General features: G+C 73.2%; 106 protein-coding genes (1 of these 106 cut by a window edge). 66 read left to right on the forward strand and 40 right to left on the reverse strand.

The annotated features are described in order from the left end of the window. Both ABZ721_RS26255 and ABZ721_RS26260 read left to right on the forward strand, forming a co-directional pair. A partial coding sequence (locus ABZ721_RS26255) for a hypothetical protein (protein WP_358791159.1) occupies window positions 1-201 on the forward strand: 201 nt, incomplete at its 5' end. Between the two features lie 61 nt (window positions 202-262). Next, on the forward strand, window positions 263-640 hold the full coding sequence (locus tag ABZ721_RS26260; protein ID WP_358791160.1) for a hypothetical protein: 378 nt from the start codon (window positions 263-265) through the stop codon (window positions 638-640). On the opposite strand, the gene ABZ721_RS26265 is transcribed toward ABZ721_RS26260, so the two are convergent. Beyond that, window positions 631-930 (reverse strand): hypothetical protein, encoded by a 300-nt coding sequence (locus tag ABZ721_RS26265; RefSeq protein WP_358791161.1) that lies wholly within the window; start codon window positions 928-930, stop codon window positions 631-633. The two genes, ABZ721_RS26260 and ABZ721_RS26265, sit on opposite strands and share 10 nt — an antisense overlap. 118 nt (window positions 931-1,048) lie before the next feature. Here ABZ721_RS26265 and ABZ721_RS26270 point away from each other — a divergent pair, with 118 nt between their 5' ends. Both ABZ721_RS26270 and ABZ721_RS26275 read left to right on the forward strand, forming a co-directional pair. Beyond that, a complete protein-coding gene (locus ABZ721_RS26270) occupies window positions 1,049-1,339 on the forward strand; it encodes a hypothetical protein (RefSeq protein ID WP_358791162.1) in 291 nt (96 codons plus the stop codon). A 33-nt stretch (window positions 1,340-1,372) separates the two neighbouring features. Next, complete coding sequence (locus ABZ721_RS26275; RefSeq protein WP_358791163.1) at window positions 1,373-2,560, forward strand: glutathionylspermidine synthase family protein; 1,188 nt, start codon at window positions 1,373-1,375, stop codon at window positions 2,558-2,560. Here ABZ721_RS26275 and ABZ721_RS26280 read toward each other — a convergent pair. The 3 genes from ABZ721_RS26280 to rhaI all read right to left on the reverse strand — a co-directional run bounded on the left by ABZ721_RS26280 (window position 2,550) and on the right by rhaI (window position 7,360). Continuing rightward, a complete protein-coding gene (locus tag ABZ721_RS26280) occupies window positions 2,550-4,019 on the reverse strand; it encodes a rhamnulokinase family protein (RefSeq protein ID WP_358791164.1) in 1,470 nt (489 codons plus the stop codon). The two genes, ABZ721_RS26275 and ABZ721_RS26280, sit on opposite strands and share 11 nt — an antisense overlap. Window positions 4,020-4,065: 46 nt before the next feature. Beyond that, complete coding sequence (locus tag ABZ721_RS26285) at window positions 4,066-6,111, reverse strand: bifunctional aldolase/short-chain dehydrogenase (RefSeq protein WP_358791165.1); 2,046 nt, start codon at window positions 6,109-6,111, stop codon at window positions 4,066-4,068. An 82-nt stretch (window positions 6,112-6,193) separates the two neighbouring features. Next, window positions 6,194-7,360, reverse strand: coding sequence for an L-rhamnose isomerase (rhaI, locus tag ABZ721_RS26290; protein ID WP_358791265.1), 1,167 nt, complete (start codon window positions 7,358-7,360; stop codon window positions 6,194-6,196). A gap of 199 nt (window positions 7,361-7,559) precedes the next feature. On the opposite strand from rhaI, the gene ABZ721_RS26295 reads away from it, so the two are divergent. The 9 genes from ABZ721_RS26295 to ABZ721_RS26335 all read left to right on the forward strand — a co-directional run bounded on the left by ABZ721_RS26295 (window position 7,560) and on the right by ABZ721_RS26335 (window position 17,975). Next, a complete protein-coding gene (locus ABZ721_RS26295) occupies window positions 7,560-9,086 on the forward strand; it encodes a sugar ABC transporter ATP-binding protein (RefSeq protein ID WP_358791166.1) in 1,527 nt (508 codons plus the stop codon). Then, the gene (locus tag ABZ721_RS26300) at window positions 9,086-10,138 is read left to right on the forward strand and encodes an ABC transporter permease (protein ID WP_358791167.1); all 1,053 of its coding nucleotides are present in this window, start codon (window positions 9,086-9,088) and stop codon (window positions 10,136-10,138) included. Before ABZ721_RS26295 ends, ABZ721_RS26300 begins: the two co-directional genes overlap by 1 nt. After that, complete coding sequence (locus ABZ721_RS26305) at window positions 10,122-11,111, forward strand: ABC transporter permease (RefSeq protein WP_358791168.1); 990 nt, start codon at window positions 10,122-10,124, stop codon at window positions 11,109-11,111. The genes ABZ721_RS26300 and ABZ721_RS26305 overlap by 17 nt, the downstream gene beginning before the upstream one ends. 54 nt (window positions 11,112-11,165) lie before the next feature. Further along, window positions 11,166-12,251 (forward strand): rhamnose ABC transporter substrate-binding protein, encoded by a 1,086-nt coding sequence (gene rhaS, locus ABZ721_RS26310; protein ID WP_358791169.1) that lies wholly within the window; start codon window positions 11,166-11,168, stop codon window positions 12,249-12,251. 85 nt (window positions 12,252-12,336) lie between these two features. Next, on the forward strand, window positions 12,337-13,755 hold the full coding sequence (locus ABZ721_RS26315) for an L-fucose/L-arabinose isomerase family protein (RefSeq protein ID WP_358791170.1): 1,419 nt from the start codon (window positions 12,337-12,339) through the stop codon (window positions 13,753-13,755). 23 nt (window positions 13,756-13,778) lie between these two features. Further along, window positions 13,779-14,825 (forward strand): LacI family DNA-binding transcriptional regulator, encoded by a 1,047-nt coding sequence (locus tag ABZ721_RS26320; RefSeq protein WP_358791171.1) that lies wholly within the window; start codon window positions 13,779-13,781, stop codon window positions 14,823-14,825. 67 nt (window positions 14,826-14,892) lie between these two features. Beyond that, on the forward strand, window positions 14,893-15,936 hold the full coding sequence (locus tag ABZ721_RS26325) for a LacI family DNA-binding transcriptional regulator (RefSeq protein WP_358791266.1): 1,044 nt from the start codon (window positions 14,893-14,895) through the stop codon (window positions 15,934-15,936). A gap of 78 nt (window positions 15,937-16,014) precedes the next feature. Next, complete coding sequence (locus tag ABZ721_RS26330) at window positions 16,015-16,935, forward strand: helix-turn-helix transcriptional regulator (RefSeq protein WP_358791172.1); 921 nt, start codon at window positions 16,015-16,017, stop codon at window positions 16,933-16,935. Next, window positions 16,932-17,975 carry an NAD(P)-dependent alcohol dehydrogenase gene (locus ABZ721_RS26335; RefSeq protein WP_358791173.1) on the forward strand — a complete coding sequence of 348 codons (1,044 nt, stop codon included), beginning with the start codon at window positions 16,932-16,934 and terminating at the stop codon, window positions 17,973-17,975. Before ABZ721_RS26330 ends, ABZ721_RS26335 begins: the two co-directional genes overlap by 4 nt. Window positions 17,976-18,065: 90 nt before the next feature. Here ABZ721_RS26335 and ABZ721_RS26340 read toward each other — a convergent pair whose 3' ends face one another. Continuing rightward, window positions 18,066-19,415, reverse strand: coding sequence for an MFS transporter (locus tag ABZ721_RS26340; protein WP_358791174.1), 1,350 nt, complete (start codon window positions 19,413-19,415; stop codon window positions 18,066-18,068). Window positions 19,416-19,509: 94 nt separating this feature from the next. Here ABZ721_RS26340 and ABZ721_RS26345 point away from each other — a divergent pair, with 94 nt between their 5' ends. Beyond that, on the forward strand, window positions 19,510-20,124 hold the full coding sequence (locus tag ABZ721_RS26345; protein WP_358791175.1) for a TetR/AcrR family transcriptional regulator: 615 nt from the start codon (window positions 19,510-19,512) through the stop codon (window positions 20,122-20,124). A 62-nt stretch (window positions 20,125-20,186) separates the two neighbouring features. Here ABZ721_RS26345 and ABZ721_RS26350 read toward each other — a convergent pair whose 3' ends face one another. Beyond that, window positions 20,187-21,269, reverse strand: a complete 1,083-nt coding sequence (locus tag ABZ721_RS26350) for a S1 family peptidase (protein WP_358791176.1) — start codon at window positions 21,267-21,269, stop codon at window positions 20,187-20,189. A 627-nt stretch (window positions 21,270-21,896) separates the two neighbouring features. On the opposite strand from ABZ721_RS26350, the gene ABZ721_RS26355 reads away from it, so the two are divergent. Next, window positions 21,897-22,109 (forward strand): hypothetical protein, encoded by a 213-nt coding sequence (locus ABZ721_RS26355; protein WP_358791177.1) that lies wholly within the window; start codon window positions 21,897-21,899, stop codon window positions 22,107-22,109. A 92-nt stretch (window positions 22,110-22,201) separates the two neighbouring features. Here ABZ721_RS26355 and ABZ721_RS26360 read toward each other — a convergent pair whose 3' ends face one another. Next, window positions 22,202-25,399, reverse strand: coding sequence for a M28 family peptidase (locus tag ABZ721_RS26360; protein WP_358791178.1), 3,198 nt, complete (start codon window positions 25,397-25,399; stop codon window positions 22,202-22,204). A gap of 247 nt (window positions 25,400-25,646) precedes the next feature. Next, the gene (locus tag ABZ721_RS26365; RefSeq protein WP_358791179.1) at window positions 25,647-27,029 is read right to left on the reverse strand and encodes a helix-turn-helix transcriptional regulator; all 1,383 of its coding nucleotides are present in this window, start codon (window positions 27,027-27,029) and stop codon (window positions 25,647-25,649) included. Window positions 27,030-27,311: 282 nt separating this feature from the next. Between ABZ721_RS26365 and ABZ721_RS26370 the strand changes: the two genes are divergently transcribed. The 10 genes from ABZ721_RS26370 to ABZ721_RS26415 all read left to right on the forward strand — a co-directional run bounded on the left by ABZ721_RS26370 (window position 27,312) and on the right by ABZ721_RS26415 (window position 39,955). Then, window positions 27,312-27,872, forward strand: coding sequence for a DinB family protein (locus tag ABZ721_RS26370; RefSeq protein ID WP_358791180.1), 561 nt, complete (start codon window positions 27,312-27,314; stop codon window positions 27,870-27,872). A gap of 286 nt (window positions 27,873-28,158) precedes the next feature. Beyond that, window positions 28,159-30,120, forward strand: coding sequence for an ABC transporter ATP-binding protein (locus ABZ721_RS26375; protein WP_358791181.1), 1,962 nt, complete (start codon window positions 28,159-28,161; stop codon window positions 30,118-30,120). Window positions 30,121-30,192: 72 nt separating this feature from the next. Further along, a complete protein-coding gene (locus ABZ721_RS26380; RefSeq protein WP_358791182.1) occupies window positions 30,193-30,354 on the forward strand; it encodes a carbohydrate-binding protein in 162 nt (53 codons plus the stop codon). Window positions 30,355-30,486: 132 nt separating this feature from the next. Beyond that, window positions 30,487-30,741 carry a DUF6296 family protein gene (locus tag ABZ721_RS26385; protein WP_358791183.1) on the forward strand — a complete coding sequence of 85 codons (255 nt, stop codon included), beginning with the start codon at window positions 30,487-30,489 and terminating at the stop codon, window positions 30,739-30,741. 303 nt (window positions 30,742-31,044) lie between these two features. Further along, on the forward strand, window positions 31,045-32,979 hold the full coding sequence (locus ABZ721_RS26390; RefSeq protein ID WP_358791184.1) for a phosphocholine-specific phospholipase C: 1,935 nt from the start codon (window positions 31,045-31,047) through the stop codon (window positions 32,977-32,979). Between the two features lie 213 nt (window positions 32,980-33,192). Beyond that, entirely contained in the window at window positions 33,193-33,930 is a 738-nt protein-coding gene (locus ABZ721_RS26395; RefSeq protein ID WP_358791185.1) for a methyltransferase domain-containing protein, read from the forward strand. 10 nt (window positions 33,931-33,940) lie between these two features. Continuing rightward, window positions 33,941-34,399 carry an HIT family protein gene (locus ABZ721_RS26400; protein ID WP_358791186.1) on the forward strand — a complete coding sequence of 153 codons (459 nt, stop codon included), beginning with the start codon at window positions 33,941-33,943 and terminating at the stop codon, window positions 34,397-34,399. 133 nt (window positions 34,400-34,532) lie between these two features. Further along, entirely contained in the window at window positions 34,533-35,051 is a 519-nt protein-coding gene (locus tag ABZ721_RS26405) for a hypothetical protein (RefSeq protein WP_358791187.1), read from the forward strand. A gap of 197 nt (window positions 35,052-35,248) precedes the next feature. Further along, window positions 35,249-36,919 carry a cellulose synthase catalytic subunit gene (locus ABZ721_RS26410; protein WP_358791267.1) on the forward strand — a complete coding sequence of 557 codons (1,671 nt, stop codon included), beginning with the start codon at window positions 35,249-35,251 and terminating at the stop codon, window positions 36,917-36,919. 15 nt (window positions 36,920-36,934) lie between these two features. Then, entirely contained in the window at window positions 36,935-39,955 is a 3,021-nt protein-coding gene (locus tag ABZ721_RS26415) for an SGNH hydrolase domain-containing protein (protein ID WP_358791188.1), read from the forward strand. Window positions 39,956-40,051: 96 nt separating this feature from the next. Here ABZ721_RS26415 and ABZ721_RS26420 read toward each other — a convergent pair whose 3' ends face one another. Continuing rightward, window positions 40,052-40,822, reverse strand: a complete 771-nt coding sequence (locus ABZ721_RS26420; protein WP_358791189.1) for an SDR family oxidoreductase — start codon at window positions 40,820-40,822, stop codon at window positions 40,052-40,054. A gap of 90 nt (window positions 40,823-40,912) precedes the next feature. After that, the gene (locus tag ABZ721_RS26425; RefSeq protein ID WP_358791190.1) at window positions 40,913-42,274 is read right to left on the reverse strand and encodes an RNA polymerase subunit sigma-70; all 1,362 of its coding nucleotides are present in this window, start codon (window positions 42,272-42,274) and stop codon (window positions 40,913-40,915) included. A 124-nt stretch (window positions 42,275-42,398) separates the two neighbouring features. Here ABZ721_RS26425 and ABZ721_RS26430 point away from each other — a divergent pair, with 124 nt between their 5' ends. Beyond that, window positions 42,399-43,178 (forward strand): SDR family oxidoreductase, encoded by a 780-nt coding sequence (locus tag ABZ721_RS26430; RefSeq protein WP_358791191.1) that lies wholly within the window; start codon window positions 42,399-42,401, stop codon window positions 43,176-43,178. A 72-nt stretch (window positions 43,179-43,250) separates the two neighbouring features. Here the strand turns inward: ABZ721_RS26430 and ABZ721_RS26435 are convergent, their stop codons facing one another. Further along, complete coding sequence (locus tag ABZ721_RS26435) at window positions 43,251-43,946, reverse strand: alpha/beta hydrolase (RefSeq protein ID WP_358791192.1); 696 nt, start codon at window positions 43,944-43,946, stop codon at window positions 43,251-43,253. Between the two features lie 195 nt (window positions 43,947-44,141). Between ABZ721_RS26435 and ABZ721_RS26440 the strand changes: the two genes are divergently transcribed. From ABZ721_RS26440 to ABZ721_RS26450, 3 genes are read left to right on the forward strand one after another with little or no spacing between them, the layout of a single operon-like run. Then, window positions 44,142-44,546, forward strand: a complete 405-nt coding sequence (locus tag ABZ721_RS26440; protein WP_358791193.1) for a GntR family transcriptional regulator — start codon at window positions 44,142-44,144, stop codon at window positions 44,544-44,546. A 17-nt stretch (window positions 44,547-44,563) separates the two neighbouring features. After that, window positions 44,564-45,457, forward strand: a complete 894-nt coding sequence (locus ABZ721_RS26445) for an ABC transporter ATP-binding protein (RefSeq protein ID WP_358791194.1) — start codon at window positions 44,564-44,566, stop codon at window positions 45,455-45,457. Beyond that, window positions 45,454-46,449 (forward strand): ABC transporter permease subunit, encoded by a 996-nt coding sequence (locus tag ABZ721_RS26450; RefSeq protein ID WP_358791195.1) that lies wholly within the window; start codon window positions 45,454-45,456, stop codon window positions 46,447-46,449. The genes ABZ721_RS26445 and ABZ721_RS26450 overlap by 4 nt, the downstream gene beginning before the upstream one ends. Before the next feature lie 54 nt (window positions 46,450-46,503). Here ABZ721_RS26450 and ABZ721_RS26455 read toward each other — a convergent pair whose 3' ends face one another. Continuing rightward, window positions 46,504-47,499, reverse strand: coding sequence for a WYL domain-containing protein (locus ABZ721_RS26455; protein ID WP_358791196.1), 996 nt, complete (start codon window positions 47,497-47,499; stop codon window positions 46,504-46,506). Window positions 47,500-47,606: 107 nt separating this feature from the next. Here ABZ721_RS26455 and ABZ721_RS26460 point away from each other — a divergent pair, with 107 nt between their 5' ends. Continuing rightward, window positions 47,607-48,008 (forward strand): RidA family protein, encoded by a 402-nt coding sequence (locus ABZ721_RS26460; RefSeq protein WP_358791197.1) that lies wholly within the window; start codon window positions 47,607-47,609, stop codon window positions 48,006-48,008. Window positions 48,009-48,074: 66 nt separating this feature from the next. Here ABZ721_RS26460 and ABZ721_RS26465 read toward each other — a convergent pair whose 3' ends face one another. Then, window positions 48,075-48,635: a dihydrofolate reductase family protein gene (locus ABZ721_RS26465; RefSeq protein ID WP_358791198.1), complete on the reverse strand. Its 561-nt coding sequence runs from the start codon at window positions 48,633-48,635 to the stop codon at window positions 48,075-48,077. Between the two features lie 384 nt (window positions 48,636-49,019). Between ABZ721_RS26465 and ABZ721_RS26470 the strand changes: the two genes are divergently transcribed. After that, window positions 49,020-49,148 carry a hypothetical protein gene (locus ABZ721_RS26470; protein WP_358791199.1) on the forward strand — a complete coding sequence of 43 codons (129 nt, stop codon included), beginning with the start codon at window positions 49,020-49,022 and terminating at the stop codon, window positions 49,146-49,148. 140 nt (window positions 49,149-49,288) lie between these two features. On the opposite strand, the gene ABZ721_RS26475 is transcribed toward ABZ721_RS26470, so the two are convergent. The 5 genes from ABZ721_RS26475 to ABZ721_RS26495 form a co-directional block, all read right to left on the reverse strand. After that, window positions 49,289-50,833, reverse strand: a complete 1,545-nt coding sequence (locus tag ABZ721_RS26475) for a GMC oxidoreductase (protein ID WP_358791200.1) — start codon at window positions 50,831-50,833, stop codon at window positions 49,289-49,291. Between the two features lie 30 nt (window positions 50,834-50,863). Further along, complete coding sequence (locus ABZ721_RS26480; RefSeq protein ID WP_358791201.1) at window positions 50,864-52,408, reverse strand: APC family permease; 1,545 nt, start codon at window positions 52,406-52,408, stop codon at window positions 50,864-50,866. Next, a complete protein-coding gene (locus ABZ721_RS26485; RefSeq protein WP_358791202.1) occupies window positions 52,405-53,874 on the reverse strand; it encodes an aldehyde dehydrogenase family protein in 1,470 nt (489 codons plus the stop codon). Before ABZ721_RS26485 ends, ABZ721_RS26480 begins: the two co-directional genes overlap by 4 nt. Window positions 53,875-54,065: 191 nt before the next feature. Continuing rightward, window positions 54,066-54,257 (reverse strand): DUF1059 domain-containing protein, encoded by a 192-nt coding sequence (locus ABZ721_RS26490; protein WP_358791203.1) that lies wholly within the window; start codon window positions 54,255-54,257, stop codon window positions 54,066-54,068. Between the two features lie 145 nt (window positions 54,258-54,402). After that, entirely contained in the window at window positions 54,403-55,023 is a 621-nt protein-coding gene (locus ABZ721_RS26495; protein ID WP_358791204.1) for a TetR family transcriptional regulator, read from the reverse strand. Between the two features lie 102 nt (window positions 55,024-55,125). On the opposite strand from ABZ721_RS26495, the gene ABZ721_RS26500 reads away from it, so the two are divergent. The 3 genes from ABZ721_RS26500 (at window position 55,126) to ABZ721_RS26510 (ending at window position 57,520) form a co-directional block, all read left to right on the forward strand. Then, entirely contained in the window at window positions 55,126-55,284 is a 159-nt protein-coding gene (locus tag ABZ721_RS26500; RefSeq protein ID WP_358791205.1) for a hypothetical protein, read from the forward strand. A gap of 56 nt (window positions 55,285-55,340) precedes the next feature. Next, entirely contained in the window at window positions 55,341-55,619 is a 279-nt protein-coding gene (locus ABZ721_RS26505) for a DUF4190 domain-containing protein (protein ID WP_358791206.1), read from the forward strand. A 194-nt stretch (window positions 55,620-55,813) separates the two neighbouring features. Continuing rightward, a complete protein-coding gene (locus ABZ721_RS26510) occupies window positions 55,814-57,520 on the forward strand; it encodes an MFS transporter (RefSeq protein ID WP_358791207.1) in 1,707 nt (568 codons plus the stop codon). A gap of 67 nt (window positions 57,521-57,587) precedes the next feature. Here ABZ721_RS26510 and ABZ721_RS26515 read toward each other — a convergent pair whose 3' ends face one another. From ABZ721_RS26515 to ABZ721_RS26525, 3 genes are all read right to left on the reverse strand, one after another. Next, entirely contained in the window at window positions 57,588-57,863 is a 276-nt protein-coding gene (locus ABZ721_RS26515) for a DUF2087 domain-containing protein (RefSeq protein WP_358791208.1), read from the reverse strand. Window positions 57,864-57,987: 124 nt separating this feature from the next. Further along, window positions 57,988-58,377, reverse strand: coding sequence for a hypothetical protein (locus ABZ721_RS26520; protein WP_358791209.1), 390 nt, complete (start codon window positions 58,375-58,377; stop codon window positions 57,988-57,990). Between the two features lie 152 nt (window positions 58,378-58,529). Continuing rightward, entirely contained in the window at window positions 58,530-59,192 is a 663-nt protein-coding gene (locus ABZ721_RS26525; protein WP_358791268.1) for a beta-glucanase, read from the reverse strand. A gap of 390 nt (window positions 59,193-59,582) precedes the next feature. Here ABZ721_RS26525 and ABZ721_RS26530 point away from each other — a divergent pair, with 390 nt between their 5' ends. Genes ABZ721_RS26530 through ABZ721_RS26560 form a run of 7 tightly spaced genes read left to right on the forward strand, consistent with a single transcriptional unit; the run spans window position 59,583 to window position 66,776 of the window. Next, window positions 59,583-60,812, forward strand: a complete 1,230-nt coding sequence (locus tag ABZ721_RS26530) for a substrate-binding domain-containing protein (RefSeq protein WP_358791210.1) — start codon at window positions 59,583-59,585, stop codon at window positions 60,810-60,812. A 2-nt stretch (window positions 60,813-60,814) separates the two neighbouring features. Beyond that, window positions 60,815-61,612 (forward strand): ABC transporter ATP-binding protein, encoded by a 798-nt coding sequence (locus ABZ721_RS26535; protein WP_358791211.1) that lies wholly within the window; start codon window positions 60,815-60,817, stop codon window positions 61,610-61,612. Next, window positions 61,609-62,370 carry an ABC transporter ATP-binding protein gene (locus ABZ721_RS26540; protein ID WP_358791212.1) on the forward strand — a complete coding sequence of 254 codons (762 nt, stop codon included), beginning with the start codon at window positions 61,609-61,611 and terminating at the stop codon, window positions 62,368-62,370. Before ABZ721_RS26535 ends, ABZ721_RS26540 begins: the two co-directional genes overlap by 4 nt. Next, entirely contained in the window at window positions 62,370-63,257 is an 888-nt protein-coding gene (locus ABZ721_RS26545) for a branched-chain amino acid ABC transporter permease (RefSeq protein ID WP_358791213.1), read from the forward strand. Before ABZ721_RS26540 ends, ABZ721_RS26545 begins: the two co-directional genes overlap by 1 nt. After that, window positions 63,254-64,411: a branched-chain amino acid ABC transporter permease gene (locus tag ABZ721_RS26550; RefSeq protein ID WP_358791214.1), complete on the forward strand. Its 1,158-nt coding sequence runs from the start codon at window positions 63,254-63,256 to the stop codon at window positions 64,409-64,411. The genes ABZ721_RS26545 and ABZ721_RS26550 overlap by 4 nt, the downstream gene beginning before the upstream one ends. Beyond that, window positions 64,408-65,325, forward strand: coding sequence for an alpha/beta fold hydrolase (locus ABZ721_RS26555; protein ID WP_358791215.1), 918 nt, complete (start codon window positions 64,408-64,410; stop codon window positions 65,323-65,325). Before ABZ721_RS26550 ends, ABZ721_RS26555 begins: the two co-directional genes overlap by 4 nt. Next, window positions 65,322-66,776 (forward strand): PHB depolymerase family esterase, encoded by a 1,455-nt coding sequence (locus tag ABZ721_RS26560; RefSeq protein WP_358791216.1) that lies wholly within the window; start codon window positions 65,322-65,324, stop codon window positions 66,774-66,776. Before ABZ721_RS26555 ends, ABZ721_RS26560 begins: the two co-directional genes overlap by 4 nt. Before the next feature lie 276 nt (window positions 66,777-67,052). Here ABZ721_RS26560 and ABZ721_RS26565 read toward each other — a convergent pair whose 3' ends face one another. After that, window positions 67,053-67,601 (reverse strand): 2'-5' RNA ligase family protein, encoded by a 549-nt coding sequence (locus ABZ721_RS26565; protein WP_358791217.1) that lies wholly within the window; start codon window positions 67,599-67,601, stop codon window positions 67,053-67,055. A gap of 221 nt (window positions 67,602-67,822) precedes the next feature. On the opposite strand from ABZ721_RS26565, the gene ABZ721_RS26570 reads away from it, so the two are divergent. Both ABZ721_RS26570 and ABZ721_RS26575 read left to right on the forward strand, forming a co-directional pair. Then, window positions 67,823-68,890, forward strand: a complete 1,068-nt coding sequence (locus ABZ721_RS26570; RefSeq protein ID WP_358791269.1) for a glycoside hydrolase family 19 protein — start codon at window positions 67,823-67,825, stop codon at window positions 68,888-68,890. A gap of 476 nt (window positions 68,891-69,366) precedes the next feature. Continuing rightward, window positions 69,367-70,005, forward strand: coding sequence for a response regulator transcription factor (locus ABZ721_RS26575; RefSeq protein WP_358791218.1), 639 nt, complete (start codon window positions 69,367-69,369; stop codon window positions 70,003-70,005). Between the two features lie 13 nt (window positions 70,006-70,018). Here the strand turns inward: ABZ721_RS26575 and ABZ721_RS26580 are convergent, their stop codons facing one another. Then, entirely contained in the window at window positions 70,019-70,606 is a 588-nt protein-coding gene (locus tag ABZ721_RS26580) for a helix-turn-helix domain-containing protein (protein WP_358791219.1), read from the reverse strand. A 24-nt stretch (window positions 70,607-70,630) separates the two neighbouring features. Between ABZ721_RS26580 and ABZ721_RS26585 the strand changes: the two genes are divergently transcribed. The 5 genes from ABZ721_RS26585 to ABZ721_RS26605 all read left to right on the forward strand — a co-directional run bounded on the left by ABZ721_RS26585 (window position 70,631) and on the right by ABZ721_RS26605 (window position 74,649). Beyond that, window positions 70,631-71,044, forward strand: a complete 414-nt coding sequence (locus ABZ721_RS26585; protein ID WP_358791220.1) for a PaaI family thioesterase — start codon at window positions 70,631-70,633, stop codon at window positions 71,042-71,044. A 161-nt stretch (window positions 71,045-71,205) separates the two neighbouring features. Continuing rightward, entirely contained in the window at window positions 71,206-71,943 is a 738-nt protein-coding gene (locus tag ABZ721_RS26590) for a Phenylacetic acid catabolic protein (protein WP_358791221.1), read from the forward strand. An 83-nt stretch (window positions 71,944-72,026) separates the two neighbouring features. Continuing rightward, a complete protein-coding gene (locus tag ABZ721_RS26595; RefSeq protein ID WP_358791222.1) occupies window positions 72,027-72,821 on the forward strand; it encodes a hypothetical protein in 795 nt (264 codons plus the stop codon). An 84-nt stretch (window positions 72,822-72,905) separates the two neighbouring features. Beyond that, window positions 72,906-73,982: a Glu/Leu/Phe/Val dehydrogenase dimerization domain-containing protein gene (locus tag ABZ721_RS26600; RefSeq protein ID WP_358791223.1), complete on the forward strand. Its 1,077-nt coding sequence runs from the start codon at window positions 72,906-72,908 to the stop codon at window positions 73,980-73,982. Window positions 73,983-74,016: 34 nt separating this feature from the next. Beyond that, window positions 74,017-74,649 (forward strand): nitroreductase, encoded by a 633-nt coding sequence (locus ABZ721_RS26605; protein WP_358791224.1) that lies wholly within the window; start codon window positions 74,017-74,019, stop codon window positions 74,647-74,649. On the opposite strand, the gene ABZ721_RS26610 is transcribed toward ABZ721_RS26605, so the two are convergent. Further along, window positions 74,630-75,670 carry a helix-turn-helix domain-containing protein gene (locus tag ABZ721_RS26610; RefSeq protein ID WP_358791225.1) on the reverse strand — a complete coding sequence of 347 codons (1,041 nt, stop codon included), beginning with the start codon at window positions 75,668-75,670 and terminating at the stop codon, window positions 74,630-74,632. The two genes, ABZ721_RS26605 and ABZ721_RS26610, sit on opposite strands and share 20 nt — an antisense overlap. Window positions 75,671-76,091: 421 nt before the next feature. On the opposite strand from ABZ721_RS26610, the gene ABZ721_RS26615 reads away from it, so the two are divergent. Together ABZ721_RS26615 and ABZ721_RS26620 are read left to right on the forward strand one after the other, a co-directional pair. After that, window positions 76,092-76,361, forward strand: a complete 270-nt coding sequence (locus tag ABZ721_RS26615; RefSeq protein WP_358791226.1) for a hypothetical protein — start codon at window positions 76,092-76,094, stop codon at window positions 76,359-76,361. 194 nt (window positions 76,362-76,555) lie between these two features. Beyond that, window positions 76,556-77,038, forward strand: coding sequence for a hypothetical protein (locus ABZ721_RS26620; RefSeq protein WP_358791227.1), 483 nt, complete (start codon window positions 76,556-76,558; stop codon window positions 77,036-77,038). Between the two features lie 45 nt (window positions 77,039-77,083). On the opposite strand, the gene ABZ721_RS26625 is transcribed toward ABZ721_RS26620, so the two are convergent. Further along, complete coding sequence (locus ABZ721_RS26625; RefSeq protein ID WP_358791228.1) at window positions 77,084-78,559, reverse strand: ATP-binding protein; 1,476 nt, start codon at window positions 78,557-78,559, stop codon at window positions 77,084-77,086. Next, a complete protein-coding gene (locus ABZ721_RS26630) occupies window positions 78,556-79,302 on the reverse strand; it encodes a response regulator transcription factor (protein ID WP_358791229.1) in 747 nt (248 codons plus the stop codon). The genes ABZ721_RS26625 and ABZ721_RS26630 overlap by 4 nt, the downstream gene beginning before the upstream one ends. Window positions 79,303-79,530: 228 nt before the next feature. Between ABZ721_RS26630 and ABZ721_RS26635 the strand changes: the two genes are divergently transcribed. The 3 genes from ABZ721_RS26635 to ABZ721_RS26645 are packed head-to-tail and all read left to right on the forward strand — an operon-like array spanning window position 79,531 to window position 82,089. Then, a complete protein-coding gene (locus ABZ721_RS26635; RefSeq protein WP_358791270.1) occupies window positions 79,531-80,820 on the forward strand; it encodes a ferredoxin reductase family protein in 1,290 nt (429 codons plus the stop codon). A 5-nt stretch (window positions 80,821-80,825) separates the two neighbouring features. Continuing rightward, complete coding sequence (locus tag ABZ721_RS26640) at window positions 80,826-81,293, forward strand: FMN-binding protein (RefSeq protein ID WP_358791271.1); 468 nt, start codon at window positions 80,826-80,828, stop codon at window positions 81,291-81,293. Then, the gene (locus ABZ721_RS26645; RefSeq protein WP_358791230.1) at window positions 81,286-82,089 is read left to right on the forward strand and encodes an FAD:protein FMN transferase; all 804 of its coding nucleotides are present in this window, start codon (window positions 81,286-81,288) and stop codon (window positions 82,087-82,089) included. The genes ABZ721_RS26640 and ABZ721_RS26645 overlap by 8 nt, the downstream gene beginning before the upstream one ends. Before the next feature lie 264 nt (window positions 82,090-82,353). Here the strand turns inward: ABZ721_RS26645 and ABZ721_RS26650 are convergent, their stop codons facing one another. The 4 genes from ABZ721_RS26650 to ABZ721_RS26665 are packed head-to-tail and all read right to left on the reverse strand — an operon-like array spanning window position 82,354 to window position 87,720. Further along, complete coding sequence (locus ABZ721_RS26650; protein WP_358791231.1) at window positions 82,354-83,355, reverse strand: hypothetical protein; 1,002 nt, start codon at window positions 83,353-83,355, stop codon at window positions 82,354-82,356. Next, window positions 83,352-84,668, reverse strand: coding sequence for an MFS transporter (locus ABZ721_RS26655; protein ID WP_358791232.1), 1,317 nt, complete (start codon window positions 84,666-84,668; stop codon window positions 83,352-83,354). The genes ABZ721_RS26650 and ABZ721_RS26655 overlap by 4 nt, the downstream gene beginning before the upstream one ends. A gap of 3 nt (window positions 84,669-84,671) precedes the next feature. Next, the gene (locus ABZ721_RS26660; protein WP_358791233.1) at window positions 84,672-86,084 is read right to left on the reverse strand and encodes an alkaline phosphatase PhoX; all 1,413 of its coding nucleotides are present in this window, start codon (window positions 86,082-86,084) and stop codon (window positions 84,672-84,674) included. Window positions 86,085-86,130: 46 nt separating this feature from the next. Continuing rightward, complete coding sequence (locus ABZ721_RS26665) at window positions 86,131-87,720, reverse strand: discoidin domain-containing protein (protein ID WP_358791234.1); 1,590 nt, start codon at window positions 87,718-87,720, stop codon at window positions 86,131-86,133. 308 nt (window positions 87,721-88,028) lie between these two features. Between ABZ721_RS26665 and cas3u the strand changes: the two genes are divergently transcribed. Next, a complete protein-coding gene (cas3u, locus tag ABZ721_RS26670) occupies window positions 88,029-90,962 on the forward strand; it encodes a type I-U CRISPR-associated helicase/endonuclease Cas3 (RefSeq protein ID WP_358791235.1) in 2,934 nt (977 codons plus the stop codon). Between the two features lie 30 nt (window positions 90,963-90,992). Here cas3u and ABZ721_RS26675 read toward each other — a convergent pair whose 3' ends face one another. Then, complete coding sequence (locus tag ABZ721_RS26675) at window positions 90,993-91,409, reverse strand: hypothetical protein (protein WP_358791236.1); 417 nt, start codon at window positions 91,407-91,409, stop codon at window positions 90,993-90,995. A gap of 243 nt (window positions 91,410-91,652) precedes the next feature. On the opposite strand from ABZ721_RS26675, the gene ABZ721_RS26680 reads away from it, so the two are divergent. Beyond that, complete coding sequence (locus ABZ721_RS26680; RefSeq protein ID WP_358791237.1) at window positions 91,653-92,336, forward strand: DUF3761 domain-containing protein; 684 nt, start codon at window positions 91,653-91,655, stop codon at window positions 92,334-92,336. 44 nt (window positions 92,337-92,380) lie between these two features. Here ABZ721_RS26680 and ABZ721_RS26685 read toward each other — a convergent pair whose 3' ends face one another. Further along, the gene (locus ABZ721_RS26685) at window positions 92,381-92,773 is read right to left on the reverse strand and encodes a signal peptidase I (RefSeq protein WP_358791238.1); all 393 of its coding nucleotides are present in this window, start codon (window positions 92,771-92,773) and stop codon (window positions 92,381-92,383) included. 124 nt (window positions 92,774-92,897) lie between these two features. Here ABZ721_RS26685 and ABZ721_RS26690 point away from each other — a divergent pair, with 124 nt between their 5' ends. Continuing rightward, the gene (locus ABZ721_RS26690) at window positions 92,898-93,104 is read left to right on the forward strand and encodes a hypothetical protein (protein WP_358791239.1); all 207 of its coding nucleotides are present in this window, start codon (window positions 92,898-92,900) and stop codon (window positions 93,102-93,104) included. A gap of 35 nt (window positions 93,105-93,139) precedes the next feature. On the opposite strand, the gene ABZ721_RS26695 is transcribed toward ABZ721_RS26690, so the two are convergent. Beyond that, window positions 93,140-94,567: a HAMP domain-containing sensor histidine kinase gene (locus ABZ721_RS26695; protein ID WP_358791240.1), complete on the reverse strand. Its 1,428-nt coding sequence runs from the start codon at window positions 94,565-94,567 to the stop codon at window positions 93,140-93,142. Further along, window positions 94,564-95,280: a response regulator transcription factor gene (locus tag ABZ721_RS26700; RefSeq protein WP_358791241.1), complete on the reverse strand. Its 717-nt coding sequence runs from the start codon at window positions 95,278-95,280 to the stop codon at window positions 94,564-94,566. The genes ABZ721_RS26695 and ABZ721_RS26700 overlap by 4 nt, the downstream gene beginning before the upstream one ends. A 35-nt stretch (window positions 95,281-95,315) precedes the next feature. Here ABZ721_RS26700 and ABZ721_RS26705 point away from each other — a divergent pair, with 35 nt between their 5' ends. Together ABZ721_RS26705 and ABZ721_RS26710 are read left to right on the forward strand one after the other, a co-directional pair. Continuing rightward, a complete protein-coding gene (locus ABZ721_RS26705; RefSeq protein WP_358791242.1) occupies window positions 95,316-95,861 on the forward strand; it encodes a hypothetical protein in 546 nt (181 codons plus the stop codon). Between the two features lie 261 nt (window positions 95,862-96,122). Next, window positions 96,123-96,926 carry a CAP domain-containing protein gene (locus tag ABZ721_RS26710; protein WP_358791243.1) on the forward strand — a complete coding sequence of 268 codons (804 nt, stop codon included), beginning with the start codon at window positions 96,123-96,125 and terminating at the stop codon, window positions 96,924-96,926. 422 nt (window positions 96,927-97,348) lie between these two features. On the opposite strand, the gene ABZ721_RS26715 is transcribed toward ABZ721_RS26710, so the two are convergent. The 4 genes from ABZ721_RS26715 to clpX form a co-directional block, all read right to left on the reverse strand. Beyond that, window positions 97,349-99,256: a HAMP domain-containing sensor histidine kinase gene (locus ABZ721_RS26715; protein ID WP_358791244.1), complete on the reverse strand. Its 1,908-nt coding sequence runs from the start codon at window positions 99,254-99,256 to the stop codon at window positions 97,349-97,351. Beyond that, window positions 99,246-99,944, reverse strand: coding sequence for a response regulator transcription factor (locus ABZ721_RS26720; protein WP_358791245.1), 699 nt, complete (start codon window positions 99,942-99,944; stop codon window positions 99,246-99,248). Before ABZ721_RS26720 ends, ABZ721_RS26715 begins: the two co-directional genes overlap by 11 nt. A gap of 131 nt (window positions 99,945-100,075) precedes the next feature. Next, window positions 100,076-100,813 carry a class I SAM-dependent methyltransferase gene (locus ABZ721_RS26725; RefSeq protein WP_358791246.1) on the reverse strand — a complete coding sequence of 246 codons (738 nt, stop codon included), beginning with the start codon at window positions 100,811-100,813 and terminating at the stop codon, window positions 100,076-100,078. Window positions 100,814-100,827: 14 nt separating this feature from the next. Next, window positions 100,828-102,138 carry an ATP-dependent Clp protease ATP-binding subunit ClpX gene (gene clpX / locus ABZ721_RS26730; RefSeq protein WP_358791247.1) on the reverse strand — a complete coding sequence of 437 codons (1,311 nt, stop codon included), beginning with the start codon at window positions 102,136-102,138 and terminating at the stop codon, window positions 100,828-100,830. Window positions 102,139-102,314: 176 nt separating this feature from the next. Between clpX and ABZ721_RS26735 the strand changes: the two genes are divergently transcribed. After that, a complete protein-coding gene (locus ABZ721_RS26735) occupies window positions 102,315-103,409 on the forward strand; it encodes a TetR/AcrR family transcriptional regulator (protein WP_358791248.1) in 1,095 nt (364 codons plus the stop codon). A gap of 88 nt (window positions 103,410-103,497) precedes the next feature. Further along, a complete protein-coding gene (locus ABZ721_RS26740; RefSeq protein ID WP_358791249.1) occupies window positions 103,498-104,004 on the forward strand; it encodes a DinB family protein in 507 nt (168 codons plus the stop codon). 11 nt (window positions 104,005-104,015) lie between these two features. On the opposite strand, the gene ABZ721_RS26745 is transcribed toward ABZ721_RS26740, so the two are convergent. Then, the gene (locus ABZ721_RS26745; protein WP_358791250.1) at window positions 104,016-104,453 is read right to left on the reverse strand and encodes a protein phosphatase; all 438 of its coding nucleotides are present in this window, start codon (window positions 104,451-104,453) and stop codon (window positions 104,016-104,018) included. Beyond that, window positions 104,450-106,009, reverse strand: a complete 1,560-nt coding sequence (locus ABZ721_RS26750) for an MFS transporter (RefSeq protein WP_358791251.1) — start codon at window positions 106,007-106,009, stop codon at window positions 104,450-104,452. The genes ABZ721_RS26745 and ABZ721_RS26750 overlap by 4 nt, the downstream gene beginning before the upstream one ends. Before the next feature lie 109 nt (window positions 106,010-106,118). Here ABZ721_RS26750 and ABZ721_RS26755 point away from each other — a divergent pair, with 109 nt between their 5' ends. The 6 genes from ABZ721_RS26755 to ABZ721_RS26780 all read left to right on the forward strand — a co-directional run. Further along, a complete protein-coding gene (locus ABZ721_RS26755; RefSeq protein ID WP_358791252.1) occupies window positions 106,119-106,823 on the forward strand; it encodes a TetR/AcrR family transcriptional regulator in 705 nt (234 codons plus the stop codon). A 76-nt stretch (window positions 106,824-106,899) separates the two neighbouring features. Further along, window positions 106,900-107,820, forward strand: a complete 921-nt coding sequence (locus tag ABZ721_RS26760; RefSeq protein ID WP_358791253.1) for an NADP-dependent oxidoreductase — start codon at window positions 106,900-106,902, stop codon at window positions 107,818-107,820. A gap of 107 nt (window positions 107,821-107,927) precedes the next feature. Further along, a complete protein-coding gene (locus ABZ721_RS26765; protein ID WP_358791272.1) occupies window positions 107,928-108,050 on the forward strand; it encodes a putative leader peptide in 123 nt (40 codons plus the stop codon). 76 nt (window positions 108,051-108,126) lie between these two features. Further along, window positions 108,127-109,377, forward strand: coding sequence for an LLM class flavin-dependent oxidoreductase (locus tag ABZ721_RS26770; RefSeq protein ID WP_358791254.1), 1,251 nt, complete (start codon window positions 108,127-108,129; stop codon window positions 109,375-109,377). A gap of 21 nt (window positions 109,378-109,398) precedes the next feature. Further along, window positions 109,399-110,793, forward strand: coding sequence for an NtaA/DmoA family FMN-dependent monooxygenase (locus ABZ721_RS26775; protein ID WP_358791255.1), 1,395 nt, complete (start codon window positions 109,399-109,401; stop codon window positions 110,791-110,793). After that, window positions 110,790-111,316, forward strand: the beginning of a protein-coding gene (locus ABZ721_RS26780) for an MsnO8 family LLM class oxidoreductase (protein WP_358791256.1). 703 nt of this gene lie beyond the right edge of the window; the window shows 527 of its 1,230 coding nt (coding positions 1-527); its start codon is at window positions 110,790-110,792; the stop codon falls past the right edge of the window. The genes ABZ721_RS26775 and ABZ721_RS26780 overlap by 4 nt, the downstream gene beginning before the upstream one ends.

A 111,316-nucleotide genomic window follows, 5' to 3' on the forward strand; every position in this document is an offset into this window, starting at 1 on the left:
CTGTCCGCCTCCCAGGCCAACCTGGAGCGCATCATCGACGGCGTTCTGGCGCAGATGCCCCCGGGCTTCGGCCTGACGATGGCGGCCGCCACCGCCACCGCCCTGCTCCTCGCCGGCACCACCGGTCCGCCGCAGGTGCCGGCGGGCGGCCGCCGGAGTGATGACACACCCATCATGACAGGTCAGAGGGCATTTTCGTAGGACGAACAGCACGTCGGGAAGACCTTGTTGGGGCCCCTGGCGAACTCGCAGAATCACCCTCATGAATCACTCCCCGAACGTCGATCACGAAGCCATCCTGCGAGCACGCGCGACGCTGCTCGGCTCCGGAACTGTCGGCCTTCACGAGGAGATCAGGGCGTACCGGGTGCTCGCCCACGTCGGCCCGCTGACGTATCTGCCGAAGCTGAGCCGTGCCCTGCTGGAGTTCGGCGAGAAGGAGTTCACGCACCAGCCCGAGATCCGCCTGAACCTGACCGCCGAAGCACTCGACGCCGCCCGCGCACTGGACGCGTCGGACCCGCAGCGGTCGGAGCTGCTGTCGAACGCGCTGGACGCCTACCGGCGTCAGCTGGAGGTACTCGGCCGGCCGGTCGACAGCCTCGCGATCGGCGAGGAGGGGGAGCGGCCTCAGCCGTAGTCGGGGTAGCCCCACTCCAGGTCGATGTCCGCCCCGGGCGCGACGGCGCGGACCGCGTCGGCGACGTCGCGCTCGAAGGCGGGGCTCCAGCGGGCGAAGCCCGAGATGCTCAGCGGGTGGCCGTCGGTCATCACCTTGACCCAGTGGGGGCTGCGGTAGACCGAGACGCTCACCTCCTTCTCGATCGAGTGCTCCCGCAGGACCGGTTCGAGGGCCGCCTCCACCGCGTCGGCCTCCTCCGCGGAGGCGAGATCGTTGATGTGGAGCGACAGGTCGATGTTCACGGACATGGACCGGACCCTACTGGGACGCACCGGCGCGGAACAACAGCGGTGCGGCGGAGGAACCCGGGTAGGTGTGCCGTGCACAGGATGTCCAGGGTGGGGCGTTCGCGGACGAGGGGGCAGGATGACAGCCGATCGGCGCAGACTGCGGTCGGGCACGGTGGTGCTGGGCGGCATGGGACTGCTGGCGGTGAGCCTCGTCGCGTGCTCGTCCTCGTCGGATCCCGACAAGCGGTGCGTGAACCCGACGACGTACAAGAAGGTGGACGACAAGGAGTGCCGTGACGGCGGCTCCGGCCGCTACTACTACGGCGGCTCGGTGCACAACGGCACCGTCTCCGGCGGCGGGTTCGACAAGTCGTCGGTCAAGCGCGGCGGCATCGGCCACGGCGGCTCCGACTCCGGTGGCGGCTGAGACGATGCGCGAGAGCACCGCCGGGAGCCGTCGATGAGACGCCACACCACCGCCCCACGCCCCGACTGGCAGAACATCGTCGAGCAGCAGGGCGTCATCTACCCCCTGACCCGGTACCCGGACGGTTCACTGCGTCCGTACTGGGACGAGAGCGCCTACTACTCCTTCACGCTGCCCGAGGTCGAAGCGCTCGAGGACGTCGTGGAGGAGCTGCACCGGCTCTGCCTCGACGCGGCGGCGTACATCGTCGAGCACGACCGCTTCGCCGACCTCGGCATCACCGACCGCCGGCTGACCGGGCTGATCGCCGAGTCCTGGCGCCGCCGCGCCGAACTGCCGTCCCTGTACGGGCGGTTCGACCTGCGGTACGGCGGGGTGGACGGCGGTCCCGCCAAGCTGCTGGAGTACAACGCCGACACCCCGACCTCACTGGTCGAGGCGGCCAGTGCCCAGTGGTTCTGGATGGAGGACCGCTTCCCCGGCGCCGACCAGTGGAACTCGCTGCACGAACGGCTGGTCGCCGCCTGGAAGCGGCAGGCGCCGCTGCTGGCCCCCGGCCCCGTGCACTTCGCGCACTCGGACGCCGACGAGCTGGGCGAGGACCTGATGACGGTCGCCTACCTGCGCGAGACGGCCGAGCAGGCGGGTCTCGCGACCGAGGCGCTGTCCGTCGAGCGGATCGGCTGGGACGAGCTGACGGGCCGGTTCGTGGACGAGCGGCTGGGGTTCATCCGCAGCTGCTTCAAGCTCTACCCGTGGGAGTGGCTGGTGGCCGACGAGTTCGGCCCGCAGGTCCTGGACACCCTCGACAACGGCGGTGGGACGGGCGCGACCTGCTGGATCGAACCGGCCTGGAAGATGCTGCTGTCGAACAAGGCGCTGCTGGCGATCCTGTGGGAGCGCAACCCCGGCCACCCCCACCTGCTGCCCGCGTACCTGGACGGGCCGCGCGAACTCGCCGACGGCCCCGGGTACGTGGTGAAGCCGCTGCTGGGCCGCGAGGGCGCGGGGGTCACCCTGCACGAGCCCGGCGCGCCGCCCGCCGTGCCCGACGGGCCGTCCTGCTACCAGGAGCTGGCGCCGCTGCCCGACTTCGACGGCAACCGCGTCGTGCTGGGCGCGTGGGTGGTGGAGGACGAGGCCGCCGGTCTGGGGATCCGCGAGTCGGCGGGACCCGTGACGGACGAGTACGCGCGCTTCGTGCCGCACATCATCGGCTGAGCACCGGCCCGGCGGCCGCCGCGTCCCAGCGGGCGCGGTCGGCGGCCGGCGCGTAGTGGCGCAGCGGCTGCGTGGCGCGCAGCAGGGAGCGGAGGGCGGGCAGGCCGCCGCCGACCACACCCGCCGCGCGCGCCTGCACCAGGACGTTGCCCAGCGCCGCCGCCTCGGCGGGGCCGGCCACCACCGGCAGGCCGCAGGCGTCCGCGGTCAGCTGGCAGAGCAGCTCGTTGCGGGCGCCGCCGCCGACGATGTGGACGACGTCGACGTGCCGTCCCGACAGGCGCTGGGCCTGCTCGATCGCGGCCCGGTGCGCCAGCGCGAGGGAGTCCAGGACGCAGCGCACCGTCTCGGCGGGGCCCTGCGGGACGGGGCCGCCGGCCCGGCGGCAGGCTTCGGCGATGCGCCGCGGCATGTCGTGCGGGGCGAGGAAGGCCGGGTCGGCGGCGTCCACGACGCAGCGCAGTGGCGGTGCCTGCGCCGCCCCGGCCAGCAGGCGGTCCAGGTCGTGCTCCAGGCCCGCGTCCCTCCAGGAGCGCAGGCACTCCTGCAGCAGCCACAGCCCCATGATGTTGCGCAGGTACCGGACGGTGCCGTCCACGCCCAGTTCGTTGGTGAAGTTCGCCGCGCGCGAGTCCTCCGTCAGGACGGGCGCGTCCAGTTCCACCCCGGCCAGCGACCAGGTACCACAGGAGATGTACGCGAAGCGGTCGGTGTCCGCGGGCACCGCGGCCACGGCGGACGCGGTGTCGTGCGAGCCGACCGTCACCACCGGCACGGGCCCGCGCAGCCCGGTCGCCTCCAGCACGTCCGGCAGCAGTTCCCCGGCGGGGTCGCCGGGGCGGCGCAGGGGCGCGAAGAGCGACAGGTCGATGCCCAGCCGCCCGGCCACCGCGTGGGCCCAGTCGCCGGTGCGCGGGTCCAGCAGCTGGGTGGTGGAGGCGTTGGTCAGCTCGGTGCCGGCCGTTCCGGTGAGCCAGTACGCCATCAGGTCGGGCATCAGCAGCAGCCGGTCCGCGGCTTCGAGCTGCGAGGTGCCGCGGGCCGCCACCAGCTGGTTGAGGGTGTTGAACGGTGCGTGCTGCACACCGGTGGCCGCGTACAGCTCACCCGGCGGCACCGTCCGCCCCACGCGCTCGGCGACGCCGTCGGTCCGGGGGTCGCGATAGTGGACGGGGTTGCCGAGCAGCGAGCCGTCGGCGGCCAGCAGCCCGTAGTCGACGGCCCAGGTGTCGATCCCGACGGACGCCACGGGACCGGCCGCCCGCAGCCCCTGGAGGATCCCGCGGTACAGCGCCAGCACGTCCCAGTGCAGGGTGCCGCCGACGCGCACCGGCTCGTTGGGGAAGCGGTGGACCTCCTCCAGGGCGACCGACCGCGCGGCCACCCGGCCGACGATGACGCGCCCGCTGGAGGCGCCGAGGTCGACGGCGGCGAAGGCACGGGGGGCACTCGGTGGCATGCGGGGCCTCACAGGAAGAGTTCGGAACGGGGAGCGCCGGCCGCCGCTACCGCAGGAAGGCCGCCGCCACGCCGGCGTCGACGGGGATGTGCAGTCCGGTGGTGTGCGTCAGGTCCCCGCCGGTCAGCGCGAAGACGGCGTTGGCCACGTGCTCGGGCAGCACCTCGCGCTTGAGGAGGGTGCGCTGGGCGTAGAACGCCCCGAGGTCCTCCTCGTTCACCCCGTACACGGCCGCGCGCTGCGCCCCCCAGCCGGCCGCGAAGATCCCCGAGCCCTGGACCACCCCGTCGGGGTTGATGCCGTTGACCCGGATGCCGTGCTCCCCCAGCTCCGCGGCGAGCAGCCGCACCTGGTGGGCCTGGTCGGCCTTGGTGGCGCCGTAGGCGATGTTGTTGGGGCCGGCGAAGACGCCGTTCTTGCTGGAGATGTAGACGATGTCACCGCCCAGACCCTGCTGGACCATGATCCGGGCGGCCTCCCGCGAGGTGAGGAACGACCCGCGCGCCATGATCGCGTGCTGCAGGTCCCAGTCCGCGGCCGTGGTCTCCAGCAGCGGTTTGGAGATGGAGATGCCCGCGTTGTTGACGACCAGGTCCACGCCGCCGAAGGCGAGGACCGCCGCGTCGAACGCCGCCTTGATCTGCTCCTCGCAGGTGACGTCGGCCGCCACCGCCACCGCCCGGTCCGCCCCGCCGAGCTCCTCGGCCACCGCCGCCGCACCGGCCGCGTTGATGTCGGCCACGACCACGCAGGCCCCCTCGGCGGCGAGCCGGTGGGCGATCGCCCGGCCGATGCCGGACCCGGCGCCGGTCACCAGCGCGACGCGGGTCGCCAGCGGCTGCGCGGGAGGCATCCGGCGCAGCTTCGCCTCCTCCAGCTCCCAGTACTCGATGCGGAACTTCTCGGCCTCCTCGATCGGCCGGTACGACGAGACCGCCTCGGCGCCGCGCATCACGTTGACGGCGTTGACGTAGAACTCCCCCGCGACGCGCGCGGTCTGCTTGTCCTTGCCGTAGGAGAACATCCCGACGCCCGGGACGAGGATGACCGCCGGGTCGGCGCCGCGCATCGGGGGCGAGTCGGCCGTCGCGTGCCGCGCGTAGTAGGCGGCGTACTCCTCGCGGTAGCCGGCGTGCAGCTCCCGCAGCCGCTCCACCGCCGTGTCGAGCGGGGTGTCGGCGGGCAGGTCCAGGACCAGCGGGCGGACCTTGGTGCGCAGGAAGTGGTCCGGGCAGGAGGTGCCCAGGGCGGCCAGCCGGGGGTGCTCGGCGCGGGCGAGGAAGTCCAGCACGGCCTCGGAGTCGTCGAAGTGGCCGACCTGCGGGCGGTCGGCGGAGGCCAGCGAGCGCAGCACCGGTGCCAGCGCGGCCGCCCTGGCCCGGCGCTCCGCCGGGGGCAGTGGCGCGTACCCGGGCAGCAGCGGCCCGAAGGGCTCGGCGCTGCCGCGCCGGTCGAGGAACTCGGCGGCCGTGCGGATGATGTCGAGGGAGTTGCGCTCGCATTCCTGCGAGGTCGCGCCCCAGGCGGTGATGCCGTGGCCGCCGAGCACGCACCCGATGGCCTGCGGGTGCGCCGCCTGGACGGCGGCGATGTCCAGGCCCAGTTGGAATCCCGGGCGCCGCCACGGCACCCAGGCCACCCGGTCGCCGAAGCACTCCTTGGTCAGCGCCTCGCCGTCGGCCGCGCAGGCGAGCGCGATACCGGAGTCCGGGTGCAGGTGGTCGACGTGCTCGGCGCCGACCAGGGCGTGCATCGCGGTGTCGATGGACGGCGCCGCCCCGCCCCTGCCGTGCAGGCAGTAGTCGAAGGCGGCCACCATCTCGTCCTCACGCTCGACACCCGGGTAGACGTCGACCAGGGCCCGCAGCCGGTCCAGCCGCAGCGCCGCCAGCCCGGACGCCTGCAGCGTGCCCAGGTCGCCCCCCGAGCCCTTGACCCACAGCAGCTCGGTGTCCTGCCCGGTCACCGGGTCGGTGGCGGTGCCCTTGGCGGAGGTGTTGCCGCCGGCGTAGTTGGTGTTGCGGGGGTCGGCGCCCAGCCGGTGGCTGCGCGCCAGCAGCTCCGCCGCCTGCGGGTGCAGTTCTGCGGTCATCGTTCAATCCCTTGCGCGTGGAAGCGGAGTGGTGGGCCGGCGGAGAGAGAGGGGTCGGCGGCGGGCGCGGTGGTGGGGGCGGTTACGCGCCCCAGCCCGCCTGCGTCCCGCCGACCCGCTCGGCGACGATCCGGTCGGCCCAGCCGGAGCGCTTGTAGGCGGCGATCGGGTCCGGGTCGATGCCCTGCTCCTCGCGGACCTCGCGCAGCAGCGGGCGGACGTCGGTGTTGTACGCGTCCATCAGGACGGCGTTCGCCTCCAGCACCTCGCCGGCCTGCTGGGCGGCGCGCAGCGCGGCCGCGTCGACCAACAGCGCCTTGGCGGTGGCCTCCTGCACGTTCATCACCGACCGGATGATCGCCGGGATCTTCGCCTCGATGTTGTGGCACTGGTCGAGCATGAACGCCACCCCGGTCGCGGGCGCCAGCCCGCCGCCGCGCACCACCTCGTACATGATCCGGAAGAGCTGGAAGGGGTCCGCCGCACCGGCCATCAGGTCGTCGTCGGCGTAGAAGCGCGAGTTGAAGTCGAAGCCGCCGAGCTTCCCCTCGCGCAGCAGCGTCGCCACGATGAACTCGATGTTGGTGCCGGGCGCGTGGTGGCCGGTGTCGACGACGACCTGCGCCCTGGGACCGAGCTTGAGGCAGTGGGCGTACGCGGTGCCCCAGTCCGGCACGTCGGTGGCGTAGAAGGCGGGCTCGAACAGCTTGTACTCCAGCAGCATCCGCTGGTCGTCGGCGAGGCGCTCGTAGACCTCGGTCAGCGCGTCGCCCAGGCGTCCCTGACGATCGGCGATATCGTCCTGTCCGGGGTAGTTCGTCCCGTCGGAGAACCAGAGCTTGAGGTCGCGTGACCCGGTGGCGTCCATGATGTCGACGCATTCCAGCAGGTGGTCGGTGGCCTTGCGCCGGATCTTGGGATCGGGGTGGGTGACCGAGCCGAGCTTGTAGTCGTCGTCCTGGAAGACATTGGAGTTGATCACCCCGAGGCGCACACCGCGCTCGGCCGCGTGGGCCGCCAGCGCCGGGTAGTCGTCGGTCCTGTCCCACGGGATGTGCAGCGCCACCGAGGGCGCGGCCGCGGTGAACTCGTGGACGCGCGCCGCGTCGTCGATCTTCTCCTGCGGGGTGCGGGGCACGCCCGCCTGCGCGAACACCTTGAAGCGGGTGCCGGAGTTGCCGTACGCCCAGGACGGCGTCTCGATGGACTGGGCCTTCAGCGCGGCCTTCACCGTGGACAGGTCGGTCATGTTCATCGCTCCCGCCATGAATCGTTTCACTGAGGGGAAGCTAGGTGCCCGGAGAGAGAGTGTCAACCTCCTGGTTACGGGAGTTGGACCAACCCGGGACACCGGAGCGGAAATCTTGAAACGAAACCATTGACGCGTCCTGTCGCACTGGCCTAACGTCCGTGCAACTCAGTTGAAACCTTTCATGTGAGGCCTCACCATGGACCAGTCGAAGCCCGCGGAACGGCCCGTCCTCGCACTGGAGGACACCAGCAAGTCCTTCGGTGCGGTCCGGGCTCTGCAGGGTGTGTCCCTGGCCCTGTTCGCCGGGGAGGCGCACGCACTCGCCGGCGAGAACGGGGCCGGGAAGTCCACGCTGATCAAAGTGCTCGCGGGAGTGCACCGCCCCGACGCCGGGCGGGTCCTGGTCGACGGCGAGCCCGTCACCTTCCACGGACCGTCCGACGCCCGCGACGCCGGCATCGCGGTCATCTACCAGGAACCGACGCTCTTCCCCGATCTCACCGTCGCCGAGAACATCTTCATGGGCCGTCAGCCGCGCCGCTCCCTGGGCCGGGTCGACCACCGGTCGGTCCGGGACGCGACCCGGGCCCTGATCGACCGGCTGGGGGTCGACCTCGACCCCGGCCAGCTCTGCCGCGGCCTGTCCATCGCCGACCAGCAGCTCGTCGAGATCGCCAAGGCGCTCTCCTTCGACGCCCGGGTCCTGATCATGGACGAGCCCACCGCGGCGCTGACCGGGGCCGAAGTGGCCCGCCTGTTCGGCGTGGTGCGCACGCTGCGCGAACAGGGCACCGCCGTGCTGTTCATCTCGCACCGGCTGGAGGAGATCTTCGCCCTCTGCCAGCGCGTCACCACCCTGCGGGACGGCCGGCTGATCTCCAGCGACCCGGTCGACGGCCTGACCGAGGACGACCTGGTGCGCCGGATGGTCGGCCGCGACCTCGACGAGCTCTACCCCAAACAGCCCGCCCGCATCGGCGAGACGGCCCTGGCCGTGCGCCGCCTCACCCGTGAGGGCGTCTTCACCGACGTCTCCTTCGACGTCCGCCGCGGCGAGATCGTCGCGCTGGCCGGTCTGGTGGGCGCCGGCCGCAGCGAGGTCGTGCGCGCCGTGTTCGGCGTCGACCGCGCCGACGCCGGCGAGGTGCACGTGTCCGGCACCCGGCTGCCCGCCGGCTCCCCCACCGCCGCGATGGCCGCCGGCGTCGCGCTCGTCCCCGAGGACCGGCGCCAGCAGGGCCTGGTGATGGAGCTGTCCATCGAACGGAACATCGGCCTGACCGGACTGGACCGGCTCGGCCGCGGCGGCCTCGTCCGCAGAACGCTGGAGCGCGGCCGGGCGAGCGACTGGGCGGTCCGGCTGCAGCTGAAGTACAACCGGCTCTCCGACCCGGTCGGCGTGCTCTCCGGCGGCAACCAGCAGAAGGTCGTCCTGGCCAAGTGGCTCGCCACCGAACCCGGGGTGCTGATCGTCGACGAGCCGACCCGGGGCATCGACATCGGCACCAAGGCCGAGGTCCACCGGCTGCTGTCCGCACTCGCCGCCGAGGGCCTCGCCGTCCTCATGGTCTCCTCCGACCTGCCGGAGGTGCTGGCCATGGCCGACCGGGTGCTGGTCATGCACGAAGGACGCATCACCGCGGAACTCCCGCGCGCCCTGGCCACCGAGGAATCGGTCATGGCCGCGGCCACCGGCCGCAACGGCGGAGAGAAGGCAGCCTGATGACAGCGACCGTGGAACAGCCCACCGCGCCGCCCGGAGCCCGCGGGGCGACCGCCCGCTCGCTCACCGAGACCGTCTTCCGGGCCCGGGAGATCAGCATCGCCGGGTGCCTGGTGCTGCTCGTCCTGGGCACCTGGGCGGCCAACCACCGCTTCCTGTCGGAGCAGGGCGTCAAGGACCTGCTCCTCAACGCGTCGATCCTGATCCTGCTGGCCGTCGGCCAGTCGGTCGTGGTCCTCACCCGCAACATCGACCTGTCGGTCGGCTCGGTGGTGGGGCTGTCCGCCTTCGCCTGCGGGAAGTTCGTCTCCGGCACCGACCACAACGTCGCCCTCGCCCTGCTGCTCGGCATCGGCGTCGGCGCGCTCTGCGGCCTCGTCAGCGGCCTGCTGGTCAGCTTCGGACGGGTGCCGGCGCTCGTGGTCACGCTCGGGATGCTCTACATCATCCAGGGCACCGACTACTGGTGGGCGCACGGCCAGCAGATCAACGCCGCCGACGTCCCCGCCTCCGTGCTCGACCTCGGCAGCGGCAGCGTCCTCGGCGTCCCGTACCTGGCCCTGATCGCCGTCGCCGTCCTCACCGCCGCCGCCTACTACCTGCGCTCCTACCGCAGCGGCCGGGAGCTGTACGCCATCGGCTCCAGCCCCGAGGCCGCCCGGCTGGCCGGCATCCCCATCCGCCGCCGGATCCTGGCCGCGTACGTCTTCTCCGGCGCGGTGGCGGGCTTCGCCGGCGCCCTGTGGCTGGCCCGCTTCGGCACCGTCGTCGCAGACAACGCCCACGGCTGGGAACTGACGGTCGTCAGCGCGGTGGTCGTCGGCGGTGTCGCCATCACCGGCGGCACCGGCAGCGTCTGGGGCGCGGCCCTGGGCGCGCTGCTGCTGACCACCGTCGGCAGCGTCCTGGTCGTCCTGAAGGTCGACTCCTTCTGGCAGAGCGCCATCACCGGAGCGCTGCTGCTCGCGGCCATCAGCGTCGACCGCATCGTGACCCTGCGCATGACCAGCGCCCTGAGGAAGAGGAACGCGCGCCATGTCCACCACGTCTGACCTGAGCCGGTTCCTGCGCTGGGACCTCGCCGTCGGCATCCTGCTGGTGGCCGTCTTCGCCACCGGCGCCCTCAGCACCGACGGGTTCGCCACCGCCGGCAACCTGTCCTTCGCCCTCAACGACATCGCCGAGGTCGCGATCATCGCGCTGCCGATGACGCTGCTGGTGGTGGCGGGCGAGATCGACCTGTCGGTCGCCTCCATGCTGGGCCTGGCCAGCGCGGTCAGCGGCAAGCTGTGGGAGTCGGGCTGGTCGTTCGAGACCATCGTCCCGGTGGTGCTGGCCATCGGCGTCCTCGGCGGCCTGCTCAACGGCTGGCTGGTCACCCGGGTCGGACTGCCCTCGCTGGCCGTCACCATCGGCACGCTGACGCTCTACCGGGGGCTGGCGTCGGTGGCGCTGGGCAGCAACGCGGTCACCGACTTCCCCGAGACGTACGCCCGGTGGACGTCGGACACCCACACCGTGCTGAGCTTCCTGCCCTACCCGTTCGCCCTGTTCATCGTGTTGGCGGCGGTCACCGGCGTCGTGCTGCACGCCACGGGCTTCGGCCGCTCCCTGTTCGCCACCGGCGCCCAGGAGGAGGCCACCTACTTCTCCGGCATCCGCGTCAAGCGGCTCAAGCTGCTGCTGTTCGTCCTCACCGGACTGCTGTCCGCCTTCGCGGGCATCGTCTTCACCCTGCGCTACGGCAGCGCCCGCGCCGACAACGGCCAGGGCTTCGAGATGCTGGTCATCGCCTCCGTGCTGCTGGGCGGCGTCGACTTCGACGGCGGCCGGGGCACCCTGTTCGGCGCCGTCGCCGGGGTGCTGCTGATCGGCCTGCTCAAGAACCTGCTCATCCTCAACGACGTCGCGAACGAGGTCCAGGTGATCGTCACCGGACTGCTGCTGGTGGCCTCGGTCCTGACCCCGCGGGTGATCGCCGCGGTCATCGAACGGCGCCACCGGCGCGCGGCCGCGGCCGTCTGACGGCACGCCACCCACCACCCCACCCGCAGGATCCCCCCGACGAAGGGCTTCGCCATGTCCCTCCCCACCCCCGCCACGGTGCGCGCGCTCACCGCGGTGACCGCCGTCTGCGCGCTCGCCCTGACCGCGACCGCCTGCGGTGGCACGACGAAGAAGTCCAGCTCCGACCAGGGCCCGGGCACCGCCTCGACGGCGTCCGCCGATCCCGCCGCCGCCCTGAAGAAGGGGCTGAAGCTCGCGTTCCTGCCCAAGCAGATCAACAACCCGTACGAGACCATCGTCGACAACTCCGGCATCGCGACGGCGAAGGAGATCGGCAGCACCGCCAAGGAGGTCGGGCCCTCCGACGCCAGCGCGTCCTCGCAGGTCTCCTACATCAACACGCTCATCCAGCAGCAGCAGGACGCCATCCTGCTGGCGGCCAACGACCCCAACGCGGTGTGCGGCCCGCTCAAGCAGGCGATGGCCAAGGGCATCAAGGTCGTGGCGTACGACTCCGACACCGCCAAGGAGTGCCGGCAGCTGTTCATCAACCAGGCGAGCTCCGAGCAGATCGGCCGCAGCCTGGTGCAGAACCTCGGCAAGCAGCTCAACTTCCAGGGCAAGATCGCGGTGCTGTCCGCCACCCAGAACGCCACGAACCAGAACACCTGGATCGAGTTCATGAAGAAGGAGCTGGCGCTGCCGGCGTACAAGGGGATGGAGCTGGTCAAGGTCGCCTACGGGGACGACGACGACCAGAAGTCGTTCCAGCAGACCCAGGGCCTGCTGCAGGCCTACCCGGACCTGAAGGGCATCATCGCCCCGACCACCGTCGGCATCGCGGCGTCCGCCCGCTACATCAGCTCCTCGTCCTACAAGGGCAAGGTCGTCGTCAACGGGCTGGGCACCCCGAACCAGATGCGCAAGTACGTCAAGGACGGCACCGTCGCGCAGTTCTCCCTGTGGGACCCCAAGAAGCTCGGCCGGCTCGCCGCGTACGCCGCGTCCGCGCTGTGCTCCGGCCAGATCACCGGCGCGCAGGGGCAGACGTTCAAGGCCGGCGACCTGGGCACCTTCACCGTCGGCAAGGACGGCGAGGTCATCCTCGGCAAGCCCACCGTCTTCGACGCGTCCAACATCGACGCCTTCGATTTCTGAGCGTGCCCCGCACTCCGGCCCGCCGCGTCCGCGCGGCGCGGCCGGCCGGCCCGCCACGCCGGCCCCACGAACGGAGACACCCGTCATGACCCGCACCCCCGCCACCGCGCGCAGGCCGAGGATCGGCCTCGTGGCGGGGGGACTGGGCGCCTACTGGCCCCAGTTCCCCGACCTGCTGCCGCAACTGCGCCGCTCCGCCGCCCGCGTCACCGAGCGCATGCGGGACTTCGACGCGGACGTCGTCGACGTCGGATTCATCTCGGACGCCCAGGAGGGCGCGGTGGCCGCGGAGAAGCTGCGCGCCGCGGGCTGCGACCTCATCGTCGGGTTCCTCACCACCTACATGACCGCCACCATGCTGGCGCCGGTGGCCCAGCGCTCCGGCGCCCCGGTCCTGCTGATCAACCTGCAGCCCACCGAGGCGATGGACCACGCCACGTTCGACACCGGCCAGTGGCTCGCGTACTGCGGCGCCTGCCCGCTGCCCGAGATGGCCAACTCCTTCGAACGCGCCGGAGTCCCGTTCCGCTCCGTCTCCGGCTACCTGGAGGACGAGCGGGCCTGGGCCCGCATCGGCCGCTGGATCCGGGCCGCGGGCGTGCGGTCGGTGCTGCGCAACGGACGGCACGGCCTGATGGGCCACCTCTACCCGGGCATGTACGACGTCTCCACGGACCTGGCCATGGTCTCCGGCAGCCTCGGCGGCCATGTGGAGGTGCTGGAGTTCGACGATCTGCGGGTGCGGGCGGAGGGCGCCACCGGCGCGGAGGTCGCCGCGAAACTCGCCGAGGCCCGCGCGACCTTCACCTTCGACGACTCCGTCGTCCCCGAGGACGTGGAGTGGGCGGCCCGGGTCGCGGCCGGACTCGACCGGCTGGTGGCCGACTTCGACCTCGACAGCCTCGCCTACTACCACCGGGGCCTGGACGGCGAGATCCACGAGCGGCTGGGCGCCGGCATGATCCTCGGCGCGTCCCTGCTCACCGCCCGCGGCATCCCGATGGCGGGCGAGTACGAGCTGCGCACCTCCCTGGCGATGCTGATCGCCGACCGGCTCGGCGCGGGCGGCTCCTTCACCGAGCTGCAGGCGCTGAACTTCAGGGACGGCGTGGTGGAGATGGGCCACGACGGGCCCGCCCACCTGGGCATCAGCGAGCGCCGGCCGCTCCTGCGCGGCCTCGGGGTCTTCCACGGCAAACGCGGCTGGGGCGTGTCCGTCGAGTTCGACGTGCGGCACGGCCCGGTGACCCTGGTCGGCCTCGGCCAGACCCGCGACGGCCGCTACCGGCTGATCGCCTCGCAGGGCGAGGTGGTGGGCGGCCCGCTGCTGCGGATCGGCAACACCACCTCCCGGGTGGACTTCGGCACCGACCCCGGCGAGTGGACCGACGCCTGGAGCGCCAGCGGTGTCGCCCACCACTGGGCCCTGGCCACCGGGCACATCGTGCCCGAGCTGCGCGCGGTGGCCGACCTCACGGGCCTGGACCTGGTCGAGGTCTGTTGACCGGCGACCGGTCGCCCGCTCGCGTGCCGGGAAACCGGGTCAGGCGCGGCACGGTCGGCATCAAGGACGTCGCCGAGCAGGCGGGCGTCTCGCTCGGCACGGTCTCCAACGTCCTCAACCGGCCCGACACGGTCGCGGAAGCCACCCGGCGGCGGGTGCTCGCGGTCATCGAGCGGCTCGGGTACGTGCGCAGCGAGACGGCCCGCCAGCTGCGGGCCGGACGCAGCCGGATGCTCGCGCTGCTGGTCCTGGACCTGGCCAACCCCTTCTTCTCCGAGCTGGCCAGGGGAGCCCAGCAGGCCGCCCGGGAGGCGGGCCTGGCCGTCATGGTGTGCACCAGCGCGGGCGACCCGGCGCAGGAGGCGCGGTACCTGGACATGTTCGCCGAGCAGCGGGTGCGCGGGGTGCTGGTCACCCCGACCGACGCCACCCGTCCCCATCTGCGGGCGCTGCGGAGCCGGGGCATATCCTTCGTCGTCGCCGACCGGGCCTGGTCCGGCGACGAGGCGTGCTCGGTCTCCGTCGACGACGTGGAGGGCGGCCGGCTCGCCGTGCGGCATCTGCTCGCCGCGGGCCACCGGCGCATCGCCTACGTCAGCGGCTCCCCGCACCTGGCGCAGTCCCGCGACCGGCACCGGGGCGCGCTGGACGCGCTCGACGAGGCACGGGTCGCCCGGGAGCAGCTGACGGTGCTCGAGGCGCGGCGCTTCGACGTCGCCTCCGGCCGGGAGGCCGGCGCCCGGCTGGTGGCCGCCGCGGACCGCCCGACCGCCGTGTTCTGCGCCAACGACCTGCTGGCCCTGGGCGTGCTGCAGACACTGTTCGCGGCCGGGGTCCGGGTGCCGGACGACATCGCGCTCGTCGGCTACGACGACATCGAGTTCGCCGCGGGCGCCGCCGTCCCGCTCACCTCGGTGCGGCAGCCCTCGTTCCGCATCGGCCGCACGGCCGCGGAACTGCTGATCGAGGAGACGGACGGGCGCCCGGACGCGCACCCGCACCGGCAGATCGTCTTCCGGCCGGAGCTGGTCGTCAGAACGTCCTCGCTGGGCGCCCGCCCCGGGGCCTGATGTGCGTAGCATGAGACCGCGGCCGCACAGAGCCGCGGGAGACGGTGGTTCGGAGCACGTGGCGCGCATGATGGGCATCAAGGACGTCGCACGGCAGGCCGGAGTCTCCGTCGGCACCGTGTCGAACGTGATCAACCGGCCGGACATGGTCTCCGAGCAGACCCGCATCCGGGTGCTCGAGGTCATAGACCAACTCGGCTACGTGCGCAGCGAGTCGGCCCGCCAGCTGCGGGCCGGCCACAGCCGGATCATCGCCCTGCTCGTGCTGGACATGGCCAACCCCTTCTTCGTCGACGTGGCCTCGGGCGCCGAGCGCGCCGCCCGCGAGGCGGGGCTCGGCGTGATGCTCTGCAACAGCGCCGGCAGCGCGACCGAGGAGGCCGAGTACCTGGGGCTGTTCGCCGAGCACCGGGTGCGCGGGGTGCTCGTCACACCCGCCGACACCACCGGGCGGAACCTCGACTCCTTCCGCCGCCACGACATCCCCTTCGTCTTCGTCGACCGGGTGGTGCCCAGCGCGTCGGCGTGCTCGGTGTCGGTCGACGACATCGCCGGCGGGCGACTGGCCGCCGGCCACCTGCTGGACCAGGGGCACCGGCGGCTGGTCTACGTCAGCGGTCCGATGCACCTGACGCAGTGCCGCGACCGGCGGACCGGGGCGCTGGAGGCGCTGGCCGCGGCGGGGCTGGCGCCGGAGGCGCTGTCGCACATCGAGACGGACCGGCTGGACGTCGCGGCGGGGCGGGACGCGGGCGCCCGACTGCTGGGGATGGCGGGCCGGCCCACCGCGGTGTTCTGCGCGAACGACCTGCTCGCGCTCGGCGTGCTGCAGGCGCTGTACGCGGCGGGGGTCGCCGTGCCGCAGGAGCTCGCCCTCGTCGGCTACGACGACATCGAGTTCGCGGCGGCCGCCGCGGTGCCGCTGACCTCGGTGCGCCAGCCCGCCCACCGCATGGGCCGCACCGCCGCCGAGCTGCTCATCGCGGAGACCGGCGACCGCGCGGGCGAGCACCGGCACCAGCAGATCGTGCTGCAGCCGGAGCTGGTGGTCCGGGGCTCCACGCTGGGCCGGCAGCGCCCCGCGGCCGGCGCCGACACGGCTTCGGCGTAGCCACACCTGAGGGAGGGGGGTCTGACAGACCTACCCTCGGGGGCCCGGGAACGCTCCGACCGCGTCGATACTTGAGTCATGGGTCTGGACCACAATGTCGAACTGGGCGAGTTCCTCCGCTCCCGCAGGGCCCGTCTGGGCCCCGGGGACGCGGGGGTCGCCGTCAACGGATCCGCCCGCCGTGTGCCCGGCCTGCGCCGGGAGGAGCTGGCCCGGCTGGCCGGCGTCAGCACCGACTACTACGCGCGGCTGGAGCAGGGGCGGCACCGCAACGTGTCCGGGAGCGTCCTGGACTCCGTCTCCCGCGCCCTGCGGCTCAACGAGGTGGAGCACCTCTACCTGATACAGCTCGCCCGGCCGCAGCCGCGCGCCGCACGGCCGGCGACCCGGCCGCAGCGGGTACGGCCGGGGCTGCACCGGATGCTGGAGACGCTGGACGGCATGACGCCGGCGTTCATCGTCGGCCGCGGGATGCAGGTGCTGGCCAGCAACCGGCTGGCGCGCTCGCTGATCTCCGACTTCGAGGCGCTGCCGCACCGCGAGCGGAACCTGGCCCGGTTCATCTTCCTCGACGAGTCCGCCCGCCAGCTGTACCCGGACTGGCGGCAGATCGCCGCGGAGACCGCGGCGGTGCTGCGGCTCGACGCGGGACGCAACTGCGAGGACCGGTCCTTCTGCGAGCTGATCGGGGAGCTGGCGGTCAAGAGCGAGGAGTTCCGCACGGCCTGGGCGGCGCACGATGTGAGCCGCCGCACGCACGGGACCAAGCGCTACCGCCACCCCCAGGTCGGGGAGATCACCGTCTCCTACGAGGCCCTCTCCCCGCCGGGCGACGCGGACCAGACCCTTTTCGTCTACACCACCGAGTCGGGGTCGCCCTCCGAGACCGCGCTGCAGCTGCTGGCGAACCTCACGGCACCCCTGACCGCATCGAATCCGGCCGCGACACGGCCGACACCTGCCGATCCCGACGATCTTCTGGAGATCCACGCACGATGACGACCACCGTTACCGCCTACGCCGCCGCCTCCGCCAAGGCTCCGCTGGAGCGCACCACCATCCCCCGCCGCGCCGTCCGCGAGCACGACGTGCTGATCGACATCAAGTTCGCCGGCATCTGCCACTCCGACATCCACCAGGTCCGCGACGAGTGGGGCGGCGCGAAGTTCCCCATGGTGCCGGGTCACGAGATCGCCGGCATCGTCACCGAGGTCGGCTCGGGCGTCACGAAGCACGCCGTCGGCGACCGGGTCGGCGTGGGCTGCTTCGTGGACTCCTGCCGCGAGTGCGAGAACTGCCGGAACGGTGACGAGCAGTACTGCCTCAAGGGCGGCACGGGCACCTACAACGCCATCGGCACGGACGGCGAGCCCACCTACGGCGGCTACAGCACCCACGTCGTGGTGGACGAGCACTTCGTCCTGCGCATCCCGGAGGGTGTCGAGCTCGATGTCGCCGCCCCGCTGCTGTGCGCCGGCATCACCCTGTACTCGCCGCTGAAGCACTGGAACGCGGGTCCCGGCAAGAAGGTCGCGATCGTCGGTATGGGCGGCCTCGGCCACATGGGCGTCAAGATCGCGGCGGCCCTCGGCGCCGAGGTCACCGTCCTGAGCCAGAGCCTGCGCAAGCAGGACGACGCCAAGCGGTTCGGCGCCGAGCACTACTTCGCCACCAGTGACGAGGCCACGTTCCAGCAGTTGGCCGGGCACTTCGACCTGATCGTGAACACCGTCTCGGCCAACCTGGACCTGGACGCGTACCTGGGGCTGCTGCGGGTGGACGGCACCCTGGTCAACGTCGGCGCGCCCGAGCACCCCGTCTCGCTGAATGTCTTCTCGCTGATCGGGGGCCGGCGCAGCCTGGCCGGCTCGATGATCGGCGGCATCCGCGAGACCCAGGAGATGCTGGACTTCTGCGCGGAGCACGGCCTGGGCGCGGAGATCGAGCTGATCTCGGCCGACCGGATCAACGAGGCGTACGACCGTGTCGTGGAAAGTGACGTGCGCTACCGCTTCGTCATCGACACCGCCACCATCTGACGGCGGCCCCCCGGCCGCCGAAAGGCCCTGCCCTCCCGCGGAAGCGGGACGGCGGGGCCTTCGTCGTCGGTGCGCGGGTGAGTACCGCGCTCAGCGCTTCGCGTACTCCGCTTCCCGGACCTCCCGGCGCTCCCGGGCCTCGCGGCCTTCGCGGCCTTCGCGGACGGCGGTCCCGCGTGCGGCGGGGGCACTGCCGCCGACCACGACGGACACCTGGGTCACAGCCGTGCGGCGCGGTATGGCCAGGCCCGCCAGGGCGAGCGCGCCGAGCACCATCACGGCGATCCCGTACTCGCGGGTGGTGGTCAGCAGTCCCCCGCCGTGCACGACGAGGTAGCCGCCGATGACCGCGGGCAGCCCCATGGCCAGGTAGGACAGCACGTAGATGGTGGACAGCAGCCCGGACCGCTCGTGCGGGGCGGCCAGCGGGACGATGGTGCGGATCGCGCCCTGGAAGCCGCCGCCGAAGCCGACGCCCGCGACGACGGTGCCGAGGAAGAAGGCGGCCGTCGCGTTGTGGTCGACGGCGAGCAGGGTGGTGCCGACACCCGCGATGAGGGCGACGGTGCCGAGCAGCATCACCCGGGCCGGAGCGACGTCGCGCAGCAGCAGCACGGCGATCGCGCCGCTGCCGGCGAGGGTGAACAGCGCCAGGCCGCCGAGGAGCAGGGAGTCGGAGCCGACCACGCCGCGGACGACCGCCGGGATGACGGAGCCGTAGAGCCCGGCCAGCGCCCAGACCGCGATCAGGACGGGGGCGGCCACCAGCAGCGGTCCGCGGGCCGCCTTCGGGACGCCGAAGCGGGGGCGCAGCGAGGCGAGCGCACCGGGCTTGGGAGCCGACGTCTCCCGCATGAGGGCGACGCCGACGCCCTGCAGGACGAACACGGCGAGCAGGGCCACGTAGACGAGGTGGGTGGGTTCGGGCAGGAACTGCACCAGCAGCCCGGAGGCCAGCGCGCCGGTGGCGGTGCCGGTCATGGGGGCGATGGCGTTGGCGATGGTGCCCTTGGCCCGGTCGAGGTCGAGCATGCCCGCGCCGACCGCGCCGACGGCCGCGCCGGTCGACAGCCCCTGGACGATCCGGGCGATCATCAGCTCGGGCACACCGCCCGCCGTGGTGAGCACGACCATTGCGACGGCCTGCAGCGCGAGCGCCGCGAGCAGCACCGGACGGCGTCCGATGTGGTCCGACAGCGAGCCGACGGTGAGCAGCGCGGCGAGCACGGCGAGGGCGTAGATGCCGAAGACCATGGTCGTGGTGATCGGCGAGAAGCCCCATTCGCCCTGGTAGACGGCGTAGAGCGGGGTGGGGGCGCTGGAGGCGGCGAGGAAGGCCACCACGATGGACGCCTGGAGGTGGAAGGCGGCCCCCGGGCCGAGCCGCCGGCTGCGGCGGACGAACGGGTCGGTCACGGGAAACGTCGGCGGCAAGGACATCGAAGGGCTTCTTTCGCCTAGCGGGCGCCAGTCCGAGCAGACCGGTCTGTCTAGTGGCTTCAAAGTAGACAGACCTGTCTGGTACTGTCAAGTCATGGCTACGAAAGCGATCGCCGACCCGCCCGCCGCGGCGGGGCGCCCCACCGCACGAGAGCGCCTGCTGGCCGCCGCCAACGAGCTCTTCTACGAGGAGGGCATCCATGTCGTCGGCATCGACCGGGTGATCGAGCGCGCCGGGGTCGCGAAAGCGACCCTCTACAGCGCGTACGGGAACAAGGACGGGCTGATCAGCGCCTACCTGGCGGGCCGGCACGAGATCCGGCGCCGCCGGGTGACCACGGCCGTCGCCCGCCACGACGCGCCCCGCGAGAAGCTGCTCGCCGTCTTCGACGCCCTGGGCGAGGCCTTCGCCGACCCGAACTACCGCGGCTGCGCCTTCCTCAACGCCAGCGCGGAGTCCAGCCCGGACAGCCCCGCCGTCCAGGCCGCCGACGCCATCCGGAGCTGGGTCCGCACCCTGTTCACCGACTTGGCCCGGGATGCCGGCGTGCCCGACCCGGAACAGCTGGCGGCCCGGCTGGTGCTGCTCTACGACGGGGCGGGCGTCGTCGCCCGGATGGACCGCGACCCCGGCGCCGCCGCCACGGCGAAGACGGTCGCCGCGCTGCTCATCGACGCGGCGCTCGCCGGCGCGGCCGCCACCGGCTGAGGGGCGGCCCCCGTCGGAGGTCCGCCCCTCAGCCGTCCGCGCGCGACGCGCGCGCCCGGGGATCAGCCGATCTGCGCGCCGTACTGGGCCAGGGCGGCCGTCACCGGCTGGAAGAACGTCTCCCCGCCGCTGGTGCAGTCACCGCTGCCGCCGGAGGTCAGACCCACCGCGGTGTCGCCCGAGAAGAGCGCGCCGCCGCTGTCACCGGGCTCCGCGCAGACGTCGGTCTGGATCAGTCCGGTGACCGACCCCTCCTCGTAGTTGACGGTGGCGTCGAGTCCGGTGACGGTCCCGCCGTGCAGCTGGGTGGTGCTGCCGCTGCGCTGCACCACCTGGCCGACCGCCGGATCGCCCGCCCGGGTGATCGCCTGCGTGCTGCCGTTGTACAGGTCGACGGAGCTCGGGTGGGCCGCCGTGGCGTCGGTGTACTTGACCAGCGCGAAGTCATGACCGGGGAAGGTGGCGGCCTCGACGCTGCCGATCTGTGGGCCGCCGGACGTGCCCGACCAGCTCTTGAACGCCACACCGCAGTGGCCGGCGGTCAGGAAGTAGGGCTGGCCGTCCTTGACCACGTTGAAGCCCAGCGAGCAGCGGGCTCCGTCGGCGAAGATCGCGTCCCCGCCCGCGACGAACGGGGTGAAGCGACCCGCCGAGCGCCGCAGCCGCGCGGTGGAGCCGAGCGCCGTGACGCTCCGGGTGAGGCGGTCGAGCTGCGCACCCCGCACGGTGCGGTCGGCGGTGACCACCAGCTGGTTGATGCGGGGGTCGATGGACCACGCGGTGCCCGGGATGCGGGGCCGGTCGCGCAGGCTCTGGGCCGAACGGCGCAACTCGGCCAGGGTGTGCGTGACGGTCCTGGGGACCGCGCCCGCCTCCTGCACCTTCCGGTCGGCGGTGGCGTCCAGCACGTTGACGACGAGCTGCCGGCTCTTCGTGTCGTAGTACGAGCCCGCGGTGCGGTCACCCAGTCGGGAGGTGAGGTCACTCGCGAGCCGGGCCGCGGCGGCGGGGGCCAGCGCACGGGGGGAAGGTGCGGTCGGCTGGGCGGCGTTGGCGTGCGGAAGGAGAACGCCCGCGGCGACTACGGCGGCGGCGCTCGACCCGGCGATCGCGAGACGACGCCTTGATATCCGACGGTGCTTCAACTCAGTGCCTCCTGTGGGGGGTGGACCCGGCAACCGGCACCGGGCCCGCAGGATGTGCGGTCACGAACGGGCGGAGCAGCAAGAATCGCTCGTCCGTGCCCGTGGGTGCGGCCGAGTATCCCGACCCGGGCCGGAAACCTGCAAGGTCATGATCAAGCCCCGTCTCCACATCTGTGAACAGGGCGAAGATACCTCGCAACCCGCCCATCGGCAGTGCGGATCCGGGGCCGCCGGAGCACCGTGCGACGGCCCGCTCGCCCCGGGTGAGGTCTCGACCTGTCCGAGAACCGACGCTCCGGTTCCGTTGGCGGAGCCCGACATATGCTCCTACGCCGGGTCATCCCACCGGGGCTCCCGGGACGGGCGCGGGCGCGTCAAGTCCGTTCGCGCCACCACTCGTTCGACCGGTCCTCGCCGGGCGGAGCGCCGCGTACCCGCGGCCCCGGCGCGCCCACGGCGGCGACACATTTCGCACCCTCCGTGCACACCGGGCCCCCGAAGCTATGTTCCTTCCCATGGATCACTTCAGCGAGTTATCCCGTCGAGGATTCGTCAGGGCCGGAGTAGGCGGTCTGGGTGCAGCCGCGCTGTCGCTGCCCGCGGGGAACGCCCTCGCCGCCCCTGACGGTGGTCGACGGGAACCCGTTCCAGGACTTCGACGACCTGGTCCGCACCATCTGGGTGATGCGTGACGGCGTCGTGTACCGCCAGGACGACCTCGTCGGCGCGTACGGCACCCCCCTCGCCCGGCGCCGCACCACCGACCCGACCGACTGGCTCGACGTCAGCCGCCGGCTCCGCCGCGACCCCTGCTGCGCGCAGCACGCGGCGCATCCGTAGCGGGCCCGCGGCGGCCCGCCCGGCACGCACCGCGGCCCGCGTCCGTGAGACAAGGACGCGGGCCGCGGCTCCGAGAGCCAGAACTGCTCCGTTCAGCAGACGCCCAGATCCTGCCAAACGCCCCACTGGCCGGTGGTGCCGGGCTCCTCCCCGGTGGTCCACCACTTGGCCCGCCAGTTGTGGCCCTTCCAGCTGACCTGGTTCCCGCCCACATAGACGGCGTTCGGGTCCCAGGTCGTTCCGGTGCAGCCACCGCCCCCGCCGGTGACCGTCAGCGAGTAGGTGGTGCTGTGCACTGCGGTGCCCGTGCCGGTCACCGTCAGGGTGTACGTGCCCGCCGGCACCGACGCTGCGGCGGAGACGGTCAGGGTCGCGGACGAGCCGGACTGCACGGAGGCCGGGGTGAACGCGACGCTCACACCGGTCGGAGCGCCGGACGCCGACAGGGTGACCGTCTGGGCACTGCCACTGGTGGTGGCGGTGGAGACCGTCGCGGTGGTGCTGCCGCCCGGCGGGACGCTGCCGGACAGCGGGCTCACCGCGATGGAGAAGTCGTTCGCCGGGGTCGTGGTGCCGACCGCGGTCTTCCACAGGGTGTAGGCGACACCGTCGGCGGTGCGGTCCAGCGCCGTCGCGTTGATGTTGCCGGTGGTGTCACAGGACTGGTGGTAGCAGGAGTCGTACGACCGGTTGGCCGTGCCGCCCCACTTGGTCGCCTGCGCCGCGGTCTTCAGGGCGTCGGCGCCCGTGGCGTACCCGGAGGTGGGGATGCCCGCCTGCTGGAAGGAGTAGTCGTCGGACCGTCCCTGGCCCTCGACGTTCTCCTCCGGGCGCAGGTTCAGCGAGTCCCAGTACGCCTTCATCGGCGCCGCCGCGGCCGAGTTGAGGTTGTTGACGAAGTAGCCGGCGTTGGTGGAGGCGACCATGTCGAAGTTGTAGTACGCCTTGATGGCGCTGCGCTGCGCCGAGCCGAGCTGACTCACGTAGTACTGCGAGCCCTGCAGGCCCTGCTCCTCGCCGTTCCACCAGGCGAAGCGGGCGTGCTTGGCCATGGCGGGGTTCTGCTGGGCCAGCACGAGCGCGTTCTCCAGCAGCGACGCCGACCCGGAGCCGTTGTCGTTGATGCCGGGGCCGGCCGAGACGCTGTCCAGGTGGGCGCCGAACATGACGACCTGGTCGGTGGGACCGCCGGGCCAGTCGGCGATCAGGTTGTTGCCGCGGTTGGTGCAGCTGCCGCAGGACTGCTCGGTGACGCTGTAGCCGGCCGCCTGCAGCTTGCCCTTCACATACGCCAGCGACGCCGTGTAGCCGCTGGTGCCGGCCTGGCGGTTGCCGCCGTTCTGCTGGGCGATGGTGTACAGCTGCGCCAGGTGCGCCTGCACGTTCGCCACGCTGACGTCCGGAGCGTCACCGCCCGGGTTGGTCCCGCCGGGGGTGACGGTGAGCGTGTACTGGGCGGTGTGGGTCTGGGTTCCGCTGCCGGTGACGGTGAGGGTGTAGGAGCCCACCGCGACGGCGGCGCCGACGGTGACCTTCATCGTCGAGGAGGCACCGGACTGCACCGAGGACGGGGTGAACCCGACCGTCACACCGGCCGGAGCGCCGGAGGCCGACAGGTTCACGGTCTGGGCACTGCCCGACGTGGTGGCGGTGCTGACCGTCACGTTGGCCGAGCCGCCCTGCGGCACCGACCCGGCGGCGGGACTCAGCGACATCGAGTAGTCGTTGTTGCCGCTGGGGATGCAGGTGGGCTCACCGCTCTGCGCGGGGATGGTGATGGCGTCCCAGGCCGCCTTGGTCCTGGTGTACAGGACGCAGCTGGGGTCGAGGTTCTTGGCGGCGGTGAGGGTGGTGGTGCGGTACCGCTTGTAGGTCATACCGCTGGTCTTGAGCAGCATCCCGCCGTAGAACACCTTGCCGGCCTGCTGGATGCCGACCCCGGTGACGGTGGAGTTGTTGCAGGTCGGACTGGTGGGCTTGCCGCCGCCGGGGTTGGAGCCCTCGGCCAGCAGGTAGAACCAGTGGTTCAGCGGGCCGGCCGCCGCGTGCTCCTCGGTGCTGGGTATCGAGGCGCTGTAGCAGTTGGGGTCGCCGATCTGCGACGGGTTGTACATGATGCGGATCGGCCCGCTGCCGGTCAGGTTGACCTTCTCGCCGACGGTGTAGTCGGGGTCGTCGTACGGCGCGGGCTCGTTGGTGTACGCCTCGGTGAGGGCGCCCATGATGTCACCGGTCGCCTCGCCGAGACCGGCCTCGTTGTTGGCGCCGCCGGGGGTGTACTGGTCGATGCCGTGGCCGAACTCGTGGCCCACGACGTCCATCGACGCGATCCACTGGTTGGCCGTGTTGTGGCCGATGGAGATCGAGGATCCGTCCCAGTAGGCGTTGACGTCGTTGAGGCCGACCTTCACCGGCCAGCTGCCGCCGTTGCCGTTGTGCCCGCTGCGGCCGAGCCAGTCCCGCAGCATGTCCCACTCGTGCTGCGCGGCCCACATGACGTCGACGCAGCCGGTCTCCTTCGAGGTGGCGCTGCCGGTGCCCCAGGAGTCGGTGGACTTGGTGAACACGCTGCCGGTGCTGTAGTCGGCGCAGCTCAGGCCGGGCCGCCCCGGGTCGCGCAGCGAGTAGCTGCTGCCCGAGTTGGTGGTGGCGATGGCCAGCGGGCTCGGTCCGTTCCACTGGCTGCTGCCGGTGCCGGCCCGGACGTCGTCGTAGCTGTCGAGCACCGCTCCGGTGGTCGCGTTGACGAAGACGTGCAGATGGCTGGGGGCCTTGGCGGTACGGCCGGTGAGGACCGTCTCCCAGGCCAGCTGGTCGTCGCCGTCCTTGACGCGCACCACCAGGCGGCGCGAGTCGACCTTGTCCACCCGGGCGAGCGCGCGGCGAGCGGTGGCCTCGGCGGTCGCGGCCGGCACGGTCGCCGTGGTCGGGACGTTGATCTGCGACGAGTCGGCGGACCGGGTGGCCTGCACCCGGCCCTGCCCGTCGGCCAGCACCACCGCGTCGCCGCCGACCACCGGCAGCCCGCGGTAGGTGCGCTCGTAGGCGACCGAGTACAGGCCGTTGACCCACGGCGTCACCTGGCGCCGCTCGTAGCTCTCGCCCGGTCCATTCACCAGCGTGTCGAAGCCGCTGGCGGCGGCCCGGTCGGCTGCCGACACCGCCAGCGCCAGCGGCCCGGGGGCGACGGCCGCGGTGGGGGCCGCGACGGCCGGTGGACCGCTGGTGGCGGCCATCATCCCGGCGAGGACGGCCAGGGTTGTCCCGGCCGTCACGGTTCTGCGTTTCATGGGGGGCTCCTTGTTGTGGGGCATGCCTCGACCACGAAGTCGCCACTCCACGGCCGGACGATCGGCCCGGGCCGGTGAGGGAGGGGCGGGACTCCCGCGATGCGAGGAGGCGAGCGAAACGTTCACATCGCGCCATGTCCCGGTCAATGGACTAGTCCAACTCCGGCAACATTCGGCAACATCGGCCGGAGCGCACCGGTGGCGCCGGACCCCTGAGGGGAAACGAGAGGGAGCGTTCCGCCGCCGCTCAGCTCCGGCGGGGCAGCTGCTCCAGCAGACCGCGGGTCTCCCGGGCACCGGGGTAGCGCGTCGTGAGCCGCGCCCGCAGGCCGTCGAGCTCCCGGTTCACGCTGGTCCGGTCCGCGGCCACCGCCTCCGGCAGTACGGGCACCGCGGCGGCCACCGCGGCGTCCAGCTGCCCGGAGCACACGAGCGCGTCGGCCAGCCGCAGGGTCAGCAGCAGCACGGTGGGGCGGTGGGTGGCGGGCAGGCAGCCCAGCGACGCCTGCGTGGCCTGGACGGCCTGCCGGGCGATCCACGGGTCGCCGGTGATCGCCGCGGCGTCGCGCAGCGTCCCGCCGATCGACGCCTCCACCTGCAGCCGGCCGGTGGCGCCGGCGAGCCAGGGCGCCTCCAGGAAGTCCCGCCCGCCCAGCCGGTCCAGCGCCCGACGGGACAGCACCACGCGCTCGCGGCACTCCGCGAGGTCGCCGCCCAGCGCCCTCGCCCGCGCCTGGTGCAGGTGCGACATGGCCGTCATCCAGGCACGGCCCGGGTCCACCGCCCCCAGCTCCCGCGCGTAGGCCAGCGCGGACGCGCCGTCCCCGTCGAGGCGCACCAGGGTGCACACGTCGCACAGCAGCGTCGCCCGGGCCACGGCATCGCCCGCGACGTCCGCCCAGGTCAGACCGCGGGTGAACCAGGCCATGCCGAGGATGCGCTGCCCGCGCTCCACCCGGAGCCAACCGGCGATCTGCGCGCACTCGGCGGCGAGCCGCAGTTGCGGCACCGGCAGCGTCCCGTGCCGGTTCAGCGCCTCGGCCCACCGCACCACGACGCGCAGCACCCGCTCGACCGAACCGACCGTCGCGGTGGACACGCTCTCCAGCCCGTCCTGGGTGTAGCCCACGATCAGGGCGGTCAGCGCGTGCATGGCATCGGCGTCCGTGCCCGGCCACGCCCGCGTCCGGGCGGGGTCGCCGTCGGTGGCGGCCAACAGGGTCAGGGCGTCGGCCAGCGGGGGCACGTCGCACTGCCCGCCGTGCAGCGGGCAGGAGACCAGCCGGGCCGGCCAGTGCACGACGGGCTGCGGCGGGGCGGGGTCGCCGGGATCGCGGGGCGCGGTCGAGAACAGCGTCGCGGGCAGGGCGGGCACGCCGTACCGGGCGTCGGGCGGGCCGGCCAGGATCGCCAGGAGCTCACCGCCGCCGCCCAGTAACGCGTCCAGCCGCAGCGGCAGCCCGGCGGGAGGCTCCCGTATCCCGCCCTCCACCTTGCTGATCAGCGTGTGGTGGTACCCCACCCGGAGCGCGAGCTGCCGCTGGGTCAGCCCCGCCGACCGGCGCAGCGTGCGCAGCCGGCGTCCGAACTCCGCCCACGACTGCCGCGTCGCGATGGTGTCGGCGCCCATGGACCCTCCCGGTCGGAAGTCGTCATACCGCCGCTGCCGTCCCGGCAGCGGCGCACCGAACGGCGCTGGATCCTACTAGAAGTCGGGGCCGCGGTGAGCGGCGTGCCAGGACGACCGGCGTGATCCGGACGCCGGCGGCGGGCGCGGCGCTGCCCGAGGGGCCCTCCCTCGTCGCGGGCGGCGGCGGGGCGGCCGACACCGCCCGGACGCCCGCCGGTTGAGTCCGGACGCGCGGCGTTCGGGACCGGGCGGCGTTCCGGACCCGGCCGCCCATGGTCGATGATGTCGGCCATGACCAGCCCACGAAGAAGAGCAGAGATGTTCGTCGCCGCCGAGCAGGACCCGCGGTTCCGCGCTCCGGCCACCGGTGACGAGCGCGGCATGCTCGTCGACTTCCTGCGGTCGCAGCGCACGACGCTGCAGCTGAAGTGCGCGGGCCTCGACGCCGAACTGTCCCGCCGGGCCGTGGAGCCCTCCACGCTCTCCCTGCTCGGACTCGTCCGCCACCTCGCCGACGTCGAGCGCCGCTGGTTCCGGATCGTGCTGGCCGGGCAGGACGTACCGCTGCGCTTCTCCTCCCCCGACGACCCCGACCAGGACTTCACCGGCGCGCTGCCCGTCCCCGAGGTCGCCGCGGCGGCCTGGGACGCCTGGCACACCGAGGTGGCGTTCGCCGACGCCTTCGTCGCGGCCGCGCCCGACCTCGACGTCGAGGGCGAGGACACGTGGCGCGGGACGGTGTCGCTGCGCTGGGTCCTCATCCACCTGGTCGAGGAGTACGCCCGCCACAACGGCCACGCCGACCTCCTGCGGGAGCGGATCGACGGAGCACGCGGCGTCTGACGGGACCGGTGTGCCGCGCGACTGCGCCCCGGATCGCGTCCGGCCGCCGCCGTGCTCCGGGCGTGCTTCCGTCCACCGGCCCGGCGAGCGGTGACGCGGGTCGCGGATGGGCAGGTGTAGGGCTTTCCGGGCCTTTTCACCGCATCGGCCTCCGCACGTGCCGCGCACCGTCCGAACCGTCGAGGGACACCGCCATGGCTCGCCGCACACCCGCCCGCCGCACTCCCACCCGCCGTACCACCCCGCACCTCCGCCTCCCTGCGGCCCACGCCGGGGCGGTGCCCCGATGAGGTCGCTGTTCCGCCGGCCGCGGCCCGTCGAGGCCACCGTGTCCGACAGCGAGCGCCTGCTGTTCGGCGGGGCGCTGCGCTACGACTGCGGCTGGGCCCGGCACGAGTACACGATGCTGGAGCACTCGGCGCTGTCCATGGCGCGCTCGGCACCGCGGCTGGTGGGCCGGACCGTCCGGCTGGCCTGGCGGGCCGACCGGCCCGCCATGCTGACGATGGTCCTGGCCGAGGTCTACCAGGGCCTGGCGCACGCCGTCGGACTGCTGGTCACCAACGAGGTGCTGCAGTCGCTGTTCGGCAGCGGGGACACGGTCGCGCGGGTGCGCGCGGCGGTGCCGGCGCTGGCCGTCGGCATGGTCATCGCCGTGACCAGCGCGGTGGCGTCGTCCCTGTCGACGGCCAGCACCGGCCGGCTGGAGCCGAAGGTCGAGCGGCTGGCCACCCAGGAGTACCTGCGGCACGCCGAGCGGGTGGAGCTGGAGGCCGTCGAGGACGGCGCGTTCCGCAAGCTGCTCGACTCCGCGCAGTTCGGCGCCCAGTCCTCCCGCCAGATGATCAGCGCCATGGTGGCGACGCTGAACGGCACGTTCTCCCTGGTCGCCGCGGCCGGCGTGCTCACCGTGCTGCACCCGGTGCTCCTGTTCCTGCTGATACTGATCGCGGCCCCGCGCGGCTGGGGCGCGCTGCACGTGGCACAGCGCCGCTACGCGTCGACCATGGCCTGGATCGAGCACGAGCGTGCCGCACGCGTCATCGGCGAGTCCATCACCGGGCGCACCGCCGCCGAGGAGACCCGGGTGCACGGCGTCGGAAAGTTCCTGCTGCGCCACTTCGGCCAGATGGCCGGCACGGCCGAGGCGGAGCAGACCCGGCTGGCCAGGGAGAAGGCCGCCACCGAGCTGCTGGCCGCGTCCCTGTCGGGCGCCGCGTCGCTCCTCGCGTACGCCACGCTGGCGTGGCTGCTGCTGTCGGGGCGCATGAGCATGGCGGTCGCCGGGACGGCGGTCATGGCGGTGCGGACCGGCTCGGCGAACCTCGGCGCACTGGTCGGATCGGTCAACCGGCTCCACGAGGAGTCGCTGTACGCCGGCGACCTGGACCGGTACATCCTCGAGGCGACCGCCCGCGCCATCCCCGTCGGCGGCGTGCCGGTGCCGGAGCACCCGGACGAGATCCGCTTCGAGAACGTCACCTACCGGTACCCGGACCGGGAGCGGCCCGCCCTGGACGACATCTCACTGACCATCTCCGCGGGCAGCGTGGTGGCGCTGGTGGGAACGAACGGGTCCGGCAAGAGCACGCTGGTGAAGCTGCTCGCCGGCCTCCACAAGGCCCAGACCGGCCGCATCCTCTGGGACAAGGTCGACCTCGCGGAGGCCGACCGCGACCAGGTCTTCTCGCACATCGCGCTGCTCGACCAGTCCTTCGCGCGCTGGCCGTTCACCGCGGAGACCAACCTCGCGGTCGGCCGGCCGGACAGGGACCCGGAGCCCGGCCGGCTGGCCGCGGCGGCCGCGTTCTCCGGCGCGGACACGGTCATCGGCTCGCTCCCGCACGGCCTGAAGACGCTGCTGGCTCTGCAGTTCCGCGGCGGGTCGGAGCTGTCCGGCGGGCAGTGGCAGACGATCGGGCTCAGCCGCACCTGGTACCGCGACGCCTCACTGATCATCGTCGACGAGCCGACCTCCGCGCTGGACCCGGAGGCGGAGATCGCCTGCTTCGAGAAGATCCGCGAGCTCCGCTCCCCGACCACCACGGTCGTCCTGGTGACCCACCGCATGGCCGCCGTCCAGCACGCCGACCTGATCTACGTCCTGCACGAGGGCCTGCTGGTGGAGCAGGGCACCCACCGGGAACTCCTGGCCGACGAGTCCGGCCGCTACCACCGGATGTTCCAGTCCCAGGCGGACCAGTACCTGCCCGGCGAGAGCGGCGCGGTCCCCGGGCAGCGGCGGTGAGGCGCACCGGATCGCCGTGGGAAGATCCAGGGAGGTCGGCAGCGCGCCGGTCCAGTGAAGGGGCGCCGGTACATGGCAGCAGGATTTTCGGACTGGAAAGTCAAGAAGCAGTACGCGGAGAACGACCGGGTGTCGTACCAGGGCAAGGAATACCGCTGCCTGGCCACGCACACGTCGAATTCAGCGTGGAATCCCAAGGCGGCGGTCACGAAATGGCAGGAATACAAGCCGTAGCCTCCGTTTCCCGGGCGGTGCCGGCCGGCCGCCGCACGGGGCGTCCACCGGCTGCGGTCGCGTGCCGCCCTGGGCGGTCGTAGCGTCGAAGTACGCCTCCGCACCGTCTGCGGTCACTGCTGGGAGGACGCCATGTCCGAGCGCACCGGCTTCGAGCTCACTTTCACCAACCCCTTCCCGGCGGACGACATGCCCGCCGAGCAGGTCGTCGAGGTCTTTCCGACGACCGCGGTCGGGTCGGGCGGGTATCCGATCTACGTCGACCGGACCAAAATCATCCGCGCCGAGATCAGCGACGCGGGCCAGGTGCGCATGATCGCGAGCGGCGGCGGCCAGCGCCCCCAGTCCCCCTCCGCGGTCCACCGGCTGCCCCCGGCCGACGACTGACCCCTTGGCCTTCACCCGCCGCCAGGGTCGCGCCTTCCTCGAAGGCCCGACCCGGGCGGCGTCGTCGCGTCCTGCGCGAAATGCGATCGGATAATCACCTGAATTCCGATCCGCCGTTCTCGACACCAGGAATGGTATTCCCTTCTGTCATTCCCTTCACGGCACCCGCGTGGAATACTCCAGCCACCCGTGGATCACTGATGGGTCGTCACTCCGGCCGTCCCCTGCCGCGCCGCGGGCGCGAGCGTCCGCCACGTCGCGGCGCCACCGCCATCGCTCTCTCGCGCTCCGAAAGGCCGACCGATGACTCCGCTCAGCCGCCGCACGTTCCTGTCGGCCACCGCCGCGGGCGCCGCCAGCATGGTCGGCCTCTCCGCCGCCCAGGAGGCGGCCGCGGCCACCGGCACCGTGGCCGACGTGAAGCACGTGGTCATCCTCATGCAGGAGAACCGCTCCTTCGACCACTACTTCGGAACCCTCGGCGGCGTCCGCGGTTTCGCCGACAAGCAGGCCCTGCAGTTCCCCGGCGGCGGTGACGTCTTCCGCCAGCCCGACCCCGCCCGCACCGACGGCGGCGCCATGCTCCCGTACCGGATGGACACCACCAAGTACAACGCCCAGAACGCGGCCGGCCTCCCGCACGACTGGAACACCGGCCACAAGGCCGTCAACAACGGTGCCATGAACGCCTGGATTGCCGCCAAGGGCCAGCGCACCATGGGGTACTTCACCCGCGCGGACATCCCGTACCAGTACGCGCTGGCCGACGCGTTCACCGTCTGCGACGCGTACTTCTGCTCGCTGGCCGGCCCCACCATCCCCAACCGGCTCTACCTGTGGAGCGGCACCTCGGGCCCCGGCCACGACGGCACCACCGGCCCGTGGACCGACAACACGGCCAGCGCGGAGAACCCCGTCGCGGACTGGACGACGTACGCGGAGCGGCTGCACGCCGCCGGGGTCAGCTGGCGGGTCTACCACAACCCGACCGAGGACGATCTGACCGGGAACTACGGCGACAACGCGCTCGCCTATTTCGAGCAGTTCCACAGCTACGCCCAGGACGACCCGCGGTACGTCAACGCCATGACCAAGTTCGATCTCGGCGTCTTCGACCAGCACTGCAAGGACGGCTCGCTGCCCACCGTCTCCTGGCTGGTCGCGCCCTACGTGTACTGCGAACACCCCACGGCAAGCCCGGACTACGGCGCCTGGTGGGTCGACTCCGCCCTGCGGTCGCTGATGTCGAACCCGCAGGTGTGGAAGGAGACCGTGTTCCTGGTGATGTACGACGAGAACGACGGCTACTTCGACCACGTGATCCCGCCCACCCCCGAGCCGGGCACGCCCGAGGAGTTCGCCAAGGGCAAGCCGGTCGGGCTGGGCAGCCGGGTGCCGCTGTGGGTGGCCTCCCCCTGGTCACGGGGCGGGTACGTCAACTCGCAGGTGTCGGACCACACCTCGGTGCTGCAGTTCCTGGAGCGGGTGACGGGCGTCCGGGAGCCGAACATCAGCGCCTGGCGCCGGACCGTCTGCGGCGACCTCACCAGCTGCTTCGACTTCACCGCCCCGGACTACTCCGTCCCCGCGCTGCCCGACACCGTCGAGCTGATGCGCCGGGCGGACGCCGGCACGGCGTTCCCCGCCGTCGCGCTGCCCGCCGCCGGCACGCAGTACGTGCCCGCGCAGGAGAGCGCGGCGCGACCGCACCGCCGGCTGCCCTACGCCCCGCACGCCGAGGTCGCGATCGACCGCGCGACGGGCGTCGTCACCTGCACCATGGCCAACACCGGGACGGCCGGCTTCCACTACACCGTCTACCCGAACATCATCCAGCCGTTCGCCGGCACCCCCTTCACGGTCGCCGCCGGCGACACGAAGACCTACACGTGGACCACCACGCCGACCGACGCGCGCTACGACTTCACCGTGCACGGCCCCGACGGCTTCGTCCGCCGGTTCGCCGGGAACGTCGTCCCCGCCGACCGCAACGACACCCCGGCGCCCGCGGCGACGGCCGCGATCGGCACGTCCGTCATCCTGCACCTGGCCAACAAGGGCCTCACCGAGATCACATACACCCTCACCCCGCACGACTACGCCGGAACCGCGCAGACGATCCCGGTCGCCCCGCTGTCCCGCACCACCCTCATCTGGCCACTGGACGACGGCCGCTACGACGTCATCATCACCTCCGGCACCGACTACCTCCGGCGCTACGCCGGCACCCTGCACTGACGAGGCAGGAAACCCACCCGGGCGAGGCCACAGAAGCCGCCGGGACAGCCCTCGGCACGGGCTCCGGCGGCCCGCGGGGCGAGGTCGCGGGTGTGGCGGGGCGGCTACCGCCGGGGGTCCTCCGGGCGCCGCACAGCGATCCGGCGAACACCACCTGACCTGGCCTGATGCCCCTTCCGTCGATAGCATTCCGCTCGGCGAAAGGAGGCCCGGATGGACCGGGACATCCGCACGGTCGATGACGTTCTGCGTTTGCTGGACGGCCTGTTCGCGCCGGGGGCCGACCGCTGGACGGCCGACGCGGCCGATTGGTGGGACGGCTTCTACGCGGACCGCTCCCGGCCGGTGCCGTTCTTCGTGGCGCGGCCGGACGAGAATCTGGCCTCCTATGCCGAGCGCGGCCTGATCACCCCCGGCCGCGCCCTCGACCTGGGCTGCGGCCCCGGCCGCAACGCCCTGTACCTCGCATCCCTGGGCCATGAGGTGGACGCCGTCGACCTCTCCCCCGCGGCCATCGCCTGGGCCGAGGACCGCGCCCGCGCCGCCGGCGCCGACATCCGGTTCCACCGCGCCGACGCGTTCGCCCTCACGGAGGCCGAACTCGACGGCCCCTACGACCTCATCCACGACTCCGGCTGCTTCCACCACCTGCCGCCCCACCGCCGCGTCAGCTACCTCGCCCTGCTCGACCGCGCCCTCGCCCCCGGCGGGCACCTCGCGCTGACCTGCTTCGCGGCGGGTGAGGCGGGCATGGGCTCCGAACTCCCGGACGCGGACTTCTACCGCGGGTCCGGTCTGCGGGGCGGCCTGGCCTACACCCCGCACGCCCTGCGCTGGATCTTCTCCGACCTGACCGAGATCGAACTCCGCCGCATGCACGACGAACCCCCGGACTCCCCCCACTTCGGCGAACCCTTCCTGTGGACCGCCCTCTTCCGGCGCGACGCCTAAGCTCGACGGCATGCTGCAACCGGACTGCTATCCCTGCGCCGAGGAATCCCGGTTCGACACCCTGCCCCCGCGGGAGCGCATCGCCGCCGACGCGCACTGGCGGGTCGCCCACGCGATCGACACGGCGCTGCCCGGCTGGCTGGTCCTCGTGCCCCGCCGGCATGTCACCACCGTGCACGACCTCACCGACGCGGAGGCCGCGGCGCTGGGGACGTGGCAGGTGGGGCTCTCCCGCGCGCTGCACCGGGTCACGGGCTGTGTGAAGACGTACGTCGTGCAGTTCGCCGAGGCGGAGGGGTTCTCCCACGTGCACTTCCACATCGTGCCGCGGATGGCGGAGCTGCCCCGGGAGCTGCGCGGTCCCCGCGTGTTCGGGCTCCTCCAGCGCCCGGACGGGGAGCGGGTACCGGCCGAGCGGGCCGACGACATCGCCCGCTCACTGCGCCGGGCCCTCGCCCCCGGGGCCTAGCGCCGCGGGGCCGCTGCCCGGATCCGGGGGGCGGTGGGTTGGGTTGCCGCGGGACCGGGTAGCCCAGTCGGGAGTCCGCTTCTCGCAGTGGGGTGGCCGCTGTTCGCTGACCGCACTGAGCAAGGGAGTCGGCGTGGCCGTCAAGCCCCTCCTCCTCATCGACGTCGACGGTCCGCTCAATCCGTTCGCGGCGCGGCCCCACCGGCGGCCCGCCGGGTACCGGACGCACCGCACGCGCCCGTCCGGCTGGGACCTGCCGTGGCAGAAGCCGCTGCGGGTGTGGCTCAACCCCGCCCACGGTCCGCAGCTGCTGGCGCTGCCCTTCGAGCTGGTGTGGGCGACGACGTGGGGCGCGCAGGCCAACCGCTGGATCGCGCCGCACATCGGCCTGCCGGAACTCCCCGCCATCGACTGGGCGGAGCTGCACGCGCTGCGCGACGACGGCACGTACTTCAAGACCCACGACATCGTCCGCTACGCCGGCGGCCGGCCCTTCGCGTGGATCGACGACGAGATCCGGTCCCCGGACCACGAGTACGTCACCGCCCACCACTCCGGCCCCTTCCTGCTGCTGCGCATCGAGCCGAGCCTGGGGCTGCGCCCGGCGGACTTCGGGCAACTCGCCGACTGGGCAGGCCAACTCGCCGCCTGACGGGCCGCCCACGACCGCCCCGGTCCCTCTGACCTCGGCTTCGGCGGAACGGCGGATGACCGGACTGTCGCGGAATCCTGTCGTCACCGTGAACAAGTGCGCGGTTGTCCCAGTCCGTGGATTGATCCGCCAGTGGTCTATACCTTTGAAGGTAGGGTGGCCGACGGATCGTCAATCACGCGCCCGTGGGGGGACACTTGACCGTCGACCATCTACCGCAACCACCGTCGGACCACGAGCTCTACTGGTACTTCGGACCGCAGCGCCGGTGGGTGCTGATCTGCACCTCGCTCGCCTTCGTGTTCACCGCGGCGACCATGTTCACCTTCGCACTGCGGACGCCGGCCCTGTGGGCCTTCCTCGCCGTGCTGCTGCTCAATCTGGTGGCGCTCGCCCTCTCCTCCGTCAACAGCCTGCGCCAGCGCCGGCTGACCCGGCACTCGCACGAAGTGCTCACCCAAGCCTGGCGGCCGGCCGAACTGCCGGACGTCGACCTGTACCTGCCGACCTGCGGCGAACCGCTCGCCGTCCTGGAGAACGCCTACCGGGCCGTCGCGGCCGTCGACTGGGCCGGATCCCTGACCGTCTGGGTGCTCGACGACGCCGACCGCCCCGACGTGGCCGCCCTGGCAGCCGCGCACGGCTACCGGTACGTCGTCCGCCCGGACCGCGGGCACCTGAAGAAGGCCGGCAACCTCAACCACGCGCTCACCGTGAGCAGCGGGCAGTACATCGCCATCCTGGACGCGGACTTCGCACCCCGCCCCGACTTCCTGCACCACCTGCTGCCGTATTTCGCCGACCCCGGGATCGGCATCGTCCAGAGCCCGCAGTGCTTCGACACCGACGAGTCGATGGACTGGATCCAGCGCGCGGCCGGCTCGGCCCAGGAGTGGTTCTTCCGCTGGATCCAACCCTCGCGCGACGCCAGCGACGCGGCCATCTGTTGCGGCAGCAACGCCGTCTACCGGCGCACCGCGATCGACGCGGCGGGCGGCTTCGCCAAGCTCGACCACAGCGAGGACCTCTACACCGGACTCGCCCTCTACGAGCGGGGATTCCGCACGCTCTACGTCCCGGTGCTGGTCGCCAAGGGCACCTCGCCGGACAACCTCTCGTCCTTCGTCAACCAGCAGTACCGCTGGGCGATGGGCAACCTGCACCTGATCCGGAACTCCGACCTCAAGCGCATGGGCGCGCCCTGGCGGATGCGGCTGTGCTTCTACGAGGGCATCGTCGGCTACCTGACCGCGGCGGTGAACACCTTCGCCGCTCCGCTGCCGCCGCTGGTGATGATGTTCTGGTACCCGGACCAGATACGTCCCTGGCACGTCCTGCCGCTGCTCGCGCCGCTGTGGCTGTGGCACGTGCTGCTGCCCCGGATCAGCCACACCCGGTGGCGGGTCGAGGTCATCCGCGCCAACGTCCTGACGAGCGTCGCCGCCGCGGCCGCGTTCCTGCACACGCTGCGCGGCCACAGCGCCGCCTGGGTACCGACCGGCGTCGGCCGGGTGAAACCCAGCGGGATGGCCCGCAAGGTGGTGCTGGTCTCGCTCGCCTGGCTCATCGGCTCCCTCGGCGCGGCCGCCGCGGGCCTGGCCCTGTCCGTCGTCCGCAACGGATGGTGGCCCAACTGGGGCCTGGCCCTGTACCTGCTGGTGCAGTGCCAGATCGGCCTGCCGCTGGTCCGCGACCTGATCACCGAACTGCTCCCGGCGAGAGCCGCGTCCGTCCGCGCCACCCGGCCCGCCCGCCCCGGCATGCTGCCCCGGCGCTGGCCCGAAGCGCTCGCCGCCACCTCACTGCTCCTGCTCACCGCCCTGCTCGCCTCCGGATGGGTCAGCCCCATGCTTCCCTGGCTGAGCTGAAAGGTCATCACACCCATGTCTTCCACCACGGTTCCGGACCGACATCCCGAAACCGGTTCCCCCGGCCGCCCGTCCCGCGGGCCGGCCCCCACCGGAACCCCGGCCGCCGCAACCCCGGCCACCGGGGACACGTCACCAACCCCCGCGTTCCGCCCCGACATCGAGGGCCTGCGCGCGGCGGCGGTACTCGCCGTGCTCGCCTTCCACGCCGAAATACCCGGCCTGGGCGGCGGGTTCGTCGGCGTGGACGTCTTCTTCGTCATCTCCGGCTACCTGATCACCGGACTGCTGGTCCGCGAGGCGGCCACCACCGGCCGCATCCGCCTCGGCGAGTTCTTCTCCCGCCGGGCCCGCCGGCTGCTGCCCTCGGCGGCCGTCGTCCTCGGCGCCACCGCCCTGGCGGCCGCCTGGCTCACCGTCCCGCTGCGCCGTACCGACCTCGAGTACGACGTCCTCGCCGCCGCGCTGTCCACCGCCAACTGGCGCTTCGTCTCCCTGCAGACCGACTACCTGGCCGCCGGCCGCGATCCGAGCCCGCTGCTGCACTTCTGGTCGCTCGCCGTGGAGGAGCAGTTCTACCTCGTCTGGGGTCCGCTGCTCGCGCTGATCGTCTTCGCGGTCCTCAGGATCTCCCGCCGGGGCCGGGCCGTGCGGTCGGCCGTCTTCACCGTCACCGCCCTGCTGACGTGCGGCTCCTTCCTGCTGGCGCTGCACTGGACGCACTCCTCCGTCTCCCTGGCCTACCTCGGGACACCCTCCCGCGCCTGGCAGTTCGGGGTCGGGGCGCTGCTGGCGCTGACCCCGTGGCACCGGCTGCGCGGCCTGCCGCCGATCCGCCTGCTGGGCGGCTGGGCCGGAGCCGCCGCCGTCGGATGGTGCGTGGTGCGCTACGACGCCGCCACGCCGTACCCCGGATACGCCGCGCTCCTGCCGACGCTCGCCACTGCCGCGATCATCCTGGCGGGCATCGGCACCAGCACCAGCACCAATGTCAGCGCCGGCACCGCGTACGGCGTCGGCCGCGTCCTCAGCGGCCGGATACCCCGGGCGATCGGCCGGCTCTCCTACACCCTCTACCTGTGGCACTGGCCGGTGCTCGTCCTCGCCGAAGCCCGGCTGGGCACGCTCGACTGGCCCGCCAGAACGGCGCTGACCGCCGCCGCCGCGCTCCCCGCCTGGGCCACGATGCGCTGGATCGAACAGCCGCTGCGCCGCAGCAGGACCGTCTCCGAGTTCCCGCGGCGCGGCTTCGCCCTGGGCACCGCCGCGGTCGTCCTGCCGGTGGTCCTGGCGCTGGTGGTCGGCACCGGAACGATGAACATGCTCGCGTCGGCCCCCGCGTTCGACCCGAAGGGGCTGCCTCCGGGCGCGGCCGACGGCAAGTCGCTGCTGGCGCGCACCGGCACCCCGCTCGGGGACGGCCCACCGCTGCCGGGCGCCGTCCAGGCCCGCAAGGACTTCCCGCCGGACGGCGCCTGCGAGGTGGCGCCCGCCGCCACCACCAGCCCGCCCTGCCTGTTCGGCGTGACCACGAGCCCGGACCGGATCGTCCTGCTCGGCGACTCGCACGCCGGCCAGTGGTTCTCCCCCCTGCTGGGCATCGCCGCCGAACGCGGCTGGGCGCTGCAGGAACTGGTGAAGCAGGGCTGCCCGCTGCCGCACCTGACGGTGCGCAACCCGCAGTTGGGGCGGACGTACACGGAGTGCGACACTTGGCGCGCGAACGCCCTGGCGCGGCTGCGCCAGGGACCGAAGCCCCGGCTGATCGTCGTGTCGTCCCTCAACCGCTACACCGACGACCAGGCGCTCCTGACCGCCGGCTGGGAGCGGACGCTGGCGCCGCTGCGCGCCCTCGGCGTGCCAGTCGTCCACCTCCAGGACACCCCCGTCCCCGGGACGGACATCCCGGCCTGCGTCTCCGGGCACACCCAGGACCCGGACGCGTGCGCTTTCGACCGCGCCGCAGCGCAGTGGCCCGATCCGCTCGCGGCCTCGGTCGCGGCCGGCCGGCTGCCGGGCGTGCGGACCGTCGAGGTGAACTCCGTGCTGTGCCCCGGAAAGGGCCCCACCTGCCCGGCGGTATTGGAACGGATCCTGCTGTACCGCGACGACGCGCACCTGACCAACGTCGCCGCCACCGTCCTGGCACCGCGGCTGAAACGGCTGCTCACGGACGCGGGAGCCCTCCCCAACTCCGGCGCGCTCCCCTCGGACCGCTGGACACAGCTGCTCAGGGACGAGTTCGACGGACCCGCCGGCAGCCGCCCGTCGGCCGCGAACTGGCAGTACGACCTCGGCACCTGCTACCCCGGCTGCCCGGCTCCCCAGTGGGGCACCGGGGAGATCGAGACCATGACCGACTCCACGGACAACGTCCGGCTGGACGGGAAGGGCGCGCTGGAGATCGTGCCCCGGCTGCGCAACGGGCGGTGGACCTCGGGCCGCATCGAGTCCAGACGCTCCGACTTCGCCCCGCCGCCCGGGGGCGTGCTCCGCATCGAGGCCGCGATCGCGCTGCCCGACGTCACCGGGCCCGCGGCGGCCGGCTACTGGCCGGCCTTCTGGACCCTGGGCTCCGGTCTGCGCGACGGCTTCACCGGCTGGCCGGCCATCGGTGAACTCGACGTCATGGAGAACGTCAACGGCCGCGACTCCGTCTTCGGCACCATGCACTGCGGCACCCTCGAAGGCGGCCCCTGCAAGGAGCCGCAGGGACTGGGCTCGGGCGACCGGCCCTGCCCCGAGTGCCGGACGGGCTTCCACACCTACGCCGTGGAGGTCGACCTGACCGCCGGTGCGGAACAGGTCCGCTGGTACCTCGACGGACGCGAGTTCCACAAGGTCAGCGCGGCGCAGATGGACGCGCAGACCTGGGACGCGGCCGTGCACCACGGCCTGTTCCTGATCCTGAACGTCGCCGTCGGCGGCAACCTGCCCACCGCGTTCGGCGCCGACGCGGGGCCGTCCACCGTCCCGGGCCACCCGATGCGGGTCCGGTACGTCGCCGTCTCGGCCCGAGGAGGCGCCCCCTCCTGACCGCGGCGGGCGCCCCGCGCACCCGCCGGCCCGCACGGACTCCCCCGTGCGGGCCGCGGCGCGTCGGGCTCCGCCGCCGCTGCCGCTGCCGGCGGGTCAGCTGGGGAACATGCCCGCGGTGGCGTTGACCCAGGTCCCGGTGATGGAGACACCGGCGTCGGAGGCGAGGAACGTCGCCAGTGCGGCGATGTCGGCGATCCGCGGCGAGCGCTTCGTCATCCGCATGCTGTCCAGGTGTCCGACCAGGCCCGCCACCGCGGCCTCGTCCATGCCGGGGGCGCCGGCGGCGGCCAGCTTCTCCGGGGTCAGGCTGTCGGCGACCCCGGCCGTCCAGATCCCGCAGACGCGGACGCCGGCCGGGCCGATCTCCTGGGCGAACTGGCGGATCAGCGCGTCCAGCGCGCCGTCGGCGGCGGCGGTGCCGCCCATCATCGGGCTGCCGTTGGCGGACCCGCTGTTCAGCGACAGGATCACCCCGGAGCCCTGCGGCACCATCCGGCGGGCGGCCGCCCGCGCGGTGATGAACTGGCAGGCGATGCCCTGGACGACCGGCCGGGTGTAGTCCTCCAGCGACATGTCCGTGAGCGGCACGCCCTGGAAGTCGCCCCGGGGCACGAGGTTGACGGAGACGTCGAGGCGGCCGGCCCGTTCGACGACCGACGCGGCGTGTGCCTCGACGGCCTGCTCGTCCCGGGCGTCGAGCACGTCGTACTCAGCACCCACCTCGGCCGCGGTCCGCTTCAGCGTGGCCTCCGTGCGGCCGGCGAGGAACACCCGCGCACCCGCCTCGGTGTAGGCCCTCGCGACACCCGCGCCCAGGGAACCGGCTCCGCCGTAGACGACCGCGACCTTGTTCTGCAGCATCATGCTCATTCCTTCGGTCAGGGGCGCCGAGCGCGCCCGTCATCCTGTACGACGCACCCGGGGCGGAAACTCATCGATCGCCGCGGCGCGGTGTCAGAGCGTCATCGGCAGCCCGAACGCCGGGAACAGGTGCGGCTCGAACGTGGTGATCTGGGCGATCCGCCCCTCCTCCACCCGCAGGACGTCGATCAGCTGGGCCCGGAAGACGCTGGTGCCGGGCCGCTGCAGGTAGCCGGCGACCGCGGGCTGGCCGTTGGCGTGCACGGGCAGGTGACGCCAGTACCCGGCGAACATCGGCGACGCCGGATCCAGGTTCGGCCGGACGAAGGCGAAGAGCGCGTCGCGGGTGGTGAACCAGAACGGGTTCGGCGGCATGGTCAGCACCGCGTCCTCGCGTACCAGCTCGGTCATCGCGTCGATGTCGCAGCGCGCGGCCGCCTCCATGTAGCTCTGCAGCAGCGCCAGGTCCGCGGCGCTCGGCTCCGCCGCACTCCAGTCCTCGCGCCGTCCCGGCAGCGCCTCGCGCAGCGCTGACCGGCCGCGCTGCACGGCGCTGTTGGCGGAGGCGAGGCTGGAGCCCAGCAGGTCGGCGGTCTCCTGGGCGGACCATCCGGCCACGTCGCGCAGGATCACCGCCGCCCGCTGCCGGGGCGGGAGCTGCTGGATCGCGGTCAGGAAGACCAGCTCCAGGGTCTCGCTCGCCACCGCCTGCTCGTCCGGCTCGTGCTGCGGGGCGGGGGTCTCGGGCAGCTGGTCGTCGGGGAACGGCTGGAGCCACGGCAGCCGCGGCGGCGGGGGTCCGTCGCCGGAGTCCATGCCCGGGACCGGCTCGTACACGGTCGGGCGGCGGTTGTTCCTGCGGAGGAAGTCCAGGCAGGCGTTGGTGGTGATCCGGTAGAGCCAGGCCCGGGGGTTGTCCACGGCGGCGAGCGTCTCCCGGGCCCGCCAGGCCCGCAGGAAGGCCTCCTGGGTGAGGTCCTCCGCCTCGTCGTACGAACCGAGCAGGCGGTAGCAGTGGGCCCGCAGCTCCCGGCGGTGCTCCTCGGTGAGGGCGGCGAAGGCCTCCTCGGTGAGCGCCACGGGACGCGTCACGCCATGCGTCGGATCAGGACGCGTCACGGGATTCGTCACGCCGTCGGGTGTGACGTTTTCCGCGGCCGCCGCCGGCGAAGGCTCCGGTGTCTCCTCGCGTGCCTGCCGGGCCAGCCGGCGGAGCTGGGCGAACCGCGGGGAGAGCGACTCGACGTCGGCGTGGAAGGCGGGCGCGGGGTCCAGCCGCAGCCGCCGCACCCGGTCCGCGATCTCCGTGACCAGTTCCCGCGCCGGGACCCCGGCCGGCTGCCGCCGCTCCCGGTAGGCGCGCTGCCGGCACGCCTGGGAGCAGTACACCGCGGTCCTCCCGGACCGCCCGCCGGCCACGATCGGCTCCCCGCAGACCTGACACTTCTCCGTCATGACCCACACCCTAAGGACCCGGCCCGCTCCCCCGCCGCACCTCCCCGCCCGGACCGGCGCCTCCTCCCCCGACCGGCGCCGCCCCGGGGGCCGCCCTCGTCGCCGCGCCCTCTAAGGTGCTCGAATGAGTTCGCAGGGATATCTCGCAGACCTGTTCTCGCTGGACGGCCGTGTCGCCGTGGTGACCGGCGGCAGCTCCGGCATCGGCCGCGCCATCACCGGGGCGCTGGCCCGCGCCGGGGCGCGGGTCGTGGTGGTGGCCCGCAGGGAGGCGGAGCTGGCCGGCACGGTCGACGAGTTGACCGACGACGGCTGCCGGGCCGCCTGGGTCAGCGCCGACCTGTCCACCGGCGACGGAGTGCGGGCGGCGGCCGACGCGGCGGCCGCGGTGTTCGGGGAGCCGGACATCCTCGTCAACAGCGCCGGGATCAACCTGCGGCCGCCGCTGGAGGAGCTGGACGACGCGGTGTGGGACGCCACGATGGCGGTGAACCTGAAAGCCCCCCACCTGCTGGGACAGCGGTTCGGCCCGGGCATGGCCGAGCGGGGCTTCGGGCGCATCATCCACATCACCTCCCAGCAGGCGCACCGGGCGTTCGTCCAGAGCGGCGCCTACGGCGTCTCCAAGGGCGCCCTGGAATCGCTGGCCCGGTCGCAGGCCGAGGCGTGGTCGCCGCACGGCGTCACCTGCAACACCCTCGTGCCGGGGTTCGTGATGACGCCGCTCAACGCCCGGCTGTCGTCGGACCCCGAGAAGGTCGCGGCGCTGGCCGCGCGCACGATGGTGGGACGCAACGGCCTGGCCGAGGACTTCGCGGGCGCCGCGGTGTTCCTGGCGAGCCGCGCCTCCGCCTACGTCACGGGGCAGGCGATCTTCGTCGACGGCGGTATGTCCGTGCACTGACGGCCCTGCCGGGGCGGAACGCGGCGGTGAACGGGGGGCGCCCCGCCCTCGTCCGCCGCCGCCCGCCGCACCTCAGATCCAGCCGTCGAGCGAGGCCATGAAGCCGTCGAAGTCGTCACGGTGGATGCAGTGCCCGGCGCCCTCGACCGTGCGGATCTCGAACCCGTTCTCCCGGAGCTCCCGCGCGCTCTCCGGGCTGACGCACAGGCTCGGGTCGGCCAGTTGCACCAGCGACGGCACGACCGCGCTCGCCGGCAGGTACCCGAGGGCGGTGCCGTTCTCGGTGACCGCGAAGAACTCCCGGTCGAACAGGGCGAAGCCGGCCAGTTCGGCGGCGACGTCGGCGTCCGACCAGCGCGGATTCATCGTCCGTACGCTGTCGGCGGACGCGCTCTCCACGAGGTCCAGCATGAACCGCGTCGCCTCCGGCGGCAGGTCCCCCACCCGGAACCCGGGGTCCGAGTAGACCGCGCGCCTCGGCCGCAGCCGGTCGGCGGCGAGCGCGAGGGACAGGCCGCCGAGCGAGTGGCCGATGGCGAGATCCGCCCCGGTCGGCAGGTTCTCCACCAGGTCGTCGGCGAGCAGTTCCGCCCGGTACTCGCCCCGCGGGCTGCGGCCGTGCCCGCGCAGGTCCGGGGCGATGACCCGGTAGCCGCGGAGGATCAGTTCCTCCTCCACGGCGTGCCAGGTGCGGTGGTCCGACATGCCCCCGTGGACGAGCAGCGCGACCTTGTCGCCGTTGCCCCGCTCATGGACGTTGAGCTGCATGGTTCTCCTGCCCCGGGCCTTCTCCGACCCTTGTAGTTACACGTGTCACTCACACGCTACACCCACCCGTCGGCGACCACGCGCGGCCCCACCCCGGAGCCCCAACCACCGCAACCAGCGAGGCCGTTGGTGCTTGACAGCGCACAGGGCCCCGAGGATCCTGTCTTACTGTCGTAGGACAATAGGAGAACGCAAGTGATCGAGTTCGTGCTCGACGGCCGCTCGCGGGTGGCCACCTATATGCAGCTGGTCCTCCAGGTGAAGCAGTCGCTGCGGGTCGGCCTGCTGGAGCCGGGAGACCAGCTGCCCAAGGTGCGCTCGGTGGCCCAGTCACTGGCGATCAACCCGAACACGGTGCTGAAGGCCTATCGGGAGCTGGAGATCGAAGGGCTGGCGGAGGGCAGGCCCGGCGTGGGCACCTTCATCGTGCGCACGCTGGCGGGGCCGTCGCTGGTCAACCAGGCCGAACTGCGCGAGGACCTGGTGGCCTGGCTCCGCAAGGCCCGGGCCGCCGGCCTGCCCCGCGACGACATCGCCGCCCTCGTCGACACCACCATGCGCGCCACGCTCGACGACCCGGCATCCAAGGACCCCTCGTGAACGAAGTAGGAGCACACATGACGGACACGGCGTTGGAGACCGACGCCCTGGGCAAGCGCTACGGGCGCTCCTGGGCGCTGCGCGACTGCTCCCTGCGGCTGCCGGCCGGACGGATCGCGGCCCTGGTCGGGCCGAACGGGGCGGGCAAGTCCACGCTGCTGCACCTGGCGGTGGGCCTGCTGCGGCCGGACGCCGGACGGGTGAGCGTCTTCGGCCAGGACCCGCGCGACAACCCCGCGGTGCTGGCCGACATCGGCTTCGTCGCCCAGGACACCCCGCTCTACAACGACTTCACCACCACCGACCTGATCACGCTGGGCGGCAAGCTCAACCGCCGCTGGGACGCCGCCCTCGCCCGCGACCGGTTCGCCCAGCTCGACCTCCCCTCGAACAAGCCGGTCGGCCGGCTGTCCGGCGGCCAGCGCGCCCAGGTCGCCCTGGCGCTGGCGCTCGCCAAACGGCCCCGGCTGCTGCTCCTCGACGAGCCCATCGCCGCCCTGGACCCGCTGGCGCGCCACGAGTTCATGCAGACGCTGATGGGCGCGGTCGGCGAGACCGAGACCACCGTGCTGCTCTCCTCGCACCTGCTGACCGACCTGGAGCGCACCTGCGACTACCTGGTCGTGCTGCAGACCGCGCAGGTCCAACTGGCCGGCTCCGTCGACGACCTGCTCGCCGAGCACCGGACCTGGGTCGGCCCGCGCACCGCCGCCGACGCGGTTCCCGACGGTGCGCAGGTCATCCGCTCCAGCCACACCGATCGGCAGTCCACCCTGCTCGTGCGCACCCAGGGCCGTCCGCCGGGCGACCTGGCGTGGTCCGAGCACGAGGTGACCCTCGAAGACCTCGTCCTGGCCTACCTCACCGCCGCCGCCCGCCCGGCCCGCACTCCGATGGATGTGACCGCATGATCTGGCTCACCTGGCGCCAGCACCGCAAGCAGGCCCTGTTCACCGCGATCGCCCTCGCCCTGCTCGCCGCCCTCCTGATCCCCACCGGCCTGCGCATGCACCACGCCCTGGACGACTCAGGCCTGGCCGACTGCCTGTCCGAGCTGGGTCCGGCCGAACTCGTGGCGAACAACGACTGCCAGAAGCTCAGCACGCAGTTCTCCAACCAGTTCTCCGCGATGCCCTTCGTCAGCGTGCTGTTCGTGATGCTGCCGCTGCTGGTGGGGCTGTTCTTCGGGGCCCCGCTGATAGCCCGCGAGGTCGAACACGGCACCCACCGGTTCGTCTGGACGCAGGGCGTCAGCCGCCGGCAGTGGGCGCTGGCGAAGTTCGGTCTGATCGGCGCCGCCACGACGCTGCTCGCCGTCGGGTACGCACTGGGCGTCTCGTGGTGGGCCGAGCCGCTGGCCACCATGGGCAACGGCCGGTTCACGTACATCATCTTCGACGTGCAGGGCATCGCGCCGATCGGCTACACCCTGTTCGCAGTGGCCCTGGGCATCTTCGCCGGCACCGTCTGGCGCAAGGTGGTGCCCGCCATGGCGGTCACCCTCGGCGGGTTCCTCGTCGTCCGGCTCGGCATCGAACTGCTGGCCAGGATGCACTACATGGCGCCGCGCACCCTCACCTACGCCGTCACCGGCAACCTGCAGCCGAACCCCGCGCGCAGCAACTGGGTCGCCGCCATGGGCGTGCGCGACGCCGGGGGCAAGCTGGTCCTGAGCGGCAGCCAGACGGGCTGCCCGCCGGTCGGGGCCAAGGCGGCCCCGGGGATGCCCGACGCCGACGCGTGCCTGAACCAGATGGGCCTGGGACGCCGCGCCTACAACTGGCAGCGCTACCAGCCCGGTGACCGCTTCTGGACGTTCCAGTGGATCGAGACGGGCATCTTCGTCGCCCTGGCCGCCCTGCTGGTCCTCCTCGCCGTCCGCCGCATCAGCCGCGTCGCCTGACCGGGCGGCGAGCGCCGGGCCGGCGGGACGGGCCGGCGCTCGGGGCGACGGCCCTCAGGAGGACGTCCCGTACCAGGTGGCGGTCGCCGCCGCCCGCTCGCGCAGACGGTCGCGCAGCCACTGCGGGGCCAGCGCCTGCGCGTTCGTGGCGAGCTGCCACAGGGCCCACTCGGCATGCCGCGCGTCCTGGAACGTCACCTCCAGCCGCGGCCACCCGTCGGCCCCGGCCTCCTCCGCCCCGGCCTCCCCCTCCGCGGCGCGGACGGTCAGCGCGGTGCCGGCCAGTTCCTCCCGCCGCGCCGGGTCCACCCGCACCAGCACGGTGACCTGGTCGCCGCCGGTCCGGAAGCGCCGGCTGCGCTCCTGCCAGGCCCGGTCCAGGTCGACCCGCTCCGGCCGCTGGGCCGGCCGGTCCAGTTCCTCGGCGGCCAGCACCCGCGCGAGCCGGTAGGTGCGGTCCGCGCCGGACCGCGTGGCCAGCAGATAGCCCTGGCCGCGCACGGTGACCAGGCCGATCGGGTCCACCTCGCGCCACACCGGGGCCCGGTCCACCGCCGCGTAGCGGATGCGCAGCTTGTGGCCGGCGAACACCGCGCGCCGGATCTCGCCGACCACCGCGTCCGGCACCTCCTCGGCCACCAGCCGCCGTGCGAGGAGGTCGGTCTCCGGTTCGACGAGCAGGCGCTGCGCCGCACCGGCCGCGGTCGCCCGGTAGCTCGCGGGCAGGGCGTCGACCACCTTGCGCATGGCCGAGGCGAGCGCCGAGCCGAGGCCGAACGCCTGCGCGCCGCGCCGCGATCCGGCGACCAGCAGGGCGAGTGCCTCGTCGTGGTTGAGTCCGGTCAGCTCGGTCCGGAAGCCGGGCAGCAGCTCGAACCCGCCGTGCCGACCGCGTTCGGCGTAGACCGGGACACCCGACGCGGACAGCGCGTCGATGTCGCGCAGCACGGTGCGGGTGGACACCTCCAGCTCGCGGGCGAGCGTGGCCGCGGACATGCGGCCGTGCTGCCGCAGCAGCAGAACCAGGGAGACCAGCCGATCGGCGCGCATGCGACGACAGTACGGAAATACATGACACACCGTGTCGTGAATGGTTGCGAGGCTTCAGCACGACCTACGCACGACAACAGCCGCATCGCACACGAGAGGTGACCCGTATGGCACACGCCATCGCCAACCCGGACGGCCTGCACGACCCGGTCCCGTTCGGCTACAGCCACACCGCCTCCGTCCCCGCGGGGACGGAACTGGTGCTCATCGCGGGCCAGTACGGATCGGGCCCGGACGGGGCGGTCGTCTCGGCCGACTTCGCCGAGCAGGTCGCGCAGACGTTCCGCAACATCGGTGTCGCGCTGGCCGCCCACGGGCTCGACCTCGGCCATGTCGTCCAGCTCAGGACGTACGTGGTGGACCATGACGTGAGCAGGCTGGGGCCGATCGCCGGGGCCGTACGGGAGGGCTGGGGCACCAACCCGCCCCCGCAGACCCTCATCGGTGTCGCGAGCCTGGCCACGCCCGACGTGCTGTTCGAGGTCGAGGCGGTCGCCGCCCGGTCCTGACGCGCCGCCGGCCGCCCGGACCGCCCGGTGGGCGGGCCCCTGCGCCCGCCCACCGGGCGGTCGGCGTCAGCCGCGCTCGTAGCGCAGGAGGACGACGCCGTTGCCGAAGGCCCGGGTCTCGCGCAGCCGCAGGGTCCTTCTCGTGTCCGCCACGGGGAACAGCGGCTTGCCCCGGCCGATGGTGACCGGATGGACGTAGACGCGGTACTCGTCGACCAGGTCGAGCCGCAGGAACGTCGCCGCCAGGTCGGCGCCGCCGACCGCCAGGTCTCCGCCGGGCGCGGCCCGCAGCGCCCGGATGTCGTCGACGACCACGTCCCGCTCGATCGTGGTGTTCCACTCCGCCCGCTCCAGGGTCCGGGAGTAGACGATCTTCGGAATGTCCCGCCAGATGCGGGCGAACTCCGCCATGACCGGGGAGCTCTCGGGGTCCTTGTCGGCGGTCGGCCAGAAGTCGGCCATCAGCTCGTAGGTGACCCGCCCGCTCAGGAGGGCGCCCAGGGCCCGGATCTCGTCGTTGAAGTGCTGGTGCAGCTCGTCGTCGACCTGGTGCCAGCCGATGTCGCGCTCCGGCCCCTCGATGTACCCGTCCAGGGAGACCGACATCATCAGGATGACTTTGCGCATCGCGGATCCTCGCGCCGACGTCAGCAGGGCAGCAGCGTTCGCGCGGCATGCGGTGACCGCACCTCCGCGGCGCCGACTCTACGCCGCCGGCTCCGTGCCGTCACCGGACGCGCCCGACCCGGACCGGGGGCGCCCTCCCCGGACGGCCGGAACCGAACGGCGTCCGCTCCGGCGGATATCGCTCGCGCGTACGAGGGGCGTGCCGGTGCCTGATGCCCGGGCCGTCCCGTGCACTCGGTGGGGTGAAGGGCGGGCACAGGGGATTGCCTGGCCGGGGCGGGGGTCGTTGGTCGAGGCGTGACAGTGATCCAGGAGTTCGGGGTTCCGACCGGCCGACGGCGGCGCGGGGCGGGCGACGACGCAGCTGAAGAATCGCTTCTTCTGATGGACGAACCCCCGATCTACGCCGCACTCGTCCGGCAGTGGCACCAGGGCGGGCGCATACTGCCCGGCCAGAACGACCGTGAGTGGTCCGCGCTGGTGGCCGCCGTCCCGGGGACCCGCGGTCACTGACCCGAGCGGGATGCCGGACTTCCCCCCGGCATCCCGCAACCGGCATCCCGCGACCGGCGTCTCGTGACCAGCACCTCGCAAACCGTCCGCCCGCGCGGTCGCACGCGCCCGCCCGCCCGTGAGGGCGAGGGCCGCCGGCCTCAGCCCGCCTTGATCATGTCGGCGCACTTCTCGCCGATCATCATCGTCGTGATGCACGGATTGACCGCCGGCAGGAACGGCATCACCGAGGCGTCCGCCACCCGCACCCCGGTCACGCCCTTGACCCGCAGCTGCGGGTCGAGGGGCGAGTCGGGGTCGCCGGTCGCGCCCATCCGCACGGTGCCCGCCGGGTGGTAGACCGTGTTGTGGGTCTTGCGGATGTAGTCCAGCAGCTCCTCGTCGGACTTCGCCGCGGGCCCGGGGGCCAGCTCCGCACCCGCCCAGTCGGCCATCGGGGACTGCGCGACGATCTCCCGCGCGAGACGCAGCCCGTGCGTCATCACCCGCACGTCGTGCTCGTCGGTGAAGTAGCGCGGGTCGACGCGCGGCTTGTCACGGGAGTCCCGGGTCCGCAGCCTGACGGTGCCCGTCGAGCGGGCCCGGGTGACGTTCGGGGTCAGGCAGAAGGCGTTCTCGGTCGTCGGGTAGCCGTGGCGGTAGGTGTTCATGTCGAACGGCACCTGGCCGTAGTGGAACATCAGGTCCGGCCGGTCCAGGCCCTCCTGGGTGTCGGTGAAGATGCCGATCTCCCACCACTGGGTGGAGGTGGTGACCATGGGCCGCTTCGCCTCCCACATCACCAGGCCCTCCGGGTGGTCCTGGAGGTGCGAGCCGACGCCGGGGGAATCGACCAGGACGTCCACGCCGGAGTCCTTGAGGTGCTCGGCCGGGCCGATGCCCGACAGCATCAGCAGCTTGGGCGAGTCGATGGCCCCGCAGGCGACGATCACCTCGCGCCGCGCCCCGACCGCCAGGGTGTGGATGGTGTCGGGTGCCAGGTACTCCACTCCCGTGCAGCGCTTGTTCCGGTCGAACGCCAGCCGCTTGGCCTGCAGGCCGGTGCGGACCTCGAGGTTGGGCCGCTTGCCCATGATCGGGTGCAGGTACGACACCGACGCGGAGGAACGCGTGCCGTCCTCCCGGGCGTTGATCTGGAACCAGTGCGCGCCGCGCACCACCGTGGTGCCGGTGTTGAACGGCGTGGTGGGGATCCCGGCCGCCGCGCACGCCTCCAGCAGCGCCCTGCCGCACGGGTCGTTCGGCGGGACGGTGCGCAGCGTGACCGGGCCCGAGCGGCCGTGGTGGTCGCCGGGCGCGTCGTTGGTCTCCAGCCGCTGGTAGAGCGGGAAGCAGTCCGCGGCGCTCCAGCCGGTGCAGCCCAGCGCCCCCCACTCGTCGAGGTCCTCCGCCGGTGCCCAGAAGGCGATGCAGGAGTTGTGCGACGAGCAGCCGCCGAGCACCTTCGCCCGGGCGTGGCGCATGTAGCTGTTGCCGTTCTCCTGCGGCTCCACCGGGTAGTCCCAGTCGTAGCCGGACTCCAGCAGCCCCATCCACTGGTCGAGTCGCAGGATGTTGTCGTCGCCGACGTCCGAGGGGCCGGCCTCCAGCACGCAGACGGTGACGTCCGGGTCCTCGGTCAGCCGTGCGGCCACCACCGCGCCGGCCGTGCCGCCGCCGACGACGACGTAGTCGAACTCGTCCATGTCAGTTCTTCCTCGTTTCGCGGTCCGTGCTCACAGTGCGGGGGTGCCGAAGGCGTGCTCGGACAGCACGCCGGTCTTCTTGCGCTGGACGAACCAGTAGTAGGCGAAGCCGCCGACCGCGACGGCGCTCACGAACAGGACGCCGCCCCAGCGCAGGTACCAGTGCTGCGGGCCGGTGGCGTTGTAGACCTCGGCGCGCGGCCACAGCAGGTTGATCGTCATCGCGGTGCCCCAGAGCACCGCGAGGACGTTGACCGGCAGGCCCCAGCGGCCGAGGGAGAAGTTCTCGGTCGACGGCGTCCATCCGCCGCGCAGCCGCTGCACCAGCATCGGCAGGGTGACCATGAGGTACGCGATGTAGATCATGATGATGGCGATGCTGGTGACGACCGAGAAGATCTGCGGCTGGTTGATGTTGACGACCAGGATGGCGATCGCGACGAGCCCGATCACGCAGGTGGCCAGCACCGGTGTCTGGAACCGCGGGTGCAGCTTGGCGAGCTTGGAGCCGGCCGGCAGGTTGTTGTCGCGGGCCATGGCGAAGGCCAGTCGCAGCCCGGCGGTCTGCACCGACAGCGCGCACACCGTGATCGCGATGACGACGCACCACAGCACGGCCTGGCCGATCGTCTCGCCCAGCGCGGCCTTCACCACGTACTGCAGCCCGTCCACGGAGAGTTCCTTGGCGTGCAGGTCCGGGGTGGCCAGCAGCGCGAAGAGCAGGATCAGCCCGCCGAGGACGAAGGACGCGACGAGGGCGCGCAGGATGGCCCGCGGCGCGTTGCGGGCCGGGTCGATGGACTCCTCGCCGAGCGAGGACGCGGTGTCGAAGCCGTACATCACGTAGGCCGAGGCGAGCGAGGCGGTCAGGAACGCCCCGAAGTAGCCGAGCGACTGGCCCTGGCCGAGCCCGTCGGTGTGCATGATGGCGCTCGGGCCGCGGGTGATGTGCGCGGCGAGCAGGATGATCAGGACGACCGCGGCGATCAGCTCGATGAAGACGCCGGTGGAGTTGATGGTGGCCATCAGCTTCACGCCGAAGGCGTTGATGACGGTGGTGAAGACGATCAGGATCGTGCCCAGCAGGACGGCGTTGGCGGCCGCGTCGTACTTGCCGGTGCCGTCGCCGATGACCTGGAAGATGCTGGAGATCTGCGGGAGTGTCAGCTGGTAGGCCAGCGCCACCGCGGCCAGCGACACCATGGTCGCGACCGTCATCATCCAGCCCGCCAGCCATCCGACGTGCGGGCCGCCGGTCTGCTTGGCCCAGTTGTAGACCGAGCCCGCGACGGGGAAGCGCGCGGCCAGTTCGCAGAAGCACAGCGCCACCATCAGCTGGCCGACGAAGACCATCGGCCAGGACCACCAGTAGGCGGGGCCGCCGAAGCTGACGCCGAAGTAGAAGAGCTGGAAGGTGCCGGTGAGGATGGAGATGTAGCTGATGCCCGCGGCGAAGGTGTGGAAGTTGCCGAGTGTGCGCTTGAGCCCGGGCTTGTACCCGAGCTCGGTGAGCGCCGCGTCGCTGTCCACCTCCGCGCCGGCGGCGGGCGGAGCCGCCCGGCCGGAGTCGCTCATTCGAACCACCGCTGCGGGCGCGCGGCGGTGTTGCGCCAGATGTGCTTGGCCTCCTGGTACTCGGCCAGTCCGGCCGGACCCAGCTCCCGGCCGATACCGGACTGCTTCATGCCGCCCCACTCGGCCTGCGGCACGTAGGGGTGGAAGTCGTTGATCCACACGGTGCCGGCACGGAGCCGGGCGGCCACCCGGTGCGCGCGTTCGCCGTCCTGCGTCCAGACCGCCCCGGCCAGGCCGTAGACGGTGGCGTTGGCGAGCGCGATCGCCTCGGCCTCGTCACGGAACCGCTCGACGGTCAGTACCGGCCCGAACGACTCGTCCTGGATCACGGACATGTCGGCGGTGCACTCGTCCAGCACGGTCGGCGGGTAGTAGTAGCCGTCGGCCAGCGCCGGGTCGTCGGGGCGGGCGCCGCCGCAGCGCAGCACCGCGCCCTCCTCGATGCCGGCCGCGACGTACGCCTCGACCTTCTCCCGGTGCGCGGCCGAGATCAGCGGGCCGGTGCGGGCGTCCTCGTCGAAGGGGCCGCCGAGCCGGATCTCCCGGGCCCGCCGCACCACCTCGTCGACGAACCGGTCGTGCAGCTCGTCCTGGACCAGCAGCCGGGCGCCGGCCGAGCAGACCTGCCCGGAGTGCAGGAAGACCGCCATCAGGGCGTAGTCGACGGCGGTGTCGAACTCGGCGTCGGCGAAGACAATGTTGGGGTTCTTGCCGCCCAGTTCCAGGGCGATCTTCTTCACGGTGGGGGCCGCGGCGGCCATGATGCGCCGTCCGGTGACCAGGCCGCCGGTGAAGGAGACCAGGTCCACGCGCTCGTCGGTGCTGAGCGGCGCTCCCGCGACGGCTCCGGCTCCGAGGACGAGGTTGGCGGCGCCGTCGGGCAGGCCGGCCTCCTTCAGCAGCCCCATCAGGAGGATGGCGGTGTGCGGGGTCAGCTCGCTGGGCTTGAGCACGAAGGTGTTGCCGGCGGCCAGCGCCGGGGCCACCTTCCAGGCGGTCTGCAGCAGCGGGTAGTTCCACGGGGTGATCAGTGAGCAGACGCCGACCGGCTCGTGCACGATCCTGCTGTCGGTCTCCGGGTTGCCGGTGTCGACGACCCGGTCGGTGCCGCCCGCGGCGGCCAGGTTGCCGAAGTAGCGGAAGCAGTTGGCGATGTCGGCCATGTCGTACTCGCTCTCGACCAGCCGCTTCCCGGTGTCGAGGGATTCGGCGCGGGCGAAGGCGGCGCTGTCGCGTTCCAGCAGGTCCGCGACGCGCAGCAGCAGCCGTCCGCGCTCGGCGGCCGGGGTGCCGGGCCAGGGCCCGTGGTCGAACGCCTCGCGGGCGGCGCCCACCGCGGCGGCCGCGTCCTCGGGCCCCGCCTCGTCCACGGTGGCGACCAGTTTGCCGTCCGCCGGACAGCGGATCTCGCGCACCTGCCCCGCGGAGGCGGCGGTCCACTGGCCGCCGATGAACAGCTCCGGCATGAAGGCTCCTGTGCGATTCGTGATGGGCTGTACGGTCTGGTGACGGTCTGTTACCCGACACTAAGGCGGCCGCCCGGTCGCCGCAGCACACGCGCGGCCAACCGGACGGCATCCCTCCGCGTACCTCTCCACGAATCGGGAAAGCATGCACACCCGTTCGGGTCAATGCGGCGGCCCCGCCGCGGACCCGTTCAGGCGTGCTGCGGGGCCTCGTCCTTGAGCATCCCGCGCACCCCGTCGCGCAGTTCGGGGCCGTCCGTGTGCCCGTGGACCGACACGGCGTGCTCGGTCGCGGCGCGGACGACCTCCTCCTCCTCACCGGCGATGGTCAGCGTGCACCCGGATTCACTGGGCATGTCCCGGCAGTCGGCGACCTTGCGCATGACAGACCTCCACTCCGCCCGTGGGCGCCGCGCCGCCGGCCCGCGAGCGCCGGGCGGGCGCTGGGCGACGGCCGCACGGCAGGCGCTGGGGCTCTTTAGCACAAATATAGGCATTTCTACTGAAGAGCACCAGGTTGCGACGTTCTCAGGAGTCGAGCCAGTGCCGCCGGCCGAGGCTGATGACCCGCAGCTGGCGGCGGGCGGTGGAGGCGATGCGCTCCTCGTCCTCCGGCGCGGCCTCCAGGAACTGCGACGCGGTCGTCACCATGTGGTCCACGTACAGCTCCGCGAGCATCCGCAGGTCGTCCGCCGTCCAGCCCTCGGAGGCGGGCTGCAGGGCCAGGCCGGCGGCCACCTCATCGGCGAAGTGCCGCAGCTGCAGGGCGATGGCCTCGCGGACCGGGCGGACACCGCCGTGCCGCTCGCGGGCGATGAAGCGGATGTGCGGCCGGTGGTCGAGGACGTGGCCGGCGATGATCTCGACCGTGCGGTCGATCAGCCGGTCCGGATCCCGCTGCTCGGCCATCGCCGCCCGGATCACCGAGTGCAGGCTGCCGAGCGACTCCTCGACCAGGACCACGCCGAGATCCGACAGGTCGCGGAAGTGCCGGTAGAAGGCGGTGGGCGAGACGCCCACGGCACGGGTGACCTCGCGCAGCCCGAGGCTGCTCAGGTTCTGGTGCTCCAGCAGGCCCAGCGCGGCATCCAGCAGGGCCTGGCGGGTCTGCTGTTTACGGGCCTGACGGACGCCGGTGGTGTGACTCATGTCATTCAGTAAACAGGTGTTCTCTCAATTACGCCAGGATAGACTCCTACTCAGTGAACAGTTGTTACCCGAACTTCCCAACTCCCGAAGGGGGAACCGCAAATGAGCCTCGTCGTACTCCTCGTGGCCATGGGCGTCCTGATGGGCGCGGCCGCGCACGCCTCGCTGTCGGTCTTCACCGTCGCCTCGGCGCTGATCGTCGCCTGGCTGCTGGCCTTCGGCGTCCGCGAGGGCATCGCCCGCGTCCGGAACCACCGCTGACCGGCGCGGCCACCGCGACCGTCCCGCGCCACACCGTCCAGCAAGGGGGAAACACCATGAACGCCCAGCTCACCTCGTCCACCACCCGCCACCCCGCCCGCGAGCGCAGGGACGCCGACGGCATGGCCGTCGCCTCCTTCCTGCTCGGACTGCCGGGCCTGCTCGTCCTCAACCTCGTGCTCGGCCCCTGCGCCATCGCGCTGGCCTGCACCGCGCTCGCCAAGGGCACCCAGCGCCGCGGCCGCGCCCTGCTCGGCCTCGCCCTCGGCATCGCCGACCTCGTCATCCTGGTCGTCACGACGGTCGCCAACGACGGCGTGCTCTGGCAGTTCTGACGCCCCCGCCGGCCGCCGGCCCCCGGCGGCCGACCGCCCCGCGTCCGCACCCCGCCCCGCCTCGCCCCGCCTTCGCCCCACCGGCCGCGAATCCTCGTGCAGACATCTAGGCGTACCGACTGGTCGGTACTACCCTCTGGCCACGCCCCTCGCAGGCGCTACCGCTCGGCACATCCGTATCCAGGAGGAGCCGCATGGCCACGCCCCCGTCGCTGCACGACGACGCCAATGCCGTCCCCGAGCCTCCCAGCAGCCCCGAACCCGGCCTGGCCGCGCGCCTGTGGCGCCGCGACCTGCCGCACTACCCGGCCACCGGCCCCCGCATGGCCTACCTGGCGATCGTCGTGATCACCACCGTCGTCCTGTACTACATGCTCTACATCCAGTACGCGGTCGCCACGTCGATCATCGAGCACTTCCACATGACGTACACCTACTTCATCTGGGTCTCGGTCGTCGGCAACGCGGTGGGGGCCTTCGCCTCCCTGGCCGCCGGCCTCGCGGACCGCTGGGGACGGGCCAACATGGTCGTCTACGGACTGCTGATCGCCGGGCTGCTGGTCCTGTTCGGACTGCCCAACGCCTCCTCCAAGAGCGTGTACCTGGTCCTCTTCACCCTGGTGAGCTTCATCGAGGGCGTCGTCCTGGTCGCCACCCCCGCGCTGATCCGCGACTTCTCCCCCCAGCTCGGGCGGGCCACCGCCATGGGGTACTGGACGATGGGCCCGGTGATCGGCAGCCTCGTCGTCACCACGGTCACCAGCCACACCCTCGACACCGCCGGCTGGCAGGACGAGCTGCGCTACTCCGGCGCCGCCGGCCTCGGCGTCTTCGTCATCGCGCTCTTCGCACTGCGCGAGCTCTCCCCCGCGCTGCGCGACCAGATCATGGTCAGCCTGCGGGACCGCACCCTGATCGAGGCCCGCGCCAAGGGCCTGGACGTCCAGGCCGTCCAGCAGGGCCACTGGCGCCAGATGCTGCGGCTGGACGTCGTCGGCTCGGCGTTCGCCATCAGCGTCTTCCTGCTGCTGTACTTCGCCGCCGTCGGGAACTTCGTCGTCTACTTCGCGACCGTCTTCGGCTACACCGAGCAGCGCGCCAACGCGGTGGCCAACTGGTACTGGGCCGCGAACGCCATCGCCCTGGTGGTGGCCGGCCTGCTCTCGGACCGCCTGCGGGTGCGCAAACCGTTCATGGTCGTGGGCGCGCTCGGCTCGATCGCGGTCACCGCCGCGTTCGCGACGCGCGCCACCCACCCGGGCACCGACTACTACACGTTCGCCTGGCTCTTCGTCGGCATCGGCGTCTTCGCCGGGCTCGCCTACGCGCCGTGGATGGCGAGCTTCACCGAGACGGTCGAGAACCACAACCCGGCGGCCACCGCCACCGGCCTGGCCGTCTGGGGCTGGATCATCCGGGCCGTCGTCGCCGTCTCGGCCGCGTTCATCCCGGTCCTCGTCACCGCCGTCACCCCACTGGTCGACCACGGCACGGAGGTGCGGGTGGCGCAGGCCCAGGCCGCCCCGGCCCTCGCCATCGTCGGCGCCCACCAGGAACTCTTCGCCGAACTCGGCAAGTTCCCGCCGACCGCGATCCCGCCGGACCTCACCGCTCGCGCGGTGCGGGAGGTCGGCCCGGCCGACCTCGCGGTGGTCCAGAAGGCGCAGCCGCAGCTGCAGCTGCTGCGGGAGTACGGGCCCAAGGTCCAGAAGGCCGCCGAGGACGGCCCCGGGCAGTGGCGCACCTGGTGGTGGGTGTGCGTGGGCGGCCAGGTGCTCTTCCTGCCGTTCATCTTCGTGATGGCCGGGCGGTGGAGTCCGAAGAAGGCCAAGGAGGACGCCGAGGCGCACCGCCTCGCCGTCGACCGCGAGCTGGCGGCCCTCACGGCGGAACGCGCCTGACGGCAGACGTCCCCGTCCGCGGCACCGGACCTCCGGTGCCGCGGACGGGGACGGATACGGGAACGGGTCAGTCGACCCGCCGGTAGGTGGCGCCGTCCCTCGTCCGGGCCAGGAAGCCGCCCTCCACCAGATAGCGCCGCAGCGCCGAGCTGTCCTCGTGCACCGTGAGCAGCGCCTCGTTGATCTCGCGCTCGACGTACGCGCGGTCCCGCTCGAAGAGCGTCCGCGTCAGGTGGACGAGCAGCTGCTCACGACGGGCGGCCTTGCGCGGGATGGCCACCAGCCTCCCCCGCGAGAACAGGTCGGACACCCCTCGCGTGCTGCTGTGTTCGTTGTCGGACATGCCCAGAACCCTCCTCCCCCGGCGCCGCCGCGGCAACGTGTTTTCGGCGCGGCGAGTGGAGCGGCGCGTGGGGTGCCGAGCCGTCCGACGTCAGCCCGGGCCGGCTCCGTGCGTGCTCACCTCATCAGCACTCACCGCGCCACACCAGGCTCTTGAGGGTGACCCCCGTGGCGAATCCACGGATCGCGTACTCACCGGGCCCGGGGTTGTAGTGCAGGCACCGGTCCCAGGTCTTGCCGTCGAAGGTCCAGGTGGCCTGGATGTGGTCCGCGCCCGGGTACCGGACGCCGTTGTTGAAGATGGAGCCGCCCCAGTGCCCGAAGGTGTGGGAGCCGTACCAGTTGTGCTCGGTCCTGATCACGGTCGGGCCGCCCGTGACGGAGCTGTCCCACACACAGACATTGCCCTTCGGGCAGTCGGGCGGACTGGCCTCCGCCGACGCGGTGGGAGCCGTCGCGATGACGCCCGCCAGCGAGGCGGTGGCGGCCAGGGACACAACGATCTTCTTGCGCATGAGGCAACCCCCGAGTGAGGTGAAGGGGAGCGCCGGGTCTCCGCACCGAATCCGCCGTCCGCGGCCCGCGCTCCTTGATGACGCGCTTCAGCTTCGCCGCACGGTCGGCGACGGGGCAATCACTTCCATGTTCTTCGAAGTGTCCGTCTCCCTCAGGAGCGGGCGGGGCCGTGCACGGTCAGGTGGGCCACCTCGTACGACATCGCCGTCACCCCCTCCTCCGGCGCCGGGTGGTACCTGCCCGCGGACACCGAGAGGTTCACGATCACGTAGGCGTGCCAGCCGCGGCCCACCCCCTTCCGGTCCGCGAAGACCCGCCGGCCGTTGACCCACCAGATGACGGATCGCGCGCGGAACTCGACCTGCAGATCGACCCACGCCCCGGGGAGGACCGACGCGTCGGTGTAGGAGCGGTGGGCTCCCCTGACATGGTTCGACAGTTCCAGCAGACCGGGATTGTCGGGGTGGTACTCGAAGACGTCGATCTCGTTCCGGCCGTCCCGCCACGTCCAGATGGCCGGCCAGGCCCCGATCTCCTCGGGCAGCCTGACCCGGGTCCGCAGCGTGTCGCCGGTGCGGACGGTGAACTCCTGCGCGCTGCCCTCCGTGGTCAGCAGGCCCGTGTCCCAACTGCCGTCGGGGCGGCGGGTGGCGCGGAAGGTGCCGGTGCGGCTGTAGTCGGCGTCGGGCACGAGGTGGTCGAGCTTGTCGTCCCCCGGATTGACCGGACCGCCCTCCGGATACGCCCAGGACCGGCCCGCGACCCACTGCTCCTCGCTGGTGAAGTCGGCCGTGAAACGGGGCGTGCCCTCCACCGGCGGCGGCCCGCCGGGAGCGGGGACGGAGGCCTTCGGCCCGAGTTTGTGGGTGAGCCATTCCCGGAGCACCGATCCGTGCTGGTTCACGGCGTCCCTCCTGTCGACGAGCGGGAGGAGATTTCCACCGCATTCCATGCTAAGCGCGGCATTTCCCCGTACGCCCGGAACGGCCGGCGAAACCACTCGTACGATGCGACCTGCGTCGCGGCGGCTCCCGGCAGGCGCATCCGCCCCGACGGCGCGCCCCCGGCCAGCAGTTGGCCGCCGATGGTCATGGTCCCGTCCACCATGTCGGGCGCGCCGGGAGGGTGGGTCCGGCACATGTCCGGTGCGGCGACGGGCTCCTACGGTTTGCGCAACCAACCACCACTGCGGGAGCCGGTCACCATGCGTTTGCGTACATCGCGCACCACGAGCAGCAGATTCCTCCGCGGGCTGTCCCTGCTGGCCGCCGGCGCGGTGCTGGCCGGGTGCAGTGCCGCGGGCACGGCCGGCGGCACCTCCGCGGACGGCGCGGACTCCGCCGCCGTCAAGGTCGGCCTGGTCTACTCCCGCAGCGGGCCGCTCGCCGCGTACGGGAAGCAGTACCGGGAGGGCTTCACCGCGGGGCTCGCCTACGCCACGCACGGCACCGGCAAGGCCGGCGGCCACACCGTCGAGGTCGTCGAGCAGGACGACGCCGGGGACCCGGCGAAGGCCGTCGCCGAGGCCAAGAGCCTGCTCGGCAAGGGCGTCAGGATCCTGGCGGGGACCACCGACTCGGGGGTGGCCCTGCAGATGGCGCCGCTGGCGGCGCAGAACCGCGTGCTGTTCGTCAGCGGCCCCGCGGCGACCGACGCGGTGACCGGGATCAACAAGTACACCTTCCGCTCCGGGCGCCAGTCCTACCAGGACATCCTCACCGCCGGCTCGCTGCTCGGCGACCCGCGCGGCCGCAAGGTGACGGTGCTCGCGCAGAACTCGGCGTTCGGGCAGGCCAACGTGGCCGCGGTGAAGGCCGTGCTGGGCGCCCGGGGCGCCCGCGTGAGCTCGGTGCTGGCCCCGCCCGGTGCCGGCGACCTCACCCCGTTCGCCCAGCAGGTGAAGTCCGCGAAGCCCGACCTGGTCTTCGTGGCGTGGGCCGGCGCCTCGGCGCCGGCGCTGTGGACGGCGCTGAACCAGCAGGGGGTGCTGGACGCCGCCAAGGTGGTGACCGGTCTCGCCGGCACCGCCTCGTACCCGGTGTTCGGCCCGGCCGGCGGCAAGGTGTCCTTCCTCGCCCACTACTTCCCCGGCGCTGCCGCGGGCCCGGTGGAGACCGCGATGCTCGACGGCATCACCAAGGCGGGCGGCACGCCCGACCTGTTCAGCCCCGACGGCTTCACCGCGGCCCAGATGGTGGTGCACGCCATCGAGTCCGGCAGCGCCACCGACACCGCGGCGATGGTCAAGGCGCTGGAGGACTGGACGTTCAACGGGCCCAAGGGCAGCGAGCGGATCCGCGCCCAGGACCACGCCCTGCTGCAGCCGATGTTCACCGCCCGGCTGACCGGGACGGGCGCGTCCGCCGCACCGCACCGGCTCACGACGCTGCCCATGGCCGCGGTCGCGCCCCCCGTGAAGCCGACGGCGGGCTGACCATGACCTCCGCCACCCGTACCCCGCAGGGCGCCGCGAACCGGCCCGGCCCGGCCCCCGCCCCCGTCCTCCGGCTCGACCAGGTCGGCTGGACCGTGGGCGGCGCCACCATCGTCGAGGACGTCTCCCTCGCCGTGCGCGAGGGTGAGTTCCTCGCCTTCATCGGCCCCAACGGGGCCGGCAAGACCTCCCTGTTCAACCTCATCAGCGGACTCGTCCCGGCCACCCGCGGCACCATCGTGCTCGACGGTGCCGACATCACCGCCGAGTCCGTCCCGGCCAGGGCGCGGCGCGGGCTCGGCCGCACCTTCCAGACCTCCAGCCTGTGGCCCGCGATGACCGTGGCCGACCACGTACGGCTGGCGGCGCAGGCGGCCGCCGGGGGTTCGTACCGGATCTGGCGGCGCGCCGACCGCCGTCAGCGGCAGGTCGACGAGGTGCTGGAGCGCACCGGCCTGCGGGAGCGCGCCGAGGCGACGGCCGCGAGCCTGTCGCACGGCGAGAAGCGCAAACTCGAACTGGCGGTGCTGCTGGTCGGCGAGCCGCGGCTGATGCTGCTGGACGAGCCGATGGCCGGTGTCAGCGCCGAGGAGGTCCCCGCGCTGACCGACCTCATCCGCTCCCTGCACCGGGACGAGGGCCGCACCGTCCTGATGGTCGAGCACCACATGGAGGTGCTGCTGGGCCTGGCCGACCGGCTCGCGGTGATGCACCACGGCACGCTCCTCGCGCTGGACACCCCGCGCCGGGTGATGGACGACGCCACCGTGCAGCAGGCCTACCTCGGGGAGGCGCTGTGAACGCCCCGGCAGCTCCCCTGCTGGAGGTGCGCGACCTGCGGGTCGTCATCGGCGGCCGGCACATCCTGCACGGCGTCGACCTCGAGGTCGCCGCCGCCGGGGTGACCGCCCTGCTGGGCCGCAACGGCGCGGGCAAGACCACCACGGTCCGCGGCGTCCTCGGGCTCGTGCCGCGCACCGGCAGCGTCCTGTTCGGCGGCGAGCAGACGGTCCGGCTGGCCACCCACACCCTGGTCCGCCGCGGCATCGGGTACGCGCCCGAGGACCGCGGGGTGTTCGCCGGCCTGACGGTCGCGGAGAACCTGCGGCTCGCCGAGCGGCGGGGGGCCGGCGAACCCGCCTACGCCCTGGTGCACGAACTCTTCCCGGAACTGCGGCAGCGGGCCAGGCAGGCGGCCGGCACCCTCTCCGGCGGGCAGCAGCAGATGGTCGCCATCGGCCGCACCCTGCTGAACGGGAACCGGCTGATCATCGCCGATGAGCCCACCAAGGGCCTCGCGCCCAAGGTCGTCACCGAGGTGGCCCACGTACTGGAACGCGCGGCCCAGGCCGTACCCGTCCTGCTCGTGGAGCAGAACCTCGCCATGGTGCGGCGGCTCGCCGAGCACTGCGTCGTGCTGGCCGACGGCCGCACCTCGCACCGCGGCCCCGCCGCCGAACTGCTGGCCGACCCCGAGGCCATGCGGCGGCTGCTGGGCGTGGGGCGGACCGGCGGAACACCGGCGCGGGCCGCGGGACTCGGGAAGGACGGCTTCTGATGCCCACCATCGTGCTGCTCGCCCTCACCGGGCTGGGACTGGGAGCGCTGTACTTCCTCGTCGCGTCCGGCCTGTCCCTCATCTTCGGACTGATGGACGTCCTGAACTTCGCGCACGGCGCCCTGCTGTCGGTCGGCGCCTACGGCACCTGGTGGGCCGCGTCCGGCCACCTCCCGGGAGCCGGGCCGGGCGGATCCGGGTTCGTCCTGGCCGTCGCCTTCGGCACGGCGACGGGAGCCGCGGCGGCCGTCCTGCTCGAACTGGCCCTGATCCGACCGCTGTACGCCCGCCCCCGCGAACAGGTCCTCGCCACCGTCGGCGTCGGGCTCGCGATCCCGGCGCTGCTCTCCGCGATCTGGGGCGCCGACGCCCGTCCCTTCCCCGGACCGCGGGCCCTGTCGGGCACGTTCGACCTGCTCGGCGCCCACATCCCCGTCAACCGCCTCGTCCTGATCGGCGCCGCAGCGGTCGTGCTCGCGGCCCTGAAGCTCTTCCTCGGAGGCACCCGGCACGGGCTGGTCGTCCGCGCCGGCGTCGAGGACCGGGCCATGGTCACGGCGCTGGGCATCGACGTCCGCCGGGCCTTCACCCTGGTCTTCGCCATCGGCGGGGCCGCGGCCGCGCTGGCGGGCGCCCTCAGCGGCCTGTACTTCGGGTCCGTCGACCCCGGCCAGGGCACCTCGCTGCTCATCTTCGCCTTCGTCGTGGTCGTCATGGGCGGCATGGGCTCGGTCACCGGCGCCGCCCTGGCCTCGGTCGCCGTCGGCCTCGTCCAGCAGTTCGCCAACTACTACACCACCGCGGGACTCGGCGACCTCGCCGTGGTCGTGCTGCTCGCCGCGCTGCTCCTCGTCCGGCCGCGCGGCCTCACCGGGAGACTCGCGTGACCACCACGACCCAGACGCAGGACTCCGTCCGCGAACGCCCCGCCACCGCCGCCGGCCGCGGCCGGCGCCGGCAGGTCGCCCGCTGGTGGCCGGCCGCCGTCCTGCTGGCGCTGCTGACCGCGCCGTACAGCGCGCTGCCCCTGCCGGGGCTGCTGGACGGCCCCATCGGCAGCCCCGGCAGCCTGCAACTGCTCGCCCTGTGCCTGGTCTTCGGAGCCCTGGCCACCGGCTACGACCTGCTGCTGGGGCGCACCGGCCTGCTCTCCTTCGGGCACGCGCTGTACTTCGCCGCGGGCAGCTACGCCACCAACACGATCATGTTGGAGGCCGGGCTGCCCTTCGCCACCTCGGCGCTCCTGGCGCTGCTGTTCGGCACCGCGCTGGCCGCGCTGCTGGGCTCGGTGGGCCTGCGGGTGAACGGCATCGGCTTCTCAATGGTGACCCTGGCGTTCGCCCAGGCCGGGTCGATCCTCGTGCAGCGCGACCCGGGCGGCCTCACCGGCGGGGAGGAGGGGCGCGCCGCGCCCGCCGACCGATTGCCCGCCTCCCTGGTGGGTATCGACCACACCGTCAACCTGTACTGGATCGCCCTGGCCTACCTCGTCGTCACGCTGCTCGCCGTCCACCTGGCGGTGCGCTCGCCCACCGGCCGGGTCTGGGAGGGCATCAAGGAGAACGAGCGCCGGGTGGAGGTGCTGGGACTGCGGCCCTACGGGTTCAAGCTGGTGGCGTTCGTCCTGTCCGGCGCGCTGGCGGCCCTCGGCGGCATCGTCTACCTGCTGCTGACCGGCGGCGCCACCCCGCGGAGCACCACGTCCGACTTCACCCTGTCGCTGCTGGTGATGGTGGTCCTGGGCGGGTCCGGCTCGCGCTGGGGGCCGCTCGTCGGCGGGGTGCTGTACACCTGGGCCGACCACCGCCTCGGCGACCTCGCCGGGTCCGGTGCGGTGGCCGGGCTGCCCGCGGTGCTGCGCGTGCCGCTCTCCCAGCCCCTGTTCCTGCTCGGCAGCGTCTTCGTCGCGGTGGTGTACCTGCTGCCCGGTGGTGTGGTGCGGCTGCCGGAACGGATCCGCGCCGCCCGGACCCCGGCGGCCGCCGGCCGCACCATGGCAGATGCCGAGCCCGCCGAACGGAAAGAGACCCCCGCGCCATGACGCAGCAGCCCATCCCCGCCGTCGAACCGGCGGCGTTCGAGGAGTTCACCGTTCCCGTCGACGGCGGGGACCTCGCCGTCCTGCGCTGGCCCGCGACCGAGCCGGACGCACCGGTGGTGCTGGCGCTGCACGGGATCACCGGCAACGCCCTGTCCTGGGCGCGCGTCGCCCACCACCTGGCGGGCCGCGTCACGCTGCTCGCCCCCGACCTGCGCGGGCGGGCGCACAGCGCGGCGCTGCCCGGACCGTACGGGATCGCCCGCCACGCCGATGACGCGGCGGCCGTGGCGGCGGCGGCCGGGGCGCCGCGCGTGCTGCTGGCCGGGCACTCCATGGGCGCCTTCACCGCCGCCCTGGCCGCGGTGCGCCACCCGGACCGGTTCTCCACCCTGTTGCTGGTGGACGGCGCCGTGGGGTTCCCGGCCCCGCTGGAGCTGGCCCCCGACGAGCTGATCACGGCGGTGATCGGACCGGCGATGAGCCGGCTGTCGATGACCTTCCCGGACCGCGCCGCCTACCGGTCCTTCTGGCAGGCGCATCCGGCCATCGGCTCGCCCTGGGAGCCGTGGGTGGACGACTACGTGCAGCGCGACCTGGTGGGGCAGGAGCCGGAACTGCGGTCCTCCTGCCGCATCGAGGCGGTCCGCACCGACGGCGTCGACCTGTTCTCCGAGGAGGTCCTCGCCGCCGTCCACCACCTGCCGGGCGAGGCCCGGCTGCTGTGGGCCGAGCGCGGTCTGATGGACGAGCCGCAGGGGCTGTACGACGAGGGGCGGCTGGCCGCGGCCGGCCTGGACCACCCGAACGTCACGGCGCTGATGCTGGCGGGCACCAACCACTACACCATCCTCATCGGGGACGACGGTGCCCGCACCGTGGCCCGGCACCTCGTGGAAATGGCAGGTCCGTCATGATTCCGTCCACCCTGCGCGGCCTCGTCCGGCGCCTCGGCGTGATCCTCGTCCTCGGGCTCCTCGCCGCCGGGCTGGTAGGCGGGCCGGCCGCCGCGGCCGGCGGCACCTACCAGCAGGTGACCGGCTTCGGCTCCAATCCGGGAAATCTGACGATGTATCAGTACACGCCGGCGAACCTGCCCGCCGGCGCCCCGCTCGTCGTCGCGCTGCACGGCTGTACGCAGACCGCGAACGACTACCACGCGCACTCGGGCTGGCAGAAGTACGCCGACCTGTGGGGCTTCGCCGTGGTCTACCCGCAGACCGGCACGGCCAACAACAGCCTGTCCTGCTTCAGCTGGTTCGACGCGGCCAAGGACACCCGCGGACGCGGCGAGGCGGCCTCGGTGGTGCAGATGGTGGACCACGCCCGGGCGCAGCTCGGCTCCGACGGCCGGCGGGTCTTCGTCACCGGCCTGTCCGCGGGCGGCGGCATGGCCGCCGACCTGCTCGCCGACTACCCCGACGTGTTCGCCGGCGGCGCCGTCGACTCCGGGCTGCCGGCCCACTGCGCCACCACCCAGAACGCCGCCTCGTCGTGCCAGAACAACAGCCAGAACCTCACTCCCGCGCAGTGGGGCGACAAGGTCCGCGCCGCCTTCCCCGGGTACACCGGGCCGTGGCCGCGCGTCGCGATCTGGCAGGGGTCGTCGGACTCCACCGTCAAGCCGGTCAACGGCACCGAGCTGCGCGACCAGTGGACCGACGTCCTGGGCGTCGGCCAGGCCGCGACCAGCACCCGGAACCTGCCCGGCAACACCACCGTGAGCAACTACGCCGACAGCACGGGCCGTCCGGCCGTGGCGCTGTACTCGATCTCCGGCATGGGCCACGGACTGGCCGTGAACCCCGGCTCCGGCGAAAGCCAGTGCGGCACCGCCGGCGCCTACTTCCTCAACACCGTCTGCTCCAGCTACCACACCGCCGTGTTCTGGGGCCTGGACGGCTCCCCCACCGCGCCCGGCGCGCTCCCCGCGCCCACCGGCGTCCGGGTCACGGCGACCACCGGCAGCACCGTGTCACTGACCTGGGACGCGGTCGACGGCGCGGTCTCGTACTCCGTCCGGCGCGGCGGCACCGCCGTGGGGTCCACCGCGTCGACGTCGTACACCGACACCGGGCTGGCCCCCGGCGCCGCCTACGGGTACACCGTCGCCGCGGTCGACTCCACCGGCGCCACCGGCGCCGTCTCCGCGACGGTCACGGCGACGACCACCGGGACCGCCCCCCGGTGCTTCACCGCCAGTAACTACAGCCACGTCGCGGCCGGTCGCGCGCACCAGAGCGGCGGCTACACCTACGCCAACGGCTCGAACCAGAACATGGGCCTGTACAACGTCTTCACCACCCACACCCTGCGCGAGTCCCCGGCCGGCTGGTTCACCCTCGCCGACACGGGCTGCCCGGCGTGACGCCCCGTGGTCGGCCCCCGCGCCGGGGCCGACCACGGGCGGACCGCGGACAGGGGTGATATCAGTCCACTGTGGACGAACATCGTGAAACGAACGGACCGGACCGCATCTCCCGGCAGCCGCGGCTGCTCTCGACCTCCTGCGGCAACTGCTCGTGCTGCGGGGAGGGGGCCTGCGTCAGAGGACCGGACAACGGCTGCCCGGTGGATCTGGAGAGCGTGACGTCCTGTCCCTGCCTGACGCGCTGACCCGTACGGCCCAGCGGCGGGGTCCCGGTCAGCGGTCCCGGCCGAGCAGCGGGAACGTCTGCGCGTCGTGCCACCGTGCGCCGTCCCACACCACCAGCTGGACCTCCGTGACGCGGACGGCGAGGGGCAGCCCGCCCGCCAGGTCGGCCTCGACCGCGTCCAGCTCGGCCGGATCCGCGCTGTAGGCGACGGTCAGGTGCGGTACCGCGTCGGCGTAGCGGCCCCGGTACGGCGGCGCCTCCGGCCAGCGGCCGAAGACGTCGGCGGTGATTGCGCGCAGCGGGCCGTCCGGCTCCGGGACGAGATGGAGCATCCCGGGAAAGCGCCCGCAGCGGGCGAAGCCGATCTCGAACGGCGCGTGCGCGCCCAGCGCCTCCCGCAGTGCGCCGACGACGGTGTCGTCGATCCGCGCGGGGTCCAGGAACGGGTAGAGCACCGACACATGGGCCGGGACCCCGGTCGCGGCGGCGGGGTCGAGGCGCTGCCGCCAGGGTCCGACGAGCGGTTCCGCCGCCGGGACCTTGACGACCAACGCCGTCCGGCCGGCCGCGGGCCGCGCACTGTCCTGTGACGCCATCGTTCCGGTCCCGGTCCCGTCCGTCGTCCCGCGCTCGCCGGCCAGCAGGCTATCGCAGGCGCCGGGGACGGCTCCACGGCGGATGCGGAACCTCCCGACGGCCGCGACCTCGGCGGATATTGGTACGGACCTTGACAGGTCCAGACCAATCCGGTTGAGTGCAGGGCGATCCACCCACTCAACCCCCCACTAGGAGTGGCCCCGTGTCCAAACAACGGATCATGGCGTTCATCACCGCTCTGATCGTCGCGGTCGGCCTGGCGGTCCTCGTACCGCTGGCGTCCACCGCCTCCGCCGCGCAGTGTACGACCGCGTGGAACTCCTCCACCGTGTACACCGGCGGACTCTCCGCCTCCTACAACGGTCACAACTGGTCCGCGAAGTGGTGGACCCAGAACGAGACGCCCGGCACCGCGGACGTCTGGGCCGACCAGGGCGCCTGCGGCAGTACGGGCGGCGGCACCGGCGGTACCGGCGGCACCGGTTCGTGCGACTACCCCGCGTGGGTCGCGGGCCGGGCCTACGTCACCGGCGACATCGTCAAGTACACCGACGGCAAGGCGTACCAGGCCGAGCACGACAACCCCGGCTACGACCCCGTCATCAGCACCTGGTACTGGGAGCCGTACACCTGCGGCAGCACGCCGACCACCCCGCCGCCGAGCCAGGGCGGATTCCCGGTCAGCGAGGCCCAGTTCAACCAGATGTTCCCGAGCCGCAACTCGTTCTACTCCTACAGCGGCCTGAAAGCGGCCCTCGGCGCCTACCCCGGCTTCGCCAACACCGGGAGCGACACCGTCAAGCGGCAGGAGGCCGCCGCCTTCCTCGCCAACGTCAACCACGAGACCGGCGGGCTCGTCTACATCGTCGAGCAGAACACCGCCAACTACCCCCACTACTGCGACGCGAGCCAGTCCTACGGCTGCCCCGCCGGCCAGTCCGCGTACTACGGGCGCGGCCCGATCCAGCTGAGCTGGAACTTCAACTACAAGGCCGCGGGCGACGCGCTCGGCATCGACCTGCTGCACAACCCCAACCTCGTCCAGACCGACTCGTCCGTGGCCTGGAAGACCGGCCTGTGGTACTGGAACACCCAGAACGGGCCGGGCACCATGACCCCGCACAACGCCATGGTCAACAGCCGCGGCTTCGGTGAGACCATCCGCAGCATCAACGGATCCATCGAGTGCAACGGCGGCAACCCCGCCCAGGTCCAGAGCCGGATCGACGCCTACCAGCGCTTCGTCCAGATCCTCGGAGTCCCGGCGGGCAACAACCTCGGCTGCTGAGGCCCGCTGACCGCACACGCGGCCCACGGTGAATCCCAGAACCATGACCGGTCACCGGAGAACCGATTGTTTTCGGAAAGAGTGGCTGATTCGGTCAGTCGGCGCCGCTGTCAATAGCCTTATCCGGAATATCTCATTCATGTCTCCCCATGCGAGTTACCGTGATGTAGGCTACGCGGAGGATTCCAATGGACCGAAGAAGGCCACACGTCGGACACCCCGCATGTAGGCCTTCTTCTGCTGTGCGCCCGTATACCGTCCGCACGGAATGTTTTTGGATCGCTTTACTCCCCGAGGAAGTGCGCTGTGCCGACCGTCCGGGAAGCTGACCTCATTGCCGCGTCCTCCCCCTGACCATAGGGAGGCGCGGCTTGTTTGCGGTGGGTGTTCCGACTTTATTCGATCTTGTGGTCGTTGGCACGGCCCTCCACGAGAGGCCCGCAGACGGCCATACGGGGGAAGGCAGGACGCCGAACATGGCTCAGATACAACTGCTGATCGCCGATGACCAGGTCGTGACCCGATCCGGGCTGATGGCGATGACGAGGGAAGCTCCGGGACTGGACGTGGCCGGCGTCGCCCAGGACGTGGCCGGCGTCCTGAGCGCGGTGGACCGTGCGCACCCCGACATCGTGCTGCTCAACCTCCGCACCCTGACCGCCGAGCGGTTCCGACATCTCGTCCGGCTGATCGGTGCGCACGCCTCGATCATCGTCCTGTGGTGCCACGACTCGCTGGTCACCATCCAGGACGCGCTGCGGGCCAAGGTCGCCGGGTTCATGGACCTGGAGATCCTGCAGGAGGACTTCGCCAGCGTGATCTCGCTGGTCAGCCGCGGCTGCGCGGTGTACCTGCTGCCCCACGAACGGCTGTCCGACATCAGCACCGAGTACCCCGCCCCCTCCGCCCCGGCCGCGATCTCCAACCTCACCTCGCGGGAGAACGACGTCCTCCTGCTGCTGGCCGACGGGATGACGAACAAGCAGATCGGCTCGACGCTGCACATCGCGGAGAACACGGTCAAGAAGCACGTCCACCGCGCGATGATCAAGATTTCGGCCTCCAACCGGGTGGAGGCGGCGCTGCTGGTCTCCCAGCTCGGCCCCAAGCGGTGACCGGGGCCCGCCGTCACCTCAGGAGGGACGTGAGCAGCACGTCGTACGTCCGTCCCGCACCGGCGAGCGCCTGCTCGCCCTTCATGGCGACCTCGTGCCCGAGGTAGGTCAGCGCGCCCAGCAGCGCGAGCGCGAGCTGCCGGGACGTCTCGGCGCCGTCGGACGCGGCCGGCGGACGGGCCTGCTCCACCAGCCGGATCGTCGCCGACAGCCACCACTGCTCGTCGATCTGCCGCCACCGCTCGTAGCCGAGCACCGCCGGCGCGTCGAGCAGCAGCAGCCGGGCGACGGCGGGATCGGCGCACAGGGCGAGGAACGCCCGCCCGGAGCGCAGCAGCCGCGCGACGGGCTCGTCCCCGCCGTCCAGGGCCTGGATCCGTAGCGCGAGTTCGCGGTGGATGTCGTGCACGACGTCCACCAGCAGCGCCTCCTTGCCGGCCCAGTGGTGGTACAGCGCACCGGTCGTCACCCCCGAACTGCGGGCGATCTCCGCGATGGTGGTCGAGGAGTACCCGCGCTCACTGAACAACTCGCGGGCGGTGCGCGTCAGTTGGCCGCGCGTCTGGCGGGTTCGCTCCACGTTGGATCTGCGCGTCGACATACCGAACGATGCTATGTTATTGCGATGATGGATGTCGACGCAGCTCAGGCCGTTCTCGATACCAGCCCCTTCGGACCCTGGTGGGGATTCCGGGTGGAGGCCGTCAGCAAAGGGCAGGCCAAGGTCTCCCTGCCGCAGCGCCCGGAGCTCTTCCGCCCCGGCGGCGTCCTGCAGGGCGGCTGCGCCATGACGCTGGCCGACGTCACCTGCTGGATCGCGATCATGTCGCTGTTCGGCGCGGACGACCCGTCCGTCACCCAGCAGATGACGACCAGTTTCCTCGGCCCGGCGCGCACCGACCTGGTCTGCGAGTCCACGATCCTGCGGCCCGGCCGGCTGATCGTCTACGGCACCGCCACCACGACCGACACCGCCGGCAAGATCGTCTCCCACCACACCCTGACCTACATCCGGCCGCCGGAGCGCAACGGCGTCTGACCGAGCCGGTCCACGGGCCCGAAAAGTACCCCCCGGGTACCCCGTAGGTGCCACCGGCATACTCCCTTAGTGCCCCGCCGATAGGGCCCCAACGTGGCCTACCGACGCCGCGAACCCCCCGGTTAGGCTGAATTTCCTCAGCTACCCGGAGGAGAATTCGTATGGCGTCCGTCTTTTCGGAAACCGTGGATCTGGAAAGCGTCAAGGAACTCCCTGAGGAATACCGCGAGGTGCTGACGCATCAGATGCTCGCCAATGGCGAGGGCGAGTTGAGCGCGGGCGACACCTACGTGGACTCGTTCTATCCGCTCGCCCCCAATGCCGACGAGCGCTATATGTGCCTCAAGTTCGGCATGGAAGAGGTGGACCACTTCCGGCGCTTCGCCAAGCTGCTCGCCCCGCTCGGCGTCGACACGTCGCACATGGTGAACCAGGCCGTGGCGGACCGGCGTTACTTCCCGGCCGAGAGCATGACCACGCAGTTCACCGTCTGGGAGGAACGCGCCGCGTTCAGCTTCCTGTGCGAACTCGAAGGGCATTTCCAGATCAAGGAGATGACCACCAGCACCTACGGCCCGCTGCGGGTCGAGGCCGACGCCATCCTCAAGGAAGAGGCCCGGCACTTCGGTTACGGCAAGCGCCTGATGTCGGAGGCCTACGACGCCGACGCGCAGTCGCGGGACCGGGCCCAACAGGCGCTGGACAAGTTCTACCCGATGGCGCTGGACATGTTCGGCCGGCCCGACTCCCGCCGCGGCCGGCTCGCGGTCCGGTGGGGCCTGCGCAAGAACGACAACGGCGAGCTGCGCGAGCTGTACAAGACCGCGATCGCCGAGCACATCGAGAAGATCGGCTTCTCCGTCCCCAAGGTCGACCCCTCGCAGCTGCAGTTCTCCTGAGCGACCGCCGGCCCGCCCTGCCGGCCGCCTCCCCGGCCCGATCCACCTCCCCGGAACCACCCACCTCACCGGAGTAGGAATCGATGACGACGACCGACCAGCTGATCGACCGGATCAAGACGCACCGCGTCTTCGACCACCCCCTGTACGAGCACTGGGCCGCGGCGCCCCCCTCCCCCGAGGTCTCGGGCGCCCTCTTCCACCAGGTGCAGTCGTTCTGCGCCTCGACCCGCCCCGGCGGCGACTTCCCCACCGCCCTGCGCGGCCTGGGCTGGGACCAGCAGGCGACCCTCATCGAGGAGATCGTCGACAGTGAGTCCGGGCACGGCCCGGAACTGGCCACGATGGCCGGACACATCGTCAACCGCACCGGCTCCCAGGTCTTCGACGACGTCTACGACACCGAACGCGTCGAGGCCTGGCTCAAGGACGCCTCCGACCGGCTGCTGGCCGGACTGCCCGGCTACGACCTGGAGACGGGACTGACGCCCCAGGCGGCCGCCGCCATCGACGTGTTCCGCCGCCGGTTCTCCTCCGACGCCGCCACCACCGTCCGCAACCTCGGTACGGCGCTGGCGCTGGAGATCATCTCCAACCAGTCGCTGATCCCGGGCGAGAAGCGCGCGCTCATCGACTCGGGCCACTACAAGGCCGACCTCGACGAGCCCGAGATGCACTACATGGCGGAGCACTGGGGCGACGCCGGCGCCGAGCAGCAGCACGAGGCGAACGTGATCCTGGCCGTCTCCTCGGTCATGGACGACTCGAACAGCGCGCAGATCGAGCAGGGCGTGGAGGACTTCCTGGAGTCCCTGTGCGCGCTGTGGGACGTGCTGGACGCGGCACTGCTCGCGTCCGGTCTGCGGCCGGCCGCATAACTCTCCGCCGGACGGGCCGGCGGTTCGCGCCTGCGGGCGGAACCGCCGGCCCGGCTGTCACTGGACGGGATTCAGGGGTGGGTCATGAGTGTGTTCAAGCAGATGGACGGCCACGAGCAGGTGCTGCTCAGTTCGGGCCCGGGCGGGCTCCGCTGCGTCATCGCCATCCATTCGACCTTGCTGGGCCCCGCGCTCGGCGGCGTCCGCTTCCTTCCGTACCGCGATGACGACCAGGCCATCGACGACGCGCTGCGCCTGTCGCGGGCGATGACGTACAAGGCCGCCTGCGCGGGCCTCGACATCGGCGGCGGCAAGGCCGTCATCTTCGGCGGCCCCGGCGTCGAGAAGTCCGAGACGCTGCTGCGGGCGTTCGGGCAGGCGGTCGAGAGCCTGTCCGGGCGCTTCATCGCCGCCTGCGACATGGGCATCACCACCGCCGACCTGCGGGTGATGCGCAAGGAGTCGCAGTGGATCCGCGGTCTGGACACCGAGGAGGGCGGCTCGGGAGAGTCGGGCGCCATGACCGCCTACGGCGTGAGCCTGGGCATCCGGGCGTGCCTGGAGTTCCTCGACGGCAGTGACAGCCTCAAGGGCCGCCACGTCGCCATCGACGGGGTCGGCAAGGTCGGTGCCCGGCTCGCGGCCCACCTGGCCGACGGCGGCGCGCAGCTGACCGTGGCCGACATCGACCAGGACAAGGCCGAGCGGGTGGCCGACGAGTGCGGGGCGGAGGTCGTCAGCCGGGAGAAGCTCTACCTGCTCGACGTGGACGTCCTCAGTCCGAACGCCGTCGGCAACGTCATCGACGCCTCCCTGGTGGACAACCTCCGCTGCCGGATCGTCGCGGGCGGGGCCAACAACCAGCTCACCGCGCCGGCGGTCGCCGACCGGCTGGCGGCGCGCGGCATCCTGTACGCACCGGACTTCGTCATCAACGCCCTGGGCCTGATCCAGGTGGTCGACGAACTGCACCCAGCGGGCCACGACATGGCCCGGGTCAGGCAGCGCGCCCAGCTGATCCCGGAGCGGCTCGTCGAGATCTTCGGCCGGGCGAAGAACCTGAACATCAGCACGGCGGCCGCCGCGACCGGCATGGCGCGCGACCGCCTGGCGGCGGTGCGGGGCGTGCGGTCGTTCTGGCTGCCGCCGCGGTGCCCGTGAGCGGCCCGCACGGCGCGACAAGGAGCGTTGCCTGATGGAGTTGCAAGCCGCCGTCCGCACCCGCCGCAGCGAGCACCGGCTGCTCGATCCCGCGCCGAGCGACGAGGAGTTCACCGACCTGCTCGGCTGGGCGGCGACCGCGCCCGACCACGGGCACCTGCGCCCCTGGCGGTGGATCCTCGTGCGCGGCGAGAGCCGGGCGGCGCTGGGCGCGTCCTTCGCCGCCGGAGCCACCGACGCGGAGGCCGTCCGGCGCGCGGCACGCAAGCCGCTGCGCGCCCCGCTCCTGGCGACCCTGGTCTTCGCGCCGCGGCGCAATCACCGGGTGCCGCACTGGGAGCAGCTCTGCGCGAGCAGCGCCATGGTCAACTCCCTGATGCTCCTGCTGCACGACCGGGGCTTCGGGAGCATCTGGCGCACCGGGTCGTCCGTCGACTCCGCCGGGACCCGGGCGCTGCTGGGGCTGGCCCCGCACGAAGGCCTCATCGGCTGGCTGTACGTCGGCACCCCGGACCCCACCCGGCCGTCGGGCCCGCGCTCCCCGGTCCCGGTCGGGGACCGGGTCTCACGGTTCACCCTCACGTCCTGCCCCGACGAGGACACGCCGGCGGCCCCGCAGGACGCGCGGGCGGCCGACGGGCGGGCGGTCACGTCGGGCACCCGCTGAACGGGCCCTGCGGGAGCGGGGCGTCGGCCAGGTCCGGCGCCCCGCCGCCGAGCAGCCGCAGGCCCAGCGGGGTCGCCGTGTGCAGCACGTACTTGCCGTCACGGCGGCTGTCCACGAGGCCGCCGTCCCGCAGCACCCCGATCTGGTAGCTGACGCTGGGCAGCGTGACCCCCACCGCCTCCGCCACCTCGGAGGTGGTGCGGGCGCTGCGGCGGGCCACCTCGGCCAGCACCGCCGCGCGCGTCCTGCCCAGCAGGCGCACCAGTCCGTGCGCCGTCCCACCCGCGCCGCCGAGCGGCACCTTCGCCACCGGGTAGACCAGCACCGGGGTCAGGCCCGGGTCCGCGAGCGCCGTGGGGCGGCCCCAGCAGAAGTACGAGGGGACCAGCAGCAGTCCGCGCCCCGCCAGGTGCAGATCGCGGTCGACCGGGTACTCCACCTCCAGCGTCGGGGAGTTCCACCGCGCCAGCGGCCGCAGCCCGTCCAGCAGCGCCTGGGTACCCCCCTCCAGCAGCGTGCGCGCCCGGCGGCCGATGTCGTTGTCGACGGCGGTGCGGATCCGCGGCCAGAAGGGCTGCACCAGGGCCCGGTGGTAGGTGGCGAGGGCGTTCGTGAGCGGGACCAGGCCGCCCGCGGCCCGCGGCCGGCCCAGCGCGGCGGCCCAGGCCGGGACGGGACGTGACTCGGCGAACCGCGACAGGTCACGGTCCAGCCGCCGGCGAGGAGTCGCGCGCACCAGGTCCAGCCCGGCGCCCAGCTCGCCCCCGGTACCGCTCGGCGTGAGGAAGTCCGGGATGTAGCCGGTCGCGGGGATCAGCGGGCGCAGCAGCCGCAGCGCCCGCTGCACGGTGGTGTCGCTGCGCAGCCGGTCGTAGGCCAGGCCGCGCCAGGGGCCGAAGTCCAGCGGTCCCTGCCCGGTCTGCAGGCGGCAGAAACTGCACACCAGTTCCCACAACGGGTCCGGCTGCTGGGCGATCCGGATGTTCTGCAGGTCGAGTGGGGTGAAGTGGACGCGGAGCATGCAGCCTCTTTCGCTCGCGGGCCCGACGCGGGTCGCGGCCGCACCGGTTCGAGATGGCCATGGATAAAGACCCGCACCGGTGCTCCGAGGTTGCCTCCCGCCCCCCAGCTGGAGCGTCACCTCCTTCGACCGGCGGCCGGCCGGCGCGTCCTCGGCCCCCGTCCGGCCCACCCGGGGACGGTGGCCGGGCGCCTGCGGCCGTACAGGGCGGAGCCGGCGGGCCGGGCGACCGGGACGGTCCTGTACGGCAGGGACTTGTCGAAGGTGACGACGGCGGCCGGTTGCCGGTACCGCGGCGCCGCCGTGTCCGGGGTCACCGGGCGCGTATACCGAAAATTTAGCGACTTGTCAGTGGGGCCTGACAGGATCAGCGTGCTCGGTCCACGAGCGCTACGGGGGATGTACGGGGGATGGGGACGGCATGACGGAATTCCTATGGCCACGGGGGGCGGACGCGGAGGACACCGCCGCGCTGGAGGCCTGGCTGGACGCGCGCGGGTGGGAGATCGACCCGACCATCTTCATGGCCGGCGTCGGGGGCCCGGCGGTGCAGGTGCGCCGGATCGGCGAGACGTGGCAGGACGGGGACGACGGGTTGCTGATCCTGCCCGGCGAGTCCGTGACGTTCGACGCCTGGCGGATGAGCGTCGTCCGGACGACCGGCAGGGGAACGCTCTGCCGCAGCGCGTAGGACGCGCCGCCCGGCCGCCGCGGTGAACGCGCGGCCGGGCGGCCGGTGCGGCCGCCGGAGGGCCGGACGCAGCGGCCCGGTTCGAGGCGGGTTCCAGCGCCGCGCGAGCCGGCGGTGGCAGGCTGGGACGGCCCGCCTCGCGCCGCAGTCCCGCGCATCCTCCGGCCACTCACCCAAGGATCTCCGTGCTCGACATGAATGCCCTTCAGCGGGGCGATGTACTGCTCCAGGCCGCCGTCGCCGAGGCCGCTCTCGGCGAGTCGGCCACGGCCCGCGGCAGGATCGAACTGCTGCTCGAACTCGACGACGAGACGCTGTACACCCTGACCAAGGCCGCGGTGACCTACCTCATGCGGATCCACCGCGCCGAGGGCGGCGAATGGACCCCCCGCCCGGACGGCGAGGCCGCCGAGAACCCCGTCTCCGCACCCCGGAGTTACACCATCGGGCTGCTGGACGCCTGGTCCGGCCGCGAGGGCGGCACCTTCAAGGCGCTCTTCGCCGCCGCGGCGGCCGATCCGCGACACCGCGCGGAGCTCCTGCGCGACCCGTTCGACCACGCCGTCGAGCGGGCGCTGGAACTGGCCGCCAAGCACGTCGGCCCGCACACCCTCGTCCGGCAGCTGTGCAAGTCCATCGCGCGGGAGGACCGTTCGATGGCCCTGGACTGGCCCTGAGCCGACCGCGGCGACCGCGGGGCCGCGGGGTCCCCGAAGGGAGCGCTACGCCTCCTCCGGGGCCTCCGCCGCTCCCCCGTCCGCCCGCTGGGGCAGCCGCACGGTGAACTCGCTGCGCCCCGGCCGGCTGCGGACGGTGACCGTGCCGTCGTGCGCCTCGACCACGGCGGCGACGATGGCCAGGCCAAGCCCCGCCCCGCTGCCCGCGCCGGGACGCCGCCGGTCGGCCCGCGCGAAACGTTCGAAGAGCGTCGCGCGGACCGCCTCCGGCACTCCGGGGCCGTTGTCCGCGACCCGCACCTCGACCGTCCCGGCGCCTGCCGGCACGGTCCGCAGCCGCACCGCGACCTCGGTGCCGTCCGGGGTGTGCACCCGCGCGTTGGCCAGCAGGTTGGTCACCACCTGCTGCAACCGGTGGGCGTCGCCGGGGACGGTGACCGGCTCCTCGGGCAGATCGAGCACCCACCGGTGCCCGGGGCCGGCGGCCCGCGCGTCGTCCACCGCGTCCAGCACCAGCCGGGTCAGGTCCACCGGCCCGCGCTCCAGCGGCCGGCCGGCGTCGAGCCGGGCGAGCAGCAGCAGGTCGTCGACCATCTCGCCCATCCGCGCGGACTCCGCCGCCACCCGCTCCAGCGACCGCCGCACCGGGGCCGGCACCGGTCCCGGGTGGCGCAGCGCCAGCTCCGCGTGGCCGCGCACCGAGGCGACGGGGGTCCGCAGCTCGTGGCTGGCGTCGGCCGCGAAGCGGCGCAGCCGTTCCTCGCTCGTGTGCCGCTTGGCCAGCGCGTCCCCGACGTGGCCGAGCATGAGGTTGAAGGCGGTCGCGACCTGTCCGGCCTCGCTGCGCGGATCCGCGTCCGGGACCCGCAGCGGCAGCGCGACCTCGCCGCTGTCCAGCGGCAGCCGCGTCACGGCCGTCGCGGTCGCGGCGACCCGGCGCAGCGGCCGCAGCGACCAGCGCACCCACAGCGCCCCGGCCACCCCGGCCACCACCAGGGCCCCGCCGAAGACCACCGCCTCGACCAGCTCCAGGCGGTGCACGGCCTCCTCGACCGCGTGCAGCGGCAGACCGGTGATGAGCACGTCCTGGTCGTCGCCGGACACGGCCCGCACGCGGTAGTCGTCCAGTTTCGACAGCTCGATGTCGTGGGCCCGGCCGTCGACCGGGACGGCCGCCAGCACCGCCTTGTCGGCGGCGGTCAGCCGTACCGTGGTGTCGCTGCCGGAGCGCACCACCGCCGCGTCGGTGACCGCTCCGGCGAGCAGCCGCGCGCCGAAGGTGCCGGGCGACTGGCGGCGGGTGTCCGCGTGGTTGTCCGCGTCGGGTCCGCCGCGCTCCCCCGCGTGCTCCAGGCTCGCCGGGAACCTCCCGCCCGCGTCGGCGAGCTGCTGGTCGAGCCGCTCGGTGAGGAAGCCCCGCAGCGCGAGCACCGCGGCGATGCCGACGGCCGCGCAGCTGACCGCGAGGAGCACCACCAGCCCGCAGGTCAGCCGGGCGCGCAGGGAGCGCGGGCCGATCACGGCGTGGCCGGCTTGAGGACGTACCCGGCCCCGCGCACCGTGTGGATCATCGGCGTCCGCCCGGCGTCGATCTTCTTGCGCAGGTAGCTGATGTAGAGCTCCACGATGTGGGCCTGGCCGCCGAAGTCGTACGACCAGACGTTGTCCAGGATCTGCGCCTTGCTCAGCACCCGGCGGGGGTTGCGCAGCAGGTAGCGCAGCAGCTCGAACTCGGTCGGCGACAGCTCGACGGTCCGCCCGCCGCGGGTCACCTCGCGCGCCTCCTCGTCCATGACCAGGTCACCGACGGTCAGCAGCGCGTCCGCGGACCGCTGCCCGTTCATGCCCGCGCGCCGCAGCAGGCCGCGCAGCCGGGCCAGGACCTCTTCGAGGCTGAACGGTTTGGTGACGTAGTCGTCGCCGCCCGCGGTCAGGCCCGCGATCCGGTCCTCGACCGCGTCGCGCGCGGTCAGGAACAGCACGCAGATCCCCGGCTGCCGGTCCCGCAGCCCGCGCAGCACGGACAGCCCGTCGAAGTCCGGCAGCATGATGTCGAGGACGACGGCGTCGGGCTGGAACTCCCGCGCCGCGGTGAGCGCCGAGGCGCCGTCGGCGGCGGTGCGCACCTGCCAGCCCTCGTAGTGCAGCACACCGGCGAGGACCTCCAGCAGGTCCGGCTCGTCGTCCACGACGAGGACCCGGACGGGGGTGCCGTCCGGGCGGGTCAGCGAGGGCAGCGGCCGCGCCGCGGGAGGGAGGTCCATGGTCGCTCCAGCATGCCGCCCCAACCTCTGAGTTTCCCATGAGACCCGCACCGGACCCCCGGTTCAGAGCTGATTCAGAGGTTGCGGCGGCACAGTGGGCCGTCAGCCGACGAAAGGGGACATCCCGTGGCGACGACCTACGGCCAGCGGGCGGCCCGGCACCGTTCCGCGCCGGCCGGCCCCGGCGGACCGCCCGCTCCGCGCGGCCGGCGCTCACCGGCCGGGCCCGTGCTCGCCCTGGCCGGGGCGGGCGCCGTCGCGGTGCTCGCGCTGTGGTGGCAGGACACCGCCGCGGTCGTCGGACCGGCGGGGTGGCTGATCGGCGCGGGCCGGATCGCCGGCCTCCTCACCGGCTACGGCTGCGCCGTCCTGGTCGCCCTCATGGCCCGGGTGCCCGCGCTGGAGCGCGGTGTGGGCAGCGACCGGGTGGCCCGCTGGCACGCGATGGCCGGGCGCTACACCATCTGCCTGCTGCTGGCCCACATCGTGCTGATCATCTGGGGCTACGCGGTGCAGGCCCGCACCGGCATCGTGCGGGAGACCACGACCGTGGTGTTCGACTACCCGGAGATGGTCAAGGGGACGATCGGCGCGCTGCTCCTGCTCGCCGTCGGTTTCCTGTCCGCGCGGGCGGTCCGCCGCCGGGTCAGCTACGAGACCTGGTACTACGTGCACGTCCTGACCTATCTCGCGCTCTTCCTCGCCTTCGGCCACCAGCTCGCCCTCGGTGCCGACTTCGCGGGAAACGCGGCGGCCCAGGACGCCTGGTACGCGCTGTACCTCGGCGTCGCGGCGCTGGTCGTGTGGTTCCGCGTGGTGGCCCCCGTCCGGCTGAACGTCCGGCACCGGCTGCGGGTGGCGGCGACCGTGCGCGAGGCGCCCGGCGTCGTCTCCGTCATCGTCCAGGGGCGCCGGCTGGGCGAACTGCGCGCCGAGCCCGGCCAGTTCCTGCGCTGGCGGTTCCTCGCCGAGGGGCTGTGGTGGACCTCCACCCCGTACTCGCTGTCGGCCGCGCCCCGCCCGGACCAGCTGCGCATCACCGTCAAGGCGCTCGGCGGCCACAGCGCGGCGCTCGCCCTGCTCCGGCCCGGCACCCGCGTCTGGGCGGAGGGCCCGTACGGGGCGCTGACCTCCGCCCGCCGGACCCGCTCCAAGGTGCTGCTGCTCGCCGGCGGCGTGGGCGTCACCCCGCTGCGCGCCCTGTTCGAGACGCTCCCGGCCCGCCCCGGCGACCTGACGCTGCTGTACCGGGCCCGCACCCCGGGCGACCTGGCGCTGCGCTCGGAGCTGGAGGCGATAGCGCGCTCCCGCGGGGCCCGCCTGTTGTACGCCGTGAACGCGGCGGACGGCACCCGCGCCGCCATCACCGCCACCGGCCTGCGCACGGTGCTGCCCGACATCGCCGAGCACGACGTGTTCCTGTGCGGGCCGGACGGCATGGCGCTGGAGTCGTACGACGCCCTGCGGGCGGCCGGCGTGCCCGCCGCCCGCATCCACCACGAATCCTTCGAGCTGTGAGCGCCATGCGAACCCATCCCCTGCGCCGCGTCGTGCTCAGCGCCGCCGCCACCGTGACCGGCGCCGTCCTCCTGCTGTCGCTGAAGCCGCACGCGCAGACCTCGCCGGCGGCTCGGGCGGGCGCGGACTCCGGCTCCTCCTCGCCCGCCGCGACGGGATCCGCACCCTCGCCGTCCACCGGTTCGGCCGCCGGCGGCGTCCGGACCGTCGACGGGGACACCGTCCAGACCCGGTTCGGGCCGGTCCAGGTGCGGGTGACGCTGACCGGCACGAAGATCACCGCGGTCTCGGTGCTCCAGGTGCCCGACGAGAACGGCCGCGACCAGGAGATCGCCGAGTTCTCCGTGCCGCAGCTGACCCAGGAGGCGCTCGACGCCCAGAGCGCGGACATCGACACCGTCTCCGGCGCGACCTACACCAGCGAGGGGTACATCAGCTCCCTGCAGAGCGCCCTGGACAGGTCCGATGGCTGACCCCGCGCGGCGGCTGCGGCACGTGGAGCACGTGATGGGCACCGTGGTCTCGTTCGACGTCCGCGGTGACGCCGGCCCGCGCACCCGCGCCGCGCTGGCCGCCGCCACCGCCTGGCTGCACCACGTGGACGAGGAGTTCTCCCCGTACCGGCCCGGCAGCCAGATCAGCCGGCTGGCCCGCGGCGACCTCGCCCCCGGCGGGTGCTCGCCGCAGGTGCGCGAGGTGCTGCGGCTGTGCGCGGACGCCGAGCGGCGCAGCGGCGGCTGGTTCAGCGCCCGCTACGCGGGAGGCATCGACCCCACCGGGCTCGTCAAGGGCTGGGCCGTCGAGCGCGCCGCCGCGATGCTGCACTCCGCGGGCGCCCCCGCCGTCTGCGTCAACGGCGGCGGGGACGTGCAGCTGCACGGCGGACCGTGGCGGGTGGGGGTGGCGGACCCGCTGCGGCCCGGGGCGGTGGCGACCGTCGTCGAGGCCCGGCACACCCTGGCGGTGGCCACCTCGGGGCCGGCCGAACGCGGCTGCCACATCCTCGACCCGCACACCGGCGCGCCCCCGGCCGACCCCCTGGCGTCGGTCACGGTCGTCGCCCGCACCCTGACCGAAGCCGACGCCTGGGCCACCGCGGCCTGCGCCATGGGCGCCGAACGGGCCCGCGGGTGGCTGGCGGCCCTGCCCGGCGCCGAGGCCTTCGCCGTCACACCCGCCGGCGCCACCTGGAAGACCGCCGGCTTCGCCCGGCTCACGGGCAGATGCATCTCACTCGGTGGCAGCGGGGACAGACGACGCGTCTGCTGACGTCGACGACGACCGGCTCCGGGTCCATTGCGCGCTCCTGACTCTCCCGCACCGCCACGGCTGTGCCCGGCAGGCTCGTGGTGCTCACTTCTTCAGACGCCTCAGCCGCCGGGCGGGTTTCGCTTTTGCCGCAACTTCGTGACAGGTCGGTGCGCGAGGGCGCTCGTACGCCCCCTCTTGGGGCCCCTCGTCCCAGATGTACCCCGACTCAGGTCGCGCACAGCCGGTGGGCGGCGGCCACGGTGGGTGTGCGGAACCCTTCCCTCAGCGACTCGGTGACGCTGCGTCGGCGATGAGTACCCGCGGTGTGCCCGTCCCGTCGGCCGGCACCGCCCAGACGTCGGAGCCCGCCTTGCCGCGGGGTTTGGCGTACATGACGGTGCGGTCGTCGGCCCACGCGGCCTGGTCGTCCACGCTCGCCGGCTCGGCGAGCGGGGTCTCGCGCCGCGTCGCCAGGTCGAGCACGTACAGCCGCCAGGGCCGTGCCGCGTCGGCGGAGACCCGCTTCTTGAACACCACCCGGGTGCCGTCCGGCGACAGGGAGGGGCATTCGGCGTTCTCCCGCAGGGTGTGCGCCTCCCACTTGCCGTAGTCGCCCTGGACGAGGTACGTCTTCCCCTTGGTCGTGACGGTCGCGTAGAAGCGGTTGTCGTCCGCCGCGAACGTCACCCCCCAGAAGTTGACGTCCGACGCCCGGTAGCGGCGGCCGTCGATGTACAGCGGGATGTCCTCGATGTTCAGCACCGCGTAGCCCGTGCGGGTGTCGAGGATCCCGGTCCAGGTGGAGAAGCCGCCCCGGTTGTAGGAGTCCCCCTGCACGAACACCGTCCACGAGACCATCCGCCCGCTGGGCGAGACCCGGGCCCGGTTGGGGATGCCCGACAGCTTCACCCGGCGGACCTCGCGCAGTTGGCGGTCGACGATCAGCGCGTACGTCCGGGGCAGGGCGCCGGTGCTGGTGACGAGGCAGACGCCGGTGCCCGCCGCGCGGTAGAACCGCTCGCAGTTCAGCCCGCTGACCGTGCGGGGGGCCGGGGAGCCGGCGGCCGGCACCGCGGCGATGTTGCCGTGGCCGGCCCCGGGGGCGGTGTCGCGGAAGAGCAGTTGGCCGGGTCGGGCGGCGTCGATCGTCTCGCCGTGGAAGGCGGGGACCGCTTCGCGGCGGGCGGCGTGGACGCTGTAGCCGACCCCCAGGCCGGCCAGTACCAGCAGGGCCAGCACCGGGGCGAGCAGCCGGACGCGGACGGGCCGGCGGATGTCGGTCATGCGCTGGTCTCCTGGTGGTGCGAGGGGACATCGACAGGTGCGGCGGGGTCGCCGGTCGCGGCCGGGTCCGACGGGAAGCCGTACCGGGCCACCAGCAGGAACACCGCGAGACCCGCCGCCATCACCGCGAGCCCGGTGCGCGGCCCCCATGCCGTCCAGGCCGCGCCCAGGATGATCGACGAGACCACCCGGGCGCCCGCCTGGCCGGTCTGCAGCAGGGCCATCCCGCTGGTCCGCAGCCCGACGGGCAGCAGCGGCCCGGCCGCGGCCATCAGCACGCCGTCGGTCGCGGCGTAGAACACCCCGTGCAGCAGCAGCGCCGGGACCAGGACGAACAGCCCGGCGGCGGGGCCGAGCAGCATGGCGTACGCGCCGAGCAGCGCCACGTGGCCGCCGAGGAACATCCGGAACCGGCCGGTGCGGTCCGCCATCCGCCCCAGCGGCACGGCGAGCAGCAGGTAGGCGCCGGTGGTGCCGAGCGGCAGCAGCGGGAAGTACTCCGGCGGGATGTCCAGCCGCCGCTGCAGCAGCAGGTAGATGAACGAGTCGCTGACCGTGACCAGGCCCAGTGCGGCGGTCAGGACGCAGGTGCGGCGGAACGCGGCCGCGCGCAACAGCCCGAACGCGGCACGCAGCGCCGGCTCGCGCCGCTCCGGGGGCGGGTCCTGCCGGTCGCGCACCAGCGAGACGAGCAGCACCACCCCGAGCGCGGCGACGCAGAAGCTGACGACGAACACCGCGTCGTAGGCGGTGCCGGTCGCGGCGAGGACTGCGAACGCCGCGAGCGGGCCGATGAAGGCGCCGACGGTGTCCATCGCCCGGTGCACGCCGAAGGCGAGCCCCAGGGTCTGCGGCGGGGTGCTGAGGGAGATCAGCGCGTCCCGCGGGGCGGTGCGCAGGCCCTTGCCGGCCCGGTCGGCGGCGACCACCGCGCCGAGCACGCCCACCGAGCTCCCGGCGGCCAGCAGGCCGAGCTTGCACACCGCCGACAGCCCGTAGCCGATCCCGGCGACCAGTTTGCGCCGCTGGCGGCGGTCCGCGAGATGGCCGCCGACCAGCCGCACCAGGACCGTGGCGCCGGTGTACAGGCTGTCGAACATGCCGAAGGCCAGCGGGCTGAGGCCCAGTTGCAGGACGAGGTAGAGCGGCAGCACCGCACTGACCATCTCCGAGGAGACGTCGGTGACCAGGCTGACCGCGCCGAGCGCGACCACGTTGGCGGGGACCGTGCGCAGCAGTCCGGCCCGGCGCCCCGGGCGCAGGCCCGGGGCACCGTCGGCGGAACGGGTACCGCTGCTCGCCGAGATGTACATCGGCTACTTCCACCCGCTGATGTCGAGCAGGACGCCGTGGCCGGTGACGTTGTACTGCACGATCACGTACAGATGGCGCCCGGTCGCGTCGAAGACGCCCCCGGTGAACGAGCCCATCGGGTCGTTGACGGTGGCCGCCCGGACGCAGCCGTCGCTCTGCAGGTCCGGGTCGGAGCCGTCCGGCAGGCAGCTCCACAGGTCGTTGCCGTGGAAGCCCTGCAGGTCGCTCTCGGTGTCGCCGTCCTCGTGCACGACCCAGTTGCCGCGCCCGGGCCGGAACGCCATGTTGTCGGGCATGTTGACCGCCGGGCTGCCCGGCAGGAACAACTGCAGTTGCGGGACGGCCGCGTTGGTCGTGGCGGCGGCCACCGTCCCGTCGGTCAGGCACACCGACTCGCCCCAGTCCTGCGCCTCGTCCTCGTTGCCCGTCTCGTTGACGCAGGCGCGCACCTGCCCCGCGGCCAGCGCGGTGCCGTCCAGGTCCATGTCCTCCGGCCGGTACAGGCCGGTCAGGTGGAGCGCCTCGGTGGCCCCGGTCAGGTCGGGGTCGGTGCGGTCCGGGATCGGGATCCAGGCGCCCTGGCCGCGCTGGGTGCCCTGGCCGTAGTCCCGGCCGCCCTCGTGGCGGCCCAGCCGCAGCCCGTAGACCCGGCCGGACGCGAGCGGCGACTCGCTCAGCCGGTGGACGGGGCCCGCGCCCGCCGGGCGGGGCTTGTCCGGCACGAACTTGAACAGCGCGCCGCCGGGTGCGCCCTTGTCGGGGCGGTTCTCGTCGGCGTAGTAGAGCAGGCCGTTCGGCAGGACCGCGACGCCTTCGTAGGACGCCCGGCCGACCCCGGCGCGGACGGTCAGGTTCGCCGCCCCGGTGCCGCCGCTGAAGCGGCCGGTGGCCCGGTCGAGCGTCACCCCGGTGGTGTGCAGCGGGTCGATCAGCTCGTAGAGCCGGCCGCCCTCGGGCCCGCCGCCGGTCTCCTCGCCGATGATGATGGTTCCCCAGGCGGTGCGCCGGACGGGGTCGCAGGCCTCGGTGCCGGTCAGAATGGTCTGCGACCTGCCGGTGGCCAGTTCCGTGCGCAGCAGTCCGGGCTGGTCCGGGTCGCTCTCGTTGCAGCTGATGAGCCACCGCGGGTCGGAGTCGCTCGGCCACAGGGCGCCCTGATCGGTCGTCAGCGGCAGCCGCGCGTTGACGACCCGCACCTTGAGGCTCTTGGCGACGGTGACCAGCCGTTCCGGGTGGGCCAGGGCCTCCGCCTTGCTGATCGCCCGGGTCGAGGAGTGCGCCAGGTCGCCGGTGATGCCGTGCGGGTTGCCGCGGTCGGCGGCGTCGGCCCGGCCGGGCGCGGCGCCGGCGAACATCGCACCGGCTCCGGCCGCCAGGGCCACCGTGGCGGCGAAGGCCGTCAGGTGTCGTCTCACGTGTTCTCTCCTTGTTCCGCGGCCGGGGCCGCGGTTCGCGCGTGGGTCAGTGGCAGGTGACGGGGCCGAAGGTGTCGAGCACCGAGCCGTTGTCGCGGACCAGTTCGCCCGTGTACGTGGTCGGGGTGAGGGTCAGCTTCAGGACGGCCTTGACGTCGGTGACGCGCTTCTGGCTGTTCGGCTGGGCGCTCTCGAAGCCGTAGCTGTCGGCGCCGCCGGTGCCGACGAGCAGTTCGCGGACGCCCGCCGGGTCGGCGGCGCCGGTCGCGTTCTGCGGGGCGTAGCGCTCGTAGAGGTGGTCGTGGCCGTTGAGGATCAGGTCGGCGCCGTGGGCGCGCAGGATCTGCCACATGGGCTTGCTGACCATGTCGGCCTGCGGCCCGGAGCTGTACAGCGGCCGGTGCCAGTACGCGGCGACGCAGCCGTTGGTGTTCTTCGTCAGGTCCGCCTCCAGCCACTTGCCCTGCGCGGAGGTGGCGGACATGGAGATCTCGGTGTCGAGGGCGACGAAGTGCCAGCCGCCGCGGTCCCAGCTGTAGTAGGTCTTGCCGTCGGGGGTGGCGCGGGCCCCGAAGTAGGACTTGTAGCCGGCCGCCGGAGTGCTGTCGTCGTACTCGTGGTTGCCGGTCGAGGGGTGCGTCTTGTTCAGGAACCGGCCCCAGGTCGTGCCGTAGTACTTCTTGAAGTCGGCGAGGCTGCCGGTGTCGTACTGGTTGTCGCCGAGGGTGATGACCTCGTCGGGGTTGATGGCCTCGACGCGCTTGGCGGTGTTCTCGGCCCCGCAGTCCTTGCCCGCGGAGCAGCCGGGGTCGGCGATGTCACCGGCGGCCACGACCGTGAAGGAGGTCACGCCCTGACCGGGTGTGCCGGTCACCGGCGCGCTCGCGGCGGAGAGGTTGCCGGCCGCGTCCTGGGCCTTGACGGTGTAGGTGTACGCCGTGCCCTGGGTGCGGCCCGGGTCGGTGAACGTGGTGCCGGTGGGGGTGGCGACGACGGCGCCGTCGCGCGAGACCTGGTAGCCGGTCACGCCGGTGTCGTCGGTGGAGGCGTCCCAGGCGAGCGAGACGGACGTGGGGGTGGTGCCGGTCACCCGCGGGTTGCCGGGCGCGGTCGGCGCGGTGGTGTCGGGGCCGCCGGACGGGCCGTACACCTCCAACTCGTTGAGGGAGTAGCCGTAGGCGGTGCCGCGGGCGGTGCCGTACACGCGGACGTAGCGGCCGGAGGTGCCGGACGGGACGGTCACCTCGTCGATGCCGCCGTCACCGCTGGTCGTGGAGTACGCCTTGGTCCAGGCGGAGCCGTCGGGCGAGACCTCGACGCGGTACGCCTTGCCGTAGGCGGCCTCCCAGTCGAGGTGCACGCGGCTGAGGGTGCGGGTGGCGCCGAGGTCGACGCGGATCCACTGCGGGTCGAGTCCCTCCTCGCTGGCCCAGCGGGTGGTGGTGCTGCCGTCCACCGCCTTGGCCGCACCGTAGGACGAACTCTCGTCGGACGACGACAGGGCCGGCTTGCCGCGGGACAGCAGCACGTCGCCGGCGGCGTGTCCGGACGAGGTGGCCGACAGGCCGACGAGCAGGGCGAGAGCCGCCACCAGGCCGTACAGGCGGCGATGGCGGGCTGGCAGGTACTGGGACAACGTCTGCCTCCGGGCGTGGGAGATCCAACCGCGGCGCCCGGAGGTACCGGGACGTCGCGAGGCCCACGGCCGGGTCAGATCTCTCACTGAGCGCGTCACATCCGGGGATGCCGCGCCGAGCCGCGTGCAGCGAGCGTGGCAAAGGTGCGGAGGACCGTCAATAGACGTTAGTAAAGTTTCCTAACTTGTAATCCCGGCCCACCCCGTGTTCACCCGGCGGACCCCGGCCCGCACCGCCCGGCCGTCCTTCACAAGCCTGGGTACGACCTGGGAAACTGGCCGCCGACACCGCAGGAGGAGTCCGCACCGTGCTGGAAATCGAACTGGATCCGGGCGACTTCACCGCCTTCTGCCGTGAGACGCACGGATACGAGCCCTACCCCTGGCAGACGGCCCTGGTGGAACGGGTGGCGCGGGACGGGTGGCCGCGCGCCGTCACCGTACCGACCGGACTCGGCAAGACCGGCCTGATGGACGTCGCGGTCTTCACCGCCGCCCTGCGCCGTGGCCGGCCCGGCACCGAGGCCGCGCCCGGGTCCGGCCCCGCCCGGACCCCCCGGCGGATCTTCTGGGCCGTTGACCGGCAGTTGGTCGCCGACGAGGCGTACGAGCACGCGGCGCGCCTCGCCGAGACGCTGCGCCGGGCGCTGGCCGACCCGTACGCCGGCCGGCCGGTACCGCCGGTGGGCACCGTCACCGGCCGCGTCGCCCGGGCGCTGTGGCACGAGGGCGACCGCCATGTACTGGAGGCGACCCGGATGCGGGGCGGGGTGACCTGGTCGCCGAACTGGCTGGAGCGCCCGGACCGGCTCGCCGTGGTGGCCGGCACGCTCGACCAGGTCGGCAGCCGCCTGCTCTTCCGCGGCACGGGCGCCGGCGCCCGGCGCCGGTCGATCGACGCCGCCCTGACCGGCACCGACTCGCTGATCGTCCTCGACGAGGCGTACGGCGCCGAGGAGTTCGCGGCCGCGGTACGCGCCGCCGCCGCACTGGACGGGACACCCGGGGAACTGCACCCCCTGCTGGTGACGGTGTCGGCCCTTGCCGGGCCCGACGGCGCCGACGCGCACGGCGTCACCGGCGACGACGAGCGCCACCCGGTGGCGGGCCCCCTCCTGCGGTCGGCCAAGCGGCTGCACCCCGTCGAGGTCCGGACCGGCCCGGCCGACCCCGGGCGGCAGATGGCCGCCTCGCTCGCCGCCTGGGCGCAGCGGCTCGGCGCGGAGGACCGGGACGTGGAGGACCGGGACGCCGACGGCCCGGGAAGCGGTGGCCGGGTGGTCGGCGTCGTCTGCAACACCCTCGGGCGGGCGCGCGCCGTCCTGGAGCTGCTGCCCGGGGAGAAGGTGCTGCTGACCGGGCGGAGCCGGGCCGTGGACCGGGAGTACCTGCGCCGCCGCTGGTACGACCGGACGAGAGCCGGTCACGCGGCCCGCCACGGCGGCCCGTTCTACGTGGTGGCCACCCAGAGCGTGGAGGTCGGCACCGACCTCGACGTCGACGCGCTGGTCACCGAGGCGGCCCCGCTGCCCGCCCTCGTCCAGCGGCTGGGCCGGCTCAACCGCCGCGGACGGCAACCGGCCGCGCGGGCCGTCGTCCTGCACAGCGCGGCCCAACCGGGCGGGACCGGCGACGCCGCCTGGCATTGGCTGACCGACCGCTGCCCGCCGCTCGTCACCGACCCCGGGAAGACCCCCGCCCTCTCCGGCCCCGGCCTGGACGCCTCCCCCGCCGCGCTGCACCGGCTGACGGCCGGCGCCGGGAGTGCGGAGCGGGAGGCGCTGCGCGGACCCCGCCCGGCCCTCACCGCCGTGCGGGCGGCGGACCTCGACGCGTGGGCGTGCACCGAGCCGGTGCCGGACCCCGACCCGGCGGTCGGCCCGTACCTGTACGGCACCGCACCGGACGCCCGCCCCCGCGTCCACGTCGCCTGGCGGACCCGCGAGCCGGGCCGGACGGCCGAGGAGTGGCGCGAGACGGTGAACCTGTTCCCGCCGGGCGCCGAGGAGAGCGTCGAACTGCCGCTGCACGCGGTGCGGCGGTGGCTGACCGGCGCCCCGGACGCCGCCGAGATCTCCGACGACGACGCGTCCCCCGGGCCGGGCGAGGAACCCGTCGACGGTCCGCCCACCGGCGGACCGGAGGTGGAGGTCCTGCGGTACCGGTTCGACGCGCCCACCGCGATCGTCACCCCCGACGACCTCGGGGCCGACGACCTCGTCGTCCTGCCGGCGGACTTCGGCGGATGCGACGCCTACGGCTGGCACCCCGGCTCCACGGAGCCGGTCCTCGACGTGGCGGACCTGGTGGGCGGCGGTGACGACCGGGCCGTCGTCCGCGTCGGACCGGCCCTGGCCGCCGCCGTGCGCGCCCACGACCCCGCGCTCGCCGCCCCGGTGGAGCGGCTGATCACCGAGATCGGCGCCGACAGCGCGCCCCTCACCGCCGACCGCCGGGCCCGCCACCGCGACCGCTTCGCCGAACTGGCCGCCGGCTCGGCCGACGACCTCCCGCACCTGAGGGTCTTCCGGGCGCTGGCCCGCGGCGGCCGGCTCCTTCACGCCGGAGGCCCGCGGCTGTTCGTCGCCGGCCGGGCGAGCCTCGACGGGCCCTCCACGGCCGGCCTGCCGCAGACCCTGGCCGAACACCAGGCCGAAGTGTCGGCGGCCGCCGAGTGCTACGCCCGCAACCTCCGCCTGGACGAGCGCACCGTCGCCGCCGTCGCGCTCGCCGCCGCCCTGCACGACGAGGGCAAGCGGGACCCGCGCTTCCAGACGATGCTGCACGGCGGCTGCGAGGACCCGGCCGCCGCTGCCCTCGCCGCACCCGAGCCGCTCGCCAAGTCCGGTACGGACCCGGCCGACCGAGCCGGGTCCGGCAAGGCCCGGCGGGCGTCCGGCTATCCGCAGGGGATGCGCCACGAGGCGCTGTCGGCCCGCATCGCCGCGCTCCACACGGCCGGCCGCGACGACCTCGACACCGACCTGGTCGTCCATCTGGTCGCGTCCCACCACGGTTTCGCCCGGCCGCTGCTGCCGCCGGTCGCCGACCCGGACCCGCGCGTCCTGCGCCTGACGATCGCCGGCCAGGAGGTGGCCGTGGGCACCGCGCAGACGGTGGACCCGGCGGGACCCGCCCGGTTCGCGGCGCTCAACCACCGCTACGGGCGGTGGGGACTGGCCCGCCTGGAGGCGCTGGTGCGGCTCGCCGACATCTACTGCTCCATCCAGCGGGACACCTGACGGAGCCGGGCAGGGTGCACCGGCCGCTCCCTAGACGGCCTTGCCGGTGGAGCGCCAGCGCTCCCCGTCCGCTTCGGCCAGGCCGTCCTGCGCCAGCACCTTGAGGTGCTTGAGGATGGTGCGGGACTGGTAGCCCACGGCCGTGCACAGCTCGTCCACCGTGATGCCGTCGTCCCCGGCCGACCGCACCTCCTGCCAGGTGCGCACCGCGTGGTGGCCCAGGCCGGCGTCCGCCGCCCCCTCGGAGGATCTGGGAGCGTCGGGCGCGGCCGGCTGCTGCCGGGCGGCCGGCGGGGTGCCGATCGGCTCGGCGGCGGGCGCGGTCCGGCCGGCGGCCGGGGCCGGCGCGGCCGGGGTGCGGGGCGCGGCCGGCGGGCGCGCGGGGCCGGCCGGACGGGGGCTGCGGTTGACCGTCCGGTGCCTACGGCCCTTCTGGTGCTTGCTCATCGTGTCGTCCTGTTCCGCGGCGCGTGCCGCCGCCTGAGGGATACCACTGGCCCGGATGGTGCGACGGGCCCTCTCACCTCTGGAAACGATCACGGCGACAGCAGGTCACCCCCGGGCCTCCCGCGGAGCCGCGCTGGAGCGTCACCCCGCGAACGCACTCGGTAACAGCTCGGCCACTTCGCTCCAGGTGCCTGCATGTCCCTGCCAGGCTGCAGCTCCACACAGTCCTGGGGGAGAACCACCATGCACCGCACGCTTACCGCCGCATGCCTCGCCGCGGCCGCGGCTCTCACGTTGGCGGCCTGCGACCCGGCCACCGACGACGGCAAGGCCGTCCGTCCGGCGGTCACCACGACGAGCGCCACGCCGTCCGCCGCGCCGTCCACCACCGCCCCGACCGGCACGCTGCCGTCACTGATCGGCAGGACGCTGCCCACCGCGCGAAAGACCGCTCGCGCCGCCGACTTCATGACGGTGACGGCCCACGACGCGACCGGCGCGAGCCGGGCGCAGACGATCGAGGCCGACTGGAGGGTCTGCTTCCAGCAGCCGGGCGCCGGCACCGCGGAACTCGCGACCCCGGTCGCCCTGGCCGTCGTGCTGCGGGCCGAGACCTGCCCGGCCGCCGACGGCATACCCGCGCCCACACCGAAGCCGACCCCCACGCCCGCCCCCACCACCACGAAGCCGAAGCCGAAGGCGACCACCGCGCACACGGGCAACGGCAACAGCGGCGGGAGTTCCGGCGGCGGCAGCACCTCGGGAGGCGGCTCGGGCGGCAGCGGTGGCGGGAGCGGCCACACCGAACCGCCCGTCGACGACCACGGCGGCGCCACCGCCCTGTGCAACGACGGCACCCTGTCCTTCGCCGCCCACCACCAGGGCGCCTGCTCCCACCACCACGGCGTCAAGGTGTTCTACAAGTAACCGCCCGTGCGGCAGCGCCGCGGCCGCGCCGGGAGGCGCGGCCGTCAGCCGGGGACCTGGGCGGAGTCGTTCTCCTCGGCCACCTTGTACCCGGCGACGGAGGGCCAGCGGACGGTCAGCACCACCGACTCCTCCTCCGCGTACCAGGAGTGGTCGACGCCCCGGCCCCACACGACGTAGTCGCCCTGCTCGGCGAGGAGGACGCTCCGTCCGGGAAGCTCCACCCGGAAGCGGCCCTTGATGAGGACCAGCAGCGCGGTCCGCTCCTCCGCGGTGACCCAGACCGCCCGCTCGTCGCCCGGCGGGTGGACGCCCCATTTGATCTCGACGTCCTCGCTGTGCCGGGGGTCGGACGCGTCCTTGAAGTGACCGAGCAGCCAGCCCCGGTCCAGTGCGGCGTCAGTGCCCGCATTGCCCACATACACGCTGTCGTTCATGATTCCCGACGGTAGCAGCCGGCCGTCACCGGGCCGGCGCGGCCCTGGGGGCGGCAGCGGTGACGATCCGGTTGCGGTGCGGCCGGGCGCGTTTCCCCTTCCCGGCCGGATCGTTGGCACGGACATGCATCACGTCGACAACACGGACCGGACCCCGCTCGTCGTCCGGTGGCTGAGCACGTACGGCCCGGAGAGCACGATGGACGAGCGGCCGCGGGCCGTCCGCGAGCCGGTGCCGCGGGTGGCTCCGGTCCGGCGGGCGCGCGGGGCGATGCTCGGGCTCGCCGTCGTCACGATCGCGGCGGCGGTGGCGGCGGTGCTCCTCGGCTGAACTCCCGGACCGCCGCCGGCGCGCGGCAGGGCGGCTCAGGCCCGGGTCCACCAGCGCGTCCGTGCCCCCCGGGAGGTGCCGGTGCGCCGCCGGCGCTTGCTGCGGCCGCCGCTGCTGTGCGCGGCGGCGAGCCCGAAGGTCACCTGGACGCGGGCGCCGCCCAGCCGGCTGCGGGCGATCCGCACCGCTCCGCGGGTGACGGCGGCGGCCCGGTGGGCGATGTCCAGTCCGAGGCCGGTGGAGACCGTGCTGGCCCCGCGGGCCACGGCGCCGTCCGGGTCCGGGATGCCGGGGCCGGCGTCCTCGACCGTGAGCACCACGCTCTGCGCGCCGCGCTCCAGGCGCACCGCGAAGGCGGTGCCGGGCGCGGTGTGCCGGAAGACGTTGCCGACCAGGGCGTCGAAGACGGCCGCGAGGTCGTCCTCGGGCAGGTCGACCAGCGCCTCCTCGGCGGTGATGTCGGCATGGAACGGCCGATGTTGCTGCTCGGCCAGGACCGCCCAGAACGCGGCTTTGCGGCGGATCACCGAGGCCGCCGCGCAGCCCTGCGCGGACGGGCCCGGGGCCGGCTGCCGGCCGGGGGCCGCGGTCTGCGACAGCGGCCGCAGGCCGCGGCCCATCGGCCCCACGGCGAGCGGGGTCCGGGCGGCGGTGATGATCGAGTGCAGTTCCGCGTCGAGGTGGTGGATCGCGGCGGCGATGCGTTCCGCGTCGGCGGTCGGCCCCATCCGGTCGGCGGTCAGGCGCAGTGCGGTCAGCGGGGTGCGCAGCCGGTGGGAGAGGTCCGCGACGAGTTCGCGTTCGACGGCGAGCAGTTCCAGCATCCGGTCGGCCATCGCGTTGAAGGCCAGGCCCGCCTCGTACAGTTCGGGCGGCCCCATCGGGTCCACCCGGACGTCGAGATCGCCGCGGCCCAGGGCGTAGCTGGCGCGGGAGAGGTTGTGCGAGGAGCGCACGACCCGGGCCGCGAGCCGGTCGGCGACGAGCGTGGAGCCGGCCACCAGGGCCACCGCGAGCAGCGTGATGGCCCCCCAGGACGCGGCCACCCCCCGGTTGAGCCGCTCCTTGGGGACGAACTCCTCGATCACCGCCACCCGTCCGGGACCCAGCACGACCGGCTGGAGGTAGACCCAGCCGCCCGGCCGGTTCTGCGCGATGGCCTCGCCGTCGCGGGCGGCGCGCCGCAGCAGGGCGGCGGGCGCGTGCGTCGGTCCGACGACCTGTCCGGTCGGCAGGTGGACACTCAGGTCCTCGCCGGGGGCGAGCACGGAGATGGCCTGGCGCAGGTCGGGGATGTCGTCGGTCAGGGCCAGCACCGGGGCGAGCGCGGCGGCCTGCTGTTCCGCGGCGGTGATCGCCTGGTTGCGGGCCTCGGAGCGCACCAGCAGGGCGAGGGGGATCAGGAAGGAGAGCGCCACCATGGAGGTGACCGCCAGTGCCACCCCTGCCAGGGTGCGTCTCACGGGGGCGTCACCAGCTTGATGCCGACACCCCGCACCGTGTGCAGGTAGCGCGGACGGATCGCGCGTTCGCCGAGTTTGCGGCGCAGGGCGGACAGATGCACATCGATCGTCGCATCGTCGACATACGACTCGCGCCAGACCTCGGTGAGGATCTTCCGCTTGGAGACGACGCGGCCGGCGTTGCCGGCCAGGAAGGCGAGGAGGTCGAACTCGCGCCGGGTCAGGTGCAGCTCCCGGCCGCCCAGGTGCGCGGTGCGGGCCATGGCGTCCACCCGCAGCTCGCCGATGATCATGGGGCCCTGGGTCGCGGTCGGTCCGTCGTGCAGACCGCCGGGGACCGAGGCGACGGCCCGGCCCACACGGCGCAGGACCGCGGTCAGCCGGGCGGTCAACTGCCCGCTGGAGAACGGCTTGACGAGGTAGTCGTCGGCGCCCGCGTTGAGCAGCCGGACGACCTCCGCGTCGTCGTCCCTGGCGGTGACCACGAGCACCGGCACCTGCGAGATGCCGCGGATCATGCGCAGGGCGTCGCTGCCGTCCAGGTCCGGCAGTCCCAGGTCCAGGATGACGGCGTCCAGGGGCCCTTGGGTCACCTCTCTCAGTCCGCCGAAACCGTCGGCGGCGCTGCGCACCACATGCCCGTCGGCGGTCAGGATCTCGATCAGTGCCGCACGTATGGCGGGGTCGTCTTCCACGACAAGGACGCTGGCCATGCGGCACACCGTAACGGATCAGCCATGATGGTGCCGTGCCCCGTCCGCTGCGCTACCTCCTGATCTGGCTGTGCTGCACGGCTCTGACCGTGACCGCGGCCTTCCTGGCCGTGCGCTTCGTGGTGCGCTCGACCTCCCCGCTGCCGCCGACCGCCCGGGCGCTGCCCACGGTCTTCAGCACGCCGTCCGCCCCGCCGAGCCCGCTCGTCCCGGCCACCTCGGCGCCCAGGACCGCGCCGGCTCCCACCCGCAGGACGCCGACGGCGACGCCGGCCCCCAGGACGCCCGCCACCCGTCCCCCGACGACGGCTCCGGCCACCGGCGGGCACACCGCGAGCAGCTGCCGGGGCGGGGTCGGGGTGCACAGCATGCAGTCGGTGGGCGGCCGGGTGACGTTCAACATGGGGGCCGACGCGATCTGCCTGGTCTCCGCGGTTCCGGCGCCGGGCTTCACCACCAGTACCGACCAGGACACACCGGACACCCTGACCGTGACCTTCTCCAGTGCCACGCACCGTTCGGAGACCACGGGCTCCATCCATCCGCAGCCGCAGGCCGTCACCCGCGAAGTCTCCTGGTAGTCGCGGGCGTTGCCCGCGCGGGTCGCGGAGAGGGCCGTGCCGGGCCCGTGCGAGGGCCGGAGCCGAGCGGAACCTGCGGGGAACCTTAGGAGCTCCTAAGGTTCCCGTCGCGGTGGGTGACGCGGGTCGGAAAGCGCCTAGGTTCGCTATCGCCCGGTCACCGAAGCACCCCTCCGACCGGGCGTGCCACCTTCCGGCGCGGGGCATCCCCCTGTGCGCCGCGCCGGCCCCCTGCCTTCGATCCCCCGAGGTCCACCCCACATGAGCTCGCACCGTCGCGTCGATCCGCCCAGCGGCCCCTCGCCGCAGCACCGCGCACAGCGCCGGCCCCGAGTGCGCAAGGCCGTACTGGGCGCCGCCGTCATCGCCGCGCTGGGTGGCGGAACGGCCTTCGCCTGCATAGGCGGCGGCTCCGGCCACGCCCCAGGACAGCCCACCGCTGCGACCCCCACCGCAGCGGTGGGCACCCATCGGCCGGCGTCCGGCGCCCGGCCCTCCTCCCCCGTGACGCGCCCCGCCCGCCCGGCCGCGAAGCCCTCCGCCACTCCCCCGCGGCACACCGCGCCGCCCCGGCCGGCGCCGACCGCGACCCGCACCAGGCCCGCCCCCGCCCCGACCACCCCGTCGAACCCCCCGGTCACCGGCGACGCGGTGCAGCAGGTGCTGGCCAAGGTGAACCAGGCCAGGGCCGCCCAGGGACTGCCGGCCTACACCCTCCTGGAGGGGCTGAACCGCAGCGCGGCAGCCCACAACCAGGTGATGTCCGCGGGCTGCGGGCTCTCCCACCAGTGCCCCGGCGAACCGGCGTTCGGCGACCGCGAGCGGGCCCAGGGCGTGCGGTGGATGTCGGCCGGTGAGAACATCGGCGAGGGCGGGCCGGTGGCCGACACCGAGCAGGCCATCGCCAAGATGGCGCTGGGACTCACCCAGAGCATGCTCGACGAGCGGCCGCCCGACGACGGCCACCGCCGCAACATGCTTAGCTCCTCCTTCACCCACATCGGTATCGCGGTATTCCGGGACGGTTCGGGAACCGTCTGGCTCACCCAGGACTTCTCCGGCTGAGCCTCCGCGGCACGCTCCGCAACGGGGAAGACGACGCGATGGCGGAACTGCGCCGCCGCAGCGCAATGCTCCCCGTCGCGGCGGAACCGCACAGCGGCCGCCACCTCGGTGGCGGCCGCTGTCGCGGCTGCCGCGACGAGCCGCGAACGTCCCGGCCGGCGCGTGCGATCCGGCGGCGGACCCTGACAACTTCCTAAAAAGTGTCGGTGAAACTGCTCGGCATGATGAGTGCGCTGAAGCGATCGATGCCCGGCCGGCCGCGGGTGCGGCACTCCGTGGCCCTGGCCACCGCCGCCCTGGCGGCGCTGGCCTCGGTGACCGGTTGCGCCGGGGCCGGCGGCGTCAAGGCCTCCCGCGTGGCCCTGGCGCCCGACGCACCCGACACGGCCGGCGCTCCCCGAGCGGCGGACGCCCCGGCCAGGTCAGTGACCCCGGTGACGGTCACGCGGCCGGCCCCGCCGGAGACGGCCGCGTGGCACGGCGGCGTCGCCCGCTACCCCTCCCGCTGACGCCGCACCGGCGCCGGTGCCGGGCTGCGACGGCAGCCGCAGCGTGAACACGGTGGACTCGCCGGGAACGCTGCGGGCGGCCACCGTGCCGCCGTGGGCCTGCGCGAGCTGGCGGACGATGGCCAGACCCAGTCCGCTGCCGCCGGTGCGGCGGCTGCGGGAGCGCTCCGCGCGCCAGAAGCGGTCGAAGACGTCTGGCAGGTCCTCGGGCGCGATCCCGGAACCGGTGTCGGCGACCTCGATCGTCACCGTCCCGTCGCCGCCGTGGGCGCGCAGGCGGACGCTGCCGCCGGCCGGCGTGTGCCGCAGAGCGTTGGACACCAGGTTGCCCAGCGCCTGGCGCAGCCGGACGGGGTCGGCGCTCAACCGGGGGTCCCCCCGCACGTCGCTCCCGATGCTCACCCCGGCCGCCCGCGCGTGGGCGCGGTTCGCGTCGGCGACCTGGTCCAGCAGGTCGCCCAGCCGCACCGGCTCGGGGTGCAGCCGCAGGGTGCCGGCGTCGGCGGACGCGAGGTCCTGCAGGTCGTCGATGATGTGCTGCAGGAGCAGCGCCTCGTCGTGCAGCGACGACAGCAGCCGCTGGTCGGGCACGACGATGCCGTCCTTGGCGACCTCCAGCCAGCCGCGGATGTTGGTCAGCGGGGTCCGCAGTTCATGGGCGATGTCACTGACCATGGCCTTGCGCTGGGTCTCGGTGCGTTCCCGGCGTTCTGACAGGTCGTTGAAGGCCTGGGCGAGGATGCCGGTCTCGTCGCCGGTGGTGACCGGGACGCGGGTGTGCTGTTCGGTGGGCTGCTGCGCGGCGTCGGTCAGGGCGCGCAGCGGGCGCACCAGCCGGGTGGCGATCAGGGCGGTGACCGTGACGGTGAGGAGCAGGACGAGTCCGGTCACGCCGGCGATGCGGGTGGTGTTGGCCCGCGAGAGGTCGAAGCGCGGCGGGCTCGCGCCGGCGCCGGTGTCGCTGACGAACAGCTGCGCGGCCGGGGCGACGAAGGTGCGCAGCTGCTCGCGGCGGCCGGCGTCGATGCACTCCTGCAGCGTCCGGAAGTCCGGCGCCATCTTGCGCCCCTTGGCCCAGGTGAAGTCGGCCGACAGCGTCACGTACCCCGCGAGCACGGACCGCTGGCGGGTCAGGCAGGCGTTCACCAGGGTGTCGAGGCCGGTCAGGGCGCGCTGCTCGGTGACGGTGGGCCGCGACAGGTCGGCCAGACCGCAGTCGTCGAAGCCGTAGGCGTCCAGCGTCGTCTGGTCCTCGCGCGCCACCTGCACGGTGGTCCGCCCGCTGGGGCTGTCGACCACCTTCCCCTGCCAGCCCTCGTCGCGCAGGCACGCCAGCACCTTGCCGGCGACCCGCGCCAGTTCCGCGCGCTCGGCGGCGGGCAGCAGGTACGGTCCGACGGCGCGCGGATCGATGCGGGAGACCGGCTCGCTCGCGCCCTGCCCCTGCAGGGGGGTGTCGGACCGCAGGGCGTCGATGACGGCGAAGGCCCGCGGCGGCAGGCCGGGGGCCTTCGGCGCGGAGTCGGCGAGCACGTGGCGGTCCTGGTCGGTGAGGGCGACGCGGCGGCCCGTCACCCGGGCCAGCCGCTCGATCACCGGCTGCACGCCGCTCCAGTCCCGGTGTCCGGCGGCCCAGCCGGTCAGGGTGTCGTGGATCTTCGCGTCGTCGGACAGGATCTGGCCCTGCTCCTGCTGGATGGCCCGGGTGGTGGTCTGCACCGCGAGCCACGCGGTGGCGACGATCGAGCAGACCGCGATGAGCACGGAGGTGACCAGCAGCCGGGCCAGCAGGCTCTTGCGCAGCGGGACGTTACGGCCCACGGCGGCCTCCGGTGAGTTTGTACCCGACGCCGAACACCGTCAGCAGGCGTGCCGGTCTGCGCGGATCGAGCTCAATCTTCTTGCGCAGGTTGAGGATGTGGACGTCGATGGCGCGCTCGGAGATGGCGCGCTCGTATCCCGTCACGCACTCCAGCAGCTGCCCGCGGGTGAAGACCCGGTCCGGTTCGGTCGCCAGCGCCCGCAGGATCTCGAACTCACCGGGCGTGCAGACCACCGGCTCGCCCGCGCAGGTCACCGCACGCCGGGCGGGGTCCACCGCCAGGGTGTCGACCCACAGGACTCCGTCGGCGGCCACCGGTGGCCGCTGGACGCGGCGCAGCAGGGCGTGGATGCGGGCCATCAGCTCGCGCGGGCTGTAGGGCTTGGTCATGTAGTCGTCCGCGCCCAGTTCCAGGCCGAGCAGCAGGTCGTCCTCGTGCGAGCGGGCGGTGAGCATCAGCACCGGCAGGTCGCTGCCGGGCCGCAGGATCCTGCACACGCCCAGGCCGTCGATCTCCGGCAGCATCACGTCCAGGACCAGCAGGTCCGGACGGCTGCGCCGCACCTCGTCGACGGCGGACCGGCCGTCGTGGACGACGGTCGCGGTGTGGCCGTGCGCTTCCACGCACCGGCGCACCAGCTCCGCCTGCATTTCGTCGTCTTCCGCGACCAGGATATGTGCGCACACCCCTGGGATGTTAAACGCACAAGTGTTCAGGAATACCGGCGTGAGACGTTTCCCGCATCCTGACACTTTCCTCATATCCGGCGGCGAGAATTCGCCGCCGGAATCGGCTCGGCCGCACCGAACCTCCGGGGTCAGCCGCGCCGGGCCACCACCAGGCGGCAGTGCGGGCTGCCGTCGGGCCGGCGGCCGAACTCCTCCAGCGGCAGCAGCTCCACCCGGAAGCCGGCCCCGACGAGGTCGTCGCGGACCCCTCGCAGCGGGAAGGTGCGGTAGTACATCACGAACGGCGGACGCCACAGCGCGTTGCGCACGCGCATCGCGGCGTCGAAGCCCCACAGCCCCCAGTACAGCGGCGAGCGGACGGGCAGCGGCGCACCGAGCGGGAAGGCGAACACGCCGCCCGGCCGCAGCGAGCGGTGGACCTCGGCGAACAGGCCGGGGCGCTCGGCGGGCAGGAAGTGGCCGAACGCCCCGAAGCTCACGGCCAGGTCGAACGCTGCCGTGAACGGCAGCGCCCGGGCGTCCGCCCGCACCCAGTCCACCGACGGACCGTCCTCGCGCCCGTCCGCCGCGGGGACGGCGGCCGCCGCGGCGGCCAGCATCCCGGCGCTGAAGTCGACCCCGGTCACCCGCTGCCCGCACAGCTCGCGCAGCACCCCGACCCCGGCGCCGGTGCCGCAGCAGACGTCGAGCCCGGCCGTGAACGGCCCGAGCGGGCGCAGCGCGCCGGCCACCGCGTCCAGGAAGCGGTCGGGTGTGCGGAAGGGGGTGTGGTCGAACTTGGGTGCCAGCAGGTCGTAGCCGTGCTCGATGGAGGAGAGCGCCTGCACGGCCAGCTCGCGGAGCGTGGGTCCTTCGGAGGTGAACACCGCCCCCAGGGTAGTCAGGCGGTGCGTTCGCCGGGTTCCGGCGCGGACGCCGGGCGGTCGCGCGGGATCAGCGTCGGGTTGACGTTGTCGAGCACCGTGGCGCGGTCGACGACGACGCGGGCCACGTCGTTCCGGCTCGGCACCTCGTACATCACGTTGAGCAGCACCTCTTCGAGGATCGTGCGGGCCGCCCGGGCGCCGGTGCGGCGCAGCAGCGCCTGCTCCGCGACGGCGGCGACGGCGTCCTCGGTGAACTCCAGCTCGACGCCGTCGAGCTCGAAGAGCTTCTGGTACTGCCGGACGAGCGCGTTGCGGGGCTCGGTCAGGATCCGGGTCAGTGCCGCCGTGTCCAGCGGCTGCACGGTCGTCAGCACGGGCAGCCGTCCGACGAGTTCGGGGATGAGCCCGAACTGCACCAGGTCCACCGGCAGCACGCCGGCGAAGGCGTCCTCGTCCCGGTTCCGCCGCTGCTCGCGGGTGCGCGGCTCCCCGCCGAAGCCGATGCCCGCGTGGTCGGCGCGCTGCTCGACGATCCGCTCCAGCCCGGCGAAGGCACCGCCGACGATGAACAGCACGTTGCTGGTGTCGATCTGGAGGAACTCCTGGCGCGGCTGCTTGCGGCCGCCCTGCGGCGGCACGCTCGCGACCGTGCCCTCCAGGAGCTTGAGCAGCGCCTGCTGCACGCCCTCGCCGGAGACGTCCCGGGTGATCGAGGGACCGGCACCCTTTCGGGCGATCTTGTCGATCTCGTCGATGTAGACGATGCCGCGCTCGGCCCTGGCGATGTCGTGGTCGGCGGCCTGGATCAGCTTGAGCAGGATGTTCTCGACGTCCTCCCCGACGTAGCCGGCCTCGGTCAGGGCGGTGGCGTCGGCGATCGCGAACGGGACGTCGAGCATCCGGGCCAGGGTCTGGACGAGGTACGTCTTGCCGCAGCCGGTGGGGCCCATCAGCAGGACGTTGGACTTGCCGAGCTCGACCTGCTCGGCCTGCCCGCCCTTCGCACCGCGCCGGCCGCTGCCCGCGACCGGCGGACGCACCCGCTTGTAGTGGTTGTGGACCGCCACCGCCAGCGCCCTCTTGGCGCGCTCCTGCCCGATGACGTACCCGTCGAGGAACGCGTGGATCTCGCGTGGTGTCGGCAGGGCGGGCAGGTCGGCGTCGAGCGGGCCGGTCTCCTCCACCAGGAGTTCGTTGCAGAGGTCGACGCACTCGTCGCAGATGCAGATGTCGGCCGGGCCCGCGATGAGCTTGCCGACCTGCTGCTGGTTCTTCCCGCAGAACGTACATTTCAGCAGGTCACCGCCGTCACCGATGCGTGCCACGCGGAAATGTCCCCCTCGAACGGTGATGCCGGTCGAATGGCCTTGTGGGTGCATGACGCGCAGGTCGGAAAAGGCCACTCGAATGCTGCGACCATATGACGCCACCATTTGAATGGTCAAGGTATCTTGAGCCGCGACGGACGCAACGCGGAAGCGCGAAGGCAAGAGTGAGGGCGATGGGCCGGCCCAGCAGGGTGGAGCTGCAGGAGCGCAACCGCGCCAGGGTGCTGGCCGCGGCCCGGGACGAGTTCGCCGAGCACGGTTTCCGCGACGCCAAGGTGGACCGGATCGCCGGGCGCGCGGGCCTCACCCGTGGCGCCGTCTACTCCAACTTCCCCAGCAAGCGCGCGCTGTACTTCGCTGTGCTGGCCGCCCTGGCCGAGCGCGCCCCCGAACCGCCGCACCCGGAGCCGGGCAGCACGGCCGCCGACGCGCTCGGGGCGCTCGCCCGCGCCTGGGTCGCGCGGCTGCCGCTCGCCGACACCGACGAGCCGCACGGCACGGCCCGGCTGGGCATGTACCTGATGCCCGAGGTGCTCGCCGAGGAGCGCATCCGGCGGCCGTTCGCGCAGCTGATGAAGTTGGACGCGCTGCTGCTCGGGTTGGCGCTGGAGGGCCTGCGGGCGCCCGGAGCGCCCACCGGCAGCCTGGTGCGGGTCGCGGAGACGGTCCTGACGACCCTGCACGGCGCCGCCCAGATGGCGGCGGTCGCGCCCGGGTTCGTCGAGCCGTTCAACGTCGTCACCGCCTGCGCCCACCTGGCCGGCCTGGACCTCGACGGCTGGTGGCCGCCGCCGCACGTCATCACCCAGGCGTGGCCGACCGACGAGCCGTGGACCCCGCCGCCCACGCTCGACGCGGTGCGGGGCGTGCCCGCGCGGCTCGCGGACGACGGCGTGGTGGCCGTACTCGGACTGCACCGCCTGGAGGCGGTGGAGGAGGCGGTGCGGGCGGCGCCGCCCGGCGCGACGGTCACCGCCGTCGTGGTCACCGGGGACCCCGACGAGCTGGCACCGCTGGCGCGGCTGGCCGTCGCGGACCTCTGCGGCTGCCTGCGCCGGGCCTTCCCGGCGGCGGCCTGGCCGCGCCTGCAGGTGGTCTTCGACGAGTCGGGCGCGCTCGCCGCGGCCGCCGGCGTGCCCTCCGTCAGCGACGGAACCGAGGTCGCCGTCCGTATCCGCGCCGGCCGGATCACCGCCCGCGCCGACGGCCGCGGCGCCTGCCACGCGACCGCCTCGGCCCCCGACCCGCGGCGCGACGCCCCGAACTGACCCGCGCCCGCGCCACCCGCGCCGGGACGACGCCCGCCGAACGCCTGTGAAGACGCCCGCAACGCCGCCTGCAGAAGAGGACTCCGCCATGGCCACCGAACGCATCGACCCGCCCGCGGTCGCCGACGAACGCGAGATGCTGCGCGCCTTCCTCGACTACCACCGCGCCACGCTCGCCCTGAAGTGCGACGGGCTCACCGACGAGGAGCTGCGCCGCCGGTCGATGCCGCCGTCCACCCTCTCGCTGCTCGGCCTGGTGCGGCACATGGCCGAGGTGGAACGCGCCTGGTTCCGCCGGATCGTCAACGGCGAGGACATACCGCTCGTCTGGTCCGACGAGCACGACTTCCAGATCGCCTACGACGCGAGCTCCGCCACCCGGAGCGAGGCGTTCGACGCCTGGCGGACGGAGGTCGAGCACGCCCGCCGGATCGAACGCGAGGCGCCGTCGCTCGATCTGACGGTGCACGAGCCGAAGGGGGACGAACAGGTCTCGCTCCGGATGGTGATGCTCCACATGATGCACGAGTACGCCCGCCACAACGGCCACGCCGACCTGCTGCGGGAGGGCGTCGACGGGGCCGTCGGGGCCTGAGGGCGCGGCCGTCAGGCGCGGCCGGTGAAGCGGCGCACGTAGCGCCGCTGCCAGGGGGTCTCCACCGCGTGGGCGTCGTAGTGACGGCGGACGAACGCCACCGCCTCGCCGGGCGGCACGCCGTCGAGGACGGCCAGGCACGCCAGCGCGGTGCCGGTCCGCCCGCGGCCGCCGGCGCAGGCCAGCTCGACGCGCTCGCCGCCGGCCCGGTCCAGCGCCTCCGCGAGGACGGACCGGGCCTCGCCGTCGTCGCTCGGCAGCCGGAAGTCCGGCCAGCGCAGCCAGCGCGCCTCCCACGGCACCTCGGGCGGCTGCCGGCCCAGCAGATGGACCGCGAAGTCGGGCGCCGGCCCCGCCGGCAGCGGCTTGCGCAGCGCCCGGCCGCGCAGCAGGCGCCCGGAGGGCAGCCGGATGACTCCGGCGTCGTCGGCACTCCAGGATCGCGTCACCCGTTCACCGTAACCGCCGTCTCGTGCCGGGCGCCGGAGTTCTCGGGCAGCGGGTTCTGGCGCGAGCGCAGCAGGAGGAAGACAGCCACGGCGGTGCCGGCCATGACCACCGCCCCGCAGCGGACCGCGAGATGGAGGGCGTCCACGAAGGCCGCGTCCATGGTGCGGTGCAGCGCCGGGGGCAGTCCCGAGCCGCGCACCAGGCCGCCCGCGCCCTCGCCGGTGACCGAGGCGACGATGTCGTGGCGCTGCTCCGACGAAGTGCCGGCGGCCTCCAGCCGGTGGTCCAGACCCGATGCCAGCCGGCTGGTCAGCACCGCGCCCAGGACGGCGACGCCCACGACCCCGCCGAGTTCGCGCACGGTGTTGAGCGCCGCCGAGGCCATGCCCGCGGCCGACGGTGCGACGCGGCGCAGCACCGCGATGGAGGCGGGGGCGAAACTCAGTCCCATGCCCAGTCCCATCAGCGGCAGGACCCACAGGTACTGCGGGTACCGGGCGTCCGCGCCGTACAGCGAGAGCCCCGCGAGCGCCACGGCGCACAGCGACAGGCCGGCGACCAGCGGCGGGCGGACCCCGTAGCGCAGGGCGAGCCGGCCGGACAGCGGCGACGCGATCATGATCAGGGCGGTGCACGGCAGCGCGGCCACCCCCGAGCCGGTGGGCGCCCAGCCGAGCACGTTCTGCAGGTACAGGGGCAGGAAGAACATGACGCCGAACATGCCGAAGCTGACGGTGAACGCGGCCAGCGCCGCGCCCGCCAGCACCCGGTCGGCGAAGAACCGCAGGTCCAGCATCGGGTCGGCGGTCCGCAGCTCCACGACGACGAACAGCAGCAGTGCCACCGCGCCGGCCAGGGCGGCGGTCAGGGTGACCGGGTCGGTCCAGCCGCGGCTGGGGCCCTCGACGAGGGCGTAGACCAGGCCGCCGAGCCCGACGGCCGCGAGCAGTTGCCCCGGCAGGTCGAGCCGGGCGGTGCGGGAGACGTACTCCGGCAGGACGCGGCGGCCCACCAGCAGTGCGGCCCCGCCGATCGGGACGTTGATCCAGAAGACGCTGGCCCAGCCGAAGGCGTCGACCATCGGGCCGCCGATGACCGGCCCCAGGGCGAGGCCGATGGCCGAGATGCCCGACCACAGGGCGATGGCGCGGGCGCGGGCGCGCTCGTCCTCGAAGGTGTGCCGCAGGATCGACAGGCTGCCCGGGGTGAGCAGTGCCGCGCCCAGCCCCTGGACCATGCGGGCGGCGATGAGCAGTCCGGTGGTGCCGGAGAGCGCGGCGAACGCCGATCCGGCGGTGAACAGGGCGAGGCCGGCGAGGTAGATCCGCCGCCGCCCGTAGCGGTCGCCGAGGGTGCCGCCGGTGAGCAGCAGGGCGGCGAAGACGAGGCTGTAGCCCTCCACGACCCACTGCAGGCCGCTCACTCCGGCATGCAGCTCCTGCCCGATCCGGGGCAGGGCGGTGTTCACCACGACGTTGTCGAGCATGGCCATGAACATCGTGGCGCACAGCGTGCCGAGCACCAGGTACTGACGACGGGAGCCGAGCTCCGCCATGAGGGTCCCCTAACAGTGTTAGTCGTTCTCTAACGCCGTTAGATTGCCTCTAACGGTGTTAGATGGCAAGCGGGTATCCGCGACCGCAGCGAGCACGAGGTGACGACCGATGAGGACAGACCGCGCGAAAGCGCCCGGCCAGCACCCGCCGCTGACTCAGGAAGCCCTGGTGGGAGCGGCCCTGCTGGTGCTGGAGCGGGACGGCCTGGACGCGCTGTCGATGCGCAGGGTCGCGGCCGAACTGGGGGTGCAGGCCCCCTCGCTCTACTGGCACGTGCGCAACAAGGAGCAGCTGCTGGACCTGCTGGCCGACGCCCTGGTCGCCGACGCCGAGCCCCCGCCGCGGGTGGGCGGCTGGCGCGAGCAGCTGCGCGCGTACTGCCACCTGCACCGCCGGCACCTGCTCGGCAAGCGCGACGCCGCCCGCGTCGTCGCCGGGCGCTTCAACCTCGGCCCGAGCCTGCTCGTCATCCTGGAGGAGCAGCTGGACCGGCTGCGGGAGGCCGGCTTCCCGGCCGCCGAAGCCGCCCTGACCAGCTACCTGCTCGGCAACTACGTGACGGGCTTCGTGCTGCAGGAGCAGTCCCCCCTCTCGGCCGCCGAGGCCGTCGGGCACGCCACCCGCACCGAGGTCGTCGACGCCGCCCGCGCGCACCTGCGCCAACTGCCCGCCGACCGGTTCCCGAACCTGGTCGCCCTCGCCGCGGAGCTCTCGGAGCCGAACATGGAGGACCGGTTCGCCTTCGGGCTCGAACGCATCCTCGACGGCCTGGCCACCGTGCTGGAACCGGACGCCGCGCAGAACCGCGGGTGACACCCGGGCCGGGGCTCCGGCAGCATGGTGGCTCCGCGTCCCCCTCCGACCCCGCGACCAGAGATGTGAGTCACCGATGCCCCAGGCCTACGTGTTCACCCGCTTCGGCGGTCCCGAGACCGAGACCTTCGCCGACCTGCCGCGGCCGGTGCCCGGTGCGGGCCAGCTCCTGGTCGCGGTCCGGGCGGCCGGGGTCAACCCGGTCGACTGGAAGCGCCGGACCGGATACACCCAGGCCAACGCCCCGGCGGTGGAACTGCCCGCCGTCATGGGCGGCGAGGTCTCCGGCGTGGTGGAGCAGGTGGGCGAGGGCGTCGAGGGGTACGCGGTGGGCGACGCCGTGTTCGGCAACCCCCTCACCGGCGGGTACGCCGAGTACACGCTGCTGCCCGCGCGCAGCACCGCGCACAAGCCCGCGCAGGTGTCCTGGGCCGACGCGGCGACGCTGCCGGTCGCGGTGGCCACCGCCTACGACGGGATCGTCCAGCTCGACCCGCCGGCCGGCACGACCTTCCTGATCAACGGGGTCGGCGGCGGGGTGGGCAGCGCCGCCGCGCAGATCGCCACGCACCGGGGCCTGCGGGTGATCGGCACCGCGAGCGCGGCGAAGAAGGAGTTCGTCGAGTCGCTGGGCGTCGTGCACGTCGCGTCGGGACCCGGCGTGGCGGACCGGATCCGCGCTGCCGCGCCCGAGGGCGTCGACGCGGTCTTCGACCTGGTCGGCGGCGCCTCCCTGGAGGAGGTGGCCACCCTGCTCGCCGACCCGGCGCGGCTGATCAGCGGACCCGACAAGGTGAACGTCGTCAAGCTCGGCGGATCCACCGTGGACCGCAAGCGCACTACCGAAGTGCTCGACGCCGTCGCACGGTTGGTCGCCGAGGGCGTCGTCGACCCGTTCGTGACGCGCACGTTCCCCTTCGAGCAGGCCGCGCAGGCGCTGCGCGCCGTGGAGGAGGGCCACACCCGCGGCAAAGTCGTGATCGAGGTCTCGCGGTAGCGCGGGACGGGCGGGCGGCGGCCATTGCGCCGGGCGATCCCGGCGGGATAGCGTCGATGGGAGGTGACGAGGCCATCGGCCGTTCGAACCGGAAAGAGGTGAGGGCGATGCGGGCAGCACAGGGTCGTGTCGTCGTCGGCACTCTCGTCCCCCGCGGACCCGTCGTCCATCTGTACGGACGCCAGCACATCGACCTGCAACGGGTCGCCGGCTCCCTCTGTTGTCACTGATCTGACTCCCTGCTGACGCGCCACGCCTCCGGGCCGGTGCGTCCTCATCCGGTCACATCAGGAAGGCAACCGCTCCATGTCCGCACCCCTGAACCCGCTGCACCTCGCCGTCGCCCTGGACGGCGCCGGCTGGCACCCGGCCGCCTGGCGGGAGCCAGGCGCCCGCCCCCGGGAGCTGTTCACCGCCCGCCACTGGGCCGACGCCGTCCTCGAAGCCGAGCGCGGGCTGCTGGACTTCGTGACGCTCGAGGACTCCCTCACCCTGCAGTCCACCGACCCCACCGGCCCCGACGACCGCACCGACCAGGTGCGCGGCCGGCTCGACGCCGTGCTCGTGGCCGCCCGGGTCGCCCCGCTGACCACGCACATCGGGCTGGTGCCGACCGCGGTCGCCACCCACACCGAGCCGTTCCACCTCTCGAAGGCGATCGCCACCCTGGACTACGTCAGCTCCGGCCGCGCCGGAGTGCGCGTCCAGGTCTCGGCGCGGCCGGACGAGGCGGCGCACTTCGGCCGCCGCACCTTCCCGCCGGCGCTGGGCGCCGCGGACCTCACCGGCCCGCCGCAGCCGGACGTGGTCACCGAGCTGTTCGACGAGGCGGCCGACTACGTCGAGGTGGTGCGCCGGCTGTGGGACAGCTGGGAGGACGACGCGGAGATCCGGGACGTGGCCACCGGCCGGTTCATCGACCGGAACAAGCTGCACTACGCCGACTTCCACGGCCGGTTCTTCGACGTGAAGGGCCCCTCGATCACACCGCGCCCGCCGCAGGGCCAGCCCGTCGTGACCGCCCTCGCCCACTCGGCCGTGCCGTACCGGCTGGTGGCGCGCTCGGCGGACGTCGGCTACATCACCGCGCACGACGCCGACGAGGCCCGCACGGCCGTCGCTGCGGTCCGGGCCGAACAGCGGGCCGCGGGGCGGCAGGACGAGGCCGTGCACGTCTTCGGCGAGCTGGCGGTCGTCCTCGACGAGCGGCCCGGCGCGGCGCGCTCGCGCCGCGACCGGCTCGACGCCCTGGCCGGTGAGGCCTGGACGAGCGACGCCGAGGTCTTCTCCGGCACCCCCGCCGAACTGGCCGACCTGCTGCTGGATCGGCGCCGGGCCGGCCTGACCGGCTTCCGGCTGCGCCCCGCCACCCTCGCCCAGGACCTGCCCGCGATCACCCGCGGGCTCGTGCCCGAACTCCAGGCGCGCGGCGCCTTCCGCCACGCCTACGAGGCCCGCACGCTGCGCGGGCTGCTCGGCCTGCCGCGCCCCGCCAACCGCTACGCCGAAGCCGCCGCGACCACCGGCGCCGCCACCGCCGGCACCGTCAGTGCCTGAGCCGGAGGGATCCGACCGACCATGAGCAAGCCCCTCAAGCAGATCCATCTCGCGGCGCACTTCCCCGGCGTGAACAACACCACCGTGTGGAGCGACCCCGAGGCGGGCAGCCACATCGAGTTCAGCTCCTTCGCGCACTTCGCCCGCACCGCGGAACGGGCCAAGTTCGACTTCCTCTTCCTCGCCGAGGGCCTGCGCCTGCGCGAGCAGGGCGGCGAGATCTACGACCTCGACGTCGTGGGCCGCCCCGACACGTTCACCGTGCTCGCCGCGCTGGCCGCGGTCACCGAACGCATCGGCCTGACCGGCACGATCAACTCCACCTTCAACGAGCCCTACGAGGTCGCCCGCCAGTTCGCCAGCCTGGACCACCTCTCCGACGGACGCGCCGCCTGGAACGTCGTCACCTCCTGGGACGCCTTCACCGGGGAGAACTTCCGGCGCGGCGGCTTCCTCGCCCAGGACGACCGCTACTCGCGGGCCGAGCAGTTCCTGCGCACCGCCTGGGAGCTCTTCGACTCCTGGCCGGACGACGCGATCGCCGCCGACGCGGAGGCCGGGCGGTTCCTGCGCGATCCGCGCGCGGGCGCCTTCCGCCACCGGGACCAGCACTTCGACATCGCCGGCCGGTTCAACGTCCCGCGCAGCCCGCAGGGCCGCCCCGTCATCTTCCAGGCCGGCGACTCCGAGGAGGGACGCGAGTTCGCCGCGGGCACCGCCGACGCGATCTTCAGCCGGCACAGCACCCTCGACGCCGGCCGGGCGTTCTACACCGACGTCAAGGACCGGCTCGCCCGCCACCACCGCACCCGCGACGACCTGCTGATCCTGCCCGCCGCCACGTTCGTGCTCGGCGACACCGACGCCGAGGCGCGCGACCACGCGCACGAGGTGCGCCGGGCCCAGGTCAGCGGGCAGACCGCGATCAAGTACCTGGAACAGCTGTGGAACCGCGACCTGTCGGGATACGACCCGGACGGCCCGCTGCCCGACATCGACCCCGACCCGGGCGAGCACACGGTCGCGCGCGGCCGGGCCAGCGTGCGGATGTTCCGCGACCCGCTGGCCACCGCGAAGGAGTGGCGGCAGAAGGCGGAGGCGGGCGGGCTGTCCATCCGCGAACTCGTCATCGAGACCACCGGTCGCCAGACCTTCGTCGGCTCCCCCGCCACCGTCGCGGCCACGATCGACGAGTTCGTCCAGACCGACGCGAGCGACGGGTTCATCCTCGTCCCGCACGTCACCCCCGGCGGCCTCGACGCGTTCGCCGACACCGTCGTCCCCCTGCTCCAGGAGCGCGGCGTCTTCCGGCACGAGTACGAGGGCAGCACGCTGCGCGACCACCTCGGCCTGGACCGGCCGCCGGCCGGCAGCAGCTCACGCGGCAACGACAGCACCAAGAAGGCGGCGTCGTGACGGATCTCCCCTCGGACCACGCACGGGCCGGCACGGCGGGCGCGCACGCTCCCGTACCGCTGTCCGTCCTCGACCTGGCACCCATCAGCTCCGGATCCACCGCGGCACGGGCGCTGCACAACACCGTCGACCTGGCGCGCCGCGCCGAGGCCGCCGGGTACCACCGGTACTGGCTGGCCGAGCACCACCTCACCACCGGGGTCGCCGGGGTGTCGCCGGCCCTGCTGATCCAGCTCGTCGCGGCCGCGACGACGCGGATCCGGGTCGGCGCCGGCGCGGTCCAACTCGGCCACCGCACCCCGCTGTCGGTGGTCGAGGAGTTCGGCGTGCTCGACGCCCTGCACCCGGGCCGCATCGACCTCGGCCTGGGCCGCTCGGGCTTCCGCAAGCCCGGCGGAGCCCCGGACGCGGCGCCGCCACCCGCCGCCGCGCCGGCGCCCGCCGCGCCCCGCCGGACTCCCGAAGGGCTGCTCATCCCCGCGCCCTACGACATCAGCCGGCTGATCGGCTCGCCGCTGCTCGC

The sequence above is a fragment of the Streptomyces sp. NPDC006733 genome, assembly GCF_040636125.1.
Lineage (GTDB): Bacteria > Actinomycetota > Actinomycetes > Streptomycetales > Streptomycetaceae > Actinacidiphila.

Coding starts and splice junctions, on each gene's coding strand:
- ABZ721_RS26260 (WP_358791160.1), top strand. CDS start 263: ATGAATCACTCCCCGAACGTCGATCACGAAGCCATCCTGCGAGCACGC.
- ABZ721_RS26265 (WP_358791161.1), bottom strand. CDS start 930: ATGTCCGTGAACATCGACCTGTCGCTCCACATCAACGATCTCGCCTCC.
- ABZ721_RS26270 (WP_358791162.1), top strand. CDS start 1,049: ATGACAGCCGATCGGCGCAGACTGCGGTCGGGCACGGTGGTGCTGGGC.
- ABZ721_RS26275 (WP_358791163.1), top strand. CDS start 1,373: ATGAGACGCCACACCACCGCCCCACGCCCCGACTGGCAGAACATCGTC.
- ABZ721_RS26280 (WP_358791164.1), bottom strand. CDS start 4,019: ATGCCACCGAGTGCCCCCCGTGCCTTCGCCGCCGTCGACCTCGGCGCC.
- ABZ721_RS26285 (WP_358791165.1), bottom strand. CDS start 6,111: ATGACCGCAGAACTGCACCCGCAGGCGGCGGAGCTGCTGGCGCGCAGC.
- rhaI (WP_358791265.1), bottom strand. CDS start 7,360: ATGACCGACCTGTCCACGGTGAAGGCCGCGCTGAAGGCCCAGTCCATC.
- ABZ721_RS26295 (WP_358791166.1), top strand. CDS start 7,560: ATGGACCAGTCGAAGCCCGCGGAACGGCCCGTCCTCGCACTGGAGGAC.
- ABZ721_RS26300 (WP_358791167.1), top strand. CDS start 9,086: ATGACAGCGACCGTGGAACAGCCCACCGCGCCGCCCGGAGCCCGCGGG.
- ABZ721_RS26305 (WP_358791168.1), top strand. CDS start 10,122: ATGTCCACCACGTCTGACCTGAGCCGGTTCCTGCGCTGGGACCTCGCC.
- rhaS (WP_358791169.1), top strand. CDS start 11,166: ATGTCCCTCCCCACCCCCGCCACGGTGCGCGCGCTCACCGCGGTGACC.
- ABZ721_RS26315 (WP_358791170.1), top strand. CDS start 12,337: ATGACCCGCACCCCCGCCACCGCGCGCAGGCCGAGGATCGGCCTCGTG.
- ABZ721_RS26325 (WP_358791266.1), top strand. CDS start 14,893: ATGATGGGCATCAAGGACGTCGCACGGCAGGCCGGAGTCTCCGTCGGC.
- ABZ721_RS26330 (WP_358791172.1), top strand. CDS start 16,015: ATGGGTCTGGACCACAATGTCGAACTGGGCGAGTTCCTCCGCTCCCGC.
- ABZ721_RS26335 (WP_358791173.1), top strand. CDS start 16,932: ATGACGACCACCGTTACCGCCTACGCCGCCGCCTCCGCCAAGGCTCCG.
- ABZ721_RS26340 (WP_358791174.1), bottom strand. CDS start 19,415: ATGTCCTTGCCGCCGACGTTTCCCGTGACCGACCCGTTCGTCCGCCGC.
- ABZ721_RS26345 (WP_358791175.1), top strand. CDS start 19,510: ATGGCTACGAAAGCGATCGCCGACCCGCCCGCCGCGGCGGGGCGCCCC.
- ABZ721_RS26360 (WP_358791178.1), bottom strand. CDS start 25,399: ATGAAACGCAGAACCGTGACGGCCGGGACAACCCTGGCCGTCCTCGCC.
- ABZ721_RS26365 (WP_358791179.1), bottom strand. CDS start 27,029: ATGGGCGCCGACACCATCGCGACGCGGCAGTCGTGGGCGGAGTTCGGA.
- ABZ721_RS26370 (WP_358791180.1), top strand. CDS start 27,312: ATGTCGGCCATGACCAGCCCACGAAGAAGAGCAGAGATGTTCGTCGCC.
- ABZ721_RS26375 (WP_358791181.1), top strand. CDS start 28,159: ATGAGGTCGCTGTTCCGCCGGCCGCGGCCCGTCGAGGCCACCGTGTCC.
- ABZ721_RS26380 (WP_358791182.1), top strand. CDS start 30,193: ATGGCAGCAGGATTTTCGGACTGGAAAGTCAAGAAGCAGTACGCGGAG.
- ABZ721_RS26385 (WP_358791183.1), top strand. CDS start 30,487: ATGTCCGAGCGCACCGGCTTCGAGCTCACTTTCACCAACCCCTTCCCG.
- ABZ721_RS26390 (WP_358791184.1), top strand. CDS start 31,045: ATGACTCCGCTCAGCCGCCGCACGTTCCTGTCGGCCACCGCCGCGGGC.
- ABZ721_RS26395 (WP_358791185.1), top strand. CDS start 33,193: ATGGACCGGGACATCCGCACGGTCGATGACGTTCTGCGTTTGCTGGAC.
- ABZ721_RS26400 (WP_358791186.1), top strand. CDS start 33,941: ATGCTGCAACCGGACTGCTATCCCTGCGCCGAGGAATCCCGGTTCGAC.
- ABZ721_RS26415 (WP_358791188.1), top strand. CDS start 36,935: ATGTCTTCCACCACGGTTCCGGACCGACATCCCGAAACCGGTTCCCCC.
- ABZ721_RS26420 (WP_358791189.1), bottom strand. CDS start 40,822: ATGATGCTGCAGAACAAGGTCGCGGTCGTCTACGGCGGAGCCGGTTCC.
- ABZ721_RS26425 (WP_358791190.1), bottom strand. CDS start 42,274: ATGACGGAGAAGTGTCAGGTCTGCGGGGAGCCGATCGTGGCCGGCGGG.
- ABZ721_RS26430 (WP_358791191.1), top strand. CDS start 42,399: ATGAGTTCGCAGGGATATCTCGCAGACCTGTTCTCGCTGGACGGCCGT.
- ABZ721_RS26435 (WP_358791192.1), bottom strand. CDS start 43,946: ATGCAGCTCAACGTCCATGAGCGGGGCAACGGCGACAAGGTCGCGCTG.
- ABZ721_RS26445 (WP_358791194.1), top strand. CDS start 44,564: ATGACGGACACGGCGTTGGAGACCGACGCCCTGGGCAAGCGCTACGGG.
- ABZ721_RS26450 (WP_358791195.1), top strand. CDS start 45,454: ATGATCTGGCTCACCTGGCGCCAGCACCGCAAGCAGGCCCTGTTCACC.
- ABZ721_RS26455 (WP_358791196.1), bottom strand. CDS start 47,499: ATGCGCGCCGATCGGCTGGTCTCCCTGGTTCTGCTGCTGCGGCAGCAC.
- ABZ721_RS26460 (WP_358791197.1), top strand. CDS start 47,607: ATGGCACACGCCATCGCCAACCCGGACGGCCTGCACGACCCGGTCCCG.
- ABZ721_RS26465 (WP_358791198.1), bottom strand. CDS start 48,635: ATGCGCAAAGTCATCCTGATGATGTCGGTCTCCCTGGACGGGTACATC.
- ABZ721_RS26470 (WP_358791199.1), top strand. CDS start 49,020: ATGGACGAACCCCCGATCTACGCCGCACTCGTCCGGCAGTGGCACCAG.
- ABZ721_RS26475 (WP_358791200.1), bottom strand. CDS start 50,833: ATGGACGAGTTCGACTACGTCGTCGTCGGCGGCGGCACGGCCGGCGCG.
- ABZ721_RS26480 (WP_358791201.1), bottom strand. CDS start 52,408: ATGAGCGACTCCGGCCGGGCGGCTCCGCCCGCCGCCGGCGCGGAGGTG.
- ABZ721_RS26485 (WP_358791202.1), bottom strand. CDS start 53,874: ATGCCGGAGCTGTTCATCGGCGGCCAGTGGACCGCCGCCTCCGCGGGG.
- ABZ721_RS26490 (WP_358791203.1), bottom strand. CDS start 54,257: ATGCGCAAGGTCGCCGACTGCCGGGACATGCCCAGTGAATCCGGGTGC.
- ABZ721_RS26495 (WP_358791204.1), bottom strand. CDS start 55,023: ATGAGTCACACCACCGGCGTCCGTCAGGCCCGTAAACAGCAGACCCGC.
- ABZ721_RS26500 (WP_358791205.1), top strand. CDS start 55,126: ATGAGCCTCGTCGTACTCCTCGTGGCCATGGGCGTCCTGATGGGCGCG.
- ABZ721_RS26505 (WP_358791206.1), top strand. CDS start 55,341: ATGAACGCCCAGCTCACCTCGTCCACCACCCGCCACCCCGCCCGCGAG.
- ABZ721_RS26510 (WP_358791207.1), top strand. CDS start 55,814: ATGGCCACGCCCCCGTCGCTGCACGACGACGCCAATGCCGTCCCCGAG.
- ABZ721_RS26515 (WP_358791208.1), bottom strand. CDS start 57,863: ATGTCCGACAACGAACACAGCAGCACGCGAGGGGTGTCCGACCTGTTC.
- ABZ721_RS26520 (WP_358791209.1), bottom strand. CDS start 58,377: ATGCGCAAGAAGATCGTTGTGTCCCTGGCCGCCACCGCCTCGCTGGCG.
- ABZ721_RS26530 (WP_358791210.1), top strand. CDS start 59,583: ATGCGTTTGCGTACATCGCGCACCACGAGCAGCAGATTCCTCCGCGGG.
- ABZ721_RS26535 (WP_358791211.1), top strand. CDS start 60,815: ATGACCTCCGCCACCCGTACCCCGCAGGGCGCCGCGAACCGGCCCGGC.
- ABZ721_RS26545 (WP_358791213.1), top strand. CDS start 62,370: ATGCCCACCATCGTGCTGCTCGCCCTCACCGGGCTGGGACTGGGAGCG.
- ABZ721_RS26555 (WP_358791215.1), top strand. CDS start 64,408: ATGACGCAGCAGCCCATCCCCGCCGTCGAACCGGCGGCGTTCGAGGAG.
- ABZ721_RS26560 (WP_358791216.1), top strand. CDS start 65,322: ATGATTCCGTCCACCCTGCGCGGCCTCGTCCGGCGCCTCGGCGTGATC.
- ABZ721_RS26565 (WP_358791217.1), bottom strand. CDS start 67,601: ATGGCGTCACAGGACAGTGCGCGGCCCGCGGCCGGCCGGACGGCGTTG.
- ABZ721_RS26570 (WP_358791269.1), top strand. CDS start 67,823: ATGGCGTTCATCACCGCTCTGATCGTCGCGGTCGGCCTGGCGGTCCTC.
- ABZ721_RS26575 (WP_358791218.1), top strand. CDS start 69,367: ATGGCTCAGATACAACTGCTGATCGCCGATGACCAGGTCGTGACCCGA.
- ABZ721_RS26580 (WP_358791219.1), bottom strand. CDS start 70,606: ATGTCGACGCGCAGATCCAACGTGGAGCGAACCCGCCAGACGCGCGGC.
- ABZ721_RS26585 (WP_358791220.1), top strand. CDS start 70,631: ATGATGGATGTCGACGCAGCTCAGGCCGTTCTCGATACCAGCCCCTTC.
- ABZ721_RS26590 (WP_358791221.1), top strand. CDS start 71,206: ATGGCGTCCGTCTTTTCGGAAACCGTGGATCTGGAAAGCGTCAAGGAA.
- ABZ721_RS26595 (WP_358791222.1), top strand. CDS start 72,027: ATGACGACGACCGACCAGCTGATCGACCGGATCAAGACGCACCGCGTC.
- ABZ721_RS26600 (WP_358791223.1), top strand. CDS start 72,906: ATGAGTGTGTTCAAGCAGATGGACGGCCACGAGCAGGTGCTGCTCAGT.
- ABZ721_RS26605 (WP_358791224.1), top strand. CDS start 74,017: ATGGAGTTGCAAGCCGCCGTCCGCACCCGCCGCAGCGAGCACCGGCTG.
- ABZ721_RS26610 (WP_358791225.1), bottom strand. CDS start 75,670: ATGCTCCGCGTCCACTTCACCCCACTCGACCTGCAGAACATCCGGATC.
- ABZ721_RS26615 (WP_358791226.1), top strand. CDS start 76,092: ATGACGGAATTCCTATGGCCACGGGGGGCGGACGCGGAGGACACCGCC.
- ABZ721_RS26620 (WP_358791227.1), top strand. CDS start 76,556: ATGAATGCCCTTCAGCGGGGCGATGTACTGCTCCAGGCCGCCGTCGCC.
- ABZ721_RS26630 (WP_358791229.1), bottom strand. CDS start 79,302: ATGGACCTCCCTCCCGCGGCGCGGCCGCTGCCCTCGCTGACCCGCCCG.
- ABZ721_RS26640 (WP_358791271.1), top strand. CDS start 80,826: ATGCGAACCCATCCCCTGCGCCGCGTCGTGCTCAGCGCCGCCGCCACC.
- ABZ721_RS26645 (WP_358791230.1), top strand. CDS start 81,286: ATGGCTGACCCCGCGCGGCGGCTGCGGCACGTGGAGCACGTGATGGGC.
- ABZ721_RS26650 (WP_358791231.1), bottom strand. CDS start 83,355: ATGACCGACATCCGCCGGCCCGTCCGCGTCCGGCTGCTCGCCCCGGTG.
- ABZ721_RS26655 (WP_358791232.1), bottom strand. CDS start 84,668: ATGTACATCTCGGCGAGCAGCGGTACCCGTTCCGCCGACGGTGCCCCG.
- ABZ721_RS26675 (WP_358791236.1), bottom strand. CDS start 91,409: ATGAGCAAGCACCAGAAGGGCCGTAGGCACCGGACGGTCAACCGCAGC.
- ABZ721_RS26680 (WP_358791237.1), top strand. CDS start 91,653: ATGCACCGCACGCTTACCGCCGCATGCCTCGCCGCGGCCGCGGCTCTC.
- ABZ721_RS26685 (WP_358791238.1), bottom strand. CDS start 92,773: ATGAACGACAGCGTGTATGTGGGCAATGCGGGCACTGACGCCGCACTG.
- ABZ721_RS26690 (WP_358791239.1), top strand. CDS start 92,898: ATGCATCACGTCGACAACACGGACCGGACCCCGCTCGTCGTCCGGTGG.
- ABZ721_RS26700 (WP_358791241.1), bottom strand. CDS start 95,280: ATGGCCAGCGTCCTTGTCGTGGAAGACGACCCCGCCATACGTGCGGCA.
- ABZ721_RS26710 (WP_358791243.1), top strand. CDS start 96,123: ATGAGCTCGCACCGTCGCGTCGATCCGCCCAGCGGCCCCTCGCCGCAG.
- ABZ721_RS26735 (WP_358791248.1), top strand. CDS start 102,315: ATGGGCCGGCCCAGCAGGGTGGAGCTGCAGGAGCGCAACCGCGCCAGG.
- ABZ721_RS26740 (WP_358791249.1), top strand. CDS start 103,498: ATGGCCACCGAACGCATCGACCCGCCCGCGGTCGCCGACGAACGCGAG.
- ABZ721_RS26750 (WP_358791251.1), bottom strand. CDS start 106,009: ATGGCGGAGCTCGGCTCCCGTCGTCAGTACCTGGTGCTCGGCACGCTG.
- ABZ721_RS26755 (WP_358791252.1), top strand. CDS start 106,119: ATGAGGACAGACCGCGCGAAAGCGCCCGGCCAGCACCCGCCGCTGACT.
- ABZ721_RS26760 (WP_358791253.1), top strand. CDS start 106,900: ATGCCCCAGGCCTACGTGTTCACCCGCTTCGGCGGTCCCGAGACCGAG.
- ABZ721_RS26765 (WP_358791272.1), top strand. CDS start 107,928: ATGCGGGCAGCACAGGGTCGTGTCGTCGTCGGCACTCTCGTCCCCCGC.
- ABZ721_RS26770 (WP_358791254.1), top strand. CDS start 108,127: ATGTCCGCACCCCTGAACCCGCTGCACCTCGCCGTCGCCCTGGACGGC.
- ABZ721_RS26775 (WP_358791255.1), top strand. CDS start 109,399: ATGAGCAAGCCCCTCAAGCAGATCCATCTCGCGGCGCACTTCCCCGGC.